Raw genomic sequence first — 99,043 nt, forward strand, 5'->3', positions numbered from 1 at the left:
CGCAGGCAAGCTGAATGTAGAGCAGTTGACGACGCGGCTGCAAAACGGCACCAACTACGCGGGATTGGATATTCGCCACGCCTCGTCCTCGGTTTCGGGCTTCCGCTACGTTTATTTGGCCGAGCCTCAGCGTATTTTCACTCCCGCGCTGCTCTGGATGTTCGGCGTAGGTCTGGCCGCGCTGGCCGCCAGTCTCGGCATCATGGGACTGATTACCGCAAGGATGTATCAGCCGATTCGCGGGGTGCTGATGACGACCGGCCAATTTACCGCCGGAGACGAAATGGCGCATATCCGCAACACGATCGTCAATCTGCATACGGATGTCGAGGAAATGGCCCAAGCACTGGCGCAGCACAAAGTCGCCCAGGAAAGCAGCGTCCTTCACGATCTGCTGACCGGCGTTATTCCCCCCGAACAGGCTGGGGAGGCGCTGGCGTCATTTCCCGAGCTTCCGGCGAAAGGACCTCTGGTGCTCGTCCTGCTGCGGTACGCACCCACCGCTCCGTTTGCCGGAGGCTTCCATCACGGCGTCACCGGTGAGGCCAGACAGCGACTGGCCAATGCCTTGCAGCAGCATTTTGCGGCCTGCTCCTTTTTCCGTGTGGTGGAGATGAGCTTTGAAAGCCAGGTTTTGCTGCTGCAAGCGGATTGGACGGAGAGCATGACCGAGGGGCTGAAAAATACGATCATCAGCGTCGAGCCGGAATACGGCCTGGACATCAGCGCCTTCATCCCTCCCCCGTGCGAAGGGCTAAAAAATTTGCCCGCCGCTTACCGCAAAAGCATGAAAATGGTGGAAGCCCGGGAATACGCCGGGTCCAACAGCAAGGTGGTCCATTGGGAGGAAGCTCGGACGCCGATGAAAAGCACCGTATATTTTCCGTTACAGGTCGAGCAAAACCTGATTAATTCCGTCATCCACGGTAAAACCGGCGCCTGGCAGTCGGCTGTCAATGAAATTATCGAGACGAACCGGGTCGAACGGAATGCCGCCGTCTCCTCGGTAGCCCTCATGTTCGAAGGAACGCTGAACCGGTTGCTCGACGGCTCGGGCGCGGCCGGACTGGAGCTGACGCATGAGCAGCTTCCCGCGGTCGAGCTCTCGTTCCGCTCCTGCCGCACCTATGAGGAGTTGAAGCAGCAGGCTCAGCATCTCTTCGACGTGCTTGCCTCCCGGTTCGCCTCGGAGCAGGAAAAGTCGAACAGCAGTCTCGCCGATAAGATGCTCGCTTACGTGCATGAGCATTACATGCGCGAAATTACGCTGTTCGATCTGGCGGATTACTTGAACCTGTCGCGCAACTACGTCTCGACGCTGTTCAAAAGCGCCACTGGCTGCAACTTCAAGGATTATATCAGCGAATACCGCTACGGCAAGGCGCGTCAGATGATTCGGGAAAATCCGGATATGCGGATTAAGGAGGTAGCCGAATTGGTAGGATGCAACACAGATGCCCTGTCCCGCCTGTTCATGCGCTACAGCGGCATATTGCCGAAGGAGTACCGCGAACAGGCAAGTCAGGGGTTTGCCGGGTCCGAGGAGTGAGGCGAAGTGCGGGCGCAAATAGCGCAGCCGGCCCAGAATGCTCTGCAGCTCGGGCTATCACAGCCCATGGCTTAAAGCCGCTCATGGACTGCTGGAAAGAACCCCGTTTTGGGACTCGGATAAATTCAGGTTGAGACTACAGTGAGAGACTAAGAATAACCAGCAGTGAATGCCATCTAGAAACAGCCGTTCTGTTAGCTATTGCTAACAAACGGCTTATTTGTCCTGAGTTGTTATGAAAAAATGTCTCATCTACTATTATACCATTCATAAAGTCAAGATAAGTATGTGATGAAGCTGACGAATCAGGTTTCCTCAAGCCGTCTCACATTGCCTTATACTAAATCAATCGTCGGCAGTTCATTTACAGACTTTACTGGCGGATCTATAGCTTGCCCATTGTCACGAACCAATGTGTAATATTCATAGTTACCGATAACTGTAAAGTCAGACTCCATAACACCGGGATAAGCACGATTTACCGAATACACCTGACTTTTGTGAGCTTGTAACGCCTGACCCTTGTGGATGCGATAGTCGCTAATATCCACTTTACTCGTTATGAGGCACTTGTTTGATGGTCCCGAGTCCTGACAATGATCATAATAGTGCGGAATTGATGTATACAAAAGTCTCGGGAGCTTGGAAGCAGGATACTGCTGTTCTGCTAAAATGACGGCTTTCTCCGTTGCCAGTGAAATCGTAATGTGATCTGCATGTCCAGTGACACCATCCGGCGGGAACGTCACGATGACGTCGGGTTCCAGCTCTATGATCGTTGTCCGGATTCGATCAACCAGCTGATCCATATCCTGTTCGATTAAACTTCCATCGGGATAACGATATAAAATTAACTCAGTAACTCCCAGAATCGAACAAGCCTTTCGCAATTCTTCTTCGCGGTGTAGGGCCAACTGCTCTCGAGTGGCAAATTGGAACTCCCCTGATTTGCCCTTACATCCCGATGTGGCGCATAGCAAGGTAACCTCATGTCCAAGGTGATGAACCTTGGCTATGGTACCTCCAGCCGCAAAAGATTCATCATCTGGATGAGGAAATATAAACAGCAATTTTTGTTGCGAATGGTTCTTCAATTCCTTCAACTCCTTGCCTATGTTTCTGATTGATGGAATGTGGACTTCAGATAAGATAATCCCATCGCCATAACACCGTAAATAGGGTCTTTCTTTGCCGTATCCAGCTGAGCCAACGGAGCAAATTCTTTAAGCTTGTGGATTAAAATATCACCAACGAGGTTTTCGTTTTGCAAGACGCCACCCTGTAAGATCATCGTAAACGGTTTATCCATTAATTGCAATTGCTTAATGACTGCACGGACTCCGAGAAATAATTCATGACCGGCATCAGTCAAAATATTCACAGCTTCCTGATCACCCGCGGACGAGGCCAGGCTTACCAAACGGGATAGTTCTCCTAATTTTTCTACTGAATAATCTGAGCTGTACACCCAGTTAAATAAGTCCTCTGCATCGCTCATGCCCAAATGAGGGAAAACCCATTCTCCTAGCCTTGTCGCCTCCCCTCTCCCGTCATGAGCTTTAAGAATAGCTTTTACCGCTTGTTTACCTATCCAGTAGCCGCTGCCTTCATCCCCAACCCGATGACCCCATCCGCCGGCTCTCGATGTTTCACCGCGTTCATTGATACCGAACACAATCGATCCGGTACCAGCGATGACAAGGATTCCCGGTTGTCCCGCTGTCGCCCCTAACAATGCCGCAAATCCATCATTTTCTACGACTAAATGCTTAACCTGAATATGCAGATGCTCCAGAACTTCTTGCACCATACCCATAATAATTTGCCTGTCATAGGCTGTATCCAGCCCTGCCAATCCAAACACTGCACATTCGATTTCGATTTCCGAATCATTCACGGAAGCTCCAGCGCCTTTTCTTAAATCCACTATTGCTTCCTGTATGCCGCTGATTAATTCCAGCACGACAGCGTCCCTGCCAATCCCTTGATAATTACAAGAACCGGCCTTTCCCTGTCCCAACGTATTGCCCATTGCATCCATGAATACGACAAGACACTTCGTTCCTCCCCCATCAATGGCAAGGAGAGGAATTGTCAATTTCCCCATCAGGCTTCACTCCACCCATGAATCACTTGGTCCAGATGTTGAAGGGCACGCTCATTGTTCCCCCGGGTTTCTTGCAGCCATTGAAGATGAGACGATTGCTGGGTTTTCCGCTCTTCGATCATTCGCTTCATTTCCTTTGGACTTGGGCCACCCGGTAAAGAACGAATTTCCACAAAATGGATAGGATCCAATGCCTTGCGTAACGTATCCACTTGTAATGACACATCGCGCCCGATCACCTGCTGAGCGATTTCGTTAACCAAAGGCAATGTAATCTCATTAGCTGCCAGCCCGTCAGATAGTGCCTTTTTCACAACGCCACTGACAATATGATGAGCTTTTCTAAAAGATAAACCATCCGTTCTGACCAAGGTGTCAGCCAGTTCTGTGACAGTTGCAAAGCTTTTTTGTGTACGCTTGAGAAGTACCTCTTTGTTTACTTCCATCGTTCCGATCACAGCCGCTAATAAACGATACATTTTATCCATAATATCCATACTTTTCCATGCATAAGGCTGCATATCGTCTTCTGTATCTACAATATCACCGAATGGTGTATTATGAATCATCGTCAAGACCGTGTTCGTATTTCCTACGCAGCTGGATAATAAAGCACGCATATGTTCCAATGAAACCGGGTTCCGCTTTTGCGGCATGATCGAGCTGATTTGGACATAAGGAGCCGCTACCTTTAACACAGCAAACTCTTGGGTGCACCATAATAAAAGATCCTGTACGACCCGCCCCAAATTGATCGCCGCCAGTTGAATGGTCGTTGCGACTTCTCCTAAATAATCAGCTCCGCTAATCGCATCATACGAGTTTTCGATAAGCTCATCAAAGGCCAATAATTCCATCATCTTGTCCCGGCTAACGGCAAAACCGGATGTGGTCAATGCTGCTGCTCCCATGCTGCTCCGATTACAATTGGCATAGGCCGCCATCATACGGCGAATGTCTCGGTTCAATGAATCGACTACCGCCATGATGTAATGAGCGAGAGTCGTAGGCTGCGCTTGCTGCGTATGGGTATAACCAATCATGATCGTTTCCACATGATCCTGAGCAAACAAAAGCAGATGTTCCTTTAAATGAAGGGCAGAGGAAAGAGTGATCAGTAATTTCTCTCTCAGGACCATCCGGTAAATGGAGATGCCCATATCATTGCGACTTTTGGCAAGATGCAGATTGCCTGCTACATCACCTGCCAGCTGCAGCAGTTGATCCTCCACTTGGAAGAATAGATCCTCGAATTCGCCCGTATAGGTGGAGGTGCGCAGAGCCTCTAAATCGACCTTTTGAATAGCTTTGGCTATTTGCTTCGAATCATCTTCCGTGATCAAGCCTTGCTCCTGGAGCATAATTAAATGTGCTTTATTGATTGCCATCATGGGGCCTAATAAATGCTCCTTGGCCTCGTTGAATGCAGGCTCCAACACGACTTCTGTATACGTCTTCCCAGGAAAGGAGGTTCCTTCCGTATTCATTAATTTTTCACGATATCCCATGCTGATCTTCCTCTCCGTTTGTTCCATTTCTCATTTCCAACCATTTTTTGATAAGCTTATTCATATTTTGGGCTGCTTCATCCACAATCAATTGGCCAGCCTCCAGGGATGTTTGCTGGATTCTGCCTGTATAGCCATCCCAGCCTTGCGGCGTTCCTTCCACTAATACATAAGGCAAGGAGGATAAAGGAGGGCATGAATCTAATTCCAAATCCGATTCCTGTACGGAAACCAATTCAGGACAAAAGGCTTTGACGGCAGACATTTCATAGGGACCACCGTGTCCTCTCCCTGCGGTTCCTTGAAAAATACCCATTTGCTCCGTAAATTGAATAGTTGCCATCTGCCACCAGTTGATTAAGAGAAAGCTTGCATCTCTATATTTGCCTGTAACTGACTCTGCAACCGTTCGGGAAGGTCCCATATTGGCATCATGAGCATTTAACAAAACGATATTACGTATGCCCAACTGACAAATTCCTTCTACGATGTCTGATAAATAGTCTATGAAGACAGATGGACGAACAGATACCGTACCTGAATAGTGTTGGGTTTTCCCGGGACAAGAAGTGAAGGGGACCGTCGGATAAACTAAAGGCCCCAGCGCAGGATCAATCCGCTCCCCAAAGCCCTTTGCCAAAATAATATCGGTTCCCAATGGGGAGTGCGGACCATGATATTCCACAGATCCTAAAGGAACCACCGCAAATTGTACCCCTTCCATTACCCGACTGATCTCTCTCCCGTGAACGTTTATTACATTCATATTCCCCTTAAACCTCCGCATCTTGGTACATTTGGAGGAACCTGCAGCAGGCCCTCCAAATGAAAACTTGATTATTGCTTTTGGCTAATCATATTGACGAACATTCGGATCGAGCCTGGAACCAGCGATGGAATTTCGCGATACCAAACCAACGTGCTGTATGTGTATATGCCTTTTCCGTATGGTGCAGTTAAGAAGGTGCCCGTAAATTCCTTTTCTCCCGGATCTCCGTTAGAAATCAACTCGGTATACTCCTTGCCCCATTCTGAAGGATTGTAGGCGGAACGATCTTGAATCCAATTGTTCCAATCTGCTGCCTCAATTTTGTTCGGATAATTAAACATCGAATGATCCGGCGCCAGCATCGTCACTTTAGAACTCTCATCAGTGACTCGCCATTGTATAAGCGGCTCCCCGATCTTGATCGGATAAGGTGCGAGTTCCGGCTTCCATTTGTCTTCCGGCTTATGGTATTGAACAACAAGGTTCCCCCCGTTTTTCGCATAATCCAATAACCGCTGATTGCTTGGAATTAATTCTGGACGGAATGCGTATGCACGAATGCCAAGAACGATCGTATTGTATTGGGATAAGTCCCCAAATTGAATATCCTTCGCTTCCAGCTTCACGACATCAACACCCAATTGACGCAAATACTGATCAATATTGTCAAATCCGCTGGATACATAACCCACTTTCAGATTTTGAGGAACTGCCAGATCGAAAGCCTCGATTTTGAGCTCCGCAGGCTGAATCAGGTATGTTTTGCCGATATGCGGATATTCGATCACTTGAGCGCCTCGTGTGCTTTCAACATCCCCACTCTTAGCAACTGCCATAATCGAGTATTTGCCTGTTTCTACATGAGAAGAGGCTTTAACCGAAAAAGCAACCGATTTGGTTTCGCCCTTGGATGCAAAGTTTACTTCTTCTACTGCTGGCTCAACCGTCCATCCTTCCGGTACATTTAATGAAATAGAAGTCTTGGATGCACCTGGTGTATAATTGCGTACCGTTACTTTCACCGGAATCGGTTCTTCCGTCTTCAATGTATTTAATACCGTTGCACTTGGACTGAGTGACATCGAATACGGCGGTAGAATGGCAACTGCATTCTGCGGAGTCACCTTTAGCTTACTCACCGTATCAAACGCTTGATAGGATACATCGGCATTAAGAATAGAAGCGTCATACGGCTTAAACTCTGCTGCGTTTTTAGGTATAGTCACATCAAATGTAGTCGAAACCGTCTGGTTGTAGCTAATACGATCAAAGCTATCTGCTCCCGCCGGTATCGCTGTCCAACCCTCAGGAACATTCAAACCTAAGCGGATTTTAGTCAATTCCACGGAACCGCCATTAAAGGCAGAAACCACGACTTTAGTCGTTTGGCCCGCTACCAGCTCACCTGTAGCTGGCGTCACCTTGGCAACTACAGATGCTGCTTCCATACTGGCTTTATTCAATTGTCCTTCTTTGACATGAAGTCGATATAATAAGTCCTCTTTGGTTGCTTTGTTCAGGTCAGATGCATTTACATCATTTAAAACATTTTGAACATCTGTTTTCATTTCATGCACTTCGCGAACAACCTTGGCAAAGGTTGGATAGGCTGCAATCACCTTATCCGCATCTTGTTGAAGCACGCGCAAACCCTTGGTCACTTTTTTGTCCTTATCCACGGATTCAATTTCTTTGGCCAAATCCTCAAAGGAATAAGCAATCCCATCGAAGAAGTTGTCTTCTTTATCCTTGGACTTAACAGTAGCTGCTTCCAGCTTGTAGTAATTACTGAATAAATCCGGTTTCACAGGACCTTCATCATAGTTCTTGCCCATGCCTTGGCTTTTGTGCATGAACCGCGACTCTTCCCCTAGCTGTAAATAAGAAGCCCCATAGATTTCATCATAATCGCCTATAGGCACAATTACGCTATAATCCTTGGAATTAGCCGGCAAATACATTTTCTTTACCTGCCATGGCTGCAATCCTTTTTTCAGGTGCTCTGGGTATATATCCGGGTTTGCAGCATCTTTAAAAGCTCGAACCGTAATCACATTGATTGCTCTATGATGTCCATGCGTTGAGTTCTCATTTAAAAATGATGGGATGATAACATCCGGGCGCAATTCACGTATTTTGCGAATCAATCTTTCATATACCACGGAATCTCCCCATTTTTCTAAAGTCTCATCTGGACTTTTGGAAAAACCGAAGTCAAAAATCGCGTCATTGATGCCTTCACTCAGCATCCCGAGAGTAACATTGGTGACTTTGGAAGCTTCTTGCAATTCACGGGATCTAATAATACCCAGGGCATTACCTAACTCGCTGCCAATTTCGTTTTGTCCACCTTCCCCACGGTTCGCAATAATGCTGGACGTGTTCACCCCTTTTCCCAGAGTGAGGTACGCAAGCGTAGCGCTATGCTCGTCGTCCGGATGGGCACCCGTGTTCATGGCACTTGCAATGGTCGTAAGCGGTTTGATTGATTTCCATAGATCGGCTATTCCCCGGTCTGCGTGTGCAGGCTGAGTCGCTGCAAATGAGAGCAGTAGACTTCCAGCCATCGCCACACTCGTGACAGTCGCAAACCATTTTGAGACAGACTTCCGTTTTCTCAATCTTACTCCTCCTTGTGTCATCCAATTTTCTTCAACGCAGGAAATCGTCATTTCCTCCGCTATATCATCACGTGGTAGCGAACACTTTAGCCCAGGCTTACGCAGAAAGTTTGCTGACGCAAACTCTTCAGTGTTCCCACGATATGACCAACATTACAAGGCTGTACCTGCCTTATCTCCTGCGATTTTCCTTGAAATGAAGAGAACAATGATGATGAGGATGATTTGCAGTACACCGTACGCACAAGCAGTACCAAATTCAAAGGAATACATTCGCTGAAAAATTTCAACTGAAATCGGAGTCGTTTTACCAGTAAATAAAAGAATTGAAGCGACAAATTCACCAATTCCTTGCACAAACGCCAGCAGCGCTCCGGCAAGAATTCCACTTAGAGCCATCGGAAATACAACTCGGCGGAAGCTATACCACCATGAAGCGCCTAAATTGCGGGCCGCCTCTTCTATAGAGCCATCCATCTGCATTAAGGTGGCTGATGTGGAGCGGAACACTAACGGTAAATGACGAACGAAATAAGCAAGCGGAAGCATCCAGAAGCTGCCGATTAATACCTGATTAAAGCTGAATATCGTGGGCTCGCTAAACGCCGTGATCAAGTTCACCCCGACCACCGTTCCAGGCAATGCCCAAGGTAGCATAATGAGAACATCCAGCAACGATTTCCCCTTGAACTTCATGCGGACCATGGCATAAGCAGCTGCCACACCAAAGATGATATTTCCGATCGTCGCGATGGAGCTCATCTTAAAGCTGTTGGCAATCGGGCGCCAGGTCTTGCTATCCGTAAACAGCTGCACATAGTGCTTCCATGTATACTCAGGAGGAAGAATTTGTGTGGTCCAGGTTCCGTCTGTGGAGAAGGATATGAGAACCAACACAAGAATGGGCAGAAGTAACACAATAACGCCAAGGAACGAAAGAATCATCGCTACGTATTTGCCTACAGCGCTCTTCACTTCTGTTCGGTGAACACTTACCCCTTTGCTCAAGTTCTGATAATTGCGCAGGCCTTGATACCAACGCATGATCATCAGGAACACGATGGAAACTACGGATAGAATGGTCGATTGTGAAGCTGCCATATCTAAATTCCCATTCGTTCTGGACAAGTAAATTTGCATCGTCATCGTTCGCTCGATTCCAAAAATAAGCGGAGCTGTATAAGAAGCCATCGCAACCATGAATACAAGCAAAGACGAAGCTATTAAAGCAGGTGTCAGCATGGGCAGAATGATTCGCCGCCATACATAGATCCGGCCAGCCCCAAGACTGGATGCAGCTTCCTCTAATGAAGGATCAAGTCCTTTGATCGCGGACGAAGCCGTCATATAAAAATAAGTGTACATCGTAAAGGTATGTACCATGAGCACGCCCCAAATGCCTTTTAAGGAAAAAGGAACCTGATCCAGATCAAATAACAGCTTTAACGACCGAGGGATAATGCCGCTTTCCCCGTACAGAAAAGTAAAGGACAAGACACCAACCAAAGGCGGTAATGCCATCGGAACCATCACCAGCACTGCGAGGATTTTCCTCCCCGGAAATTCGTAACGTTCCAGTAAGAAAGCCATGGCGACACCTACGATCGCACACGTAATTACACTTAAAACAGATATATAGATACTAGTCCACAAGGCTTCGAGATTGGAGGTATGCTCTAAACTAAAAAATTTAATGTAGTTCTTCAACGAAAACTGATCTTCCAGCTGTATACTTTGGAGAAAGGTTTGGAACAAAGGATACACTACGTAAGCTAATAGCACTAGAAACAAAGGAGCAACCAGAACATACACAAAATGCCGTGATGTGGTTATAGCTGTCCAAGAGAGAACAGGCTTGGGTGACGGTGATTTCAGTGTTGGTTTCATCATTCGCCTCCCATCTATCCTACAAAATAGATACTTTCTTTCGGAATGAAAAAAGCGATCTCTTCTCCACGTTGGCGAATACGATGTCCTTGATTAACAAACATCGCTTTCAATTGCATCGTACCGATTTGAGTCATATAATTTACACTTATGCCCGTGAATTCAGAAATCGTCACATTTCCCTTAACCACATTTTCCTGCTGCAGTTCCTCGGAACGCACTTCAAGAACCGATTCCGGGCGTATGGATGCCGTGATGCTGGCACCTACCTCAAGTTTGCATGCTGGCGATGAATTGTGAACCAAACCACGTAATATTAAATCCGGCGCAAAACGTACTACGACCTCCTCGCCCTCTATACGTTCTACCGTTCCCTCCCATAGATTGGATTCACCAATAAACGAAGCGACGAAGCGGTTCACAGGACGATTGTATATTTGTTCAGGAGTTCCTATTTGTTGAACGACGCCTCCCTGCATAACCATAATCCGATCAGACATGGACATCGCCTCGGCCTGATCGTGAGTAACATAGATCGTAGTTATACCGAGTTCCAGTTGAAGTCTCTTGATTTCCAATCTGGTTTCTTCTCTTAACTTGGCGTCTAAATTCGATAACGGTTCATCCAGCAGCAAAATTTGCGGCTCAATGACAAGCGCTCTTGCCAAAGCGACCCGTTGCTGCTGTCCGCCTGACAATTGATCGATGCGACGATTTCCGTACCCGTCCAAATGGACTTGTTTTTGTGCGCGCTCCACTCTTTGAACAATTTCCGATTTGGAAGTTTTCCTTACCTGGAGACCAAAAGCAATATTCTCAAAAACGGTCATATGGGGAAATAACGCATAGTTCTGAAAAACCATCCCGGTATTTCGTTTATTGGGAGGCAGGTTCGTTACATCCTGATTGCCAAAAAGTATACGTCCGGCACTCGGAAAATAAAATCCGGCTATCATGCGCAGTGTCGTTGTTTTTCCGCACCCGCTCGGTCCCAAAAAAGTAAAAAACTCTCCTGGTTTAATCTCGATATGGACGTCAGCAACTCCCTTTACATTTCCAAACTGTTTGCTTACATGATCCAAAGTTACATCAATCAAACTCGGTTCCCCCTTCGATGGAATTCCGGACGGAGAAGCACCTCCGCCCGGATGAAATTATTTCAAGCCTTTTCCTTTGATGCTTTCATCCCAGTACTGCATCCAATCTTTTTCTTTATTCGCCATTACAGTCCAATCCAGTGTCAGTGGCTTCAATTCGATTCCTTTCAACCAAGCAGGAAGAGAATCTTTGCTAATATCCGTACGGGTTGGAATTTGATACAATTTCTCCGCTAATTCCACTCTCAGCTTGGAATCAAAGAGGAATTCATAAAACTTTTTGGCAGCATCCATGTTCTTCGCGCCTTTGACTACACCTACGCCATCTACCAGAATAGGGGCACCGCTTGTTGGATAAATAAAGTCAAATGGTTGTTTCTGCAGTTCTTTCTGAATCATGATATCCTGTAAATTCCATAGGGATAATGTACCTTCTTCACGAGCTAACTTCAGATACAGGTTCGTTGGATCTTGCGCGTACTCCTTCGTGTTGGCATCAAGCTTCTTCAGCCAATCGTAGCCTTTTTTCGGATCTGCAGCGTCTTGACGGTAAATCATCGCGGAATAGATCGTTCTCATCGTACCGGAAGCCAATACACCGCGGATAATGATTTTATTTTTATATTTCGCATCCAATAAATCATCCCAATCCTTAGGCGCATCTTCCTTTTTCAACGCTTTGGAATTGTACATGATAACTTCCGGCAGCAGCATTTCACCATACCAACGGTCCTGCGCATCTTTGTACAAAGCAGGTACTTTATCGGCAAAGCTTGGTTTTACTGATTCCAAAAGACCTTCATTCGCTGCTGTCATAAGTCCTGATTGCGTACCACCCCACCAAAAATCGGCTTGCGGGTTCGCTTTTTCCCCACGTACACGCTCCAATACCTGCTGGGCCCCCATCGTTAGAACCTCTACTTCAACTTCCGGGTTCTTTTCCTTAAATTTAGGCATAATTTCATCAACCACATTCTTATCTCTGGCCGTATAAATGACAAGCTTTTGCTTCTGTGCAGGTTTTGGTGCTTCTGCCGCCGGCTTAACCGGATCTGCCGGTTTCGTCGTACTGGCTGGTGCTGTCGTACTACAAGCTGATACCGCCAGCATCGAGATGCTAAGTACCAGTCCTGTCAACCATGTCGAGCTTTTTTTTGTAGATTTCTTCATGTTTTAATTCCTCCTCTTTAATTTTACCCTCTGGATTTAAGTGTGGATGGGAAAGCTTCCAATACACTGTGGATCGCCCCTATGATCCCGGCTTGATCGCCTAAAGAAGCTAGTTCAAGCCGTGGAACATAAGGCACCCAATCGGTTAACATTTGTTGAATCCTCTGTACGCCATTTTCACCGATATGTATCATTTCCCCACTAAGTATCAATAGTTCCGGATCCATCACACTTGCTATATTGGCAATTCCATAGGCCCAATGTTTATAAATGTCATCTAGAAGCAACCCCGCCTCAACGACTCCCGTATTCGCTTTATCCACAATCTGCTTGATAATACTTGTGCCTTCTTCAATAGATGGGAGAATGGTTCTGGCCTTCTCATGAATAGCAGGTACTGAATAGTTGTTCTCAAATACCCCATACTCCTCATGACACCGATTGCCAACAGGACCAATTAGCATAAAGCCAATTTCCCCGCTTGCTTCTCGGGTACCTCGAAATAATTGTCCATCAATGACGATTCCGGCACCGATACCCGTACCCACATACATATAAACCAGATCGGAAGCACCTTTACCTACACCTTTATGGAACTCGCCCATGGTCATTAAGTTAACATCGTTATCTATAATAACGGGCAAACCCAGCCTATCTTCGATTTCCTTCTGTACAGGCAAGCCCATCCACCCTGTGCTTGGTGAATAGCTAACCGTGCCTTCTCTACGCTTTGTAATCCCCGGCAAACCCAAACCGATACCCAGCAGCCTGCTTTTATCAAATCCACTTTGGGCCAGTACGGTCGCAAGTCCTCTCTCAACACTTTGAATGGCTCCTTCCCCATCCTTGGGTTGAGATAAGCGTGCTGTGTATTGAAATAACAATTCCCCTTTTAAATCGGCAATCGCTAAATGGAGGATACTTCCTTCAAATACAGCACCTACTACACCGTAAGCCTGGAAATTGTATTCCAACAAAATTGGCTTCCTGCCGCCTTTAGACTCCCCGACCCCAACTTCACGAATTAATTTTTCTTGAATCATTTCATCAACCAATGCAGAAACACAAGGTCGACTTAACTCCGTCAGCTTGGCTAAATCAGCCCGCGACATCCGTGTTCCTTCTTTTAACTGATGAAGTATGCCTTCGCGATTGATTTGTTTAACCAACTTGGTGTTACCCGTTTGACCGCGACCAATCAATTGAATAGTTCACCTCCTTAATTAGTTAAAATGATTAACAAAGTATCTTAACTGGATTATAATGTGAACGGTTACATTTTGTCAATAGGTTTTTAGTATATTTTACGTTATATTTATGTTATTTTATTTAACATAAATAAGTTAAAATAAGGAGATTTATAATTATAAAACGAATAAAACGATAGTATCATGTGAAGTTTTGAGATATATTCCCTCTTTTTTCGTGTTATATTCGCGTTATGTTTGTGATACTGTATTATGATAGCTTTTGTTTTTATCACTGAGTTACGCTCTCACTTTCACAATGCATCACCAATATTGCATAGGGAAAAGCAAGACACTGAAGGCAATCAGCATCCTGCTATTCGGTTCCAAGCTAATATATCTATTTACGCAAAATTCCACACCGATGCATAAGAGAACTTCCTGACAGGACTTTATTTAGCTCGGATACAGCATGGTTGATATAATCGATTGTTGCTTCCGATATAGACTCAGTTGTTCAAGTACAAGGCGTTTCTTAACATCCACAGATAAACTCGAGTCCTAGAGCTGACGTCCATGCTGGGTACAAGAAAAAGGCCTGAATCACATCACGATTCAGGCCTTCTTTTACATTAACGATATTCCGGTGGGATACGCCTTGCTACGCTCGTTGCTATAGCCGCCTCCACGACCGCCTTGCGGACAGCGGGAACAACCTTGTCGTTAAATACACTCGGAATAATGTACTGCTCGTTTCTCTCATCATCGCCCACTACCGAAGCAATCGCGTACGCTGCGGCGAGCTTCATTTCCTCATTGATCGTCCGCGCCCGACAATCCAGTGCCCCCCGGAAAATACCGGGAAAACACAAGACATTATTGATCTGGTTCGGGTAATCACTGCGACCGGTGGCTAATACCCGCACGTAAGGCTCTGCAAGCTCCGGGTCGATTTCCGGCTCGGGATTGGCCATCGCGAACACAATCGGTTCCTCCGCCATATGCCGTATGTCCTCCACCTTCAGCACGCCTTTACGCGAAACACCGATAAATACGTCAGCGCCTCCGATGACATCCGACAAAGCGCCTTCACGTAAGTCGGGATTCGTCTGCTGCGCTACCCATGTCCACATGGGATTGCCATAGGTCTGTGTGCGGCACAACGCACCTTCCCGGTCCACTGCTATGATGTCGGTAACACCTGCGACCAGCAGCATTTTCACGATGGAGACACCCGCTGCGCCGATTCCGGTCACCACCACACGAATATCGGATGTCAACTTGCCAACGATTTTCAAAGCGTTGAACAGACCAGCCATAAGCACAACGGCCGTCCCATGCTGATCATCATGAAACACGGGTATATCCATTTCCTGCTTCAGCCGTTTTTCAATCTCGAAGCAGCGTGGAGATGAAATATCCTCCAGATTGATACCACCAAACCCAGGTGCAAGCAGCTTGACGGTACGAATAATTTCTTCGGTATCCTGAGTCGCCAGACAAATCGGAAAGGCGTCGACCCCAGCCATCTGCTTGAACAACATAGCTTTGCCTTCCATAACCGGCAGTGCAGCTTCAGGACCTATATCTCCCAGGCCCAACACAGCAGTCCCGTCCGTTACAACAGCTACCGTATTCCGTTTGATCGTTAACGCATAGACGCTGGATGGATTATCACGAATCGCCATGCATACGCGCGCTACGCCGGGCGTGTATACTTTGGACAGATCGTCGCGGTTTTTCACCGGCATTTTCGGCTGAATTTCGATTTTCCCGCCCAAATGGGCAAGGAACGTGGAATCGGAAACGTTAATGAGCTTAACACCCTGAAGCCCTTTAACTGCCTCCGTAATTTGTAAGACTGAAGCTTCGTGGATGCTCACCGTAATATCACGGATCGTCGTTTCCTTGCCTGCCCGGATGACATCCATCGCCACGATGTCTCCGCCCACCTGACCGATTTCCCCGGCAATTTCAGCGAACAAACCCTTTTGCTTATTAAACTCGACACGCATCACAATACTCGTATTCATTAATCTACATCCCACTGGTTAAGGTCAGCCAACATATTCAAATCCTTGGTCACTCCGACCTTGACCCTTTTGTTAACAGCTCCTAGACGATAATCCGCGTACAGGGAAATCTGCGGTAAGTCGCGTACGATGATATCCTGAATATCGTTGTAAATAGCTGTGCGTTTGGCTGGATCCATTTCCTTCAATCCTTTGATCAGCAGATCGTCCATTTCCTTGCTGCTATAGCCTGAATAATTATAAGACGTATTGTTCGTTTGCAAGTACATACTCAAATCCGGATCAATACTGAATGTCAAACCCAATAGCAATAGATCGAATTCATGCTTTTTGCCCAATTGCAGAACAGTCGCCAGATCAACCTTTTGGATAGTCGCTTTGACACCAACTGCTTTCAGGTTTTCCACGATAATATCGGCTGATTGCTCCCGTGACTTATTTCCGGTTGGTACTACAAAATTAAGCGTTTTGTTGAAATCCCAACCACCATCCTGCAGCAGTGCCTTTGCTTTAGCCGGGTCGTACGGGTAAGGCTTCAAATCTTTTTTATAATTAGGATGAATGGAAGTATAAGGGACGTCCATAATTTCCCCTTCACGTTTCAACAGACTGTCTACAATCGTTTTACGATCCATGGCATAGGCAATTGCCTGCCTGACCTTCGCGTTGGGAATCGTTTGCATGTTATAATACATCATTTGATAGTTGAGTGGTTTACCTGAGATCGTCTTGATGTTCGGCATACTCTTCACCTTCTCAAAATCCTGTACGGCTATGGTTCCCAGTCCCGGATAGTTCATGTCGATTTCACCACTCTGCAGCTGCGCGACAATGTTGGCTGAAGGCATAAATTTGAAAAATACTTTATCCAGTTTCGGTGCGCCACGGAAATAGTCTTTATTAGCTTCAAATTCTACATACTGGTCCTTCTCATTAGTTACGAATTTAAATGACCCGTTCGTGACGTTCGGCTTTTGCATAAATGGATGCTGGTTCAATTTCTCTGGATCTACATCTTTGAAAATATGCTTGGGTAAAGTGTTGATAGTAGCAAATCTTGATTTGAACAAATTCTCATCAGTTGGTGCGACCATCTTATATTGGATCGTGTAGTCATCAATTTTTTTGACGCCGGGAATCTCCCCTCCACCAGCAGGCAGCTGACCCTTCGCATCAAAGCCTTCCAAAAGAGCGTAAGAGGAAGTCGCCTTTGCGGTTACTTTCGGATTACCAATCAACTGGATCGTAAAAATAACGTCATCCGCCGTAACCGGATTGCCATCCGTCCATTTCGCCTTAGGGTTCAATTTGACCGTATACGTCAGGTTGTCTTTCGTCTCAATGCTGTCCGCCAGCTTGGGCAAAAATTTGAGCGTTGCTTCGTCCAGCGACATGAGCGGATCGAACAATACCGATACGAGGACCCCCGCCGTGCTGTCTGTTGCATTGATCGGATTAAACGCTCCCGGTGCGTTGGAAAGGCCGATGCTGACCGTTTTTTTGCCAGTTGACGGCTTGGCAGTTTCTGTCGGCTTATTGTCCCCGGATGTGGGGTTCGATACTGTTTTCGTTGATCCGCTGCAAGCTGATACTACGAATAGTGCAATGAGACTCGCGAAAACCAAAGCTTTTTTCAATCCTGCTCTCATATTCAATTCCTCCCGTTATTATAAAACTACTTCAAACTTTTCGGATCCACCGCGTCGCGTAATCCATCTCCGATAAAGTTAACCGCCAGTACGGCGATGACGATCATAAGCCCCGCAGGTATCCATAACCATGGTTGCGACGTTAACACTGTGAGCGACTGCGCCTCGGTTAGCATGTTCCCCCAGCTCGCAGTTGGCGGACGCACGCCCAGGCCGAGAAAGCTTAACGCTGCTTCCGTCGTAATAGCCCCGGCAATCCAGAAGGTGGCATTGACTAAAATCGGGGCGATCGTGTTCGGTAATATGTGCACAAACAATATCCGCGGTGTGCTGAGGCCGAGCGCAACGCCAGCTTTCACGTAATCCATCTGCTTCAAGGACAACGTGTTGCCGCGAACCAGTCGGGCAGAGCCGGTCCAACCAAGAAAACCCAGCACCAGAATGACATTCATCAGTCCAGGTCCTACCACACTGACGACGACAAGAATAAGCATCAACTGGGGAAAGGACATAAAGACGTCGGTTACCCGCATGATCAGCATGTCAACCCAACCTCCGAAGTAGCCGGACAGCAATCCCATGATCGTACCGATGGAGATGCCTATCACAACTGAGCCAGCCCCGACCATGAGCGATACTCTCGTGGCATAGATCAACCGGCTAAGCACGTCTCTACCGATCTGATCCGTACCGAGCCAATATTCGGAGGAAGGTGCAGCCTCAAAGGAACTCGTCACTTTATTAGGATCCATTGGCGCGATAATCGGTGCAAAAATCGCCAACAACGCCATGATAACGATAATAACCAGGCCGGTGACAGCAAGCTTGTGTTTCAGGAATCGTTGCACAACCGATCGCAAATAGCTTTCCTCAAAGGCAGGATACTCCACTTCCTCTTCTGGATTGCGATCTGGATCTCGATCCGGATTTCTATACAGCTTGCTCCCAGCTATCCGCCCGCCGTGCACATCGAGCTCTGTTGCCGACACAGGAATCCCCCTCTCTATTTGTATTTAATTCGTGGATCGGCAACGGAATAAGCGACATCCGTGAGCAGGTTGGCCGCCAAAACCATGAACGCGGCCAGCAAATTGAGACCCATCAACGTCGGATAATCGCGCGACATGATCGACGACATCGTCAGTTGACCGATACCCGGCCATGAAAAAATTTGTTCGGTGACAACAGCTCCACCCAGAAGTACCGGAATTTCAAAACCAATGACGGTAATAATCGGGATCAAAGCGTTGCGCAGGGCGTGCTTGTTGATGACGACAAATTCCCGCAGCCCTTTGGCCCGCGCTGTCCGCAAATAATCCTGTCCCAAAATTTCCAGCATGCTTGCTCGTACATATCGCAGCTTTTTGCCCGCAATCCCGATGCCAAGCACGAGCATAGGTAGGATGAGATGCACAAATCGATCACCGAACCCGCCGTCTCCGCCAAGTGTCTTCATACCGCCGGAAGGCAGCCATTTCAATTCCAGTGCAAAAACGTATATGAGACCCAGACCGAGAAAAAAGTGCGGTACAGAGATGCCGAGAAACGAACCTCCTGTGGCAAAGTAGTCCAGCTTGGAATACTGCCGCGTTGCGCTAAGAATGCCGAGCGGAATGGCGATCACAATGCCGAGCAGCAAAGACGCGCCCATCAGCAATACCGTCGGTCCGATTCTTTCAGCAATCAGTTGGCTGACAGGCTGAAACGTAGTAAGAGAAAAACCTAAATTGCCTTGGAGCACATTTTCAATCCAGTGATAATACTGCACGTATAACGGAGCGTTCAACCCGAGCAATTCTTTCTTCGCTTCGATCTCCGCGGCAGACGTATTCGGGTCAATCATCATTTCCACCGGATTGCCGGGCGCCATGTTCATAATGATGAAATTCAGGACGGTAACGCCAAGCAGCACAGGAATGGCGATGAGCAGCCGACGAACGATATAGGAAAACACGCAATCACCTTCCTTCCATAAGCATAAGCTTGTCAACAACAGTACACTTACTAGTCGTGTAAACGCTCTCTTCGCACTGTGTACGCCTTTACGAAACCAATAATCGTTTGCTTACGAGTCGACCTCAAAGCAGGCTACCGCATGATCATTCCCCTTCAGGAGTGGCTCCTGCTCGCGGCATATCGATTTGGCCAAAGGGCAGCGCGTATGAAAACGGCACCCGCTCGGCGGATTGGCCGGACTCGGGACATCCCCTTGGATGACGATCCGCTCCTTCGACCGCAAATGCGGGTTCGGTACGGGGTATGCACTCAGAAGCGCTCGTGTATACGGATGCTGCGGATTGCGGAATATATCCTCAGTTCTGGCAATCTCCACAATTTTACCTAAATACATGACCGCAATCCGGTCGCTTATATAACGGACGGCTCCCAGCCCGTGACCGATAAACAAGTACGTAAGCTGCAGTTCCTCCTGCAAATCTTTCAACAGGTTCAATATTTGTGCCTGAATCGAAACGTCCAGAGCGGAAACGGGTTCGTCACAGATGATCAGCTTCGGGTTAAGCGACAATGCACGGGCAATGCCAATGCGCTGCCGCTGCCCGCCGGAAAACTCGTGCGGGTAGCGGTTTTTATACGATTTTGGCAGACGTACCATTTCGAGCAGATGATCCACCCTGTTCTGGACCTCACGGCCAGCTACGATCCGGTGCGCATTCAACGGCTCTGCCAAAATATCTTTGATCTGCTTCCTCGGGTTCAACGACGAATAGGGATCCTGGAAAATAATTTGCAGATCGGAGCGGACCTTCTTCATCTCCCGATTCGAGTAATCGGTAATATCGCGATCCTGAAAATAAATCCGGCCCGCTGTCGGCGTCTCCAGCCTGACGAGCGTTTTCCCGATCGTGGATTTGCCGCAGCCAGACTCGCCAACGAGTCCCAGCGTTTCCCCCGGAAAAATGTCAAAGCTGATATCGTCCACAGCTTTGACGTAGCCGACCGTTTTGGAGATGATACCTTTCTTGATTGGGTAGTAGGTTTTAAGTCGTTCTACCCTCAATAAGGGATCCAGCTGTGTAACGGGAATTTCCCATTGCCTCACGCTCATATACTACCTCCCTCCTCAATCAGCCAGCATCGTGCCGAATGCCCAGGGCCAACCGGGAGCAACGGAGGCTGCTCTAGCAAGCAGCGTTCGGTCGCATGGGAGCAGCGGGAATAAAAACGGCAGCCCTTGGGCATGCGATGCAGCATTGGAACGGTTCCCGGTATCGAAGCCAGTCGTTCTTCCGCATCGTATTCGAGACGCGGAATCGACTTCATCAAGCCTTGCGTATAAGGATGCATGGGAGCATCAAACAGCTTGAACACGTCGGCTTCCTCGACGATTTGCCCGGCATACATGACGATAACTTTGTCTGCCATTTCTGCAATGATGCCCAAATCGTGGGTAATCAGCATAATCGCAGTACCCAAATCTTCCCGCAGCTTCTTCATAAGCTCGAGGATTTGTGCCTGAATCGTCACGTCCAGGGCGGTCGTCGGCTCATCGGCGATCAATAGAATCGGCTTGCAGGCCAGAGCCATTGCGATCATAACCCGCTGCCGCATGCCGCCAGATAACGCGTGCGGGTATTCGTCCATAATGTCCGACACACGCGGAATACCCACCTTCTTCAGCATTTCCGAGGCGTGTACCCACGCTTCCTTATTAGAAAGCCGCAAATGAAGCTTGATGCCTTCGATCATCTGGTTGCCTATGGTAAAGACCGGATTCAAGGAAGTCATCGGCTCCTGAAAAATCATCGAGATGTCGTTGCCGCGTATACCGCGAAGGCGATCCTCGCTCAGCCCGACAAGATCGGTGCCGTTAAACTGAATATTTCCTTTTGTGATCCGGCCGTTTCCTCCAAGCAGGCGCATGATCGAAAGCGAAGTAACGCTTTTGCCGCAGCCGGACTCGCCAACAATGCCGAGCGTTTCTCCCGGATTCAAGGAAAAGCTGATGTCATCGACGGGAACAACCTCTTCCCGATCCGTGCGGAAGGCGACCTGCAGATTCGTTATTGCCAACAAACTGTTCACGTCTATCACCACAATTCTTGTTTAGTTCCTGTTAAACACGACCAGCTTCAGTTCTGTCATTTCCTCAACCGCATATTTAAGCCCTTCGCGTCCGAAGCCGCTTTCCTTGACGCCGCCGTAAGGCATATGATCGACGCGGAACGTCGGAATATCATTAATCATCACTCCACCGACATGAAGCTTCTCAGCCGCAGTCAAAGCGGTATGAATATTGTCCGTGTAAATGCCTGCTTGCAAACCGAACCTCGAATCGTTAACCAGCCCAATGGCTTCATCCACCGAACGGACCCGCTGGATAATGACAATGGGTGCGAATACCTCCTGGCAGGAAACCTTCAAGCTGGCGTCAGCTTCCAAAATAACGGTCGGCAGCAGCACATTCCCAACCGCAGTTCCACCTGCGGCAATTGTTGCCCCATGCCTCTTCGCTTCACCGATCCAGTCCAGCGTGCGCTGCACATCGCCAGTCGAGATCAGTGCGGAAACGTCAGTAGCCGGATCGAGTGGATCCCCTATACGCAGCTTACCCGTCGCTTCAACGAATTTGGCAACAAATTCATCGTATATCGCTTCATGAGCGTACACCCTTTGCAAGGAAATACATACTTGTCCCTGAAAGGAAAAAGCCCCGGGGACGCTGCGTGCAACGATTTTATCGATATTCGTGTCTCTGTCGACGATCACCGCCGAGTTCGCACCAAGCTCCAGCGTCACGCGCTTGAGCCCCGCCTTGTTGCGAATACCAATGCCGACCACCGGGCTTCCAGTGAATGTGACCATCTTGACACGATCGTCCGTCACAATCCGGTCTCCGACGATCCGGCCGCTACCGGTTACCACGTTCAGTGCACCGTCTGGCAAGCCCGCTTCCTTCAACAGCTCGGCGATGAGCAGTGCCGTCAGCGGTGTTTGGCCTGCTGGCTTCAAGACGATCGTATTTCCGGAAGCAATGGCGGGTCCTACCTTATGAGCAACCAGATTCATCGGGAAATTGAACGGGGTAATGGCTCCGATTACGCCGATCGGCTCCCGAACAGTATAGGCTACTCTGCCTTCGCCGCCGGGCGCCGCGTCCAAGGACAACGTTTCGCCGTGTATACGCTTCGCCTCCTCCGCCGCGAATTTATACGTCTGAATTGTGCGTACAACCTCGACCTTCGCGGTCGTGATCGGCTTAGCCGCTTCCAACGCGATGAGCCCGGCTGCTTCATCCAGCCGCTGCTCCAGGAGCTGCGCCAGCTTTTCCAGAATAGCTGCCCGCTGGTGTGCTGGCATGGCCCTCATCACGGCAGCAGCACGGCTGGCGGCATCGATCGCCTCGTCCACCTGGTCCGTTGATGCGGCCGCAATGTCCGCTATTTGCTCTCCGGAATAAGGCGAGTAAAGCGGGTAATAATCGACTGCCTGGATCCAGCTGCCGTCAATAAATAATTCTTTTCTCATCTGAGCTTTCCCCCCAATCCTTATTCAACGCTGACGTCCCGTACCCCGCACCATTCCAGGATAAACGCCGCATATACCTTCGTACACGCCTTGAGACTCGGTAAATCAACCCACTCGTCGGCCGAATGAATGTTGCCACCTCGAGGACCATAACACGTTGCCGGTATATTATAGTACAGATTGTAATGCCGGATATCCGTGAGTGCCGTAAGGCCGGAGCGGTATTGCATCGGTTCGTCCAGTACTTTGCCATGAGCGCTCTCCAGTACGCTGAATAGCTCCTCCTTCGGATCAATCACGACACCGTTTGCATGGAAGCCGAAAAACGTAATCTCGGGCGGAACCTCACGCAGCCATTCATCCTGTGACGCCGCTTCCAGCAGCCAGGCCAACACATCGTCCTTCACATCCTGCGGGTCCTGCCCGGGATACAGCCCTGCTCTTACCTCAAAATAACAGTCGGCCGGCACTGTCGACGGCCAATCGCCACCCTTGATAACCCCGATATTGACATTAAGCGGATGGTTCACATGCCCAAATTCCGGATGCTTGGGCGCATTGTTGATCTTGTCACTGTAACGGCCTAACGCCTGAATAAGCACGTATGCCTTCTCGATCGCATTGATCGACTTGGCCTTGCCGCTCACATGAGCTCCAGCACCTGTTATCCGTACTCGAAACCAAATGACCCCGACTTGCGACAATGAGACGCCATGTCCGGATGGCTCGGGAATAAGCGCTCCATCAGCCACATACCCTTTGACTAAAGTCGCCAAAGCCCCGTTACCCGTACACTCTTCCTCAAGAACAGTCTCGATCAGCAGATCGGCGGATAGCTCGATACCGGACGCCTGAATCGCCTTTACGGCATAGATCATCGCGGATACGCCCGCTTTCATATCCATGATGCCCCGACCGTACATGCGATCACCTTCGATCGTCGCTCCCCAAGGATCGTAATTCCAGAGCCTTACCGGCTCAGGGCTGACCACATCGACATGCCCTTGCACAATAAGGCTTTTGCCTCGCTTCGGCCCATTCGAGACCCATTTGGCAACAACGACTGGACGATTGTCATAGGTCCACTCAACCGGGGAAAATTCCTTATGCGAAGCCATCATTTTCAAATCCGGTATGAAACAATCTGTTTCTAACTGCATATCGCGGAACGTATCAGCCAAAAAACGTTGAATGGGCCCCTCATTATGAAGCGTGCTCTTATATCGGCCCAACTGCTGCAAAAAGCCGATCTGTTCCTCCCAGAGCTGATCTACCGCCTTAAATACCTGATCTGTATGATTCAAATGAATTCGCTCCTTTTCATAGCACTCGCTGCTTGCCGTTATCTCTGGACAGCCGGTTGAACGTCTTGCGGTATTGGACAAACGTACACATCCCCATCCAGTCTTTCTTTTAATTCATCTTTGGCCTTTGCGAGCAACTCCGGATTCTGCATGAGCTCCACTGCTGTTGCGGCAATCACCTTTCCTGCGTGCAGCATGCCTTTGTGGGCAAACGAAGTCGTTCCCTGCGCGACCATCTGCCAGCTATGGAACGGGGTACCAAGTGCTGTACAGGCACAGTAGCATTCCGTCGTCGGCGTTATCCAGCTGACATCACCTACATCGGTGGAGGCAGACATTGTTGCGGTTGGCCGGTAAGGCAGCAGGACGTCAGCAAGTTCTTTATTGCTTAGCTCCGGGTATTGTTTCATTTGTTTATCTGCTTCCGTCAACGTAGCACGAAAATCCCGTGCCACCTGCAGTTCGTGCTCATCGAAGCCAGGGACGCCAAGCTCGGTATACATCCGATGCATAACCATATCAAGAGTTGTGTTTCGCACGAGATTGGAACACGCCTTGCCGAAAACAATTTCTACCTTCGTGTCGGTCATGAGCGCCGCACCCCTGGCGATGTTTGAGACACGCTCGTAAATGTCCTGAACCTGCGGAATCTTGGGCGCTCTCATCATATAGAGCACTTCGGCCTCCCCCTGGACGACGTTCGGCGAATTTCCTCCCGTGTTCAATACCGCGTAGTGGACACGCGCTTCGGGAATGATATGCTCTCTCAAATAATTCGATCCTACGTTCATCAGCTCCACCGCATCCAAAGCGCTTCGGCCCAAATGAGGGCTTCCTGCAGCATGTGTGCTCCTGCCCTTGAATTTGTAATAGACCTGATAGTTAGCCAGCGAATCCGAAGGCATGATGCCATGGTAAGGTGCGGGATGCCACGTCAAGGCGAAATCCACATCGTTGAACAGTCCCGCTCTGGCCATATAGGTTTTGCCGGATCCCAGCTCTTCCGCCGGACAGCCATAGTAACGAATCGTCCCGGGAAGTTGATTCTCCTCGGCGTATTGGCGCAGAGCGACGGCAGCAGCCAACGCACCAGTGCCCAGCAGATTGTGGCCGCAGCCGTGTCCACTAATTTTTGAGTCAACAGGTGACTGCTTGGCAATTTCCTTATGCTGACTCAGCCCGAACAAGGCATCGTATTCGCCAAGTATAGCGACGACTGGCTTGCCGCTTCCCCAACTCCCAACGAAAGCGGTTTCAATTCCTGCCGCTCCTTTCTCTACACGGAACCCTTCATTTTCCAACGTATCACACAGCAGCTTCGCAGACTTAAACTCCTCATAACGGGTTTCCGCATAGTCCCATATCTCATCACTTATCCGGATGAATAAGTCCCGCTTCTGCTCGATAATTTCCGCCAATCGTTCTGTTCGGCTCATCGCACCCTCCCACTCTCTTATCCTGAATCGAACCCCTGGAATCATTCCATTTAACAACAAGCGGAGCCCCTAATGTTCCTGATTCCATTGTATAGGCTACTTACTACGGAATCTATGGCACAAGGTGATGAAATTCGCCCTCTTTTTTATCCTGAAGAGATAAAAAATGAAGGCTATCCGAACCGGCGCCACGCATTTGTCCTTGACTACAAATGATTGGAAGTTTTCCAAGTTGACTTAGGAAGAACATCGGAATTAGCTTCATAAAATGGACTACACATCACATCTTGAAGTTTAGAATTTAAATAACATGTCATTTCTGTCGCTCAAATCCCTGTATATGAATCGTTTATGCGGTATGCTATCATAAAAAGTAATGATAACTGAACATTTTTTATTATCTTCATGAGCTAAATCCGCAGCACATTTGGGCAGGAGGGATCGATAGTGGAATTGCTTGATGCTTTGCAGCTTCATTCACTACAACAAGCCCGAGTCGTTGCCGGTTCACAGGGACTTCATCGTACGATCCGCTGGGTACATATTGTGGATCTGCCGGATCCGCTGCCCTGGGTGCAGTCAGGCGATTTTTTGCTTACAACCGGATATTCATGGCCGCGCGAAGAGGCGGAGCAACGTAATCTTATCTATGGATTGGCGAAGCAAGGACTAACTGGTGTAGGATTAGCTGTACCCCGTTTTTTTGATCAATTCCCCACTGCCGCGTGTCTCGCAGCAGCAGAGCTAAATTTTCCATTGATTGAGATTCCATGGGAAATTCCATTCAATACGATAACAGAAGAAATCCACAATTCGATCCTGGCCCAGCATTACAAATTTCAGGAGCAGTCTGTATATATACATAATGAACTTTTACGAGTGGCTCTCGAAGCAACGAGTCTTCAAGATATCACATCAACTTTGGGCAGGCTGATTGCCCGAACCGTTATTATCCAACATACGGATGGTCCTTTACTTGCTGATTATATGCATGCAGATGAGGGAAACCAGGTGAGTATGCAAACGGCTGAACATGAAGTGCTGCCAAAGGAACTATATACCCAAGTAGAGGATAAGCGTTATTTAACGACTCTACGATCAAGCACGCAGCCTTTGCGAGTATCTGCTATCCCGGAAAACAGCATACCGGCACGGCTTATATGCCCAATTCATATTAAGCGGGAACTCGTTGGACTGTTATGGATTGTCGAGGGGGAATCTCCTATCGGAGAATTAGATATTCGCGCCGTACAGTATGCGTCCATTGTCATGGCTTTACATATTTCCCAACAGAGAGCGCTTGCATCTCTGGAAGCACAAATGGGTTATTCGTTTCTGGATTCTTTGCTGGAAGGCCATTTTAATCCAACCCCCCAAGCGCTGCGACGATCAGAAGTATTAGGATTCAATTCCGAAGGCGTGTACTCCGTCGGGATGATCGTATTAAATTCTCAGGTTCCCATGTCCAGGGAAGGAATTCTCAAACGAGAACAGCTTGCCGAACATTTAAAACGAAGACTGTACGAGCTTCAAACGCCTGCTGTTCTTTCATTTACGCAGAATCAAATTTTCTTTCTGCTGCCTGACCAATTTCCTGTAGGAGAGATGTGGGCTACTATTAACGCACCTGATGTTTCGTTGGCAGTTAGCCGTCCCTACCGTGGATTCGAGAAAGTCCAGCAAAGCTATAAGGAAGTGTGTTCCATCATGCCGCATCTCGTTTTCGGCCAATTTCATTATTATGAAGATTTGTTGGTGGCTCGTATCCTTATGGGTGACAAAGAAGCCCGCTCCTCTTTTTTCGAAAAGTTGTTCGGGCCACTTCGGGGTATTAAAAATGGCGATATCCTGATTAAAACGATGCTGGCTGCAGCCCGCTCTGGTTTTCATCTAAAAAACACGGCTGAAGAATTGCGTATTCATCCAAAAACTTTACGATATCGATTGGATCGAGCTATTACCATAGGAGGATTTGACTTCGGCAACACGGAAACACAATTTAATCTTCAACTTGCCGCTCGCATTTTAGCTCTGGAGGATGTTCATTTTCTATAAAATCATCCTTACACAACACCCACCTCGTAGCCCTGGGAAGCTTACGCAGGTGGGTGTTTGTTTGATGTGTCAACTCATTTTTCTTTTATCCTCTTGGGCTAATGATTTATCCTTCAGGGATAAGATAAGTAAAAATATTCATCACTGATTGCAATAGATATCAAAATATAGTTTACCTTATAATCGATACAAGCAAACCACTACGAACCATTCATTGATATTAATAGAAAATTTTTGTTTTTAAACATCATCATTAAAGGAGATAAGACGATGAACAAGACACGTAATTTTGTATCCGTTTCATCAAAGTCCGGTGTGAAATCCAAGGAGTTACTTGAAAAGAGACAGCAATTTGTGCCAAGAGGCATTGGAAACAATACCCCGATTTTTGTTCAAAAGGCGCAAGGCGCTCTGCTGCATGACGTGGATGGTCATGTATTTCTCGATTTTGCAGGTGCGATCGGTACTTTGAACGTAGGCCATTGTCCGCCTGAGGTTGTCAAAGCTGTACAACAGCAAGCTGAGCAATATATTCATACTTGTTTTCACGTGGCCATGTATGAACCCTATGTAACACTAGCAGAGAAGCTTGCACAAATTACGCCAGGAAATTTTCCGAAGAAGACGATTCTTTTAAACAGTGGAGCAGAAGCTGTTGAGAATGCTATTAAAATTGCCCGAAAATATACAGGGAAAACTGGAATTATCTCATTCACACGCGGGTTCCATGGACGCACCTTATTGGGAATGTCTTTAACCAGCAAAGTCAAGCCATACAAATTCCAAATGGGACCCTTTGCTCCGGCCATTTATAAAGCCCAATACCCTTATCCGTTGAATTGTCCTGAAGGCATGTCAGCGAAAGAATACGGCCTTTATTGTGTTCGACTATTTGAGGATTTACTTCTTACCGAGGTATCTGCCGAAGAAGTAGCTGCGGTCATCATGGAGCCTGTACAAGGTGAAGGTGGTTTTATTGTTCCTCCAAAAGAATTTGTACAAGGGATTTATGAGATTTGTAAGAAAAACAACATTCTGTTTATTGCAGATGAAATTCAAACCGGATTTGGTCGTACCGGAGAGATGTTTGCTTCAACTCATTTTGGAATTGAACCCGATCTGATCACGATGTCCAAATCGATTGCTGCTGGACTGCCGATAAGTGCTGTGACGGGAAGAGCAGAAATGATGGATGCCCCAAACCCCGGTGAAATTGGAGGAACTTATGGAGGCAGTCCGCTTGGGTGTGTTGCCGCATTGGCTGTATTAGAAATCATGGAACGTGATGATCTCGTCGGAAGATCTACCCGTATCGGCAAAACGATTCTCAGTTTCTTCGCAGCCCTGCAAAAATCAGTACCGCTGATCGCCGATGTACGCGGACTGGGTGCCATGTGCGCAATTGAGTTTATCCATCCACAAACCAAGCAGCCGGCAAAAGAATTCGTGACGCAGCTAACCAAAGCCTGCTACGAATCCGGTGTCATTATCCTAAGCGCTGGCATACACGGCAATGTTGTGCGGTTTCTGACTCCGTTAGTAATAACGGACGATCAACTGGAAGAAGGCTTGTCTATTATTGGCGAATTAATTGAAGAACAGTATGCAAATTTGATATAGCGTTGGGGGTTCTGAGTGAATTGCTAGAAAACACGAATGTCTTGGAAAGAACTCAACAGATGATTCAAGTCGCTTTACAAAAAATGGGATATTCGGATTCGTTCTACGAGTTATTAAAGGAGCCTCTCCGTTTCTTGACTGTTCGTATCCCCGTAAGAATGGATGATGGTTCCGTACAAGTTTTCACCGGATATAGAGCTCAGCATAATGATGCCGTTGGACCTACCAAAGGTGGTATTCGCTTTCATCCAAGTGTTGCTGAAGATGAAGTGAAAGCGCTAGCTATATGGATGAGTATAAAATGCGGAATCGCCGATCTCCCTTTTGGTGGTGGAAAAGGTGGTATTCAATGTGATCCGCGTTCATTATCCTTGCCAGAACTGGAGCGATTAAGCCGGGGTTATGTTCGTGCAATCAGTCAAATTGTAGGACCAACCAAAGATATTCCAGCCCCTGATGTTTTTACAAATTCGCAAATTATGGCATGGATGACGGATGAGTACAGCCGCATTCGTGAATTTGATTCCCCTGGCTTTATTACTGGAAAACCAATCGTATTAGGTGGTTCAGCTGGTAGAGAATCGTCTACAGCTATGGGTGTTACGATGTTCATTAAGGAGTCCGCTAAAGTTGCGGGTATTGACCTTAAAGGAGCGAAGGTGATCATTCAGGGATTCGGGAATGCCGGCAGCTTCCTATCCAAATTTCTACATGATGCTGGAGCTAACATTGTAGGAATCTCTGATGCCAACGGTGCTTTATATGATTGTGCCGGATTAGATATTCAGTATCTGCTGGACAGAAGGGATTCTTTCGGTACGGTTACTAATCTTTTTTCCAATACGATCTCCAATCAAGAATTATTGGTCAAAGAATGTGATATTCTCGTGCCAGCCGCTATTGAAAATCAAATTACAGAAGATAATGCGTCCCTGATCCAAGCAAAAATCGTAGTAGAAGCAGCCAATGGTCCTACAACCTTGAAGGCAACGGAAATTTTAACGGAGAGAGGTATTTTACTCGTTCCAGATGTATTAGCCAGTTCCGGTGGGGTTATTGTATCTTATTTTGAATGGGTGCAAAACAATCAGGGCTACTACTGGCCAGAAGAAGAGGTTCATACAAAGCTGGAACAGATTATTCTCAAATCGTTTCATAACGTCTACCAAACATCTCAACAAAAAAACATCGATATGAGATTGGCAGCTTATATGGTAGGCTTAAATCGTTTGACAGAGGCTATTAAGTGGCGTGGATGGATTTAAAAGTATTCCGCGATAAGAATCGGCGCAGTGATCCAGCTTTTTCCGTAGATTATGCCCAGCACCAATGATACAATAACAGATAGTCTGGCTGCGCCGAGGCCGTAATAGGAGGCATTATTGGTGGAAATCACAAAGGTAGATTCAGTTGCACAATTAGCCCAGTGTCTTGAGATTCGAAATCAAGTTTTTGTCGAGGAACAGAAGGTTCCACAGGAGCTGGAAAACGATGAGTACGATGCATCATCAGATGCTTGTGACCATATATTATTGACGTATAACGGAGTCCCGGCAGGAACTGGACGTTGGATAGCCTATAACCAACAGACGGCCAAAATCCAACGTGTTGCTGTATTATCCGAATTTCGTGGTAAGGGACTCGGCAAGGTATTGCTTCAAGGACTGGAAAAGCATGCGAAATTGGCAGGGTATACATGGTGTATATTGGACAGTCAATGTCATGCCGAGTCGTTTTATTCCCAGCTTGGATATAGCACGGTTTCGGAGCAACCCTTTGAAGACGCTGGCATCATGCACGTCCGTATGCAAAAAAAGATTGGATAATTGTCCAATCTTTTTTTCTGTCAGTGCCCACAAATATGATTTATGGTTTATGAAGTATATTGTGGAGGAAATCCTAATAGTTTTGCAATTCTGGCTACCAGTTCTTGCTGTGAAATCATCATTTGATGAATTTCGTCATATTGTTTGTTACGCATTTCTTCTCTCTTGATGTCTTGCTCTGCAATATCCGTTACTTTTTCTGTAATTGCCTGCATCTCGCCGCGCAGTTCCGTAACTTCTTCAGATATCCCGTCATACCGTGTGTTCAGTAATTTAGCTGTAGCCAATATTTCATTTTTGATATCCTGTTCTACCATTTCGGTTACATTTTCTGTTAATGTCTGCACCACACTGCGCAGTTCCGTAACTTCTTCAGACATATCATCATACCGTGTGTTCAGTAATTCTGCTGAGGCTATTAATTCATTTTTGATATCCTGCTCTACAATTTCGGTTACATTTTCTGTAAGTGTCTGCATCTCGCTGCGCAGTTCTGTAACTTCTTCAGACATACCGTCATAACGTGTGTTCAGTAATTCTGCTGTGACCAATAATTCATTTTTGATGTCTTGCTCTTCAATATCCGTTATTTTTTCTGTAAGTGTCTGTAGCTCACTGCGCAGTTCTGTAACTTCTTCAAACATACCGTCATAACGTGCGTTCAACGATTCTGCCGTGGCTATTAATTCACTTTTGATGTCTTGCTCTACAATTTCGGTTACGTTTTCTGTGAGTGTCTGTAGCTCACTGCGTAGTTCTGTAACTTCTTCAGACATACCGTCATAACGTGCGTTCAGCGATTCTGCCGTGGCTATTAATTCACTTTTGATGTCTTGCTCTACAATTTCGGTTACGTTTTCTGTGAGTGTCTGTAGCTCACTGCGTAGTTCTGTAACTTCTTCAGACATATCGTCATACCGTGTGTTCAGCGATTCTGCTGTGGCCAATAATTCATTTTTGATATCCTGCTCTACAATTTCCGTTACATTTTCTGCAAGTGTCTTTATCTCGCTGCGCAGTTCTGTAACTTCTTCAGACATACCGTCATACCGTGTGTTCAGCGATTCTGCTGTGGCCAATAATTCACTTTTGATATCCTGCTGTACAATGTCCGTTACATTTTCTGTGAGTGTCTTTATGTCACTGCGCAGTTCCGTGACTTCATCAGATACGCTCTCATACCGTGTGGTAAGTGTCTGCATAACATTACCTAGTACGGTTACTTTAACGGATACACCGTCATATCGCGTGTCCTGAGATTCTGCAACGGCAATTAATTCACTTTTGATGTCTTGTTCAACAATTTCGGTTACGTTTTCTGTAAGTGTCTGTATCACATTGCGAAGTTCTGCGACTTCTTCTGACACACCACCATATCGTGTATTTAGTAATTCAACTTTGGAAGTAATTTCATTTGTAACATCTTGTTGTAAAACTTCATGTATTTTTCCCGTGAGTACTTGGAGAATATTACGCAGCTCAATTACTTCTTTGCTTAACTGAATGTTTGAACTATCTATAATTGGCGACAAAAGCGTGCCGTACTCCTTAGACGCTATAGTAACCTTTTGAATCATATCCTGTAAATGGTCTTTAACATCCTTGGGTTGTCTGTTAGCTTCTAATTTTTGTTTAAGTATCTCGACAACATTCCGTAGTTCCGTCGTCTCCTTACTAAACGGAATCTCGAGGTTATGAATATTAGGCGTTTCAGAGGTTTCAGGCGTTTCGCTTTCATTCATTTCGGTAACAGCCTGTTGGCGCATTTCCTGTAAATGGTCTTTTATATGCTTAATTGATTTATTGGCATCCCTCATCTTGGAAATGATCTCGAAAATATTTAGTGCTTCTTCTGTGTATCTGAGAGAGCCATTCATAACTACAGTCGGAAAATATTCGCGATATTGGTTTGACCAACCAGTAACAGCAGTACGCGTTTTCCCAAGTTTATTGGCGATCTCAGAAAGCTTATAAGTTTTTTTCATTGTATGCTCCTTCGTCCTTTCTTCTTTAAATAATTTTTGTCGTACCATTAGGCTATAGCTGTTTCATTTTATTCAGGACACTATATAAATGACAATGAAAGAAGAAAATAACACCTGGTACACTTACCACAAACCAAAGAGCCCTCCCTGGCTCATTCCTCTAGAGGAATAGCACATAAGAAGGCTTAAAGGATCAGACCGTTTACGTTAAAATGACTTCCCGTTCAAATCGTGATTTCCCCAAGCTGGATCAGCTCGATTATTAGATTAAAGCGGCTTAGCTGACAAATCCTTCTCTGCTTTTGGCTCTGGTTCCTCTTTAGTTTCGGATACTAACTCTCTGGCTGATGCTTTAAATTCATGAAGCGTACGACCGACAGCCCGGCCCAGCTCCGGCAATTTGGAAGGTCCGAATAAAATGAGTATGACAACAAGAATCATGATAAGTCCTGGAATACCAATATTTTGCAGCATATGACATCACTCCCTATATAATGGATAGATTAATTTTGATTATGTTTTTTAGGATATACAGCGACTGCTTCAACTTCAATTAACCAATCATCATTAACAAGGCTCGCAACACCGACCGTTGAGCGTGCGGTTTTTACCGGATTGTCCGGTTTATTGAAATACTCGGCATAGGCTTCATTCCAGCCCGCGTAATCAAATTTGTTATCTTTGCTCTTATCAGCCGTTAAATAAGCGCGAAGGTAAATCACATCGTTCATGGTCAAGCCTTTCTCCGCGAGCTGCTTCTCAAAATTTTTGAATACCCCAATTGCTTGTGTCTTCGTATCGCCATAACGCTCATATACGGTTGCTCCATCTTTATTTAATAAAGGAGGAACGGTGCCGCTGGTATACAGGTAAGCAGCCCCGGCAGGGACAGAAACTCCACTGGAAATTGTCGACGTTGCGCTTCCATAAAATTCAGACTCATAAATCGGCTCCGCATTTATTTTATTCGGCTTGTCCGGCTCGTCTGCTGCAAAAGCCGTGATACTGATCGCACCAGACATAACAGCAAGCAGCAGCATAGATTTCATATTTTTCTTTAGCATAAGTTCACAGGTCTCCTCTTCTGTTCGATAATGAGCTATTAAGCCTTCAATACACGCTGGTGGAGCTCGGTAACAACTTTACGCGCCGACTCAATTCCGCCAGCCATCCAAGCTGTAATGTAGCTCATGTGCTCCCCGGCCAGGTAAATCCTGCCGTCTGGCTTGCACAACGTCTGATAATGGGTTTTCCGATCCTCTTCCGTATAAGCTGCCCATCCACCCTGGTTGTACTTAATATTTTTCCAATGGATGGAGAACGAGGTTTCGAACTCTTTATAAAATTGCGGGTGAATTTTGGCGCCTGTACTTAGTGCATATTGCTCGCGCTGCGCAAGAGTCATTGCACCTAATCGGTCTGCAGCAGCTCCGTTTGCATAGTAGGCAAGCAAAATTCCCTTCTGAGCGTTGTATCCGGTTGGAGGATAGTAGATCGAGGCCACATCGGTATTGGTTACCGTAGTACCCCCATATAGCTGCTCATCTGTTTCCCAGAAGCGACGTTTGAACTGGATGCCCAGCTTACCTGCAGAGGCATAATTGATGCTGGAGATCGCTTTCTGCATTTCCGGTGAGAAGTCAGCCGGGATATTGCGAAGCTCTGGCAATGGAATCGTGCAAATACAGAAATCACCAGTGATTTCTTTTATTGCCCCGGTGTCTCTATTCTTGTAAACAACCCGGACTCCGCTATCGTCCTGACGGATTTCACTAACTTCAGCGTGGAATACCATATTATGACCGACGCGCTTCTCGAATGCTTGCGGGATTTTGTCCATGCCGCCAACCGGATGGAACATCATCATTTGTTGGTCATACCCATACTCGCTGGAGAAGAAGTTGCCAAAGCCCGAGCTAATGATCGCGTTCACATCGAACGGGTCACGGATGACTCCGGCATCGAGCTTGCCGCCCGGTTCTGATTGATAACCTCCCCGGGAGGAGCCTTTGTAGAACAGGTCCGCATTGAGGTCGCCTTCGCGCTTCAAATACGCAACCAGTTTTTCTTTTTCCTCAGCATTCAACGGCAAATCAAGTGCATTCTGGTTGACTGCTTTGGCCAGCATTTCAGAGACATAACCTCTAACGTCTGCTTTCACTGCACGCTTTCTAATTTTTTTCCCGGATAATGCACCAACATTTTCGCTATAGTAATAACCGTGATCGTTAACATTATTAAATGGTTCTATGGGAATGCCGAATTTACGTATGTACTCCATCGTTACATGGAACTGCGGGATACGCATGGGCCCTGCATTCAGGTACATGTGCTCTCCGCTATCAAAACGTGCAACCTGCTTCACACCGCCAATCTCCGTAACCGTTGTACCTTTCCTTACAGACCAGATTCTCCCCCCGGAGCGAGAACGCGCTTCAAGAATCGTACAATCGTACCCTGCCTCCTCCAGCTCATAAGCTGCTGTCATCCCGGCAATCCCACCACCAAGAATGATGACCCGCTTGCCGTTACGATTCGTTAAGGATAAATCGTTTCTACTCGGTGGCGTGTACTCCGCTGCTTTCATTGTTTCAGGAGAAAATAATCCCATGGTACCCATTACACTGAATAAGGCAGCTGATCCTCCGATTTTACCGACAGTAGTCAAGAACTGTCTTCGTGTAATCTCATTTGGTCCTTTGTTTTCCATCTTAACACTCTCCTGTTCAGCTATCATTGAATCTGAAAATAACCATACCAAATTTTAAAACATGTGTATTAATTTGTGTTAGTAAATCTAACATAGTTTTTTTGGCTCACTATCAAAATTAGGTAGTTTTTACCATGAAAAAAGAATTTATACTTGATATCATGTTGGAAATGATGTAAGTTTAGTGCCAATGCAACCCTTTTCATTTATTACTTCATGCAAAACAAATGTTTAATGTGACGTAAATATTACATGGTTTGGAGGTTGTTAGTATGAAGGAAAAAGTAATGGGAATTGGAGTAGTATGTGAATTAACAGGACTTTCCGAACGGCAAATTCGGTATTATGAGGAAAGGCAGCTGATTAGTCCTGACCGAACTCAGGGACGCACGCGCAAATACTCGTTCGAGGATGTGGAGAGGATTAAGGAAATACAGCAGAAGATGATGGAAGGCTTTAATACTTTCGAAATCAGACAGTTGGCTGCAAAAGGCCGGTTGAAACTCAAATACAGCTGAATAAGAAAGGGAGATATCTGATGAACGAGCCTAACGCAATGACATTCCTCGGACATGTAGGAGAACTGCGCAAACGAATCATTCTTGTTTTAGCTGTAGTCGTTATAGCGATGATAGCCGGCTTATTCTTAGCTCCGCAAATTTTACATTATTTAAAAAGCATGCCCCCCGCCTCCGACATGGTCTGGAATGTGTTTTCTCCGTGGGATAGCGCAAAAATTTATATGAGCGTAGCACTGGCCTTCTCCATTGTCGTTTCATTGCCTTATATCCTTTATCAAATTTGGGCTTTCGTCAAAAAGGGTTTAAGACCCGTTGAGCAGGATGCGGCATTTTTATACATACCTTTTGCATTTATCTCTTTTATTATTGGGCTTAGCTTTTCGTATTTTATTGTGTTTCCCATGAGCCTTGCCTTCACCACAAGCATTACCAAAAACCTGGGGTTCTCTGAAACCTACGGTGTTTATCAATATTTTTCTTTTATGTTTAATATCATTCTGCCTGTTTCCCTTGCGTTTGAGCTTCCCATCATTGTAATGTTTCTGACCAAGCTAGGAGTGTTGAATCCTAAACGGCTGAATGCTTTACGTCGGCATGCTTATCTGATTCTGGTCATTACGGCCAGCTTGATCTCACCTCCAGAAATTATTTCTCATCTTATGGTCTTTGTTCCACTTGTTTTATTGTATGAGATCAGTATCGTACTCTCTGGTGTAGTCTACCGTCGTAAGAATCACAAAGCTTTTGCCAGTGGGTGAGATCGGTGTATGGAAGGAGATGAAAGGAATACGCGTAGGTCTGGAGAACGACTACAAGGCAGCTATTGAGGTAGTTTTACAGGACCAGACTGTGTGAATATACCCCAATTTCTACCAATAAATTGAAAAAAATTCCAAAAATAATAAAAAACCGTCAGAAGGACTTATTCCTCAGACGGTTTCATTTACAATGATAGGCAGCACACAAATGCGTTTCCTACGATTCTTCTTTATTTTTCATACGTATGCTCGTAGCTTTCAAATACCTCTTCTGGTGGTAATGGGGATGGGGGCGGCGGCGGATTATTTTTCAAATAAAGGGCACGCCTTTCCAGACGCTGTATCGATTTGAATTTCAGGGTCAGCCATACCTGACTGGCGATGTAAATCGAGGAATACATTCCGACAACCAAACCTACCGTCATTGCCAAGGAAAACAGATTAATGGAATCACTGCCCCAAACCAACAAAGCAATTGAAGCAATCAGGACGGTAACAGCTGTATTAACGGAACGTACCAGCGTTTGATTGATACTCAGATTCACAAGGCTTGTTAAATCCTCCCAGGTTTTGGCTCGGGCAAATCGGAGATTTTCACGTATTCGGTCAAAGATGACGACGGTGTCATTAATGGAGTAGCCCACAATCGTCAGAATCGCGGCAATAAATGGCAGATTGACTTCCAACTTTAGGATGGAAAATACGCTAATCACGAAAAAAACATCGTGCACCAGGGCAATGATGGCTGCGACAGCAAAGCCCCATTCGAACCGTATGGTGACATACAGCATAATGCCAATGCTGGCAACAGCTACAGCGACGATAGCCTGAAAGGCCAACTCCTTGGCGATGCCCGGGTCAACCGTGTTTTCCTCCTTACCGATGCCGTTTCCATATTCGACAGCAAAAGCTGACAGGATACGGTCGGATTCACCAATATCCGCATTCAGCACCCGATCAAACCGCACCGTCACCCGATCCTGCTGGCCCCCGCCTACAGTAACGACAGACGGATCAAATCCGGCTTTCCGAACGATTTCTTCCGCTTTATTTTTTTCAATTGGTTTCCCCAGAGCAATGTCTATAGTTGTACCTGCCTTAAAATCTACGCCGTAGTTTAAACCATGCACCAGCAAGCTGCCAATTCCAATGACAGTAACTAGAATCGAAATGAAGAAATACAGTTTTCTATGTTTAACAAAGTCAAAAGCCCTGTGTACAAGTGGCATCGGTTCATTCTTGTCAATGGCAACTACCTGTTTTCGCGAAACCCCAAAAAACAGCGGATTGTTGAAAATATCTGTTTTGGCCAGCATTCTCAGCAGCCATTGAGAGAAGTAAACATTGGTCAGGATACTTAGTCCAATACTAAGCACGAGTGTAAGCGCAAAGCCTTTAATCGCGCCTGTTCCGACATAAAATAAGACGACAGCGGCAATAATCGTTGTAACATGCGAATCCATAATCGTACGAAAAGAATTTTTATAGCCTTTGCGCAGTGCCGACAGTAAGCTAAGTCCCGTGCGCATTTCATCCTTAAGTCGTTCATAGGTAATAACATTGGCATCTACAGCCATTCCAATACCGAGCACAAATGCTGCAATTCCCGGCAAGGTCAACGTCGCTCCCAACCAATTCATGATCCCGAGTAGCAGCCATGAATACGTAATTAGCGTAAAGCTGGCAATAAATCCTGGGATACGGTACAAAACAAGCATAAATAACAAAATAACAATGGAGGCATAAGCTCCGGCCATTACCGTCTGCTCAAGTGAAAGCTGGCCTAATGAAGCTCCGACAGATTGTGCGTATTTTTCTGTAAGCTTTAGTGGAATCGCACCAAGATTGATAGTATCTACAATTTCTTTGGCCTGGTCGTAAGTGTAATTACCGGTTAAGGTTGAAATTCCCTCGGTCAGAACGACCAGTATGACAGGCTCCACCAGAACTGTATCATCCAGTTGAAACGTTATCTTTTGATGCAGCAGCCTCGTTGAAATCTCTAGCAGCTTCTGTTTATCCTTGACCTGTACACGTATAAGCGGTTTTTGTAATTCCCCGTACACGATGCTCGATGCACCCTCCAGAAAGTCGCTGCCGTTTAATTCAATCGCACCATCCGGGCCTCGGACAGTGAGCTGGGCTGGCTTTTTGAGAATTTCCCTGACCCTCTGCTCATCCGCTACCCCTGCCAGCCGAACCCGGATTCGATTGGATCCTTCCGTCCAAATTTCCGGTTCCGTAGTGCCTAAAGCATTAATGCGTTTTTCCAAACTTTTTGCTGTTTGCCTTAAGGAATCCAGCGTAATCGCTCCATTTTCCTCAAAGGACGATGCTTCATATAGAACTTCAAAGCCGCCCTTCAAATCAAGACCCAGCTTCACGTTGGAGAGTACGTTCGGAATGGTAAATCCAATAATACTTAAGGTAATGGTAATAGTTAGTAGAAAGGCAGCCATTCTTGTATAGTTCAGCAAACAAAGTCTCCTCCCGACAAATACCCCCGCGCGCTTGCAGGAATATGGACTCGTCTTCACGAAAATATGACATATACTGCGATGATAAAGATGATAGCTCCATTCGTCAAGCTATATTAACATCATGCATTGCAAGGCTCAATTTGACTAACCCATTAGGAGACAAGTTATGACAACAATCAGCATAGTACTACTTTCCCAGCATTTCGAGCTATTTAAGCAATGCCTAGCCAGTATACAGCTCCATACAGCAGACTCTTATGAGCTGATCGTCATTAATGATGGAGGCGCACTGGAAATTAGTGAATGGCTGGAGCAGCACGCCCCAGATGCGATCTTGCTGTCTACTGCACAACTGCTGGGCGTTGCAGCCGGCTACAATCTTGGAGCCTCTCATTCGCGAGGCGAAAGCATCGTCTTCATCCGGGATCATGTTACAGTTACTAAGCATTGGCTTGAAGCTCTTACTGATTGCATGCAAGCCAATCCCAAGGCTGCCATGGTTGGACCGCTTAGCAATAACGTCAGCGGCTTGCAAAATGCTCCTATCCCCAGCCGCGAGACCTTATCGAAGGATGCTGCTTCAGTACAAGACCTACTATCCTTTGGCTACAGCTCGGCACGTCGAGCCACTCGACTGCTTAGTTTTCTTCTGCTGATACGCAGGGATACATTCGACAGCTTGGGCGGCTTCGATGAGCGGTTTGCCCTGGAGGCCTACGAGGACGATGACCTGTGCTACCGTGCCCTTCAAGCAGGCTACACCCTGCATATTGCCTATGATTGCTTCGTCCATTATACCTATCCGCCCCAACTGTTTCCTGATGATCCCGACTGGTATCAGCGGCAGATCGTAATGAACCGATTCAAGGCACTAAACAAATGGGGATTTGATTTGGCAGAAGCACAATATGCTATAAAAACGCCAAGCTTGGTTATGTTTGAACATATGGTGGAGTCGTGTGAAGCTCTTACTCCACACGATCTGTATCGTTTTGCCAATGAATTGGCCGATGATTGGCAATGGGAACGGGCTGCTGAATACTATGAGCGTTTTCTAGGACTTGAAGAAGGCGACATTGAGGATCGTATTGCCATTTACGGACGTTTGGCCGATTGCTACTCCCATCTGAACCGGATGCATGATGCGAAAAACAAAGTTTTGCAGTCGTTTTCTTACGCGCTACCGCGTGCGGAAAACTGCTGTCGACTTGGCATGCTTTATATGAATGAACATGACTTTACAAGTGCTGCCTGGTGGTACAAGATTGCTACCGAGCTGACTAAACCCGTGGAGCCTAAAGCTATTGTAAGGCAGGAATGCTGGAACTGGCTACCCTACTTGCAGTTGTGCGCTTGTTATATCCAGCTTGGCCAATACCAGCTAGCATACCGATACAATGAAATTGCAGCTGCTTTTATACCGGATCACCACAGGGTACGGGGAAACCGAGCGTATTTGGCCAATCACTTGGAGCCTACCTCTTCAAATACCAATACACTTACACCGGCACAAACTGACGCCGAGCAACAAATTCCTAACCAACCACAAGTTGGGCAGAAAACCAGGATAACGTTGTCAATGATAGTAAAAAACGAAAGCGGACGTTATTTAAAACAGGCACTGGAACGGCATCGCCTGTATATCGACGATGCGGTTATTATTGATGACGGGAGCACGGACGATACCATAGACATTTGCTTACAGGCTCTGGCTGGGATACCCGTTAAATTAATCAAAAATGAAGTATCGAAGTTCAGCAACGAAATAACGTTGCGCAAGCAGCAATGGGAAGAAACATTAAGCGTCAATCCGCAATGGATTCTTAATCTTGATGCCGACGAATGGTTCGAGGATCGATTCACCACAGAGATACGCCAGCTTCTCGATCAATCGAACACCCATGTTATCAGCTTCCGGTTGTATGATTTTTGGACGAATTCGGCCTACAGGGAGGATAGCAACTGGCAAGCGCATCTATTTTACCGACCGTTCCTGCTCCGCTACAATCCCGATTTCCCCTATGTGTGGAAAGAAACGCCACAGCATTGCGGGAGATTTCCGGAAAATATTTTCCAGCAGCCCAATGAACTTTCCAATTTGCGGCTGAAGCATTTCGGCTGGGCAAATGCTGCAGATCGTTTGCAAAAATTCAATCGATATATGCTGCTCGATCCGGATGCAGTTTATGGACTGAAGGAGCAATATGTATCCATCATCGATAGCAATCCGCATTTGATTGAATGGGTAGATTGAGAAGCCAGGAGGAGCCATCTACAGATATTTGGATAAGAACTGCTGATGGCTCCAGATTGCGTTGCCAAGCTGTAAATGCTGCCTAATAATACCTTTATATTAGCAGCAAACCTATAGAAACCGCTGCAAGCAAATTTTATTGGATAGCTTTACATCATTTTACACAGCAGTAATCGGATACACTTCAATTCCGGTCCCCACATTGTCGTCGAAATGGCATTATCAGGTACCGAGAAATCATAGTCTCCATAGAACTTCAGATTGGCTTTCTTCATCAGCTCCATCAGACTATCCATATGTACATTAGGGTAATCCACAGTGAGTACAATGAGCCCGTCATCCTTAAGCACCCTTGAAAATTCCAATAAAGCTTTTAATTGCACAAGCTCGTCCACATGCTCCAGCACAGATATGCAGTACACTTTGTCAAACCTATTATCGGCATAGGGCATCTGTGTCATATCGCATAGTGCCAACTGAACATTATCGAATAATGAATCATCGAATTCTGAGTAGACCTTCTCACCAATCGAATCTTTAATATCTTGAATAATATCATTTCTTGAAATGATTCGTGGGTCGCTATCGCAGGCATAAACCTCCTTGGCTATTGTACCGAGATAAAATTTAAAAGGATGACAAACACCACAGGCAACATCAAGGACAACGTCCGAGCTTGTCGCGAACCTGCCCGCCCAAACATATTCATAATGCCGACTCCACCATGCTTCAGGCAAATCATAGACAATATGTGTTTCCTTAGCATCCCCATACGTAATAAATCTGGAAATGCAATCCACAGCATTGATCAAGGTTTTTCCCCATTTCTCTTATTTATATATGGATATAGCCACTGTGACTTCTGCTCATGCATAAATCCTGATGCTTACGACTGATTAAGGACCCCAGTCAAATACTGCTTATTCAGCAACATGCTAGGGTGATGGGGATCATACGACAATCCAATCTCATTATGCTCCATTGCGCGTATATGTTGGCCAAGACGGTCATAGCAAACGCATAGCTGCAAATGCGGCAGCCATGTCCAAGCGCTTGGATCGGGAGATGCACTCAGGTCGGTCGGTCTTGCCAATTTGATCGCTTGCTTATATAAAAGAATAGCTTCTTCCCATCGCTCCATATTCATAATCATGAATGCCAGCTTGCAGTATATTTCGGCAGAAGGAATCCGGTTCACATAAGTTTCCAAAATATTTTTCGACTGCATCGGCTTTCCCAATACATTGTAGCAGTCTGCTGCATACACAATAGCTTCCACTCGCTGTTCTTGCTCGCCCTCGCCAGTTTCTAAAAAGCCCAAATAATATTCAAGGGCTGCTTCCTCATAAAGATAATTACGCATGCATGAAGCATTGTGAAACAACTGCTCAGCGTTTAGTTCCTTTATTGAACCAGCAAAAAGCGATGAGTGATCCGATTTCAGACAAAGCTGCTTATAGGCTGCTACACCCGCTAAATCCGAATCGCGATATATATGATAAGCCGGATAAGTGGTTTCCACAAACAACCCTAGGCCCAAAGCATCAGCACGGATACAAAAATGTCGATCCTCGCCCCAAAAAGAAATACTTTTAATTTCCGCAAAGCTTACCCCTGCGTGAAGTGCTTGTTTACTTATCCATGTACAAGCACCAAGTCCCCCAACTTCATATAAACCCGGCATTCGCAGTTGAGCAAAAAATCGCTTCATTCGCAGAAATTGTTCCTGACCCTCCACATCTTCTCTACGATCCTTTTGGTATTGCGTGTATTCGTCCTGCAGCCAAACCTGTGGCATTTCAAGCGTATCGGGCTGCCAGCTCGTCCAGAAAATGCAGGAAACAATGGGTTTATCTGCTTGAATCAGTTGCTCCAAGGTTAGCGGATGCAGGACAAGATCGGAATCGACTAGAAACAAACCATCATATTCGGCATTACGTGCTCGTTCTATAATGTCGTCCTTCATAGCAGCGACTTTCCAAATCTGGCTTTCTTTCCAGTAGTGTGTGAACTCGCTGCGTTTGTATTCCTCATCGGATTGTATAGCAGGTGATATCATAACGCCCCTTCCTGTCGTCTCGCAAAAATCGCTAAGCATCTGAGATGACAGCGTGTCTACATTATCGTCAACAAATATATAGTCAACGGTCGTTGAGCTTTGTGTTAGTTCCTTAAGCGATAATAGAAATTGCTCTAGAATAGCAGGAGTCTGCCTGATAGGACTGCCAATTAAAACTTTCATTTCAATGTCATTCCTTTATCCTTGACATTTTTTACGAACTGAATCGCTTCCGCACGGGTAAGTAGATCCCTTCCTTTGTATCCAACCACGGTAGCTGATGTTTTACCGCTTGAATAACCTTTATCCAATAGATACTGAATGGCCTCGTCCTTTAGCAAATGAGTGCCGTCTGCTGCTGCGATGATGCCAGCCACTGTCTCACGATTGATAAAAGCACTTCTTAATTCTGCAGCATTCCCGATTCCTTGAATCGGAAAATGGTGGGCTTCACTAAACGTATAAAAGGCGTCAGCCCAATGGTTATTGGAACCGGCAGCTTGAACACCAAACATTTTCAGGAAAATCGCCAAAAACTCCGCTTCCGATACGTTGTTATCCGGCTTAAAGCTGCCATCCTGGTATCCATCGATGACCTTATTAGCATATGCCCATGAAATCATGCTTTCCGCCCAGTGCCCAGTAACATCGTTAAAAGTCGCTCCTCCGATTAGAGCAGGCTTTCCATCACCCCCGGCAAAGTTGACCTGAACAGGATAACGTTGGCTCTCCGTGCTCCCATCACCCAACTGACCAGCCTCGTTTGCCCCCCATGCCCATACGGTTCCATCTTTTCTTAAAGCAAGATTATGGTCCGCGGAGCTGGCAGTGACGGCTATAATATCCGTAAGATCGCTAACCCGAATGGGATCTGTTCTTTCATCAGTAGTCCCATCACCCAACTGGCCTGTAAAGTTGCCTCCCCAAGCCCATACGGTTCCATCTTTGTTTAAAGCCAGATTATGGCCTCTGCCACCTGAAACCGCAATAATATCCTTCAAGCCTTTTACTTGAAACGGAACTGTTTTGTTCTCATTTTTCCCATTTTGGTTCCAACGCCATGCCCATACTGTTCCATCCCTTTTGACAGCTGTGGTGTATTTCCCCTCAGCTACTGCTACAACATTTGTCAGTCCACTCAATTGCACCGGAACTGATTTCCATTCTTCGCTTCCCAATGTACCCATGCTCGATTCAGCAGAACGGTTATTTCCCCATACCCATACAGTGCCATCTCTTTTAACGGCTGCACCGTCACTAAGACCGCTCGAAATAGCAGTTACATCCGTTAGACCCTCCACTTGCACAGGTACCAGCTTACTGTCGGTTATATTCACACCTAACTGACCATATTGGTTCCAACCCCATGCCCACACGGTACCATCACTTTTTAGAGCCAAGGTGTGTGCAGCACCGCTGGAAATAGCAGTTACATCCGTTAGTCCGCTTACTTGTATAGGACTTGATTTATTTTCCGTGGTTCCATCTCCCAATTGTCCGTATATATTCCAGCCCCATGACCATACCGTACCATCTTTATGCAGAGCTACTGTGAAGGACTGACCGCTCGTTACCTCTACTGTATCTGTAACACCTTTCAACTGTATAGGATACAGCTTGTTGTCCGTTGTTCCATCGCCTAATCGGCCATCCTCATTGGCCCCCCATGCCCATACCGTACCATCTTGTCTAACAACTTTCGATTCTCTAAATCCGGTAGCCAGTGATTGAATGGCTAATTCGCTACTATTATTGGCATAGGTGTATGCAGGTGGCAGCATTGCAAATTCCACGAAAGAAAGCATAACCATCATGAAGCACAGGAATTTCACATTTCTCAGTTGTTTATGCATAGCTGATTGCTCCCCTCTCAGGCATTATTCATTCGCCAATATAGCTTGGCAGAAATCCGCCTCTGAACTTGTACATTGTAAATGTACCAGATTAATTATGAGTTATAAATACAAAGTTAAAAGAATAGCCTTCAAGGAAAAAAGCTCTTAATCCCTCACTGTAGTCAGGAATTAAGAGCCAAAGGATGTACATCCCAATTGTTTCCTTAAATGAAGCTGATCTTGACCTCATACCTATTGTCTAGAATTATTTACTTTTTGTCCACATCGTTATGCAGCCTTACACTAATCTCGCCAGGAATCGTGGTGTCGATATTCGTACCATTGCCTAGCTGCCCATATCCATTATATCCCCAAGTCAGATATTTCCCATCTCGACTTATGGCACTTCCGCCCATAAAACCAGCTGATATTGAATCAATCAGCGGTTCCGTTGCTACCTTGTTTGGAAGTAAGCGTGTCTGGTGGGTACCATCACCCAGCTGGCCAAACTTATTATTTCCCCATGCCCATAATGTCCCATCACTCTTTAATGCCATGCTATGAATAGAACCACTTGATATTTGGATTACCGAGCTTAGGCTTGAAACCTGTGCAGGAGTCAGGTGATCCGTCCTAGTGCCATCGCCCAGCTCGCCTTCCCCATTATATCCCCATGACCATACTGTACCATCATTTTTCAAAGCCATACCATGTAAACTCCCACGTGAGACGGCAGTAATCCCGCTCAAACCAATGATTTGCTGTGGTACCATGCGGTTTGATTTGGTTCCATCGCCCAACTGACCATATGCATTAAATCCCCATGACCATACCGTACCGTCACTTTTGACAGCCATATTATGAAAGGAACCGGCTGATATGGCAGTAATTGCTTGCAAGCCAATTACTTGCACTGGCGTCAATCGATTTGTCGACGTACCATCTCCCAGTTGACCGTAGTTATTATTGCCCCACGCCCATACCGTACCGTCACTTTTCAAGGCCATTGAATGCTGTTCGCCCGCTTCTATCGCTACAACATCACTTAAACCCGCAATTTGTACCGGAATAAGTTTATTGTCAGTAGTACCATCACCTAATTGGCCTGCTTCATTACTTCCCCAGGACCATACCGTACCGTCCTGTTTAAGTGCCAAGGAATGATTCTGTCCAGCAGAAACATTCCTTACTAAGGTCAAGTTGGCAGTTGGTACCGATAACCGGCTAATCTTGGTCGTGCTATCACCTAAAGTACCTTTCCCGTTATTCCCCCATGCCCACACTGTACCATCACTCTTGACTGAAAGTGTGTGGAACGAGTTAAAGCTGCCCATGGAGATTTTAGTATCTAACGACAATGTACTTATACTATTTACCGTTACTTCATTGCTCGAAGCCGATACATTGCCTGCTGCATCCTTCGCTTTCACCGTAAAGCTGTAAGGGGTCCCGGCAAGCAATCCCTTGATTGTATAGCTCAATGTTCCATATGTTACACTTGTTACTAATTCCGAGCCCTTATACAGCTGGTATTCTGTCACGCTGACGTTGTCTGTTGCCTTCGACCATACAAGGCTTGCGCTATCAGCAGTGCTGCTTTCCAGCGTCAAGGTTGGCGCGCTTGGTGGCTCCTTGTCAAGTATTGGCGTGATCACTACAGGAACAACTGGTTCGATGACCGGATTTACGATAGCAGCCGGTGCAATCGGTGCCGCTATAATAAGCGCTAACGTACTTACCGTTACCTGATTACTGACTGCTGATGAATTGCCAGCCGCATCATTCGCTTTCACCGTGAATGTATAGCTGCTTCCAGCATTCAATCCCGTAACTGTATAATTCAATGTTGAGACTGGCGAAGAAGCATTATAAACATTGTTTACTACGCTCACATTGCCTGTAACAGCATTATAAACGTTATAGCTAACTACGCCTACATTGTCAGTAGAAGCTCCCCAACTCAAGGTAACACTGCTCGTGGTTTGGCTAATTGCAGCCAAATTGACCGGTGTAGTTGGAGGAGTTGAATCGTTAGGATTATTAGCGGCTTGAGTGACGAACATCACGGGCGTGAATAAACTAAGCATTAAGAAAAATATAAGAAGCCCTGCACGTTTTTTCATCAATCTTACAATCCCCCTGTCATTTTGACATTTTCCATAAAAGTTATGTCCCACCGAAACCCGATGTGAAAGCTTACTTCCTTGAAGCTGTTGCGTATAGCCCCTAAATCATAAGTTCTATGACAGCAGCTGCAGTTGTCAAGACATAGAATAAGTACCGTAAATTGCGACATTTATTCCATGTCTTCCCCTGCTACTCATACTGACTGCTTAATGTGTTACGTTTAAATAGATCATCCTCGTTACCTTGAGTTGGAACATCTTCTACTCATTTCTTATGCGTCACTGAATAGTTATGCCTCCGCTGGCATATCCTGTCGGACTATTAATCAAACTGAGACCCGCTGCCTCGGCATAATACACCCATAGTAACCGGGTTTGAGCGGTTACAGGGATTGATAAGCCAGTTGTAAGTCCATTGCTGATCGTGCCTATAGCTAGAACACCTGTTAAAGGAGGGGCTAATGTAACTATTGCACCCGGAACAGGAGTAAAGATATTGTTAGGTGTAGCAGACGAATACAATTGTGCTTTAATGGTTACAGTCGTCCCAACAAACGATTGTGCTACAGTTGTACTAAAATAAGCGGAAAGAGATGTAATGGTTCCATCACGCGGTACCGAGAATGAGTAGTCAATATCCACGCCTGGACCACCTGTAAGATCTATGGTAGGTCCCATAACAGTTGAACCGACTTTTGATTTCCCAAAACCTACGAAACCAGGTATACCTGGCAGCCCTCCTGCAATTGTGGTTATCGCTATCGGGTCTCCTGAAGCAAAAGGAATAATCGCTCCCGCTCCTGCGGCTCCTGTAGCTCCGGTCACGCCAGCGCCTGTGGCTCCCGTTACGCCCGTTGCACCTGTGGCTCCCGCTACACCCGCTGCTCCTGTAGCTCCGGTTACGCCGAATGCACCTGTGGCTCCGGTCACGCCGGATGCACCTGTAGCTCCGGTTACGCCCGCGCCGGTAGCTCCTGTCGCTCCCGTTACGCCATCTGCTCCGATAGCTCCGATTGCGCCGACTGCACCTGTGGCTCCTGTCACACCTGTGGCTCCGGTTACACCCGCGCCGGTAGCTCCTGTCGCTCCGGTTACGCCATCTGCTCCTGTAGCTCCAATTGCTCCGGCTGCACCTGCGGCTCCAGTCACGCCTGTTGCTCCTGTTGCTCCTACTCCTGGGCCCGTTGGACCCACTGCTCCTGTCGCCCCGGTCACTCCAACGCCTGTGGCTCCTGTAGCTCCCGTTACGCCTGTGGCTCCTGTTGCGCCCACACCTGGGCCGGTTGCACCCATTGCTCCGGTCGCTCCTGTCGCGCCGGTTGCTCCTGTAGCTCCAGCGTCTCCCTGTGCCCCAGCCGACGCTACCAAAGTGTAACTTGCCGTATCAATGGTCGGTGTGCCAGTCGGATTTGCTGCCTTCACAATATAGGTACTGCCATTATAAAACACGGTTTGACCTACTGCATATCCTGGAGCCGCTGTTTCATCATAAGCTACAATTCCACCTAATCCAGCTCCCGTTGCTCCAGTAGGACCAACTGCTCCGTCGCTTCCTCTTGAACCTGAAGATCCAGAAGCCCCTGTATCACCCTTTTCTCCCTTTTCGCCTGGATCACCTTTATCGCCTTTGTCGCCTTTAAGACCTGCTTCTCCATTTTTAGCTGGTTCCGTTGGCACAGCTACTGAACCGGGAGGCGCAGGAACTTCCGTCACCTCAACGAAATAAGCGGTAGTTCCACTGTATACGACCGTAACGTCCTGCCCTGCCTTAATGGTTGAACCCGGTCCACTTGAGCCAAATACTACAGCTTTAGGATCCAGAGTAAGCTGCTGGGTCACGCCACTTTTGTTTACAAGGCTAATGCTGCTGCTGGATAAGCTGACCACATTCCCCTTCATGATACGATCCGTTTTTTCCCCTAGAAGCATTTCCATCTTTGCTAGGATCGTTGCTACCTGGGCACGAGTAAGTGTGTCCTTCGGTTTGAAGGTATTATCGGGAAAACCATTAATAATGTTCAACTTAACACCAGCATTTACATATCCAAGCACAGCTGGCGAAATGTTAGCATCATCTGCGAATATCGATTTGGTAGTGGAAAGGGCTGTTGCATCAAATTGTTTCCCTAATGTGCGGACAAGCAGCTTGGTGACCCACTCGCGCGTTGCAGTTGCCGCCCCCCACGATCCATTAGCCGATCCGTTCTCTTCGCTAGGTACAATCAAACCTTTATCGATAGCCAGCAGCACCCAATCGCGCGCCCAAGCATCTGTGGTTAGTGTCAAGTTTCCTGCCTGGACTGAAGGGTTCTCAATACCTAGAAAACGGATTGCCATTGACACAGCCTCTTGATGGCTCACTGGGCTATCAGGATTGAATTTCCCAATATCATCGCCAACTGTAAATCCCAAAGCTGCAACCTTCGTTATATATTTGTAAGACCATGAACTTGTATCCACATCATTAAAGGACGTACCCGCGGTTGCTGCATGGGCAATTCCTGTTGCAATAAGCTGAACATCCGTAATGGCACCTGCCACCAGATTGCCTGCAAGAGCTACTGTCGAAACCTGTACGACTTTGTGTTTTAAGCTTTTGTCCCTATTTTCCTTTTTGTATTGCTTCATTGCTTTGCGGATTGATTTTTCAACATCTTTGTGATTACTCATTTCTCATCCTCCAATATAGTTAATAGCCTCTAAATATTAATCGGTTCAAATGGGATAAAGGTTTCCCGGACCATTTAAACTGTCCTACTCTTTACATCAACTCTACCAACTTTCCAGCCGTAGCAGCGAAATATCCGTCCACTTGGTGCCTACTGCTATTAGAGAAAACTCAAATCACCCCTCTCCAATATGAAATCTTCCTATGCCAAACCCAAGCCTTTGAAATAGGCACGGTTCCCGACCACGCTCGGCTCATTTGGAACAAATCCAGCCGCAATTTCATTATGCCGGAAAGCCAGTTCTCGCTGCCCCAGCCTGTCGTAGCAAACACAAAGCTGTAAATGTGGCACCCAAGTCCAGTTGGAATGCTGCAAAATCGCAAAGCTATCCGTCGGTTTCTTGAGCTCCGTCGCCAGCTTGTACCAAAATATGGCGTCTTCAAATTTTTCTTCTTTTATATGAAGATGTCCAAGCCGACAGCAGATTTCCGCACGCGGTAACGCGTATACAAACGATTGCAGTGCCTTGGCTTTCGCTTCATTTATGCACCCCAGTTCTGCTGCACAATCTGCTGCACGACCGCAGGCTCTTATCCGGTCCTCCACCCAGCCGTCAGGACGCTGCAAGAACTGATCATATTTCTCCATCGCACGTTCCCACAGCCTGTGGTCAGCAAGTTCATTCCCGTAGTAGAACAGATCACGCGACGAGAACAATTCACCCGTTGCTTCGTGGTTCTCATAAATATGCAAATTGCGATCGGAGTTGCCGTGCATCCTGTCATGGGTAATATTAATATCTGCATAATGTATGTTTCCCGCTACCTGTAAATATTCGTGGACAAACCCGATCCATTGAAAACGTTTCTCACGTTTGACCAAACGATTTCTACGCAGGCTAGTCATCACATTTCCATATTCATCGCGAGCAAGAATATAGTTCATGGAAACGGAATCAACAGTCCATTCAAGTCCGGCAAGAAGCTCTTTAAATTTCTCAGCATCCGTAGGCAAAATCACATCATCTGCGTCCAGCCATAATATATATTCCTGTGTAGCTTGGCTGAAGGCATAATTTCGTGCTTTGGAAAAATCGTTAACCCAAACAAATTCAAATACGCGGTCTGTGTATTTTCGTGCAATCTGCTTCGTTTGGTCATCCGAGCCCGTATCCACGATAATAATTTCATCAACCAAATCACTGACGCTGGACAAACAACGATCAAGAGTTTGCTCTTCATTTTTGACAATCATACAAAGGCTTACCGTTATCTTATTCTTCCATCTAAGCAAAGCCTGTGAAATGTCCAAGCCCCATTTTTCAGCTGCTTTCGCTTTATTCGCATGAAGAAGCTTACCGTACCAGTAAGCATCATCCGGAAACAAATCTGGAGGCTGAAGATAGCGGACAAAGCAATCCTTGGCTATATACAAACCATAACCAGCCTGCATGGCACGATAACAAAAATCATCATCCTCGAATGATTCCAAGCCGAACCGTTCATCAAAGCCGCCTAGTTTGTCGTATGCACTCTTACGGACAGCCAGCATTTGGCTAAGGAGCCGTGTCACTCTTTGGGTCTGGCCTGCATGCTCCGCAATGAATGCACGAGCAATAACACTTAACTGCTCGATGCTGTTGATAGGTACGGGAATTGATACATGCTGGACTCCACTGACGCCATTACTCACGGGTCCAACCATTGCCGCATCAGGGCAGTGCTTCAAACAACTAGTTAATGACTTCAACCAGCCCTTGGACAGGGTCATATGATCGCGCAGAAACACAAGCAAATCACCTTTTGCCTGGGCTGCTCCAAGGTTATAACCCGCAGCAACACCAATTCGTTCTTGAGAGGTAAGCGTTACGATGCCCTTCTTGTCCATACTCAGCAATCTGTCAATTTCATCTGAGCCACCATCATTGATCACAATTAATTCGTAGGTGCCAGCTGTAGATCGCCGAATACTTGCAAGACATTGTTTAACCATGCTAATATGCTGAGCCAACAATATAATACTCGTCTTCATTGCAGCCTCCATATTGAAAAATAAATGTACTTGATTAATGCGATTTCCAACAAAACTTTCGAAAAAGGACAAACTTGTAACAGCGCGACGAATTGCATACGTCCGCGCTGCATGCGATTGATGCACCATAGCTAATGGTCCAAAAAATTCGTGATGTTGATGCGAGGCCTTGATCACTGGTTCTGGCTGAGGGACTGCCGTTTAATTTCCATGCTTTTTGTTATGTGTAATGCAAATATCAGCTTGCACAATGTTTCCTTTTATGTCCAAATATTCATTGACTGCGCCTACCCACTTATAATCTCGCTCACGCTTAACAAGACGATTCGTACGTGAGCCAGGCGCCATATTACTGTTCTCCCCGAAACTATAGTGGTCATACATCGCTACGGAATCTGTATTCCAACCCATATGAGACAGCATGTATTTAAATTTCTCTGCATCCTTTGGAAGTACAACATCTTCTGCTTCCAGCCATAGTATGTATTTCTGAGTAGCCAAGCTGAAGCATAAGTTTCTCGCTTTGACCAGATCATGGGTCCCTTCATAATCCACAACAAAGCCTGTAAATTTTAACGCAATCTCTTTGGTACGGTCTGTAGAACCGATATCGACAATCACAATTTCATCAACCCATTTACTAACACTTAACAGGCATTCCTCTAGCGTTGCTTCGTTATTTTTAACGATCATACATAAGCTAACCGTAACAGGCTGTTTCCAATTTAATAATGCTGCTGTAAGGTCAAATCCCCATTTCTCCCTTGCAACTGCTTTGTTATGTTCGAGCTGTAGAAAATACCAGTTGGGTATCTCCGGAAATAAAGAGGGTGGTGCCACATAACGGACAAAACAATCTTCAGTCACATACAAGCTGCAACCAGCTTGAAGCGCCCGATAACAAAAATCATCGTCCTCATAGCTTTCAAGCAAAAACCGTTCGTCAAATCCCTCAAGTTTACGAAAACACTCATTATTTATAATAAAAAGATTGCTTATTATTCTGGTTACACTTTGGTACCGACCTTTTTTAATGATACTCAAACCTTTGGAGGCATTATTCAATTGCTCCATATTATCACAATCAAATGGTACTCTTTGCGTACCACTGATATCATTGCTCACAGGACCTGCAATCGCATTATCACCATACTTATCCAAGCAAGCATTAAGGTTGGCCAACCATCTCTCCGAAACGGCCATATGATCACGGATGAACACTAACCTGTCTCCGGTTGCTATCGCTGCGCCTTGGTTGTAGCCCTTGGCTACCCCAACAAATTGTGCATTCGTAATGGTCTTAATATCATTGCTCAACCCCACCCACCGGGTAATTTCCTCGGAGGCTCCATCATTGATCACAATTAGTTCATAGGACCCTTCCGTATACAAACGGATTCTGGACAAACATTGCTTTAACAGTTCTTCTTGCTGAGCCAATATAATAATACTGATCTGCATAAGCTCTCCTTAATTAATAGTCTTACTTTGTTATTAATTAGTATTTGATTACTTCTCTCATATTTTTACATCTATAACAACAAAATAACATATATTTGATTGTTTAATTATAACATTTATCACATATTGGCAAGGACACATAACACTAAAAATTTCATTAAATTTATTTAATAAACTACATGGCTCGACACCCTCAGCAGAAATATAACAAAAACCGGATATATATAACTCCCAAAATCTAACGTATTTAAATTACATGTCGAGAAAGAATGAATAAAACAGTATCCTGCTACATATTATACCATCTGATTCTGAGCATATTCTGAGCATATTCTGAACATGACCCCTCTTAATTAAGCATTGTCTCACAGATCTGATGATTAGCCGAAATAAGGTAACTATAAATTGAAAAAGGTCTCTCTTTCTGTGACCCATAATGGGTACATTCAATCATTACACATTCATGAGACAAATAAAAAGTCGTTCTCACGAAGGCCATGTAAAACCAAAGAGCCCTCTCTGGCTTATTCCCCTAAAGGAAAAAGCGCATTAGAAGGCTTTACAGGATCAGACAGTGTGAATCGAAAACGGTAAACCGATCAAATCGTGATTTCCCCAAGCTTGATCAGCTCAACTACTGCTTGTGAACGACCTTTTACATTTAGTTTTTGCATGACATTCGTAATGTAGTTTGAAATACACCGAATCATTAAATTATAATCAGTACTTAGTTTATAATAAGACAATATCAAGGCAGGGCTGAAGAATGAAGGAACTGTTGAATTTATGTCTTTCATTTAATAATCCCATACAACATGATTTAACTGGTCTATAAAATACTCACCTCTTTCCTTTTCAACCATCTTAACAAAATAGGCAAGTCCATATAAATATTGTTTGAAATTGGATTTTTTTGAGTTAATATATTTCAAATGACTAGAAACACCATATCTCTTACAATAATAAATTTGTTGTCTTAAGTACCTTTTTCTTTGTATAGGAACAGACACATGTTTGTTCACAATTAATCCAGTAACAATTTGACGCCCAATTTGTTTTTGGTATCGCGTTTTTTTTTCATTCACAATAAATCCTTCGTCTTCGATAATCTTTTCAATTACTTTTGAGTAGCTAGTGATTTTTTTACTTCCCGATATTGTAATATCGTCCGCATACCGCGAATATTCTCCATCTATCTTATTAGAAAATTTGAGGAATCTCTTATCAAGACGCAGACAATGAATATTAGATAAATATGGACTAGTGGGAGCTCCTTGTGGAAGCGAATCATTATAGGTACATATTTTACTTAATAAATAGGAAACTTCATTTGTATAGCCATAATATTTGAAAATTCTGAAGATATCTTTTCGCTTAATTGTTGGAAAGAAATTTTTAATGTCATAATTAATTACACATTCTTTATTAACATGTTTTATTGCGTTATCAACTATAGATTTACCCTTTACAAAACCCATCGCTGATGAGGATACTGGAATATTATTTAATATATTTTCTAATATCCATCTTTGAATGTACTTTAATCCCTCAATTGGAACAGATAAGGTTCGAAAACCACCTGTTTTTTTGGGGATTTCAATCTCTTTATAAAGTTTCTCGGATTTATTAGAAAAATAAAAGAGCCTTTTTATATAAATAGGCTCTAGACCAATCATCATTGCGAGATGATCAGGATCAAAAATTACTGGCAGACCATTATTAATCAATCTACTAGCGTACTGAACACATAGATACGTATATGTATCATCATATCCTTGTAATCTTGTTTCGTTAGCTAATTTTTCTAAATAATTATCCATAAAATAATACCTCTATTTATAATATATTATACTGGGGGTATACTGCAGTTGAGTATAATTTCAATTCTATAATTTAAATAATTTTGAGATAATTAGAAGGACTATCAGATTGAAATATTAAATTAAAGTTGATGTCATTCTAAATAGCGCAGAATCTAGTTAGTAACTTTGCGATTAGATAGCGACTCGCTATCAGTATGGTCCTATATACCCCCAGGTATAAAAAATTAATAAGATTTGAACTTTTTATCAAAGTGTTTAGGTACATACAATCCATTAATAGGTAGTGGGTTATCTACATATTTTATAGGAGATTTTTGTTGAAGTTCAAAAAGATTTATATTGTGCAGGTTCTTTGATCTAAGTAATAATTGGGCATGTTCTGATAAAACAAATAAGTTATATTCATCATAAACTAAATAACTTTCATTAATAAGTGTTTGAAGCATTTCGTCAAGTATTCCATAATCAATTCCTAAAAGTTCTACTAAATCTGAGAGCAAAAAATCATCTTCTACTGAAGCAAAGTATATAAGAATTAATTCGTGTCTAAAATCCATTATTTACAGCCCTTTTTTGCTTTAATCCATAATTAATATTATCACGTTTTTGTTTGTCTTTACCTAAGGAATCCACTGACTCCTTAGGTAAAGACTGCATATAATTTGGAATATGGTCATTCCGAGGACGAAATAATGGTTTCCAACCCATTACTTCATTCTCTTTCCAAAAAGAACTTAATGTATTATTAGGTGTATTATGAAAAAAAGCCATTAATGCTTCTGATTTTTTATAACCAAGAACATGTTTTGGATCATTATCATTTATTTTTAGTTCTAGTTGTTGGATTGTTTGTATTGCTTTTTCAAGTTTATCTCCAGTGAAAATATGTCCATCATCAAATGCTTTGGCATGTAATTTAGAATAATAAATCTCTATGTTGGTTGGTTGTGCAAAATCCTTAATAATTTTAATTCCATTTGAAAATGCCTCTAATACAATCAAATAAAGTCTTTTTTCTTTTAAAAAAGGGAATTTTTCAAAAGTCTGCTTAAGAAATTTTTTCATTGTATCACCTGATCCAATCATATCGTCAATAAAAACGATATGTTCCACATGATCAAAGGGTTTATATGGATCGTTAGCTACACTTTCCATATGTGTTTTGCAACAGTATTTGGTTATTTTATTAGTTAAAGTATATAAATCAAATATATGTTGCGAGCTGGTCTTGGTTCCACTTTTTTTGGTAACAGGGAAAAAAAGGACATTATTATAAATATTATTTTCTGTCCCAATTTGAGATTGAAGTTCCTTTTCAACACGAGTATGAATTTCTTGTACACCTTGACTTGCTCTACGATTAGGGTAGTAATCAAAGTTTTTCAATAAATGTATAAGAATTTCTCTTTCTTCTTCTGTAGTATTAGATAGCCAATTATTAATGTCATTACCTAAACTCTTGAGATAACTACCAGATCCCCATCTATTTTCACAAAATACTACAAGTTCATTTATATTTACATCCATTAAAGTACCCTTTCTGAACAATTTTTCGGGAAAGATTATTTACTATATATTACCACATAATTCGCCAAACTTCACATTTTATTAATTCCATAAAACTTATTATCACGATTTTCGCAGTAAGTTCTGGACTCGTGTTTCCCGAATACATTAACCCCTGTTTGTAAAATCCCCTGAATCGTTGTTATCCCCCAATATCTGCCCCTAAGGAAAAGGGATTTTTATTTGCTCATTTAAAAAGATAACGTTTTTCCTCACCCATTTTTTCCGACTGTATACAATTTAAAAATGAGTTCAACGTGTTCTCGCTTGTCTTCATCAGGCACAAGTGTCTTTAACTCTCCAATTTGCGATTTTTATATCCATAAGTAGGTATGGTTCCGATAAAATTCCCTTTCAGTGCCGATTATCTAATCCCACGTTTTGAGCTTATGCTTATCTGCTCGCTACGCTTTTAAAGTGTGGACAAGCCGAAGATTTCACGTGGATCAAATTAAATTGGAGAGCAACTACCCGCAAGAACAGAGATTTCACAAAAGAATAGCTTAAAAGGATACGACGTTGAAATTAAGTTGAAATAACTTGAAAAGGCCCTCCTTCCTTAGGGCTTTGCTGTGTGTTTGGCTAGCATACTTATTCGATTTAAGGAGCAATTACTTTAGTCTCAAAACATACTGGACTCCATAATAGGGCAGTAAATCATTAAGCCATTCATGAGACAAATAAAAAGTCATTCTCACAAAGGCCATGTAAAACCAAAGAGCCCTCTCTGGCTTATTCCCCTAAAGGAAAAAGCGCATTAGAAGGCTTTACAGGATCAGACAGTGTGAATCGAAAACGGTAAACCGATCAAATCGTGATTTCCCCAAGCTTGATCAGCTCAACTACTGCTTGTGAACGACCTTTTACATTTAGTTTTTGCATGACATTGGATATATGATTACGCACCGTTTTCTCGCTAATAAACAGCTGCTGCGCGATATCCTTGGTTGTTTTGTCCTGCACTAACAGTTCGAAAACTTCGCGTTCACGATTGGTTAACAAAAACTTACTTTTGTGGTCGCTGCCCTTCAAAGTGTCACCCCTCCTTGCTTGGGTTTTTGTATCATTACAAGGTGTAGGGATACAGTCAAGTTAGTTTATGAAGTACAGCAATTAATGGTGCAGTGGCGCGGAAAAATGGGCTTACCGTTTGCTTCATCGTTACGATCAAGGGAAACTCACATCAATTGTATAGGCAGTTAACCCGGTTATAGACTTCTTGCTTACGTGAACAAGCATGTATAAAAGAAAAAAGGACCTTCGGCGTGACATCACCGATAAGTCCTCAATAAACCTGTACCATAACCCTTACTAATAACTCATTCTTCAACCATACATATTTCCTACAGCACACAGCCGCTCTAACACGACCCATACTTACCTTACAGCAGCATCCGATCAATCGATCATTCTAGATTCACCTTGCTTTTGCAGCTCGGTCAGCTTGGTGACATCTCGGGTAGTAATCGCATCTACCCCCATCTGGATAAAGCTCTGCATGGCCTCCGAATCGTTAACGGTGTAGACCCATACCGCAAGACCAGAAGCATGAGCAAGCTCTACGATTTCTTGGCGGCATGTTGCATAATCCATATTCAAACCATAATAAGAACGGAGCACGGCTTCCTCGCATTCTTTAGCGGCATGTAACGAATAGTTGTCACTCTCTTCAGGAGTGAATTTCTTTGGCGTGTTGAACACGACCTGAATATCATGATAACGGTTAGTAATATTCTCACTGCAGCCTGTAATATAAACTCGATCAACCATGTTGTATTCCCTCACCAGTTGTATGACAGGCTCAATCGTATCCACAGTCTTAATATCCAAATTTAATTGGACATCATACTGCTTGGCAATTTGCAGGATATCCGCCAGCTTTACAATTTCATAATTTTCATATACAGAGCTGAGCCTCGTTCTGATTTCATATTGATTCAACTGCTCGTAGGTACATTCACGTAGATAGGGGGAATCGTCATGAAGTAAAATGACAGTACCGTCTCCTGCAACTCGTAAATCGACCTCTACAATATCCGCACCCGATTGAATTCCTTCCATACAGGACTCCATAGTATTGTCCGGCGCATTTCCGCACCCGGTATGAGCAGCAATTTTTGGAAACGATGGTTTCTCCATCTTCATTCCCTCCAACCATTATTTATGATCTTCAAAATAGATCGGGTTCGTAAAAGCAATCATCGTGATGCAGTTATGAAAAGCTCCATGAAGTTCTGCCCGGAGCCAAATGAGCTCCTTGACCTCAACCCAACAGGAAGCTGTTGCAGCGTTCCGTGATACGTTAAGCTCGGCAATCTGCCCTTTATTACTCATAAGCACAACTCTGAGCTCCTGGTCAGCCAGCTGCCAATGCTCTTCCCTTGCGGTAAAGTCTACCTCAATCTGCACCTGTGCTGTGTTTGCAGCTCCGTCCACCCTTACTTCTTCTCCGATACCGTATACAGAATCTGTAGTGTCAAGTTGAACCGTGAATTGCAGCAAGGGTCCCATCGTTACACTGATTGAACCCTTTCTGAGCGCATCGACAGCTGCCTTTTCCAAATCCGTTTGTTCTGGACCCAAGGTTCCCCTGTTTGCCAAGTCCAAATATGTAACAGCAATCGGCTCCGTTACTTTCTTGGAGGATACATGCCAGTCTCGTCCACATACCCCGGATATCCGATATCCCTGGTTCAACATGTCTGTCCACAGCTGGAAAGCTCTTTGGTTACTGTTCATAATTGAAGGAAATGTATAGGACCAGACCTCAATATAATCGACGTCCTTCCAATCCGATATCTCATATTCCCAGTAGCAGCCCGTGCATAGAGGACTTCCAACCCGGAACGGATGGGCAATGCCGACGACTCCGCCTTGTCGATGGACTCTTTCAATTCCTCTATGAATATCCTTAACGCCGAGATCTCTCCAATCTACATAGTCAACGATGCCAATCGCCAGCATATGCCCGAAGAACGTGGTCCACTCCATGCCACGTATAATTTGCAGCTCCGTTTCCGACTGGATCTGCTCCCTCTCTAATAGAGGTGACATCGTGTTGTGATCGGTCATTGCAATTCCGAACAAACCAAGCTCCTTGGCGCTGCTCGCAAGCTCGCGCAGTGAATGCTCGCCATCACTGTGAAACGTATGGGTGTGCAGCTCATAAGGAAACCATTGTCTCATAAAGCATCCTCCCCTTCCCATACCCGCAGCTCAAAGCTGCACACTTCGGTGACGATCGCGTGTAAGCTTAGTGTAACTGACCAATTCCCTTGAATCAATAATCCCGGCATAAGGCCAGGGGAAGCCGAGCCGGCAGCTAGAAACAAATGCTGTTCTGAATCATGCCTGTGACATGCCCCTCTGAAACCGTTTGGATCGTCGACCGAAACTGTAATTAAATTTTTCAATGGAAGAAATCTGGTCCAGCTGTCCTCCATAATCGGATCGTTACCGTCATTGTATTTCCGCAAGCTATGTTCGATGATCTCCTTGGATAAAACTTCGTTGTCCAGCGTTTTGGGAGAATAGTTAAAATCTATGTTCAGCTTGCGGCATGAATCGGAAACGGCAAATGAATACGTGATATGGGTCTGAGTCTGGGCAATCGTCAGTTTCTCCTCAACTTCAAGTAATAGATTCATAATTTCACCTTTGTTCGTGCTTTATTTTTGTGCTGCAAGCCAGGCTGTCGATTCTTTTTGCGCTTTCTCTAATGCGGCTTCAAGTGTCGATTTCCCAAGCAATCCTTCTTCCACTGACTCTGACAAAATATATCGAGGTTGACCAGAGCGGTACGGATACCGTGGCGCCCATAGCTTACCCATCGATTCCAGCTCAATCATCGCATGTGGATTTTTTTGAATTTGTTCCCACTTCATTGCCGACTTCGTAACAGGAAGGAACTGAGAGCTTTGCTCATCCCACATATATTTCTGGAAGAAATCGCTCACGCTAAATTTCAGAAACTCCCAAGCCAGCTCCTTGTTTGCGCTGCTTTTGGCGATTGAGTAAGGGCTGCCTGCGAACATTCCACCCATATTCTTGTCTTTATTAACAAACAATGGAGCAACTCCAAACTGATCCTGCAGCCCTGCAGCATAAATCGTATCAACAAAAATCGGCTGTACACGAATATGAATGGCAATATCATTGTTGGCCGTTCCCCACTTTTCGCCGCCCTGTTTGACCAGTGCTCCTTTGGGCGCATAGGCATTCAAATCACTCAACCACTTCAGACCCTTGAGCATCTGTGGAGAATTAAAGTTGACCTCCATGCCTTTGAATAAAAATCCTTTGCCCCAGGAACCGCCGTATGCTTCTGCTGCATTGATAACCGAATCTGCGGCGTCAGCGCCTGCGTAAAAAGCACCATAATTTTGTTTCCCGGTCTTTGGATTCGTTCCTGTCATTTTCTTAGCCTTCTCCAAGATTTCCTCAGGAGTCGGATTTTTGGAAAGCTCCTCTACGCCCCAATCCTTGAACATCTTTTTGTCGTAGGCGATAACCCTAGTGTCTCCGATAAAAGGAAGTCCGTAAATTTGCAGCTCCGTATCTTTAGGACCCATTGCCTTCCAGCCTTCAACCTGATTGTTGATAAACACACCAAGATCGAATTTGTCTTTCTCAATATAAGGCGCCAGAGGCTCTAATAAGTCCTGACTGGCCAGATTGGCGATTCCCGGTACCTGAAACACATCCGCACCTTTCGAATTCAGCATCGCATCCGTTTTTTGGACGTAGCCATCCCAGCCCAGCAGTATGAATTCCACCGTAGCCCCTGGATAGAGCCGTTCAAATTCTTTTTTCAGTACCGATACGCCCTTGACTTTTTTACCGGAAATCGGATTTGTTTTGTCCTCTATGCTGAAATCCCCGATTAGCTGTACTTTCAGTGTGCCGGACCATTTCTTATCCGAAACCTTTGCTGTCGATTCATTAGCCTGAACGGGCTTCGTTTCCGTCTTGCTGCTGCAGCCTGCCAATACCTGCATCGCGAATACGGACAGCAGTACACCTGCCACCAAACTTTTTTTCGTCCTCTTGTTAACCATACATGACACCCTCTCAGGATACGTTTTTTTGTCAAACGATTGAACCCTGCATAACCATTGTACAATTGCTTTTCCGGCTCACTCTCCCTTCAGTCCGCTTAAAGCGATGCTTCGGATGATATATTTTTGCAAAAAGAGAAATACAACAACGATCGGTAAAATACTCGCTGTCGCAAGTGCCATGGTTAAACCGCCCAAACGCGTCCCGTTTTCAAACGAGAAGCTGGCAAGAAATAGCGGAATTGTCCTTAGTGCATGATCGTTTATGACAACAAGCGGCCAAAGGAAGGCGTTCCAGCTATCGAGAAAGGACAGAATGGCCAATGTCGCAGTGATCGGTCCAGTAAGCGGCAAATAGATTTGGAAAAAAGTTCTCTTTTCGCTCGAACCGTCAATCTGTGCAGCCTCTCGCAAGCTGTCTGGCAGCTGGTCAAAATACTGTTTGGATAACAAAATGCCGAAGCCATACAGGATCGCTGGTGCAATCAACGGAACGTATGTGTTAATCAAGCCAAATTTATTGAACATCGTGAATAAGGGAATCAGTCTGGTCTCCATCGGAATCATCATCGTCCCCAGCACGATCATAAACAATATTTTTTTGCCGCGAAATTGACCTTTCGAGAACGCGTAACCCGCCAGAAGCGAGCTGGATACACTAAGGCATACGGCACAGACGGCTACGAATCCCGAATTCAAATAGGAATAAAAGAGAGTCGCATTTTCCATAACAAGCTCAAAGTTGAAAAAAGAGGGCTGCTTCGGAAAAAATGTCGGTGGAAAAGGTGGCTGTAAGTTAGCCGTACGCTCGAGGCCGATGCTGAGCATCCATAGGAATGGAGAAATCATAATCCCGCTCAAGACAAGCAGAGCAATGAAGATAACGCTTTCAATTAATGATGGTTTTCTTGAAAAGATGCTCGATGTTTTCATGACATGTTCCTTTCAGTTATATTTTCATCTTGGTAACTCTAAGATTCAGTGCCGTGAAGAACAAAATGATCGCAAACAATACGTAGGCTGCAGCCGAAGCAATGCCGTACTCGGTACCGCCGAAGCCTCTTTCGTAAATAAACCCGACAATCGTATGCAGGGAGCGTGCAGGGCTGCCCTGAAGTCCACCCAGCAAATAAACGTCGGTAAACCGCTGCAGACCAGAGATCCAGCCGATTACGATAAGAAAGGAGAAGGTTCCGTACATGTTAGGAATTGTAATATATAACCATTTTTGAATGCCGGTAGCCCCATCTATGGCTCCTGCTTCATAAATATCCTCAGAGATCGCCTGCAAATTTGCGAGGAATATGATGACCACAAAGCCTAACCAGTGCCACGAACCGAGCAATATAGCTCCCCATCGCGCACTGGATGGTTCAGCCAACCACACGGACGTAGGAAGTCCAAGCATCGAGAGAAAATAATTCAGCAGACCGAATTCAGGATGCAGCACGAACAAAAACAGCATGGAGGCCGCTACAACGGAGGTGATGTAGGGAATGAACAGCAGAATCTTAAACAAGTTCTTGCCCCATTTAAGCTCTGTGATCAGTGAGGCGAGTATGAATCCAAAGGGGATCGTCAAGAGAAGCTGAAAAAATCCCATATAAAAGGTGTTGTATACCGCTTTCCAGAAAACATTGGAAGATAATACAGTTTTATAATTTTCAATTCCCGCCCATGTTTCTATCGCGCCTCTGGACACATAAAGACTTAGTCGAAACGATTCAAAAACGGGGTATACCATAAATAACAAAATTCCAAGAAAGGTAGGCAGCAGGAACAAATACCAGATCATTGAACTGTTTTTATGCCGATACGTTTGACTTCGCATAATGACTTATCTCCTTTTTATCGTATAAAGCTTCCTTAGGTTTACTGTTGCGACCTGCTGCTTACCGGACCTGTTGTCCCACGTACGATAAGCTTAGGCTCATACTCCACCTTCATTGGATTCAACTCTAATTTTTGTATCAATCGGTTCAACATGAAAACCGCATCTTGACCCATCTTCTCTTTCTCCGTATGGACTGTAGTCAAGGGTGGATTGGAAAGATTGGCAAAATCAATATTGTCGGATCCGATGATAGATACGTCCTGCGGTATCGACAAGCCTTTCTCGACCATTACGCGCATAGCTCCCAAAGCCAGCATATCGTTCGTAGCGAAGATTGCAGTAGGGAAACCGTTATTAGTTTCATGGGAACGTTCCCATACAGATGAACATCCAACGTAGCCATCATTAAATAAGGAAGTAGGCGAAAAATACATATGTTCCTCGTGAATTTCACAGCCCAGTTCAACCAAACGTTGATAAAAACCTTCATATCTTAGATGATGACTTCTGTGCTCCTGCGGCCCGGCAATAACACCGATCTGTCTATGGCCTAATTTGTATAAATGATCTGCAGCGAGCCTTCCGCCTTTTCGATCATCATTCACGATTTGAATCACTTGATTGTTTTCAGCGGTACCGTTGACCATCAGATAAGGAATATCGAAGCTGTCTATGTATCCGATCATTTCCTGGCTCAGCCGGCTGACTAACACAAGTCCGTCAACTCTCTTTTCCAGCATGTAATCAGCAGAACGGAGCGACATCTCTTTATCCGTCGAGACGAATACAGAATAGTTCAGGCTTTCCGCGGCTGCCAATATTGCATCCAGTATTTTACCATAAATCGGATGCGATACAATCGGGAAATCCTTTCGATAAATAATGACTCCAATATTGTACGTTCGATGCGATACCATTGCCCTGGCCACAGCATTCGGTTTGTACTTCAATTCCTGTATGGCATTCATGACTTTCTCCCGGGTTTCGGGACTCGTATAGCCTTTACCTGAAATAACACGTGAAACGGTGGATTTGGACACGTTGGCGATTTGGGCAACATCAATGATTGTATAGCTCACTCGCTTACCTCCTGATTATGTATTTGCTGTTGTGCTCATTGTCTCTAAGTAATCCGGAGCTTGAGATCAGATTATAGAAAGCGCTTTCCAATCGACTCTAAAAAAAATTCCAATCCTTATCCAATCCATTTAAACAAACTGCGGGTTAAGCGCTTACCTGTTGAGAATAATTATACCGTACACATGATCTTTTGGCAACTTTTTTGTTGTTAACATTTGCCTGTGAAGTTACTGCCCTTCTCCGTCTTACTGGGAAGAAGAGCAGCAAGTCACATGTGTATGATTTGTCATTTTAATAAGAGTGGAAATTCAGCTTTCTCCAAGCAGCAGCTTGCCTTTTTGCTTCCACTGTTCAATATAGGGTTCATTCACTGCCCACTGCAGCATGACGATCGACTCATCCGGTGCCAGCTTAATTTTCAACAGCGGTCTCGGAATCAATCTGCCTTCAAACGGAAATACGACAATGTTGTCGTTAGATACCACACCCACGATTTCTTTATTTGGTGAAGAGAATGCATCCTTGGCATTTGGCTGCAGCTTGCGAATTTCATCCCAGCTCAGCGGGAGCAAGTCGTAGCTAACTACGGACTGGGGAAGCTTGTAAGGAAGCGCCTTCAGCTGATATCCATAACTACTATCTGCTCCACGTTCACTATATGAAGCGATCTGTGGAGTCCATTCGCCGTTCTTGCGGGCAATCGTCCAGCTTTCTCCATTATCATCCACGGGTTCGGCAGCAGTAAGACGTGAGCCCGGGTTCTGCGGGACTTTGGTATTAAGTGATTTTAGTGAAGGCTGTATCGACTCCCCATATAATCGCTTCAAGGTCGTGTGCGGGTCTTGCACAGGGCGTATGATGCCCGTACTATTTATTTGGGAGGAAGCTAATTCCTCTACTTCTTTAACCCAGGTATATTCATAGACAGAAGGTTTATTCTGATCCAGTTGCCGAATGGTTTGTGATAACGCCACATAACGATTACCTGCAAAATGAAGCTTCTCCGCCACTCTCAATGACTTGTTATAGGAGGCTGGCTGCGTTAAGGGCATCGCCCCATCTGCAGTCACGGCCTGAAGCGTCTGCGATTCTTCATTAGCGTTCAGCGGGCTGACGGATGCAATCCTCATGAACCCTGTCTTGTAGGGCATTAATATTCCGTCACCTTCAGCGGTAGTCCGCAGCTCCCCATCCTCCGGCGCAAGCAGCAGCGTACGGTAAGTACTGTGAGCAGGGCTGCTCCCGGCCGCAGGATGATCCTCGCGAAGACCAATCAGAACCGCTGAACGGACTTCATGCTCAGCTTGATCCTTGTAATAGGGCTGTGCAGCTTCTGCGTCAAAGACTGTCATCTCGTTCTTATGTACAACGATTTCATCGTGCCCGACAGACGGCACCCCGTCCACTGTGAATAAAATAGAAGCAGCAATAAGCACCGTACTCACGCATCCGAATACCAGCATCGATTTTTTCGCATTGCTATTCTTTTGCTCCAGGCGATCCACAATACGCTTTTGCAACTTATCGGAGAACCCATTCCTGATGAGCGGTCCGTCAGCCAAGCTTTTTTTCAACTCGTCATCAATCGGATTCATGGCTCTAAAGTCTCCTTTAACTTGGATATTTTATTGCGGGCATGAAACAATCTTGACTTTACCGTTCCTTCGCTTACCCCGAGAATATGTGCCATTTCCTTCATTGAAAGCTGATGATGGGCAAACAGGAGCAGCACCTCACGGTACTTGACAGGCAATCTGAGCACCAGCTTCCACATATCGCTGGTCGCCAGCTTGTCGATAACAATCTGTTCTGTAGAAGGCTGTTCCCCCTTTGATGGAATAAATTCCATTAAGGTCACCCTGCGATAAAAGGCTGCTCGTCTGAAATCCAAAGTCATATTGCGGGTTATCGTGAGTATCCAGGTTTTCACGGATGCCTCACTGCGAAATGTACACAAATTACGATATACCTTAATAAATACTTCCTGTGTAATATCGTCTGCCTGGTCCCATTGCCGGGTCATACTGAAAGCATAATTCCATACATCTTTACCATATGCCGTCATCAGTTCTTCCAAAATCGCTTTTTTATCCGAGCTTTCGGACAAATATTTTAAGTATTCGAAATTCATTTTGGAATCCACTACTGCCACCTCAATTATTAGACGATCTGCTCTCACCGTTCGGTTCCTAGTGAAGCATCCCGACGTCCACTCTTATTATCAGTTTACAGTTTTGTGGGCAAATGGAAAAGGATTTCTTCAACGAGCCTCGTTCAGCTGCGGTACAGTAACCATTTGGTAGCCATCCAGCTTCAATTGGGCTATCATCTCAGGAAGTGCTTCAACTGTATTATCCAGATTACCGTTTTTACCGCCAAAGCTGTGCATCAACACGATCGCACCTGGCTTCGTATGCGATTTTACATTTTGCAAAATATGGGCTGCACTGGTTCCTGCCCAATCCTTGGGATCGATGCTCCAGCCAACTAAAGGTCGATTGGATTGTGCCAGCAGCTTCTTCAGCTTGTCCGATACGGCACCATAGGGTGCTCTAACCATCGTCGATTGGACCCCGATAGTTTTTTCGATCAACACATCCGTATCTTTGATTTCCTGTTGAATACGCTCCAGAGAGAGCTTGGATAAATCAGCATGATCCCAGGAATGATTGCCGATCGCATGTCCTTCTTCGTGGATCCGTTTTAGAATGTGCGGATATTTGGCGGTTTGAATGCCTACAACAAAAAACGTCGCTTTGACTTGATTCTCCTTCAATATATCCAGAATACGCGGCGTGTACTGCTCGTCAGGTCCGTCATCAAAAGTAAGTGCTATCCGTTTGGAAGTAACCGGGTCCGTTTTGGGAGCGGCCGCTGCGGCAGGCTCTGGCTTGTTGTCTGGCTGCGGCTTCTGCTGGATAGCGGGAAGCGGATTCTTCGATTCTGTCCGTATTGGCTGATCACTGGCAGGTAATGTCGCTTGACTAACGAGTGGTGTTGGTTGTTGAACTGTAATAACTGCCGGCTGTTCGTTAGCCGTTTTCGGTTGATCGTAGGATAATGACGACTGCTGCGCCTTCAAATGAGCTTCGGACGCCTCTTCCACCTGATTCATTTTGTTCTTCTCAGGCATCGGCAGCACACTGCCGGTTACGGTAAAATTAATAAGAGCCATACTGACCATACTACAAAAAGATATGCCGACAATCCACCGCTGCTTTCGTTCCTTAAAAATCGACACTGCCATTCTAATAAACCTTCCTTCAACCGTTCATCGGCCATAATGAGATCCCTACATATGACGAATGAACTCGAAAAAAAGTTTATATTTTCTGCTATAAATAATAAATTTGTCACAAAAAAGCGAACCCTGAGCCAAAGTGGCTGCAAGGATCGCTATTCGTACATATTTAGAGCTTACATTCAACCCATATACACACCTAATTACAGACACATGTTCATCATATTAACCATAACAGCGGCTGGCGAATAGCAATATTACGGCGGATCTCCATGTCGGTTGGATCGGGATCCAAACGGTCCCACAGCTGAATATATGCGGGCTCATGAAGCGCAAGTCCAGCGAACAAAAGCGATGAGACCTTGGCTGGCCAGCCTTCGAAGTGCTCAACATCTGGAGGATACGGCCAGGATGCCTTGTCATTCAGATACGGATATAAGTAGGCCAATCCTTTGCTGATCCCACGTCCGTCAGATAACTTAAAGGACCACAGGTTATCCTCCGGTGTCGAAAGAATGTGGCATAGGGTAACGAGGTTATCCAGCACAAAAATCGCATATCCATAAGGCTTCGTCCTGGCCAATTCGCGCGGAAAGCTCCCATCTGGCGCCATCTGATCGGGAAGCAGCGATTCCTTAAACCTTTGTCTGCAAAAGCCCAGCACTTCTTCATTGTGGGTAAACCATGCGAAAGCCGCTGCCTGTACAAACCAGCAAACCGCGTGATTATTATCTGCATTCATTTCCTGAATCCCGTTCTCGTGTGTGGTCATCCAGGCCAAATAATCCGCGAACCACTGTTTCAAACCTTCGTAGATGGATTCCGTCATTGCGGGTGCTGCTTTCAATACTTCGATCACAGGCGGAATATCGATGATATGCAAGGTATCAATAATCCCCACTCCTCGACCTGAACAAATCCCGGGAATTGCCTGTGCATACAAGAGATTCGGGTTCATACGTGTAGCTTCATCGAGAAAAAATTCCTTAAGAAATTGAACGGCCTTCGCTGCGTAAGCTTCGTTACCCGTCACCGCGTAGGCTGCAGCCAAATTGGCAGTATGGGTTCTCATCTGACGCAGTAACAACCGATGCGCATCAAAATTATCCGGGTTGCTCTCTCCGTCACGTCGTATGTAAGGGAGCCCATTCGCAGTCTCAGGGTTTGGCCACCAATAGTCGCCATTCGAATAATAATCATGAACGCTGCCCTCACTCTTCTCGGCAACAGCAGCTGTAAGATGAATCGGGTCAGCCTGTAAAGATTGATCGGCATGCCGCGTAATCCATCCAAGATCAAACAGGGATAGTCGCTCACTGCGGGTGGCAGCCGAAGCACTTAACTTATTTATCATCATGCATTTGTTCACTCCTTAGTAATTAAATAAGATGAGCTAGCACAGCATCCATCCGACCTCGGTGCTATTGGGATGATGTTTCACAATCGATCATCACATGAATCGTATCGCCCTTATGCTCATTGCGCAGCTTGAAAGCCTCCGCTATATTTTCCAGCTTCACGACATGCGTGATCATTTCCTCCGTATTAACCAATCCATCCAGCACTAACTGAAGGCCTCTGTCAAAATAATTACGGTTATCGATATCCCGCTTAGGCTCGGTCGAAAGGATGTCCAACCGCTTCTTGTGAACCTTGAAAAAGTCGACCGGCTTGTGGCACGTACCGATACAGCCATACATCACGATACGTCCGTTCTGACCTGCTGCGTTAATAGCGTCCACCATCCCATCTCCCTCCAGCAGACAAGGAATCACAACATCAAAACCATCAGGGAAATCTTTGCCGACAATATCCATTGTATTCGTATCCGGCGAAGGAATTCGGTACGTGTGAGTCGCCCCATACTTGCGCGCCAGTGCCAGCTTTTCGTCAAACAGATCTGTTACGACCAAATTGCGAGGACTGTATAAGCTGATGATTTGTGTCATTACCAAGCCGCTGACGCCTTGACCGGTGATCAATACGTTTTTATGCGGTGATATATCCCCAAGCTCTGCTGCGTGAATGATGCCTGGCAGCACTTCAATTAAAGAGCCTTCGATTAAAGGCAGCTCTTTGGGCAGCGATTTTACCGAAAATGGCGTGCAGCATACATATTCTGCAAAAGCACCCCAAATATAGCGCAGCGCTACATGGTCACCAACCTTGAGACCGATTACATTTGGGCCTACCTTATCAATTACGCCTGCAACCTCATGACCAAGACGAGTTGGATACGATATAAATTCAGGCTCACGGGCTCCGCGGAACACCTCCACATCGCTGCCGCAAATCCCGACCCACTTCACTTTAACCCTGACTTCACCCTCTGCAGGCTCCGGGATCAACGCTCTCTTTAGCGTAATATTGCCGATCTCTTCCACAACAGCACACAGCTGTGTACCCTCGCCTTCATAATCGACCAGCTTCATCGGTGGAACCGTCATTTTTCTAACCATCTGCCCATTCTCCTTTTGTCTTGCAGATTCACCTCTACTTCTCTTATAAATTATAGAGCAGTCCACTCAGATCGAATATGGCAGATCCTCAGCAGTTTTATAACAATCCTCACTTTTGCAAAAAAAACCTTCCGTCTCAGACGGAAGGACCGATGATTAGTGTTCAACTCGCCAAATATTTTCAAAATTCTGCTCCAGAACAATATCCTTACCTACCTCATTCAACAAGGACCTGCGATATTGTGAGGGTGAAAGTCCTACGCGTTGTTTGATCATTTTACTGAAATAAGGCAGCGACCAGCCGACCCTCTCGGCGATTTCGGTTATCGGCAGCGCTGTGAATTCCAAATATTCGGTAGCTTTCTCCAAACGAATTTCCTGTAAATATTGGATCGGGGTGAGACCTGTTTTGACACTGAAAATCCGTATTAAATAATTCGGATTATAGCCAAAACGCCGGGATAGCTGATCAAGCGTTATTTTCTCGGCAAGGTTTAATCGCAAATAAGCGGCTATTGGTTCATCATCATCTATATTCGCCAGCACTGTGGAATCAAGAGGTTGCGCCGTGGCATTCCCCAATAATAGTGATACCAATGTGCTTTTAAAACCAGCTTCGATCCGCAGCGGCAGTACCGAATCCGGATATTTGAGTCGCTGCAGCGACATTTTGTACCATTGTTTGATCTCTGACAAATGAGTTCCCTGGCATAAGCAGCAGGCTTGTACATTCATTAAGGCATCTAGAATAGCCTGGTCCAGCAGCCTGAATTTAAAGTCGAGAGTAACGGTCTCATCCGTGAATTGAAAGCTGTGCGAAACGCCCCGCCTGAACAAAAAAGCCGAACCCTCCTTGATCACGCTGCTTTCAGCACCTGATTGGACAACTCCCGCTCCCGAAAGTACAATAAACAACTGTTCATAATCCGCATGCTGATGAGCATCCACCCGACTGCCCTCGGCGTAATCAATCCGTGCCGTCCACAGCAGCTGCAGCTGAGAATCTCTTAAACTAATCATTCTACGCGTTCCTCCTATAGCAATCGAAGTTCAAAGGGGATCGCAATCAGTTGGTTAGCTCGGGTCTCCTATCGGACATAGGTACTTCCTGTTTAGCCGTACAATACTTACAGCGAACAGCCTTTTCGGGAATTTCCGATAAGCATTCAGGGCAATCCTTTGTCTGCTTTTTCGGTGCGGGCTGATTCTCCTGCTTTTTGCGAAGACGGTTTAACTGCTTCACAGCTATAAAAATCACTGCTGCCACGATCAGAAAATCAAGTGCATTGTTGATGAAAAGTCCATAATTTAAAGTAGGCGCACTCGCTTCCTTCGCCTTGGCCAAGTTATCATAATGAGTACCATTCAAGCTGATAAACAATTCGCTAAAGTTTACTCTGCCAAGCAAAAGTCCTATAGGTGGCATGACAATATCGTTCACAATGGAAGTGACTACCTTGCCAAAAGCACCCCCAATAATAACCCCGATCGCCAGTTCAATCATATTCCCTTTTAGTGCAAATTCTTTAAATTCTTTAATAATTTTGGATGCCATTCACGTATTCCTCATTCCACGACATTTTTCTTTATCATAACTGATTTTTCGCGGAAGGTCGAGCAATCTCTGATTGAGGCGACCCTTCAGAGAGACTCAGGATGTATATGTTCACAGCCGCATAAACAATAAACTCCTAAACCACTTATTCTGTGATTTAGGAGTTTATTTACATATAATGGTTAATTATTCGCTTTTTATTTGTAAGAACTTAAGCTTTTCTTTTCGATACGGCAAGAATCAATGCGACAAGTCCTAGCACCAGTGCTGCGATGGATACATACAGCGGTGCTTGTGAAGCACCCGCAGTTGGACTTGCAGCAGCTGGAGCCGCTGTGCTATTCGCGGCAGGAGCTGCCGTCGTATTACCATGACTATCTGCAGCCGCTCCGGACGGCTTGGCACTAACCTTGGTGATCGAAGCCGGTTTGTCAGCACCTTCAGCGCCTATCCATTCAACAACGGTACCGTTTTTGTAGGTTTGATAGGCTTTCCATACGATTTGGGTCGCATTGTCGGCTATCTTACCCTGCATATAAAATTCACTGAATTCCGTAGGAGACAATCCATCTCCTGTTGCCGTCCAGGTTACGCCTGTAATTTTGCCGGATGCATCCTTGGCCAAATCATACTTCCAGCCAGGCTTTGGCTCAAATCGAGAGATCGACACCGCATCTACCGAAAATTTGACTTCAATCTTGGTGGTTGGCGATTCTTTATCCTCGGAAGGTACCCGCACGGCAAACTTTTCGTAACTGCCCTGTACGGCTGTAGGTGGTTGTACGGTTACATGAGCGCTCGCAACCCCGCCTCCCAACATTGAGATTAACAGTCCGGTTAATAACATGACATTCCATTTTTTCATCATTCGTTTCGTCCCCTCAGGCATCATTTGTCTTAGTATCAATGTAATCTATCTAAGATATCCTGGGTATGACTCAACTGGGCTATTTGTTATCATTATTTTGGCTAAAATGTGTCAATCCGTGCCTGATCGCATACGCCGTAAGCTGTACACGGTTGTCCAGCTCCAGCTTGGCCAATATATTTTTGATATGATTTTTGACTGTATTTTCAGTGATGATGAGCTGCTCGGCGATTTGCTTATTGCTCTGCCCACTTGATACGCAGGACAAGATCTCTACTTCCCGAGGAGAAAGGCCGCTTGGCTTAGACAAGGATTCCGCCTGTCTGGAGGAGGAACGAAACAATTGAAATAACCGATCCGCCATCCCGCGTGAAATTTCACTATTGTCATCCAACAGCCCCTTCAAATAAACCATCCATTCATCCGGGTCCATATTTTTTAATAGATAGCCCTGTGCCCCATTCTGGATGGCCGTGAATAGATCTGCAACATCATCGGAAACGGACAGCATCACAATTCGCGTATGCGGATACAGCTGTTTGATTTTACGGGTTGCTTCCAAACCGCTCATTACGGGCATTCGAATATCCATCAGAACAAGGTCAGGCTGATGCTTACTGCACATTTCGATGGCTTGTTCACCGTCCAATGCCTCGGCTACAATCTCAAAGCCAGCTTCCTGCTCCAACAGCAGACGAATCGCTTTACGCGCCAACGGATGATCGTCCGCAATCATTACACGATAGTTCATTCAACTTTACCCCCACGTCTTCGAGGCCCGGTGACACACAGCTCCGTTCCTCCCTGCTCCAACTTCCTTACGCTCAATTCCGCGTTTAGCTCTCCAGCGTGCTTACGCATGAGGCTAATCCCATAACGATTCTGTTCCTGCTGCAGATTGTCCGTATCGTCGTAATTTTGATTGATTCCGATCCCATTGTCTCGAATCTCCAGCTTCCAGCCTTGCTCGCGGCCCGTCATTCGCAAATCGATCACCACATGATCAGCCTGTGAATGCTTGCGAATATTCGTAAACGCTTCGCGGATGATCGCAAACAGCTGCACTTCCGCGGATGGGGGCACACTTTGCTCCTGTATATCGACATGCTGCTCCACGGGGATACCACTCAGCGCACTCCATTCTTCAAGCCACGTACTCAAACGCTGACTGAAGGTAGCCCCCTCCTCTGGTGCCGTACGAAGATTGTAAATAGCCTGACGCAAATGCTGATCGATTTCCGTGACGGCTGATCGTGCTTCCTGAATATTGCCTTGTTTAAGCTGTACGTTCAGAAAAAACAATATTTGCGCAATATTGTCATGCAATTCTTCCGCAAGCCGCTCACGCTCCTCATAAACAGCCCGCCGCGATTGCTCTGCAGCCAGACGCTCATTGGTGCGGTCAATACGGTGAAACATCCACGTGGCGAACAGATAGGATAGCAGCAGCGTCAGGAAAGTAATATATAAGTTGCCTGCTTCCATCGATAATTCGGACAATAAAAAATCATGACGAATATATTCAAAGCTGCCGATAATTAACGGTGGCACCATAATCGCCAATAGCTTTAGCTTGCCAAAGGACATCACATTCAACTCACTTTTTTAGCTTTTATCTCCATATAAGGTATTACGTATGTATGCTCCATCTTCAACGTAAGCCTCTACCGCTTTTGCCTTAATTTGCACACGCGTGAGCTCGATGACTTCATCGATCCCTTTCAGTTTTTGCTCGAACTGCTCCATTTGAACCTGATAAGATGATAGTAACGCTTGTACACCTGGTCGCTCCGAGCATTCCTTGCTGATGACGACATCCCGCCCTACGCTCAGGCCTTGAGTTCTTGCTGCCAAATTGACCGTCCGACCAAAATAATCAAGTAGCTGGTTGGAGTTCACGACGATTGCCGGGCCTTGATATAAGCCCATCTTGATGATAATCGGTGTTTCCGAAGGGTGCTTCCTGTTAAATTCGTCCACATGTGTCTGAACATCCAGTGCCGTCTTGACGGCATTCTCCGGATACTCGAACACAGCCATCACTGCATCACCAATCGTTTTTACGAGCGTTCCCTTGTTTTCATTGATCCAGCTTATCAGAAAATCAAAATGATCTCTAACCTGTCCATAAGCATGCGCATCCCCGACCTGCTCGTAAAATGCCGTTGAGCCCAGCAGGTCGCTGAACAAGATCGTTACATTTTCAATCCCGACCTGCTGACCAGGAGCTAAAACCTCTGATGAAAACATACTGCGGAATTCGTGCATGGTCGTCACCTTGGACGCCGTTACCGTCGTGTCCTCCCAATCAGCCTTTTCCAACGCAACGATCACATTTTGGCTGCTGCGGTTTACAAGCTTTATTGGAGTACCTGGTAGCGGCTGCTCTATGGTCGGAATCGCCCAACCATGTTCGTCATATAGAAGCTCCATCTGCAGCCGCGATTGAACAGATCCATCATCAGTACGAGCAGCAGCCACTTGACGGCTAGCCAGATCGGCTGGATGCTCCCTCCAACTTTCATGAGACTCTGTATAGGCAATGTTGTTCTGCTTCACTTGTGATATCACTTGCTGACGAACCATCGAGACCATTTGATTCGAGCGTAAAACCCGCAGTTTTAACAGCTCAGGTACCTCAGGAAAAGCGAACACGGCTTCCTCACCAGCAGCTATTTCCAGCTGTACATGAATATGAGGCGTAATCGACGGACCGCCAACGCAAAATATTTGTTTGTACGCACGACGCAGGTTAGGATGTACGGAAAAGCACAGCTCCACATATTTGTCAAAATTAACCTCGTAATTGATTCCACAAAAATCGCAATGATATTGAGGCTTGAGTCCTGACATTGTTTCTGCACCAGCTTTGGATACTCGGCAATTCGGACAGATCAGGTGCCAGCTTAGATTGGTAATGCCAAGCTTCGTCGCGTAAAGAAACATGCGCAGCAGCGCGTCCCGCTCCATATCCCAGCTCTTCGCCAGCTCGAAGGGACGCATATCTATCACCTGATCGTCTCCACTAATCAACAAATGCTCCCGAAGGCGCTCACTCATACCGGAATCCCCTGATATCTTCTGAAGCTCAGTGAGCAGACGATCAAGCTCTTCCGTATTTACCTTATAGCTTGCAGCTTGCTGGGGCAGCAAATGGTCCTTTTCGTGCTCCTTTAACTGCAAGTAGGTTTGTAAATATTTTAATGTTTTGCGCATCGAGCTGACTCCCACAATCGGTATAGCTGCAAGTCCAAGCACATTCGCAGGTGTAAATTCAGCAAACAGCTTAACCTTGGTGGCCCTGGAGCCATCAGGCAGCACAGTATCCGCATCCTCCAGCTCAATACCGCCCCAAAAACGCTTTAGCGGCCCGCCGCGATATTCGCGAACTACATCGTAACGAACATGTTTCACCCATTGAAATGGGTGCTCCTTCCAGCGCATGGGGACAACCCCTGCTACCTTGGCAGACAGCTCCTGAAAAAAATCGGTATTGTGAAAATGAAAAGAGGTAGAACGAATCGGAAAAAGTCCAATGACCCGATTTAAATGTTCTGTGTTGCTCAGCAGCTCCCACACTTTGTCTCGTGATAAAGCATATTCTTGTTCGTATACGTGTCTTTGGGCAGGCAGTGGCATCTTGTTTCCCTCCGTCAATCGCGCTCTTTCCATTATACACCATACAACAGTCTGGAACTAAGCTTCATCATTTCAATTTCATACGGTATAACGCAACAAAATGAACTTCAGACTACAATAACATTTATTGTCTATTCTTTCCTCACACTGCTGATGAATTCCGTCCATGGATTGCTCACCCTAATTGTACGAGCTGCTGTTTCCACATGTCCATTCGACCAAACCGCCCTGAATTGAAATGTATATTCCTGATCAGGTAAGCTTTCAAAATCACTCCGATACATTTGTGCTGTCCAATCGGTTAAATTAGTAGATGTCAGCACGCTTTGCAATTCTGTATAGGTCATGGACGCATGAACCTGCGATGCCTTTTCATTCGTCTTGGCTTCCAGCACAAAAGCCTCTCCTGACCAAAACACCTCCACCGGCCGAGGACGTTCATCCTCTCCTGATTTTAATCGGTTGTAGGCTTTGCGATTCAGGTCCCATTGCGTGGTATGACGAACAAATCCTTCCACGGTCAAATCGCCCACTTGCACAATTTTGGTCACCGTATCGGAAGCACCATAAGGGTCTGTTGCTGTCAGCGTCACCACATAATCGCCGGGATGATAATCCGTAACAGCGGCTGGAATCAATGCATTCGTCGTGACTTGGATAGAATGGTAATCAGGTCCCTCGATCTGCCATTGAAAAGTGAGCAGGTCCCCATCAGGATCGGTCGATTGGTTGATCAGTGTAATGGTATCCCCTTCAAAAGCTGGCTTAGGCGTCCAATCGAAATCTGCGTGTGGCGGCCGATTGATCATCATCCATGTTTGCGGTGACCAATTCGATTCAGCCCCATATTGATCCCACACCTTGACTCTAACCCGCATCTTTTGCCCGGTTGGCAGATCAACGGGAACTGTCATTCTCCCGGTTGTTGAGGTCGTATTCTGCCACGTTTTCCCCGAATCGTAAATCATCACATCATTGGCCTCGTTTGTTATCTGGATCTCATACCAATACAGGACGTACCCGATATCCGGATCGGTTTGATACCAGGTTAGCTCGGGCCGCAGCGTATTCACGATGTTTGGAGCAGCTTGCGTTCCGTAAGGGAAGGTCATATAGGCAGATGGTGGACTGTTCGTTGACATCCAGCCGATGTTACTCCAATCGGACCACGATTCTCCATCGCTGATTTGCACCTGGACAGAATATTTTTGTCCCATCGATAGTTGGGCTTCCATCGTCCATGCCCAGCTTGTTAAGGGCGTACTCATATCGCGATTCGTGACGCACTCTACCGGATTATTCGAAACATCGTACACACATAAATTGAATGTAGAAAATATCGTGTTCGGATCGATATCAGCCTGATTCCAAGTCAAGGTAGGCTGCAGCGAAACGTGTGAAGGATCGGCGTAGGTTCCATTCGGGAAAGTTAGCCATACCGTCGGTGGATGATTCGGAGTTACCGGCTGATCGATTTGGATGGTCTGAACGTACCAATCCGACCAAGCTTTATTTTCGTCTCGAACAGCCATAGCAACGGTGTATTCCCCACCCTCTAAGGGTCTGACAAGCTTGCTATCTTTTTTCACTCCAGATGGGGTGATATAGTAAAACTTTTTGGCATAAATCCCGTTGTTGGCTGCAAAGTCTGGCTGACAATTGCCGTGTGCATAGCAGCGGTCTGGATCAAAACTCAGGTCCGTCCAGCCTACCGTTCCATCCGGTTCAATATGCAGGGTAAATGGTGCTTCAGGTATACGATGAACAATTAAATATTGCTCGTAATCCTCCGAATATTTGCGATATGAATTAAAAGCGGCATTGTCGGGCCTTGGATTGTCCGGTACCCGATATTTGAGCTTATATAGCCCAACCTTATCGAACTGTGGAACGGGATTGAGAACGGTTTGACCATGCATCGAAGATAAGCCGAAATCCGCATCATAAGGTGCCCATGTGTACTCTAGGAATCGTTTAGGATCTACGTGGTCAATGTACCACTGTGTTCCTGGTGCATACATTGCATCCCTTTCCGGATCGTCAAAGGTAGTTTCATACGTAATGGGTGTATTGACGATAGCAGCGCCTGGTGTATCGTAGCTCTGATCCGACTCTGACCACATATAACTAATGCCTTTAAATTCGGTATTATCGGCTGTTGAATACGGACCAAGCGTACCAGATGTAAACGTGTTATCCACCGCATCGATGATGAGTCCATTTTTTTCATAGACCTTAATATGTGTGCCTGTAATTTTAATTTTGAAAGCTACCTGTTGTTCATTCGCCAAGTAATGGCTCGCGGGTTGAGAAATTGCGGTTTTCCTGCCGTTTACGATACGAAACAGCTGTACATTGTCCTTATATACTTCGACTCTATACATATTTTGGTGATTTTGAATTCGGAATCCCATACCCGCATGATAATTGGGCCCGTCCAGCTTGGCAAACTTCATTGTCCATGAAATCGTACCGTTGAGCACCTGTTGAGACGAAGGATTGAACAGTTGGCCGAATGTAATAGGTTCGTTGCTGTATGGGGATTGTCCAGTGCTTGGCTTGTAGCCGTAGGATATCGAATATTCGACTCCAGCTTTAGTCGTGGAACCTCCAATATACCTTGTGCTGCTAGTAGGTAGTCGAGGTTGTGGATTAATTTCAACCCCGGAAACAAGGTCAATCGTCTTGCCAGTAATCCGGTGTGTTCCATAGCCGTTCTTATAGGTTGTATAATCTTTGTAACCATCAGAGGTACTTGTGCCTTCCGACCATTCGAAGAAATCTGCAGGTTTTGTTGTCGTTACTGCACTTGTACTCAGATTTTCGTAGTAGTAATTACAACCAGCATTTGTCTCATAATCAGAAGGCCAACAATAGGATAAACCAACATATTTTTGATCAGCTGATACTCCTCCTCCGATAAATCCATTGATATAATCATGAGCTACAATTTGTTTAACAATAGAAGGAAATCCAGTTTCAGCATCCCATTTTATTAAATGTGGCTTATTGTTAATTCTCATTAAAGTATAATAGTTGCCTTTCGGATCTCCAGCAGGTGCCCAATACCCGATATCCTCGTCATCAACACTTCGCTTAGTCCCACTGGCAAAGGACGTTCCTAAGATAGCATCATAGCCGTCAGGTAGATACGCCATATAGCCATTCATAGGCAAGTTAGATGGAATTGATCTGGGCTCAGCAGGAATATTGTCAAATGATTCCGTCTTATAAGGAGCCGCCATATTGTCGGGCTTAAACGATTTTATTGTCCTGGTAGTAAGATTAATTTCCTTGAAATCTGAATTAAACCGCATACGGGCATAGCGACCAAGCTCATCCCCATTACTAAATGTTCCTCGTGCGCCCATATAAGATGGTCTACCTGCATTGGTTTCTACCAAAAAACTTCCAGATGCCGATGCCGATGCTCTTAATGCAAGCAGATCATCAATACGGTACCTCCACCAATATTCATTATATTGATACATATCCCCAACTATATGCCTTGGTCCAGTTGTAGTTCTGAACATAATTTCTCCTAAATCTTTGCGTACATACATCGATGGAGGGCTACCATTAAGCGCAAATGGGCTCAGTGGTATTGGATCGTGCGTATCTCCTAGTAGATAATGTTTACCATAATTTGTATCTGTAGATGTCCTGCTACTCACATATTCACCTTGACCCAAATAATATTCAGGCATGACACCGTACGGTAATTTAATCTCCTTTGGATCAAGACCCATATTTTCGGCTCCTATAGGCAAAGAGAATTTACTATGCTCTCCATTGCCCATCCTAGCGCTTATTAATCGACCATCAGCAGATGCATACCACCCATTGTTGATCCATGACTTATCTAAGCTGGTATTCGTCCAGTTCATAAAATCGGACGCCGGGAAAGGAGTTACATTGATAGGCATGGGCTCTGTGGCAATACCTGTAGCTGTAAAGGTGGCAACCGGATTGTCATTGTTCACCTCTACCGGAAAATTCTTCGTTGCACTATCTCCAATCGCCTCAATAGGTAATGAATCTATAAAAATTGAGAAGAATACAAGAACGATCATGATGCTGTTTATCCATTTGTTTGTGCATATTCGAGTCAATAATGCCCCTCCTATCCATGCTGAATAGGTGGGCTAATGCTATCCCACCTTTTAAAATTAACTAATGTACGAGATCCGTGGGTTGTCCCGGTGCCTCAACCACACGAAGCTTGATATTAAATTTCCCTACATGCTGACCTCTCAACTCCACGATATGAACTCCGGTTTTCGCAATGAGGAAGGATTCTGTACCGGACGTATACGGATACTCAGCCCCTATCACCAAACTATCCTCATCGATTTCAGCTGTTTCCCCTTCATTAAAAATGCCATCATTGTTGCCATCATAGGCAAATGACCATAATCGCTTCACGATGATATCCTGATCTACGCTTAATCCGGTTCCAAGTACAGTAAAGGTTGCCAATCCTCGATTTGCTATATCACGTCCTGCTTTATTATTACCTGCAATATCGACAATAGGAGGCAAATCTGGTTTAACCTCTACTGTTTTGGTCGCTGATCCTGTAAGGCCCTCTGTGTCTGTGACTACAAGCGTAACCAGATAATTTCCGAGCTTGGGTGTTTTAAAATCTTTGAGTTTCCCTGATAGCGGCTGGATGTACTCAATTTCTGCTTGTGTCCCTGTTGTTTGTCCGGCTATCGGTGCTATCGTCCAGGCATACGTCAACGCCATATCTCTTGGGCTGCTGCTTTTTTCTCCGGATAATTCAATTCTCCGGCCTTCCTTCAGCCAGCCGCCAACATCAATGACAGCAACAGGCTCAGGACCGATGACATCCAGGTATGAGCAAGCTTTAGCGCTTATGCCTGATTCATTGGTTCCTGTTACGCAAACTTGGTGGGTACCTTTGACAGATGCCGTTATATTTGAATACTGCATCTTGTTTAATGGTGAGGTCCAACCCATGAAAGCTGGTAATCCTGCAAGCCAGCTTGTACTCCCTGTGAATGTCCAGCTCAGTGTCACTTTCTCGTTTTTGCTATCGGTGGCTGCTGCTTTTACAAAAACATAATCATCCTGTACCACACTGGACGTTTTCGCTCCTGTGCTGGTTTTGTACCAATCCACTTGAACAGTAGGGGCACCTGCGACTTTGATAATTTCAAAAGGTTCGGGACCTATCAACGATATTCGGCCGCAGCTATCCTCGACGTCATACATGACGATAACGTTTCCAGCTCCGATATTACCGGGATAGCTCGTAGACCCCGCCATTTGCCACGCAAAGCCTATGGTATCTTTGCCACCAACAATAGGCGTCCAGCCGTATGCGTATGCATTATTGCCCTGCGAGACTCGAAACCTCCCTGTAACGGCTGTGCAGCCATTGGCCGGATCTGTCAGTGTGACGTTAAAATCATTGGGATTCTTCCATTCGATGGTTGGGTAATGGACCTTTAGGGTTCCTTTCCATTCTCCGGGACAGCCTGCGCCCAAGCTGCAGCCTCCGGGATCGGTTCCGCCACCATTACAATTGGCTGAAGCCGTAAAGGACTCGGTTTTCGTGTTGTTAGTAGTCGATTCCTCATCCAATGAATTGTCGCTATTGGCGAGAACTGTGATTCCCTTCGTTCCTGGAGCTGAAAATTGATAGGTAAACGTCCCATCCTCCGTGGTTGTTCCGATCCCATTGAACGTATGGGTAATAATCTCCACTCCATCTGCTGAAATTTTGACTTTAAACGGGCTGGATGTAGCTGGGCCGCTGTTCGTGATTGAATACTTGAAGGTTGCACTTTTGCCTGCTTCGATGCAGGAAGGTCCGGTTAAGGTGGGAACGCTTAAATCGACTTTGGCTGTAGGTGCTGCTGTGTAGGCTACGGCTTCCAGTTTGGGGTATTTGTAGACGTAGCCGGTTAGTTTGATCATCCAATTGCTTAACCATCGTAAAACAACACCATTACCGTCGCTGCCATCTGAGACCTCACTATCCCGGTATGTTGAGAAAATCGTAGTAAAGTTAAAGCGATATTTCATGGTTGGGATATCAAGATAGTCCGTGGATAACCCTATTATATTTGCTGCCTTAAGGGTTCCAGCAGAATCTAGTTGGAAGTCGGTAGTATTGAATTCCAAATGGACGGCATCCGTTGCATTAATAGTTAATGAGGAGGTTCCCATTACATCTAATTCCATTAAGGGCAAAGTACCTTCTCTGTAATCATAGGCACTATCACAATACTGCACCGTAGATTCATATCCAGAAGGATACGCTGGAAGTGTTGATCCATAAGGCATTTCTCGTTTATGTTGTAAGCATGAAACTGGCGGTGGAGCCGGATTAATTTTATTGGTATCGTTCCTGTAAAAACGGTGTGTTTGTCCCCCATCTGCCGCAGAGTCATCATAATCGAACATCCATACTTTTTGGTTTGGATCTCTAAACCACTCGAAGGAACCTGGGTTAAGCTTTACGTAATCATTAGTAGCAACCATAATTTGACCTTGCTGTTGTAAAGGCGAAGCCACTTTATATTTGTTCCCGCTTACAAGAACCATATCTTGCAAAACTGAATGAGTATTGGCATCTCTCAATTGAACCTTAGAAATGGGATCACCCGAAGGATTAAGGATAGTGACTTCTTTCGGAGTGACACTTTGTAGCTTGGAACCATACGAACTACCATCTGGCATGGTAAAGAGCATATCGCTACTATCGTAATCGACCACTTGTACTATCTGTTGTCCAGCAGCTTGAGCTTTGTTCGTATCGATTAAAAATTCAAAGTCGGGAAGGATGAGAGAAAAGAATACAATAATATAGAAAAGTCTTTTCACCATTACTTGCCTACTAAAGAATGGTCGATACGAGATTTATACACAATGGGATTTCCAGATTCACCCAGGCTTTGTGCTGGTCGTTTATAGATACTGAAACCATTTCCATCCTTACCCTTCATTTTCGGTACCAATTGCCCGGTCACCAATCTTACATCGTGAGCACCTGCTTGTAAAACTGTATTTCCAGCTTGCAAACCAGATTGAACCTGTTGAGCATACGGTGTGACATCTATAAGCAGTCCGTCTTTTCCGATATTATCACCTGTGGCATATATGCTAGCTACATCCAAGTATGAATATTGAAAGAATTCCCTTTTTGAAAGCTCTACATAGAAATGATCAAAGGACAGAAACGCATAAGCGTTAGTCGGAACGTCTTGAGGGAATGTACGCTCATTTCCAACGGCCATTATCCACCGCATATTCTCCGGAATCAGTTTGCGATTGGGATCAGTAGGATCACCCATATCTACGACAATGTATTTTTCAGTTTCAGAAAAATATCCATTAGCGTCTTCATACCGAAGCTTATTAAAATCCAGGACGTTTCCTTGCTGAGCTCCCCACCCAAAATATTCAGGTGCCATTGTATACACATTCGTCTTGTGCCAAGCAACTTCAGCCGCCGAAGTCGCATACTTGTCCGACGGCAGCTTTTCCCCAGCTTTAAGCTTCAACATCCGTTCAATAACCGTGATCGCCTGCGCTCTCGTTGTCGGTTGATCCGCACCGATCGTTCCTTGATTATCCAAACCATTGATAATGCCTTTGCTGGTGGCCAAATACATCCACTTTAAAACGTCTGTGTTCTTCTCTCCGGCGCTTCTAACGGCTATCCTGGCCATTTCTTCTCGTGTGATGGGTGTATTGACATCCCCACTTGTATAGTCCTCGTAGCGATGGATTCCGTTCGTTACAGCTGACTCGATAAATGGCTCGTACCATGGTTTGTCCAGTGCCGCTAACGTCTTCAAGCTCATAGCTGTAACTGCCATTTTAATGAATTCAGCTCTGCTCACATTTTGCTCCGGTTTAAAGGTTTCATCTGCATATCCGTCGACATAGCCTTTTTTCACTGCAATTTGGACATCTGATGCTGCCCAGTGTCCACGAATATCTTTAAAGTTAATCGAGGCAGCTGCATGGATCGTAGCTGTAGGTAGCGAAACGGTGAATGCTGTTAGTAAAGTAAAGGTTGTTAACGATTTTAATAGTTTCATAGGATATTGCCTCCATTGTGGTATCGATTATGTATTTGTGGAAACCAGGATTTAAACAAAAATAGCACCCCAAACCTAAGGTAAAAAAACCTCGAATGGCGGTGCTTCCGACATAATATTATGAATTTATTTGTCATCATCCAATATTTACCTGCAATAGTTCGATTATACAAGAATTTGGATTATTTATGCAACAGTAAAATTTAGTTTCCATCCGTTACTTGGGATCCAATTCACCATAAGCCTGCTCCAAGCCATTCTCAGAGCCCTTGGCATGGCCTACTTTAAATCCTTCCTCGTACCCGCTGTTGAAGCCTTTGTTATACTCCTCACTATACGCTGCCTCTTTATGCGGGCCGGCTTTAGGGCTATTGACCTTGCGTCTGGAAGTACGGATTTTGCCCCTGCTCAGTCGCTTTCCAGAGCGGCCTAACACCGTTTTTTTTGCAGCGATTGCCTTTTTTGTCGAAGCAGTTTTTGGGGCAGAGACTTTTTTACCGATTGCTTTTTTTCGGCTGGAAACCGATTTCTTAGCACGGATGTGCTTGCTGATTGTGAGCGGTTTGCGAACGGATCGACGCTTTCTGGATGCAGTCACTCCCATTGCCAGTGTTCCTCCCCTCTAGTTCAGACTGTTTCCCTTGATCTTCCTTGTTTCATCTCTATTCCTGTATACCTTGGCGTAATTCCGTTACATGTTCGTGGTTCAGCCATGGTTTGCCATTATGTCCTCGAACTCGTACTCTGCGCCGAATTGTAATTCCGGTAATTTTGGCTGTAAGCTGTCGTTGGTAATTACTGATCTGCTGAATATTGTCAACAACGCGCTGTACGGTCTCTTTCGGGTTCATAGTAATGCTCTCAGAACTGATGTGAGCATCTGCAGATTTCTGGGTAAGGTCTGCAACGGCTTCTAGCATTTGGGTAAGCGCACGCTGACTTCTCGCAATTGAGGTTAGCATATGCATTTGTATGCGCTGTTCATGGGTATAGGCTGGAGCGTTGGGCCGGTCCGTCATTTGAGGCTCCCACCCAGATTGAACAAGTCGCCCATACCACCGCCGCCGGAACCAGAGCCGCCCAACATATCTTCCTCTTCTTTTTGATTTAAAATAATGGTGAGATTTTTGGCCAGTGCACTTTCCATCTTCGTAAGTCCGTCAATCAGCTCGATTAATTGATCATGAACATCCATCGTTTCCTTCACTTGCTGAGCATGATCCTCATAGGCAGAGAGGTTGAGACGATTACATATCCAATGACGCGACTTTACTGCTTCAATCGCCTTCGCTTCCAAAATTATGGCTATATTCAATTGGAACTTGGCCGCTGCTGTCATCATCCGATTAAACGATTCCGGTCTGCTCAAAGCACTACCTCCTTAACTGTACAATGTATACTACCAGATGGTCTGCGATTTATTCGTCAGCAGCCTGATCTCCCATTTCCTTCATCACACTGCTCAAATTTTCCGCCAAAGCATCTTCTAAATCGGCCAAGCTATTTAAATAGGCGGTAACACTTTTTGTAATAAGAAGAGAGTGCTCCATCAGCGACTGAATTTCGCCAAGGTTCGGATCTACTGTTGAGACTTGATGATTAAGCGATGATAAATGAACAACCACATGCCGCTTTGCCTCAATGATATTGGCCATTTGCTCCTGCGAGTTGGCCATATGATGAATCATCTCCGTGATTTGATTTTGCACCCTTTACCCCTCCTCAGTGCTTCCATAGGAAGCTGACTTCGTTAGCATTTACTTAGTACTTCCTTCGTAAGCTATCGCAGAACTTTTTACAGGGAAGCTAACTTTGTTAGCATTGTTTAAAGCTGTTCGCTGAAAAGCTAATTAAGAAAATCGGATATCATCAGAAGCTGCTTAGAGCAATCTTTTAAAAAATGGACTTCTCACAATCGCACGGTATCTCCTGTAGCCTATGCCAAAGTAATTAGGAAAGCCACTATTTCCACTGCCCAAATCTTAAATATTGTCCGATCTCAGCGTAATTGGAGCAATAATTGGCAGTCCTATCGGCATGCTGCTTAACTGAGAGTCATTCACAGCTACCGGCTTTTGGCGATCGAATCCCCATACTGATATAGCAAGCTCGGATACAATTCTTCTCAGCCGCCCGCCCTCATGAAGGAACAATTGTCCATCCCGCTTTTGAAGCAGAGTCCCTTCCTGCACGCCTGAGCTTGGATCAGCCATTGCATGAGCACGATTACGAACCTCATCAGCATGTATCCCATTTCCGCGTATACATCCCCTCAGCTCCACATGCGATAGACGGGCTGGGGATACTGGCAAACTATCCGTTCCCGTCAAAAGGCGACGTACGCCAGCATGCAGCTCATAGACAGTACCCCGGCTTCCCTGCACAACGGCATGATCCGGGTAGTAATGAATCATCGATCTCCGTTCTCCATTGGCAGGCAAGCCCTCCATTTCAGATATGAGCTGGTCCACACTCCCCCATTTTTTAGCATAATAGTCAAGATTACGTCCATATACCTCTCCCATCTCCGAACCGAGCGCCTTCATGCTCACACTGCCGACATGATGAATAAAAGAATCGCCTGCGATCACAAGATCCAAACCAAGCAGCCGAACCCTGAGGCAAAAATCATCGTCCTCACAATTCCCGATCAGGAAGCCTTCATCAAAATAACCAAGCCGCTCGAACAAATCCCTTCGGAAAAGTAGACAAAAACCGGTGATCCGAGCTGTTTTTTTCCAGCGAAGCGGATCGGGTCGATTAAATTCTGCAGCAAAACGGTGCATTTCCTCCAACGATGTATACGAGGTGGCAACCAGCTGCTCCCCGCTAATATAGTTCGTCATGGGACCTACCAGGCCGAATCGTTCGTCACTATCGAGACAGCGATGCAGGTTAGTCAACCAGCCTTGTGTAACCACTGTATCATTATTGAGCAGCAGCAGCCTGGACCCTCTGGCCATTTTCATACCCTGATTCACTCCACCGGCGAAGCCGATATTATCCGGATTGATCCGGTAACGGAGTTTACCTGCCATCGTCCGCAGATAGTCTGCTGTATTGTCGGTTGAAGCGTTGTCGATCACAATGATTTCGTGAGGCTCAGGTGTAAACTGACTGATGCTTTCGATGCACTGCCGCAGCAGCTCACCTTGATTAAAGGTCGGGATAATGATACTTGTGCCCTCGAACATAACGGTGAAAGAAGCTGCACCTGCAGTAACACCTGAAGGATAACCGATACCATAGCCTGCCTGATAACCGGCAAGATATCCCAACCTGTAACGAGCAGATACCTTGGCCATCTTCAATTTACGTCGCGGTTTCCTGTTCATCAATGGCGCTTTCCGCTTGCGCGAAGAACGTTTGGTTCTCCTTACCGTAAGAACGGTTTTCCGCTTTTTTACAGCCTTTTTACGTCCCCTGGTCATCCGGAGTATGACCTCCTTCCGGTTGGTATGATGTTTGTATAGTTGGGCTCTACAGCCCGCTGTTTCAGTACAAGGTTTCTTTGCGGGTTGCCAGCTCATCTGCCAAATGGCCAAAATCGATAGCGACCTTGCCCATCTCGGTTGCGATTCGCTGTGCTATCGTGACTGCTGACACCCCTGCTGATATAAGTGCAAGATCAAAGTCATGACGGGATACCTCCGCCATCACACGCGGAATATCCCTCACTCCATGTACCGGAGTAATAATACCGCTAACCGTCATACCTTGCTCCGTCAAGACAGTAGATAACGTTTCTGCCATATTGCCTACAAGCAGTATCCGACTTCCCCGTAACAGTCCTGCAAGTCGTCCTTCATTAAAAATATAATAGTTGACAAGGGAGTGAGTCAGGCTCAAGTTATGGTAGTCGACACCATGCGCGCGCAGCGCTTGGAAAGCCATAGGCTGATAGGTGAAATTACGAAGCTTCGGAATGCCAACCACCGTCGCCTGCTTCAAGGAGCTAATAAGTTGATCTCTTGCCGCCAAATCCGGGACATCGACTCCGGCATAGCTGAGAAACTTCCCTTCCTCCTTAACCTGATCAATGCTGAGTATGGTTTCCTGCGCCATCGTCAATACTTCGCCATCCCCAATGCGCACAAGGGAAAAGGGAGTTTTGGTATCCAGTGCATGACGCAAACGATGAGTAATTTGCTCTGCATTTTGCAAAATAAAAAATTGTGAATGCATCTGCCCGATCCCCGCTTCAATAATATGTCTGATTGATATTTCAGGTAGAATCGCATCGAATGGCAGCAGCGAATCGACAATTCCGTCGCCTCCTGCATACAAGCCTTCCTTATGTCCATCACGGTGTCCTTGATTATAGCTTTGCTCGTGGATCCGCTCGTGGATCAGGCTGTTGGAGTTCTTGGACTGGCCATCCTGATATCCGGACTGATAGCCCTTGGAATGCGAATCATCCAGCATCTGATTGACTATGGACGGACTGAACCGTTTGGTAATATCCGCTTTTCCTCTGCTGAGGGTTCTTCTCCCTGTTTTATTTAAATCTTTACTACGTTTTCCACCGAGCTTCCTCTTCAGCTTGAATGTCGACTTATGCGTGCCTCGGAGCTGCTTGCCATACGGAGATGTTTTACCCCCTGCAGGCTGCTTACTAACCTTTCGTTTTACCTTTATTTTCATAGTTTCAACACCTCATCATCGTCACATTGTGTGCAGCTGTTCATGATAGAAAGGCAGCATGCAGCAGCTCTTGAAGCCGTGAGCTATACGTGTGCTCCCGCACTGTGCGTGCCAGTCCGTTCAACGCTATTCGTCTGCGCTGCTGCTCATTCTGCAAATAATACTCGATTTTATGGGCAAGCTCCTCCGGGGAAGCAAACGTCTCGATCTCCACACCCGGTGTATAAAATGTCTCCAGTCCTCCTCTGGCATCGACTAGTTGAAGGGTTCCTACAGCGCCAATTTCAAACGTGCGCGGATTGGGTGAGATTGCTGGTATCCTTCGCTGATTGGCATTGATCTCATCATCATCAAAAGCGCGATGACAGTTAATAACGATCTTGGCACCCGCATAGCAATTGACTGTATCCTCACTTGTCAGCCAAGCGGCATCTCCACGAATAAACGGCTGCAGCAGCGAATAGTGCTCCAGCCGTTCCCACCACCTGCCGGCAATTAACGTTTTTTTCGATGCCAGCAGCGGAGCGATCGCATCAAATAAGGTGATGCGATTGCGATAGCCGCTTCCCAAAAAACAGATATCATTATGGAACTCGGAAGCAACTCGCTGAGGCTTGTATATATGTGTGGATACCGCCAAAGGAATAAAGTGGACGTTTGGGCATCCAAGGCCGCGATACCATTCAACACAGTTCAACTCCTGCGTAAACACGATATCGTAGTTCAGAGCAATCGCTCCGGACAAATCGGCGTAGTAAGGATCATCCGTGAACCAGACAGCCGTGCGATGGCCTCGCTGACGAAGCAGTTGAATGGTCTCGGCGGATACATAATCCATACCATTAAACACGAGCACGAGGTCAGGCTTCATAGTCTGAGCTATTAAGGCCACATCATCAAAAGGAGTAGCTACTCGCAGCTCAGAGACAAGCTCATGCAAGCTAAGCAGCAGTCCGCGTTCTATCGTTGCATAGGGATCTCCCTGCCCGGAAACGACAAACATAAGCCGCCACTGTCTGGTTCGCAGAGGTTCCTTACGCTGATTGCTGCGTATGACCGTCTCACAGCTTCCCAAATGATACCCCTCGGATAGGCCAAGCGGATAAGCTGTTTTCCAGCCCTGGCGAAAGCCCGCGCTCATACTCTCTATAGGTTTCTTTATAATCCTTGAAGCCTTCGTGATCCTTGAACCTCTTCGTATCCTTGAATTTCTTAAGCTCCTTGAAGTCCTCGAAATTCCTGAGCCTACTCGCCTTCGTATTCTCCATGAATGTTTGCTTTTTCCCGCAGCCTTCATCGTCTTCTCCCCCCTTTCCGATATTATGGGAATAATAGCTGCAGCATCGTCAGCAGCCTTTTGTTGTAAGTATGCTGCTCCATAGTACGGCGCAGCCCACGAAACGCAATAGCCTCCCGCTCTTCATCATGCTCCAGATAATAGCTGGCTTTTTCAATAAAATCCTGTGGCGACTCATAGGTTGCAATCTCTCGTCCGGGTACGTAAAGCTGCGGCAAATCCGTTCTTGAATCCGTTAGCTGAAAAGCACCGCTTGCACATATTTCGTACGTACGAGGATTGATTGAATGTCCAATAATGCCTCTACTATTAAAGTTGGCGGGGTCTTGATCCGAACGATGCAGATTGATGACGATCTTTGCTCCGTTATAAAAGCTCGCTGTTTCCTCAGGAGGCATCCAATTGATGTTCGGTTTGATTTTATCCCTGAGCAGCTCGTAATTTCCCAGACGGTCCCACCACCAGCCAGCGATCATCGTCTTTTTCTGAGCCAAAAAAGGGGCTACCTGTTCAATAAACGCGATACGATTCCAAAATCCGTTGGCTATAAAACAAATATCGGTATGATAGGTCATCTCTACTTTCTTCGGCGCATACAAGTGCATCGCTGCAGCAAGCGGAAGGTAATGAACCTGCGCACAGCCGAGCTCTTTATACCAGGCAACACAATTCATCTCATGTGTAAACACGATGTCATAATGCGGGGCAAGTACAGCACTAATGTCTGAATGATACGGATCGTCCACCGTCCATACGACCGTTCGAATCCCCTGCGCCCGCAAAGCATCAACCTGTGCAGAAGGGAATCGGGTTCCGTTTAAGACGATGACCAGATCAGGGCGAAGCTGTACTGCCATCGAAGCAGCATCCTCTCCCTCATGAAGTGGGGTGACCACCCTGACTAATTTTTGAAGGGCTGCAATAATCCCATCATCAAGGGAAACAAATCCTTCCTTCACATAAAAAATGTGTACATCCCAATGAGCATCCGGTTCCGGGGCTCCCTTACCCATAACTGCCTCGCAGCCTCCCAGATGAAACCCGTATTGGGTCCCATGTGTGTAGCCATCCCGTCGACCTACTTCATAACCATTGGTTATAGGGTTGTGCGGAATGATCGATTGGATTTTTCGTCTGATTTTCCATCGGGTTTTCTTTCCGGCCTTCAATTTTGATTTGAGCGCTACTTTACGTACACTTCGCTTCGCTTTCAAGCCGTATCGCCCCCTTCGATTCTCACGAAGCTTCGGGGATCAACACCCCACTTTTGCACAAATTTATGCTCGTTTGGGTTAGCCAGATTTTGGACCTGCTGGTTGTCTTCTTTATTATGACTGGCATTACCCAAATCAAATACAAACGTATCGCCGGCCACCAGTAAGCGATAACCACTCAAACGTGCCCTGTAACAGTAATCATCTTCAAAGTAACCTGGTGGAAACTGTTCGTCGAGAAAGCCAATATGCTCTACAAGCTCTCTTTTGATTAAAAAGCAAAATCCAGCCAGCCTTTCAACCGACTGCCATTTCCGTGAATCGGGTAAGTTGATCATTTCGGCCGAATGCTTAAAGGTGCTAATTGGCATATCCGCCATTTGCTTACTGCTTGTAGGACGGGTTACAGGGCCAACAATCCCGATCTCCTCGCTGCTGTAAAGGCAGTTCAACAGGTTGGAGAGCCAACGGGGAGAAGCCACAACATCATTGTTCAGCAGCAGCAGCGCATCTCCACTGCCGAGATGCAGTCCCAGATTGTGCGATCTCGTAAATCCACGACTGGACGGAGTAGAAATGAAGCGTACCTGCTTCTGGCGGCAGTAATCGACGGAGCCATCCGTGGAACCGCTGTCGACCACAATAATTTCGTAGGGGGTATCGGTATATTTCTGAATGGACTGAATACATCGCTGCAGTAAAGGAAGTCCGTTTCTATTAGAGATAATCATACTTGTCATCTTCATTCTTGTGAGCCTCCTTCCTTTACGCCAGATAAGATCTTTTTCGAATGAGATCGGTAAAGGACAGCCTTGCCCCGCCCAGTTTCTGTACGGCATGGAGCGCTTCAATATGATCCCCGATGATCATATCGGACACAGAATTATGTGCACCTGCGTTATGTTGATTGACTCTGTTTGTTGTAATCACATCTACACTCCAAGGAGCGGTAACAACCAGTCCTTTGGCAAGTGCTAGCGCCTGGGCTTTAGGCGGCACCATCAACTGCTCTATGCCAATCGTATCCAGAGCTCTGCGCGATAATGCATGAGGCACCGCTGTTAGCGAATCGGCACCCAGATCAGATCGACACAGCGAGACATTGATCAGCTTTTTCACCTTACTAACCCCATCCCAATGCGTATATGTCTTCAGGTAAGGCGAGATGTGATTCAGTGCCACGTCCGCCCCCCGATCAATAGCAGCTATAAACGGAATCAATTGTTCAGCAGCAACGGTCATATCGCCATCCACATACAGAACAATATCAGCGCCCGTAAGCTTTGACCCAACAGCCCGACCCACATCATAGCCCAAAGGCTCGGGGTAATGGACAACTATCGCATTCGATCCTTTTCGAACCTTCTGGAAGGTCGAATCACCAGAGCCGTTAACGACGACTATGATTTCCTCCAATGGCATCCGTTGAAGCTGATGCAGCACGTTCATTACCGTTGCTTCCTCATTCATTACGGAGATCACGACGCTCACTGTACGCTGGGTTGGGAGCAGCATCCAGTCTTTAACATTAATGCCTGACACAAGGCTGTAACCAATAAGATAACCTTTTACCGCTTCCCAATAATGCTTCCAGGCTCTATCGTTAAATGGTTTCTGCTTGATTCTCGTCACCCATAGGTCATTTAACAATTTTTTCTGGTTGCCGTCCTCAGGCTTTGGATCATGCAGCGCATCTTCTCGACCTGCTTGTTCGCCCCATGCTTTCCAATCTACAGGAGTACGAGGCGATGATCGCAGCGCGAATTTTAACGAGCTTTTTTTACTCCTCGGCCGGAGCGTTCCCAGTGGACGTCTTAACCGGCCATTCCGGCTCGAGACAGCTTTTCGCTTCATGCTGCTTTCAGCAATAATACCCTTACTTTTGCGAAGCTTCATATTTACCACCTCACCAGCTCTCTCTTTCTGCCCATATCTGTTTTACCGTAACGTTCCCCATGCTGTAGTGTCAGCCAATAAATGGCCTCCAGATGATCTCCTACTATTAGATCGCCAACGGGATCCAGCTTTCGACTTTTACGACGCAGTGGATTCAGCTTCAATACGTTAATATAATGAACAGCCTCCATCCGAAGCTTGGTCGCCTGGGCTATCGCCTGTGATTTAGGTGGCACAGCCAGATTCTCTGCTTCAATCTCGTGTAATGCCTTCCTGCTAATGGCATGGGGTATCGTCGTCATCGAAGCCCCTTTCAAGTCAGCTCTGCCTAATATTGCATTCAACGCATGCTTGGCTGCCACAACCTGATGGATCTCTTTTCGGTTTGTTAGCCCGGAGTAGCTATTCAGCGCCACATCGACTCCATCACTCACAGCTTTCACAAAAGGCCGCAGCTCACGTGCCGAAATGACCATATCCCCATCCAGAAACAGGATCACATCACCCTTAGCCACCCTCGCCCCGATGCTTCTGCCAACATCATGTCCCAACTGCTCCTTGAACTCGATTACGATTGCACCAAGTCTTCTGGCCAACTGCTTCGTCCCATCCTTGGAGCCATTGCATACGACAATAACCTCGCAAGCCTTATGAACGGCATAAGCTTGTTGGATAACGCGCGCCAATGTTCTTTTCTCATTGAATACCGGAATGATAATCGAAACCTTAGGCTTCGAGGCATTTCGGACAAGAGTTTGTCGCAGCGGCTTTTTCATGAATTCCCAACTCCTGTTCCAGGCTAGTAGTCTCTTCTCCTTCTCCATCTTATGTCTATCCGTCAGGTGAAACAGGGCATTCGTTCCATAGGCCGTAAAATCGGGCGAAAAGCCCGTCCAGAACCAAACATTGAAGAAGATTTTCCTTCCCTTCGCCATAGTCAAACGCCGTTTTTTACGGGTAGGGGTCAAGGGTCTATAAGTCGTTCACTACGCCTGCATAGTATGGAGTCAAGTGCATATCCACTGCTGCCTTCTATCCGTCCCACAAGCTGGTTTGCGCATACAAAGCCTCGTTGAAAAGCAGGTATTCTATAAGAATGCCAACAAATGCTTCCCCGGAAAGGGTGACAATCATGACTTTAGCCATTAAAGTAAGGAAGAAAAAGAGGTCTCTGGCAGCAGCCGATCGTTCCGGTAAAAAGCTTAAAAGAAAACTCAGACTCAGAAGAAAAAAACACAGAATCAAAACCCGATTAAAAGGGAAATTAAAATTAAGAAGGTTAAAACGAAGAGGCAAGCTGAAAGTTAGACGAAAAATCAGAATGAAACGTAAAAAAGATCTCCGTAGGAGAAAATGGAAGCTTTCAAGAAAACACAGAAGATTCAAGAAAAAAAGAATGAAAGCCAGAAGAAAGAAACGTTCTCCTGTCCCTCCACAGGCAGCTGTTGTAGAAGCAGTCCCACCACCGGCTGCGCCTCCCTCTGTCGGACCAGGAAATGCACCCGGTATTAACTTGATTGGTTTTATCCGTGCTGAAATTGGGCTTGGAGAATCTGCGCGTCTGGCGGCTCGGGCGATTCAAACAACGGATGTCCCTTTTGGCATTCTCGACTTCCCCTTAAATGTCGCAAGCCGTATGGACGATACGACCTGGGCTCATAAAGAAACGCAGCATCCCGCTTACAATACAAACATCCTTCATATGAATGGCGATTCCCTTCTTCATGCACAAATGCATTTTGGTCAAGAACTTTTTCAAGGTCGCTACAATATCGGATTTTGGCACTGGGAGCTGCCCGACTTCCCGGACGAAAACTTGCCAGGATTTGATCTGGTGAATGAGGTTTGGGTTCCGACCAGCTTCGTACACGAATCCGTATCCAAAAAATCTCCGGTACCTGTCGTCCGTATTCCACATGGAATCGAAGTCGAGGTTTCGCCGGACATTAACCGAGACACGTTTGGACTTCCGAGCAACCAGTTCCTCTTTTATATGATGTATGACGTTCAGAGCCATACAGCGAGAAAGAACCCTCAAGCTGTCATTGAAGCATTCAAGCTTGCTTTTGAAATGAATAATCCGAATGTCGGCCTTGTCTTGAAAATCAATAATATGAGCTTCCAACCCTCGGACCTGGAGGGACTGCGAGAGCTGGTCAGTGGACACAGTAATATATATATCATCGATCGTATTCTATCCCGTGTAGAGGTTAATTCCTTGCTTCAATGTACAGACTGCTTTGTTTCCCTACACCGTTCGGAGGGCTTCGGACTTGGTCTCGCGGAAGCGATGTATTTGGGGAAACCGGTCGTTGCAACGAACTGGTCAGGTAATACGGACTTTATGAACCCAACCAATTCCTGTCCCGTTAATTATCAGCTCGTACAGGTAGGCCAGGATTGGGGACCTTATAAAGCCTATCAAACCTGGGCAGAGCCTGATGTGCATCATGCAGCACAGCTCATGCATAATCTCGTTAACAATCCGGAATGGCGCCATTCGATAGCTGCTAATGGTCAACAGACCATCCGCAACGAGTATTCGCCACAAGTAGTAGGCCAAATGGTTAAAGAACGTCTGCGAAGTCTCGGATTAGTCTAGCTGCTTGAAAATGTAGGAATACCCTCGGAGTAATGCCCGAACAAGTCCCCCTCTCGCTGCATTTACTATTATATGTAAAGCGGGAGGAGGTGAATTACTATGGCAGTTACTGTATACTCCACTGGCTCTATTTCTAACAAATTGCATGTGGGCGACCATATTCGAGTTAATGTCGATAACAGAACGGAAGCTATTCAAACATTCCGTGCCTTACTGTGGAACACATCGAATGGTCTCAGCCCCAAGATTCTGCTTGACGAGGTACTCGCAACCGTCGGAGCCAACGGCGCGGTCAATTTCCGATTGACGGCAACTGCAGTTGCGCACGATGCATTCGAAATCGAAGTACGCTTATCCGATGCACATATGACAGTTGTGTTGGATGATGGCACGGGCGGTTTGAGATTGAAGCATAAGCTTCCTATTCTCCCGGGTGAATTCTTCGTCGATTTTGATCCGAACGGCAGCGTGTAAGTTCATACACTGCAAGACCGAATGATCGCCATATGGCGGTCATTTTTTTGTCTATTGATATAATCATCTTATCTGACAATGATAAGCGGTTGCGGCCCTTTTTTATGTATGGCTCACCTTCATCTCTTCGGATCAGGTTTAACTACTAATACAGGTGTAAGAGTTGTAGTTAATGTTATTAAAGTACTAGTAATTTCCAAAAAATTATTGTCAAGTGCAGTGGAAATATATAACGATGAACTTTATTAATGATTTTTGGAGGGGGAGATTTTTACTGATAAATTCTTAATCTCAAGCTGAACAGATAAAAAAACGGGAAGATTATTAATCCTTCCCGTTTTTACATAAATTGTTATCAGGCGAGATAAAGTTCTAATCGATTTCGTTAAACTGCGACTAATGTTTTGAATTCGAAGATATAAACAAAATATTAAATAATCGATATACCCGCGCTTCCAAAACCTTCAACCGTAGTGAGAACCGCAACTGCAGTATCTATAGAGAAAACCAGTAATAATTTTTCCCCTGCAGCAACCGGTAGTCCCGCGACAGCAGTACCACTAGCTGTGGCTCCAACGGCAATTATAGGTCCTATAGCTGGCGTTAATAGTACAAAGGCACCTGATGGAGAAAAAGTATTGCTAGCTGCAAGTGCCGTATATATTTCTGCTCTAATAGTAACAGCTGTACCTAAAGCTACTGCCAATGTCACACTAAAGAATGCAGATATTGATGTTACAGTTCCGGTACGAGGTGCGACAAATGCGAAGTCAAGAACGCCCCCGACACCAGGACTTAGAGTAATTGTTCCTCCACCAATAGTAACACCATCAGTAGAACTTCCGAACCCAATAAGACCTCCAGTATCAGCTAATCCACCTAGAACATTAGTCAATGTTACTGGAGTACCTGAAGCGAATGGAATGATTGCACCACCCCCAGTAACTCCTTGTGGGCCTTGAGCTCCTTGGACTCCTGTTGCTCCTTGTGGGCCTTGTACGCCTTGAGCACCAGTTGTTCCTTGTGGGCCTTGAACGCCTTGAGGTCCTGCGGTTCCTTGGTCGCCTTGTGGGCCTTGCGCCCCTGTTGCTCCTTGTGGACCTTGGACGCCTTGCGGGCCTGCTGTTCCTTGATCGCCTTGTGGGCCTTGGGCTCCTTGAACTCCTGTTGCTCCTTGTGGACCTTGGACGCCTTGAGGTCCTGCGACTCCTTGAGTGCCTTGTGGGCCTTGAGCTCCTTGGACTCCTGTTGCTCCTTGTGGGCCTTGTACGCCTTGAGCACCAGTTGTTCCTTGTGGGCCTTGAACGCCTTGAGGTCCTGCGGTTCCTTGGTCGCCTTGTGGGCCTTGCGCCCCTGTTGCTCCTTGTGGACCTTGGACGCCTTGCGGGCCTGCTGTTCCTTGATCGCCTTGTGGGCCTTGGGCTCCTTGAACTCCTGTTGCTCCTTGTGGACCTTGGACGCCTTGAGGTCCTGCGACTCCTTGAGTGCCTTGTGGGCCTTGGGCTCCTTGAACTCCTGTTGC

The 99,043-nt window shown here is 45.8% G+C and carries 80 protein-coding genes (1 of these 80 running past the window's edge); 10 read left to right on the forward strand and 70 right to left on the reverse strand.

Going from position 1 to position 99,043, the window contains the following annotated elements; genetic code table 11:
- Positions 1-1,549, forward strand: the 3' portion of a protein-coding gene (locus OB236_RS16275) for a helix-turn-helix domain-containing protein (RefSeq protein WP_262684927.1). 647 nt of this gene lie to the left of the window's left edge; the window shows 1,549 of its 2,196 coding nt (coding positions 648-2,196); its start codon lies off the left edge, out of view; it ends in the stop codon at positions 1,547-1,549.
- A gap of 335 nt (positions 1,550-1,884) precedes the next feature.
- Here the strand turns inward: OB236_RS16275 and OB236_RS16280 are convergent, their stop codons facing one another.
- The 18 genes from OB236_RS16280 to OB236_RS16365 all read right to left on the reverse strand — a co-directional run bounded on the left by OB236_RS16280 (position 1,885) and on the right by OB236_RS16365 (position 25,804).
- Positions 1,885-2,643 carry a PIG-L deacetylase family protein gene (locus OB236_RS16280; RefSeq protein WP_262684928.1) on the reverse strand — a complete coding sequence of 253 codons (759 nt, stop codon included), beginning with the start codon at positions 2,641-2,643 and terminating at the stop codon, positions 1,885-1,887.
- 17 nt (positions 2,644-2,660) lie between these two features.
- Positions 2,661-3,656 carry an N-acetylglucosamine kinase gene (locus OB236_RS16285; RefSeq protein ID WP_262684929.1) on the reverse strand — a complete coding sequence of 332 codons (996 nt, stop codon included), beginning with the start codon at positions 3,654-3,656 and terminating at the stop codon, positions 2,661-2,663.
- Entirely contained in the window at positions 3,656-5,164 is a 1,509-nt protein-coding gene (argH, locus tag OB236_RS16290) for an argininosuccinate lyase (protein WP_262684930.1), read from the reverse strand. Before argH ends, OB236_RS16285 begins: the two co-directional genes overlap by 1 nt.
- Positions 5,151-5,930 carry a creatininase family protein gene (locus OB236_RS16295; RefSeq protein ID WP_262684931.1) on the reverse strand — a complete coding sequence of 260 codons (780 nt, stop codon included), beginning with the start codon at positions 5,928-5,930 and terminating at the stop codon, positions 5,151-5,153. Before OB236_RS16295 ends, argH begins: the two co-directional genes overlap by 14 nt.
- Before the next feature lie 71 nt (positions 5,931-6,001).
- The gene (locus OB236_RS16300) at positions 6,002-8,554 is read right to left on the reverse strand and encodes an NEW3 domain-containing protein (RefSeq protein ID WP_408638484.1); all 2,553 of its coding nucleotides are present in this window, start codon (positions 8,552-8,554) and stop codon (positions 6,002-6,004) included.
- A gap of 153 nt (positions 8,555-8,707) precedes the next feature.
- The gene (locus tag OB236_RS16305) at positions 8,708-10,441 is read right to left on the reverse strand and encodes an ABC transporter permease (protein ID WP_076236790.1); all 1,734 of its coding nucleotides are present in this window, start codon (positions 10,439-10,441) and stop codon (positions 8,708-8,710) included.
- 14 nt (positions 10,442-10,455) lie between these two features.
- The gene (locus OB236_RS16310) at positions 10,456-11,538 is read right to left on the reverse strand and encodes an ABC transporter ATP-binding protein (RefSeq protein WP_262684933.1); all 1,083 of its coding nucleotides are present in this window, start codon (positions 11,536-11,538) and stop codon (positions 10,456-10,458) included.
- Positions 11,539-11,595: 57 nt separating this feature from the next.
- Positions 11,596-12,708 (reverse strand): extracellular solute-binding protein, encoded by a 1,113-nt coding sequence (locus OB236_RS16315; RefSeq protein WP_262684934.1) that lies wholly within the window; start codon positions 12,706-12,708, stop codon positions 11,596-11,598.
- A gap of 23 nt (positions 12,709-12,731) precedes the next feature.
- Positions 12,732-13,910 (reverse strand): ROK family transcriptional regulator, encoded by a 1,179-nt coding sequence (locus OB236_RS16320; RefSeq protein ID WP_262684935.1) that lies wholly within the window; start codon positions 13,908-13,910, stop codon positions 12,732-12,734.
- A 617-nt stretch (positions 13,911-14,527) separates the two neighbouring features.
- Positions 14,528-15,928: an NAD-dependent malic enzyme gene (locus tag OB236_RS16325; RefSeq protein WP_262684936.1), complete on the reverse strand. Its 1,401-nt coding sequence runs from the start codon at positions 15,926-15,928 to the stop codon at positions 14,528-14,530.
- Positions 15,928-17,577: an ABC transporter substrate-binding protein gene (locus OB236_RS16330; protein WP_262684937.1), complete on the reverse strand. Its 1,650-nt coding sequence runs from the start codon at positions 17,575-17,577 to the stop codon at positions 15,928-15,930. Before OB236_RS16330 ends, OB236_RS16325 begins: the two co-directional genes overlap by 1 nt.
- Positions 17,578-17,603: 26 nt before the next feature.
- Positions 17,604-18,467, reverse strand: a complete 864-nt coding sequence (opp4C, locus tag OB236_RS16335; protein WP_262684995.1) for an oligopeptide ABC transporter permease — start codon at positions 18,465-18,467, stop codon at positions 17,604-17,606.
- Between the two features lie 113 nt (positions 18,468-18,580).
- Entirely contained in the window at positions 18,581-19,531 is a 951-nt protein-coding gene (locus OB236_RS16340; RefSeq protein WP_262684938.1) for an ABC transporter permease, read from the reverse strand.
- 111 nt (positions 19,532-19,642) lie between these two features.
- The gene (locus OB236_RS16345) at positions 19,643-20,644 is read right to left on the reverse strand and encodes an ABC transporter ATP-binding protein (RefSeq protein WP_262684939.1); all 1,002 of its coding nucleotides are present in this window, start codon (positions 20,642-20,644) and stop codon (positions 19,643-19,645) included.
- Complete coding sequence (locus tag OB236_RS16350) at positions 20,641-21,621, reverse strand: ABC transporter ATP-binding protein (RefSeq protein ID WP_262684941.1); 981 nt, start codon at positions 21,619-21,621, stop codon at positions 20,641-20,643. The genes OB236_RS16345 and OB236_RS16350 overlap by 4 nt, the downstream gene beginning before the upstream one ends.
- A gap of 21 nt (positions 21,622-21,642) precedes the next feature.
- Positions 21,643-23,064 carry an aldehyde dehydrogenase family protein gene (locus OB236_RS16355; RefSeq protein WP_262684943.1) on the reverse strand — a complete coding sequence of 474 codons (1,422 nt, stop codon included), beginning with the start codon at positions 23,062-23,064 and terminating at the stop codon, positions 21,643-21,645.
- A 20-nt stretch (positions 23,065-23,084) separates the two neighbouring features.
- On the reverse strand, positions 23,085-24,368 hold the full coding sequence (locus OB236_RS16360; protein ID WP_262684944.1) for an ArgE/DapE family deacylase: 1,284 nt from the start codon (positions 24,366-24,368) through the stop codon (positions 23,085-23,087).
- Positions 24,369-24,406: 38 nt separating this feature from the next.
- A complete protein-coding gene (locus OB236_RS16365) occupies positions 24,407-25,804 on the reverse strand; it encodes a M20 family metallopeptidase (RefSeq protein WP_262684945.1) in 1,398 nt (465 codons plus the stop codon).
- 447 nt (positions 25,805-26,251) lie between these two features.
- Between OB236_RS16365 and OB236_RS16370 the strand changes: the two genes are divergently transcribed.
- From OB236_RS16370 to OB236_RS16385, 4 genes are all read left to right on the forward strand, one after another.
- The gene (locus OB236_RS16370) at positions 26,252-27,859 is read left to right on the forward strand and encodes a PucR family transcriptional regulator (RefSeq protein WP_262684946.1); all 1,608 of its coding nucleotides are present in this window, start codon (positions 26,252-26,254) and stop codon (positions 27,857-27,859) included.
- Between the two features lie 270 nt (positions 27,860-28,129).
- Complete coding sequence (gabT, locus tag OB236_RS16375; protein ID WP_262684947.1) at positions 28,130-29,479, forward strand: 4-aminobutyrate--2-oxoglutarate transaminase; 1,350 nt, start codon at positions 28,130-28,132, stop codon at positions 29,477-29,479.
- 59 nt (positions 29,480-29,538) lie between these two features.
- Positions 29,539-30,744, forward strand: a complete 1,206-nt coding sequence (locus tag OB236_RS16380; RefSeq protein WP_262684996.1) for a Glu/Leu/Phe/Val family dehydrogenase — start codon at positions 29,539-29,541, stop codon at positions 30,742-30,744.
- A gap of 120 nt (positions 30,745-30,864) precedes the next feature.
- Positions 30,865-31,305, forward strand: coding sequence for a GNAT family N-acetyltransferase (locus tag OB236_RS16385; RefSeq protein WP_262684948.1), 441 nt, complete (start codon positions 30,865-30,867; stop codon positions 31,303-31,305).
- A 47-nt stretch (positions 31,306-31,352) separates the two neighbouring features.
- Here OB236_RS16385 and OB236_RS16390 read toward each other — a convergent pair whose 3' ends face one another.
- The 4 genes from OB236_RS16390 to OB236_RS16405 all read right to left on the reverse strand — a co-directional run bounded on the left by OB236_RS16390 (position 31,353) and on the right by OB236_RS16405 (position 36,000).
- Positions 31,353-33,290: a MerR family transcriptional regulator gene (locus OB236_RS16390; RefSeq protein WP_262684949.1), complete on the reverse strand. Its 1,938-nt coding sequence runs from the start codon at positions 33,288-33,290 to the stop codon at positions 31,353-31,355.
- Between the two features lie 267 nt (positions 33,291-33,557).
- Positions 33,558-33,764, reverse strand: a complete 207-nt coding sequence (locus tag OB236_RS16395) for a twin-arginine translocase TatA/TatE family subunit (RefSeq protein WP_076236807.1) — start codon at positions 33,762-33,764, stop codon at positions 33,558-33,560.
- A 29-nt stretch (positions 33,765-33,793) separates the two neighbouring features.
- Complete coding sequence (locus tag OB236_RS16400) at positions 33,794-34,354, reverse strand: RidA family protein (protein WP_076236810.1); 561 nt, start codon at positions 34,352-34,354, stop codon at positions 33,794-33,796.
- Positions 34,355-34,392: 38 nt separating this feature from the next.
- A complete protein-coding gene (locus OB236_RS16405; protein WP_262684950.1) occupies positions 34,393-36,000 on the reverse strand; it encodes a flavin monoamine oxidase family protein in 1,608 nt (535 codons plus the stop codon).
- 272 nt (positions 36,001-36,272) lie between these two features.
- Here OB236_RS16405 and OB236_RS16410 point away from each other — a divergent pair, with 272 nt between their 5' ends.
- Complete coding sequence (locus OB236_RS16410; RefSeq protein ID WP_076236816.1) at positions 36,273-36,518, forward strand: MerR family transcriptional regulator; 246 nt, start codon at positions 36,273-36,275, stop codon at positions 36,516-36,518.
- Between the two features lie 20 nt (positions 36,519-36,538).
- Positions 36,539-37,279, forward strand: coding sequence for a twin-arginine translocase subunit TatC (gene tatC, locus OB236_RS16415; protein ID WP_262684951.1), 741 nt, complete (start codon positions 36,539-36,541; stop codon positions 37,277-37,279).
- A 230-nt stretch (positions 37,280-37,509) separates the two neighbouring features.
- Here tatC and secD read toward each other — a convergent pair whose 3' ends face one another.
- Positions 37,510-39,756, reverse strand: coding sequence for a protein translocase subunit SecD (secD, locus tag OB236_RS16420; RefSeq protein ID WP_262684952.1), 2,247 nt, complete (start codon positions 39,754-39,756; stop codon positions 37,510-37,512).
- Between the two features lie 169 nt (positions 39,757-39,925).
- Between secD and OB236_RS16425 the strand changes: the two genes are divergently transcribed.
- Positions 39,926-42,013, forward strand: a complete 2,088-nt coding sequence (locus OB236_RS16425; protein WP_262684953.1) for a glycosyltransferase — start codon at positions 39,926-39,928, stop codon at positions 42,011-42,013.
- Positions 42,014-42,162: 149 nt separating this feature from the next.
- Here OB236_RS16425 and OB236_RS16430 read toward each other — a convergent pair whose 3' ends face one another.
- The 45 genes from OB236_RS16430 to OB236_RS16655 all read right to left on the reverse strand — a co-directional run bounded on the left by OB236_RS16430 (position 42,163) and on the right by OB236_RS16655 (position 95,221).
- On the reverse strand, positions 42,163-42,825 hold the full coding sequence (locus OB236_RS16430; RefSeq protein WP_262684954.1) for a class I SAM-dependent methyltransferase: 663 nt from the start codon (positions 42,823-42,825) through the stop codon (positions 42,163-42,165).
- 74 nt (positions 42,826-42,899) lie between these two features.
- Positions 42,900-44,255: a tetratricopeptide repeat protein gene (locus tag OB236_RS16435; RefSeq protein ID WP_262684955.1), complete on the reverse strand. Its 1,356-nt coding sequence runs from the start codon at positions 44,253-44,255 to the stop codon at positions 42,900-42,902.
- Entirely contained in the window at positions 44,252-45,925 is a 1,674-nt protein-coding gene (locus tag OB236_RS16440) for an S-layer homology domain-containing protein (RefSeq protein ID WP_262684956.1), read from the reverse strand. Before OB236_RS16440 ends, OB236_RS16435 begins: the two co-directional genes overlap by 4 nt.
- A gap of 251 nt (positions 45,926-46,176) precedes the next feature.
- Entirely contained in the window at positions 46,177-48,030 is a 1,854-nt protein-coding gene (locus tag OB236_RS16445; RefSeq protein ID WP_262684997.1) for an RCC1 domain-containing protein, read from the reverse strand.
- Between the two features lie 282 nt (positions 48,031-48,312).
- Positions 48,313-50,703, reverse strand: a complete 2,391-nt coding sequence (locus OB236_RS39820; RefSeq protein ID WP_317259355.1) for an exosporium glycoprotein BclB-related protein — start codon at positions 50,701-50,703, stop codon at positions 48,313-48,315.
- A gap of 200 nt (positions 50,704-50,903) precedes the next feature.
- Positions 50,904-52,733: a glycosyltransferase gene (locus OB236_RS16460; RefSeq protein WP_262684957.1), complete on the reverse strand. Its 1,830-nt coding sequence runs from the start codon at positions 52,731-52,733 to the stop codon at positions 50,904-50,906.
- A 201-nt stretch (positions 52,734-52,934) separates the two neighbouring features.
- A complete protein-coding gene (locus OB236_RS16465) occupies positions 52,935-54,194 on the reverse strand; it encodes a glycosyltransferase family 2 protein (protein ID WP_262684958.1) in 1,260 nt (419 codons plus the stop codon).
- Between the two features lie 599 nt (positions 54,195-54,793).
- Positions 54,794-54,904 (reverse strand): LuxR C-terminal-related transcriptional regulator, encoded by a 111-nt coding sequence (locus OB236_RS16470; protein WP_262684998.1) that lies wholly within the window; start codon positions 54,902-54,904, stop codon positions 54,794-54,796.
- 87 nt (positions 54,905-54,991) lie between these two features.
- Entirely contained in the window at positions 54,992-56,014 is a 1,023-nt protein-coding gene (locus OB236_RS16475; RefSeq protein WP_262684959.1) for a retron St85 family RNA-directed DNA polymerase, read from the reverse strand.
- A 227-nt stretch (positions 56,015-56,241) separates the two neighbouring features.
- The gene (locus OB236_RS16480; protein ID WP_262684960.1) at positions 56,242-56,574 is read right to left on the reverse strand and encodes a hypothetical protein; all 333 of its coding nucleotides are present in this window, start codon (positions 56,572-56,574) and stop codon (positions 56,242-56,244) included.
- Positions 56,564-57,544: a phosphoribosyltransferase-like protein gene (locus tag OB236_RS16485; protein WP_262685001.1), complete on the reverse strand. Its 981-nt coding sequence runs from the start codon at positions 57,542-57,544 to the stop codon at positions 56,564-56,566. The genes OB236_RS16480 and OB236_RS16485 overlap by 11 nt, the downstream gene beginning before the upstream one ends.
- An 846-nt stretch (positions 57,545-58,390) precedes the next feature.
- Positions 58,391-58,615, reverse strand: coding sequence for a helix-turn-helix domain-containing protein (locus tag OB236_RS16490; RefSeq protein WP_076236846.1), 225 nt, complete (start codon positions 58,613-58,615; stop codon positions 58,391-58,393).
- A gap of 366 nt (positions 58,616-58,981) precedes the next feature.
- Complete coding sequence (locus OB236_RS16495) at positions 58,982-59,722, reverse strand: glycerophosphodiester phosphodiesterase (protein ID WP_262684962.1); 741 nt, start codon at positions 59,720-59,722, stop codon at positions 58,982-58,984.
- Positions 59,723-59,740: 18 nt separating this feature from the next.
- A complete protein-coding gene (locus OB236_RS16500) occupies positions 59,741-60,769 on the reverse strand; it encodes a CehA/McbA family metallohydrolase (protein WP_262684963.1) in 1,029 nt (342 codons plus the stop codon).
- The gene (locus OB236_RS16505; protein ID WP_262684964.1) at positions 60,766-61,230 is read right to left on the reverse strand and encodes a hypothetical protein; all 465 of its coding nucleotides are present in this window, start codon (positions 61,228-61,230) and stop codon (positions 60,766-60,768) included. Before OB236_RS16505 ends, OB236_RS16500 begins: the two co-directional genes overlap by 4 nt.
- A gap of 21 nt (positions 61,231-61,251) precedes the next feature.
- On the reverse strand, positions 61,252-62,640 hold the full coding sequence (locus OB236_RS16510; protein ID WP_262684965.1) for an extracellular solute-binding protein: 1,389 nt from the start codon (positions 62,638-62,640) through the stop codon (positions 61,252-61,254).
- Positions 62,641-62,718: 78 nt separating this feature from the next.
- Positions 62,719-63,573 (reverse strand): carbohydrate ABC transporter permease, encoded by an 855-nt coding sequence (locus OB236_RS16515; RefSeq protein WP_262684966.1) that lies wholly within the window; start codon positions 63,571-63,573, stop codon positions 62,719-62,721.
- 16 nt (positions 63,574-63,589) lie between these two features.
- Positions 63,590-64,471 carry a carbohydrate ABC transporter permease gene (locus OB236_RS16520; protein ID WP_262684967.1) on the reverse strand — a complete coding sequence of 294 codons (882 nt, stop codon included), beginning with the start codon at positions 64,469-64,471 and terminating at the stop codon, positions 63,590-63,592.
- A 41-nt stretch (positions 64,472-64,512) separates the two neighbouring features.
- Entirely contained in the window at positions 64,513-65,553 is a 1,041-nt protein-coding gene (locus tag OB236_RS16525; RefSeq protein WP_262684968.1) for a LacI family DNA-binding transcriptional regulator, read from the reverse strand.
- A gap of 309 nt (positions 65,554-65,862) precedes the next feature.
- Positions 65,863-67,149, reverse strand: coding sequence for a hypothetical protein (locus OB236_RS16530; protein ID WP_262684969.1), 1,287 nt, complete (start codon positions 67,147-67,149; stop codon positions 65,863-65,865).
- Positions 67,146-67,685 (reverse strand): RNA polymerase sigma factor, encoded by a 540-nt coding sequence (locus OB236_RS16535; RefSeq protein ID WP_372237402.1) that lies wholly within the window; start codon positions 67,683-67,685, stop codon positions 67,146-67,148. The genes OB236_RS16530 and OB236_RS16535 overlap by 4 nt, the downstream gene beginning before the upstream one ends.
- A 129-nt stretch (positions 67,686-67,814) precedes the next feature.
- Positions 67,815-68,801, reverse strand: a complete 987-nt coding sequence (locus tag OB236_RS16540; RefSeq protein ID WP_262684970.1) for a polysaccharide deacetylase family protein — start codon at positions 68,799-68,801, stop codon at positions 67,815-67,817.
- 214 nt (positions 68,802-69,015) lie between these two features.
- A complete protein-coding gene (locus OB236_RS16545) occupies positions 69,016-70,152 on the reverse strand; it encodes an alginate lyase family protein (protein WP_262684971.1) in 1,137 nt (378 codons plus the stop codon).
- A gap of 64 nt (positions 70,153-70,216) precedes the next feature.
- A complete protein-coding gene (locus OB236_RS16550) occupies positions 70,217-71,254 on the reverse strand; it encodes a zinc-dependent alcohol dehydrogenase (protein ID WP_076236873.1) in 1,038 nt (345 codons plus the stop codon).
- 156 nt (positions 71,255-71,410) lie between these two features.
- Positions 71,411-72,274 carry an AraC family transcriptional regulator gene (locus OB236_RS16555; protein WP_262684972.1) on the reverse strand — a complete coding sequence of 288 codons (864 nt, stop codon included), beginning with the start codon at positions 72,272-72,274 and terminating at the stop codon, positions 71,411-71,413.
- A gap of 46 nt (positions 72,275-72,320) precedes the next feature.
- The gene (gene mscL / locus OB236_RS16560) at positions 72,321-72,797 is read right to left on the reverse strand and encodes a large-conductance mechanosensitive channel protein MscL (RefSeq protein WP_262684999.1); all 477 of its coding nucleotides are present in this window, start codon (positions 72,795-72,797) and stop codon (positions 72,321-72,323) included.
- A gap of 223 nt (positions 72,798-73,020) precedes the next feature.
- Positions 73,021-73,674 carry a YcnI family copper-binding membrane protein gene (locus OB236_RS16565; protein WP_262685000.1) on the reverse strand — a complete coding sequence of 218 codons (654 nt, stop codon included), beginning with the start codon at positions 73,672-73,674 and terminating at the stop codon, positions 73,021-73,023.
- A gap of 82 nt (positions 73,675-73,756) precedes the next feature.
- Positions 73,757-74,428 carry a response regulator gene (locus OB236_RS16570; RefSeq protein ID WP_262684973.1) on the reverse strand — a complete coding sequence of 224 codons (672 nt, stop codon included), beginning with the start codon at positions 74,426-74,428 and terminating at the stop codon, positions 73,757-73,759.
- Positions 74,425-75,264 (reverse strand): sensor histidine kinase, encoded by an 840-nt coding sequence (locus OB236_RS16575; protein ID WP_262684974.1) that lies wholly within the window; start codon positions 75,262-75,264, stop codon positions 74,425-74,427. The genes OB236_RS16570 and OB236_RS16575 overlap by 4 nt, the downstream gene beginning before the upstream one ends.
- A gap of 18 nt (positions 75,265-75,282) precedes the next feature.
- Positions 75,283-77,316 (reverse strand): adenylate/guanylate cyclase domain-containing protein, encoded by a 2,034-nt coding sequence (locus tag OB236_RS16580; protein ID WP_262684975.1) that lies wholly within the window; start codon positions 77,314-77,316, stop codon positions 75,283-75,285.
- 131 nt (positions 77,317-77,447) lie between these two features.
- Entirely contained in the window at positions 77,448-81,428 is a 3,981-nt protein-coding gene (locus OB236_RS16585; protein WP_262684976.1) for a DUF5011 domain-containing protein, read from the reverse strand.
- Between the two features lie 61 nt (positions 81,429-81,489).
- Positions 81,490-84,174, reverse strand: coding sequence for a CARDB domain-containing protein (locus OB236_RS16590; RefSeq protein ID WP_262684977.1), 2,685 nt, complete (start codon positions 84,172-84,174; stop codon positions 81,490-81,492).
- Positions 84,174-85,394, reverse strand: a complete 1,221-nt coding sequence (locus OB236_RS16595) for an S-layer homology domain-containing protein (RefSeq protein ID WP_262684978.1) — start codon at positions 85,392-85,394, stop codon at positions 84,174-84,176. Before OB236_RS16595 ends, OB236_RS16590 begins: the two co-directional genes overlap by 1 nt.
- A gap of 217 nt (positions 85,395-85,611) precedes the next feature.
- Positions 85,612-85,998, reverse strand: a complete 387-nt coding sequence (locus OB236_RS16600; RefSeq protein WP_262684979.1) for a hypothetical protein — start codon at positions 85,996-85,998, stop codon at positions 85,612-85,614.
- Positions 85,999-86,056: 58 nt separating this feature from the next.
- The gene (locus tag OB236_RS16605; RefSeq protein ID WP_262684980.1) at positions 86,057-86,413 is read right to left on the reverse strand and encodes a hypothetical protein; all 357 of its coding nucleotides are present in this window, start codon (positions 86,411-86,413) and stop codon (positions 86,057-86,059) included.
- Positions 86,410-86,763 carry a restriction endonuclease subunit S gene (locus tag OB236_RS16610; RefSeq protein ID WP_262684981.1) on the reverse strand — a complete coding sequence of 118 codons (354 nt, stop codon included), beginning with the start codon at positions 86,761-86,763 and terminating at the stop codon, positions 86,410-86,412. The genes OB236_RS16605 and OB236_RS16610 overlap by 4 nt, the downstream gene beginning before the upstream one ends.
- 49 nt (positions 86,764-86,812) lie before the next feature.
- Positions 86,813-87,103, reverse strand: a complete 291-nt coding sequence (locus OB236_RS16615) for a hypothetical protein (RefSeq protein ID WP_076231955.1) — start codon at positions 87,101-87,103, stop codon at positions 86,813-86,815.
- A 273-nt stretch (positions 87,104-87,376) separates the two neighbouring features.
- Positions 87,377-88,825 carry a glycosyltransferase family 2 protein gene (locus tag OB236_RS16620; RefSeq protein WP_262684982.1) on the reverse strand — a complete coding sequence of 483 codons (1,449 nt, stop codon included), beginning with the start codon at positions 88,823-88,825 and terminating at the stop codon, positions 87,377-87,379.
- A gap of 64 nt (positions 88,826-88,889) precedes the next feature.
- Positions 88,890-90,038: a GT-D fold domain-containing protein gene (locus OB236_RS16625; protein ID WP_262684983.1), complete on the reverse strand. Its 1,149-nt coding sequence runs from the start codon at positions 90,036-90,038 to the stop codon at positions 88,890-88,892.
- 40 nt (positions 90,039-90,078) lie between these two features.
- On the reverse strand, positions 90,079-91,113 hold the full coding sequence (locus OB236_RS16630; protein WP_262684984.1) for a CgeB family protein: 1,035 nt from the start codon (positions 91,111-91,113) through the stop codon (positions 90,079-90,081).
- Entirely contained in the window at positions 91,100-91,306 is a 207-nt protein-coding gene (locus tag OB236_RS16635) for a hypothetical protein (protein ID WP_262684985.1), read from the reverse strand. The genes OB236_RS16630 and OB236_RS16635 overlap by 14 nt, the downstream gene beginning before the upstream one ends.
- Before the next feature lie 52 nt (positions 91,307-91,358).
- Positions 91,359-92,549, reverse strand: a complete 1,191-nt coding sequence (locus tag OB236_RS16640; RefSeq protein WP_262684986.1) for a CgeB family protein — start codon at positions 92,547-92,549, stop codon at positions 91,359-91,361.
- Positions 92,546-93,295, reverse strand: a complete 750-nt coding sequence (locus tag OB236_RS16645; protein WP_262684987.1) for a glycosyltransferase family 2 protein — start codon at positions 93,293-93,295, stop codon at positions 92,546-92,548. The genes OB236_RS16640 and OB236_RS16645 overlap by 4 nt, the downstream gene beginning before the upstream one ends.
- Before the next feature lie 19 nt (positions 93,296-93,314).
- Positions 93,315-94,445, reverse strand: a complete 1,131-nt coding sequence (locus OB236_RS16650; RefSeq protein ID WP_262684988.1) for a glycosyltransferase family 2 protein — start codon at positions 94,443-94,445, stop codon at positions 93,315-93,317.
- 2 nt (positions 94,446-94,447) lie between these two features.
- Complete coding sequence (locus OB236_RS16655; RefSeq protein ID WP_262684989.1) at positions 94,448-95,221, reverse strand: glycosyltransferase family 2 protein; 774 nt, start codon at positions 95,219-95,221, stop codon at positions 94,448-94,450.
- Positions 95,222-95,841: 620 nt separating this feature from the next.
- Here OB236_RS16655 and OB236_RS16660 point away from each other — a divergent pair.
- Positions 95,842-97,047 (forward strand): glycosyltransferase family 4 protein, encoded by a 1,206-nt coding sequence (locus OB236_RS16660; protein ID WP_256711340.1) that lies wholly within the window; start codon positions 95,842-95,844, stop codon positions 97,045-97,047.
- A 99-nt stretch (positions 97,048-97,146) separates the two neighbouring features.
- A complete protein-coding gene (locus OB236_RS16665; RefSeq protein WP_076231965.1) occupies positions 97,147-97,521 on the forward strand; it encodes a hypothetical protein in 375 nt (124 codons plus the stop codon).
- Positions 97,522-97,951: 430 nt separating this feature from the next.
- Here the strand turns inward: OB236_RS16665 and OB236_RS16670 are convergent, their stop codons facing one another.
- On the reverse strand, positions 97,952-98,416 hold the full coding sequence (locus OB236_RS16670) for an exosporium glycoprotein BclB-related protein (protein ID WP_262684990.1): 465 nt from the start codon (positions 98,414-98,416) through the stop codon (positions 97,952-97,954).
- 2 nt (positions 98,417-98,418) lie between these two features.
- Positions 98,419-99,043, reverse strand: a 625-nt coding sequence (locus OB236_RS16675; RefSeq protein WP_262684991.1) for a hypothetical protein, incomplete at its 5' end; no start/stop codon positions are given.

This window comes from Paenibacillus baimaensis, from assembly GCF_025567575.1.

Excerpts from the sequence above, each read along its gene's own strand:
- OB236_RS16285 (WP_262684929.1), bottom strand. The coding sequence starts at position 3,656 with ATGGGGAAATTGACAATTCCTCTCCTTGCCATTGATGGGGGAGGAACG.
- argH (WP_262684930.1), bottom strand. The coding sequence starts at position 5,164 with ATGGGATATCGTGAAAAATTAATGAATACGGAAGGAACCTCCTTTCCT.
- OB236_RS16295 (WP_262684931.1), bottom strand. The coding sequence starts at position 5,930 with ATGAATGTAATAAACGTTCACGGGAGAGAGATCAGTCGGGTAATGGAA.
- OB236_RS16305 (WP_076236790.1), bottom strand. The coding sequence starts at position 10,441 with ATGAAACCAACACTGAAATCACCGTCACCCAAGCCTGTTCTCTCTTGG.
- OB236_RS16315 (WP_262684934.1), bottom strand. The coding sequence starts at position 12,708 with ATGAAGAAATCTACAAAAAAAAGCTCGACATGGTTGACAGGACTGGTA.
- OB236_RS16325 (WP_262684936.1), bottom strand. The coding sequence starts at position 15,928 with ATGAATACGAGTATTGTGATGCGTGTCGAGTTTAATAAGCAAAAGGGT.
- OB236_RS16330 (WP_262684937.1), bottom strand. The coding sequence starts at position 17,577 with ATGAGAGCAGGATTGAAAAAAGCTTTGGTTTTCGCGAGTCTCATTGCA.
- OB236_RS16345 (WP_262684939.1), bottom strand. The coding sequence starts at position 20,644 with ATGAGCGTGAGGCAATGGGAAATTCCCGTTACACAGCTGGATCCCTTA.
- OB236_RS16355 (WP_262684943.1), bottom strand. The coding sequence starts at position 23,064 with ATGAGAAAAGAATTATTTATTGACGGCAGCTGGATCCAGGCAGTCGAT.
- OB236_RS16365 (WP_262684945.1), bottom strand. The coding sequence starts at position 25,804 with ATGAGCCGAACAGAACGATTGGCGGAAATTATCGAGCAGAAGCGGGAC.
- gabT (WP_262684947.1), top strand. The coding sequence starts at position 28,130 with ATGAACAAGACACGTAATTTTGTATCCGTTTCATCAAAGTCCGGTGTG.
- OB236_RS16380 (WP_262684996.1), top strand. The coding sequence starts at position 29,539 with ATGATTCAAGTCGCTTTACAAAAAATGGGATATTCGGATTCGTTCTAC.
- OB236_RS16390 (WP_262684949.1), bottom strand. The coding sequence starts at position 33,290 with ATGAAAAAAACTTATAAGCTTTCTGAGATCGCCAATAAACTTGGGAAA.
- OB236_RS16395 (WP_076236807.1), bottom strand. The coding sequence starts at position 33,764 with ATGCTGCAAAATATTGGTATTCCAGGACTTATCATGATTCTTGTTGTC.
- OB236_RS16400 (WP_076236810.1), bottom strand. The coding sequence starts at position 34,354 with ATGCTAAAGAAAAATATGAAATCTATGCTGCTGCTTGCTGTTATGTCT.
- OB236_RS16405 (WP_262684950.1), bottom strand. The coding sequence starts at position 36,000 with ATGGAAAACAAAGGACCAAATGAGATTACACGAAGACAGTTCTTGACT.
- OB236_RS16410 (WP_076236816.1), top strand. The coding sequence starts at position 36,273 with ATGAAGGAAAAAGTAATGGGAATTGGAGTAGTATGTGAATTAACAGGA.
- tatC (WP_262684951.1), top strand. The coding sequence starts at position 36,539 with ATGAACGAGCCTAACGCAATGACATTCCTCGGACATGTAGGAGAACTG.
- OB236_RS16425 (WP_262684953.1), top strand. The coding sequence starts at position 39,926 with ATGACAACAATCAGCATAGTACTACTTTCCCAGCATTTCGAGCTATTT.
- OB236_RS16435 (WP_262684955.1), bottom strand. The coding sequence starts at position 44,255 with ATGAAAGTTTTAATTGGCAGTCCTATCAGGCAGACTCCTGCTATTCTA.
- OB236_RS16440 (WP_262684956.1), bottom strand. The coding sequence starts at position 45,925 with ATGCATAAACAACTGAGAAATGTGAAATTCCTGTGCTTCATGATGGTT.
- OB236_RS16445 (WP_262684997.1), bottom strand. The coding sequence starts at position 48,030 with ATGAAAAAACGTGCAGGGCTTCTTATATTTTTCTTAATGCTTAGTTTA.
- OB236_RS39820 (WP_317259355.1), bottom strand. The coding sequence starts at position 50,703 with ATGAGTAATCACAAAGATGTTGAAAAATCAATCCGCAAAGCAATGAAG.
- OB236_RS16460 (WP_262684957.1), bottom strand. The coding sequence starts at position 52,733 with ATGAAGACGAGTATTATATTGTTGGCTCAGCATATTAGCATGGTTAAA.
- OB236_RS16465 (WP_262684958.1), bottom strand. The coding sequence starts at position 54,194 with ATGCAGATCAGTATTATTATATTGGCTCAGCAAGAAGAACTGTTAAAG.
- OB236_RS16470 (WP_262684998.1), bottom strand. The coding sequence starts at position 54,904 with ATGATTCGGTGTATTTCAAACTACATTACGAATGTCATGCAAAAACTA.
- OB236_RS16475 (WP_262684959.1), bottom strand. The coding sequence starts at position 56,014 with ATGGATAATTATTTAGAAAAATTAGCTAACGAAACAAGATTACAAGGA.
- OB236_RS16480 (WP_262684960.1), bottom strand. The coding sequence starts at position 56,574 with ATGGATTTTAGACACGAATTAATTCTTATATACTTTGCTTCAGTAGAA.
- OB236_RS16485 (WP_262685001.1), bottom strand. The coding sequence starts at position 57,544 with ATGGATGTAAATATAAATGAACTTGTAGTATTTTGTGAAAATAGATGG.
- OB236_RS16495 (WP_262684962.1), bottom strand. The coding sequence starts at position 59,722 with ATGGAGAAACCATCGTTTCCAAAAATTGCTGCTCATACCGGGTGCGGA.
- OB236_RS16500 (WP_262684963.1), bottom strand. The coding sequence starts at position 60,769 with ATGAGACAATGGTTTCCTTATGAGCTGCACACCCATACGTTTCACAGT.
- OB236_RS16505 (WP_262684964.1), bottom strand. The coding sequence starts at position 61,230 with ATGAATCTATTACTTGAAGTTGAGGAGAAACTGACGATTGCCCAGACT.
- OB236_RS16510 (WP_262684965.1), bottom strand. The coding sequence starts at position 62,640 with ATGGTTAACAAGAGGACGAAAAAAAGTTTGGTGGCAGGTGTACTGCTG.
- OB236_RS16515 (WP_262684966.1), bottom strand. The coding sequence starts at position 63,573 with ATGAAAACATCGAGCATCTTTTCAAGAAAACCATCATTAATTGAAAGC.
- OB236_RS16520 (WP_262684967.1), bottom strand. The coding sequence starts at position 64,471 with ATGCGAAGTCAAACGTATCGGCATAAAAACAGTTCAATGATCTGGTAT.
- OB236_RS16530 (WP_262684969.1), bottom strand. The coding sequence starts at position 67,149 with ATGAATCCGATTGATGACGAGTTGAAAAAAAGCTTGGCTGACGGACCG.
- OB236_RS16535 (WP_372237402.1), bottom strand. The coding sequence starts at position 67,685 with ATGAATTTCGAATACTTAAAATATTTGTCCGAAAGCTCGGATAAAAAA.
- OB236_RS16540 (WP_262684970.1), bottom strand. The coding sequence starts at position 68,801 with ATGGCAGTGTCGATTTTTAAGGAACGAAAGCAGCGGTGGATTGTCGGC.
- OB236_RS16545 (WP_262684971.1), bottom strand. The coding sequence starts at position 70,152 with ATGATGATAAATAAGTTAAGTGCTTCGGCTGCCACCCGCAGTGAGCGA.
- OB236_RS16550 (WP_076236873.1), bottom strand. The coding sequence starts at position 71,254 with ATGGTTAGAAAAATGACGGTTCCACCGATGAAGCTGGTCGATTATGAA.
- OB236_RS16555 (WP_262684972.1), bottom strand. The coding sequence starts at position 72,274 with ATGATTAGTTTAAGAGATTCTCAGCTGCAGCTGCTGTGGACGGCACGG.
- OB236_RS16565 (WP_262685000.1), bottom strand. The coding sequence starts at position 73,674 with ATGAAAAAATGGAATGTCATGTTATTAACCGGACTGTTAATCTCAATG.
- OB236_RS16570 (WP_262684973.1), bottom strand. The coding sequence starts at position 74,428 with ATGAACTATCGTGTAATGATTGCGGACGATCATCCGTTGGCGCGTAAA.
- OB236_RS16575 (WP_262684974.1), bottom strand. The coding sequence starts at position 75,264 with ATGTCCTTTGGCAAGCTAAAGCTATTGGCGATTATGGTGCCACCGTTA.
- OB236_RS16580 (WP_262684975.1), bottom strand. The coding sequence starts at position 77,316 with ATGCCACTGCCTGCCCAAAGACACGTATACGAACAAGAATATGCTTTA.
- OB236_RS16590 (WP_262684977.1), bottom strand. The coding sequence starts at position 84,174 with ATGGTGAAAAGACTTTTCTATATTATTGTATTCTTTTCTCTCATCCTT.
- OB236_RS16595 (WP_262684978.1), bottom strand. The coding sequence starts at position 85,394 with ATGAAACTATTAAAATCGTTAACAACCTTTACTTTACTAACAGCATTC.
- OB236_RS16600 (WP_262684979.1), bottom strand. The coding sequence starts at position 85,998 with ATGGGAGTGACTGCATCCAGAAAGCGTCGATCCGTTCGCAAACCGCTC.
- OB236_RS16605 (WP_262684980.1), bottom strand. The coding sequence starts at position 86,413 with ATGACGGACCGGCCCAACGCTCCAGCCTATACCCATGAACAGCGCATA.
- OB236_RS16620 (WP_262684982.1), bottom strand. The coding sequence starts at position 88,825 with ATGACCAGGGGACGTAAAAAGGCTGTAAAAAAGCGGAAAACCGTTCTT.
- OB236_RS16625 (WP_262684983.1), bottom strand. The coding sequence starts at position 90,038 with ATGAAAATAAAGGTAAAACGAAAGGTTAGTAAGCAGCCTGCAGGGGGT.
- OB236_RS16635 (WP_262684985.1), bottom strand. The coding sequence starts at position 91,306 with ATGGAGAATACGAAGGCGAGTAGGCTCAGGAATTTCGAGGACTTCAAG.
- OB236_RS16645 (WP_262684987.1), bottom strand. The coding sequence starts at position 93,295 with ATGAAGATGACAAGTATGATTATCTCTAATAGAAACGGACTTCCTTTA.
- OB236_RS16650 (WP_262684988.1), bottom strand. The coding sequence starts at position 94,445 with ATGAAGCTTCGCAAAAGTAAGGGTATTATTGCTGAAAGCAGCATGAAG.
- OB236_RS16655 (WP_262684989.1), bottom strand. The coding sequence starts at position 95,221 with ATGAAAAAGCCGCTGCGACAAACTCTTGTCCGAAATGCCTCGAAGCCT.
- OB236_RS16660 (WP_256711340.1), top strand. The coding sequence starts at position 95,842 with ATGAAAGCCAGAAGAAAGAAACGTTCTCCTGTCCCTCCACAGGCAGCT.
- OB236_RS16665 (WP_076231965.1), top strand. The coding sequence starts at position 97,147 with ATGGCAGTTACTGTATACTCCACTGGCTCTATTTCTAACAAATTGCAT.